General features: G+C 62.4%; 110 protein-coding genes, 2 tRNA genes and 6 pseudogenes (2 of these 118 running past the window's edge). 42 read left to right on the top strand and 76 right to left on the bottom strand.

Annotated elements, in window-relative coordinates; genetic code table 11:
* Positions 1-248: the 5' portion of a response regulator gene (locus tag KJQ96_RS09760; protein WP_027538546.1), read on the bottom strand. The gene continues 118 nt to the left of window position 1, outside the view; the window shows 248 of its 366 coding nt (coding positions 1-248); its start codon is at positions 246-248; its stop codon lies beyond the left edge, outside the window.
* A gap of 229 nt (positions 249-477) precedes the next feature.
* Here KJQ96_RS09760 and KJQ96_RS09755 point away from each other — a divergent pair, with 229 nt between their 5' ends.
* Both KJQ96_RS09755 and KJQ96_RS09750 read left to right on the top strand, forming a co-directional pair.
* Positions 478-777 carry a DUF3572 domain-containing protein gene (locus KJQ96_RS09755; protein WP_213286428.1) on the top strand — a complete coding sequence of 100 codons (300 nt, stop codon included), beginning with the start codon at positions 478-480 and terminating at the stop codon, positions 775-777.
* Complete coding sequence (locus KJQ96_RS09750; protein ID WP_309142392.1) at positions 774-2,078, top strand: DNA polymerase IV; 1,305 nt, start codon at positions 774-776, stop codon at positions 2,076-2,078. The genes KJQ96_RS09755 and KJQ96_RS09750 overlap by 4 nt, the downstream gene beginning before the upstream one ends.
* Positions 2,079-2,191: 113 nt before the next feature.
* Here the strand turns inward: KJQ96_RS09750 and KJQ96_RS09745 are convergent, their stop codons facing one another.
* Entirely contained in the window at positions 2,192-2,593 is a 402-nt protein-coding gene (locus KJQ96_RS09745) for a RidA family protein (protein ID WP_213286426.1), read from the bottom strand.
* A gap of 284 nt (positions 2,594-2,877) precedes the next feature.
* On the opposite strand from KJQ96_RS09745, the gene KJQ96_RS09740 reads away from it, so the two are divergent.
* Positions 2,878-3,225: a hypothetical protein gene (locus KJQ96_RS09740; RefSeq protein ID WP_213286425.1), complete on the top strand. Its 348-nt coding sequence runs from the start codon at positions 2,878-2,880 to the stop codon at positions 3,223-3,225.
* Between the two features lie 71 nt (positions 3,226-3,296).
* Here the strand turns inward: KJQ96_RS09740 and KJQ96_RS09735 are convergent, their stop codons facing one another.
* From KJQ96_RS09735 to KJQ96_RS09715, 5 genes are all read right to left on the bottom strand, one after another.
* Positions 3,297-3,590 (bottom strand): GYD domain-containing protein, encoded by a 294-nt coding sequence (locus KJQ96_RS09735; RefSeq protein ID WP_213286424.1) that lies wholly within the window; start codon positions 3,588-3,590, stop codon positions 3,297-3,299.
* Positions 3,591-3,686: 96 nt separating this feature from the next.
* Positions 3,687-4,784: a dihydrolipoamide acetyltransferase family protein gene (locus KJQ96_RS09730; RefSeq protein ID WP_213286423.1), complete on the bottom strand. Its 1,098-nt coding sequence runs from the start codon at positions 4,782-4,784 to the stop codon at positions 3,687-3,689.
* 19 nt (positions 4,785-4,803) lie between these two features.
* Complete coding sequence (locus KJQ96_RS09725; RefSeq protein ID WP_213286422.1) at positions 4,804-5,784, bottom strand: alpha-ketoacid dehydrogenase subunit beta; 981 nt, start codon at positions 5,782-5,784, stop codon at positions 4,804-4,806.
* On the bottom strand, positions 5,777-6,862 hold the full coding sequence (gene pdhA / locus KJQ96_RS09720; protein ID WP_213286573.1) for a pyruvate dehydrogenase (acetyl-transferring) E1 component subunit alpha: 1,086 nt from the start codon (positions 6,860-6,862) through the stop codon (positions 5,777-5,779). The genes KJQ96_RS09725 and pdhA overlap by 8 nt, the downstream gene beginning before the upstream one ends.
* Before the next feature lie 462 nt (positions 6,863-7,324).
* Positions 7,325-8,191, bottom strand: coding sequence for a cell envelope integrity EipB family protein (locus tag KJQ96_RS09715; RefSeq protein ID WP_213286421.1), 867 nt, complete (start codon positions 8,189-8,191; stop codon positions 7,325-7,327).
* Positions 8,192-8,443: 252 nt separating this feature from the next.
* Between KJQ96_RS09715 and KJQ96_RS09710 the strand changes: the two genes are divergently transcribed.
* The 4 genes from KJQ96_RS09710 to KJQ96_RS09695 all read left to right on the top strand — a co-directional run bounded on the left by KJQ96_RS09710 (position 8,444) and on the right by KJQ96_RS09695 (position 11,502).
* Complete coding sequence (locus KJQ96_RS09710) at positions 8,444-8,911, top strand: RidA family protein (protein WP_213286420.1); 468 nt, start codon at positions 8,444-8,446, stop codon at positions 8,909-8,911.
* Positions 8,912-8,926: 15 nt separating this feature from the next.
* On the top strand, positions 8,927-9,679 hold the full coding sequence (locus tag KJQ96_RS09705) for a glycerophosphodiester phosphodiesterase (RefSeq protein WP_213286419.1): 753 nt from the start codon (positions 8,927-8,929) through the stop codon (positions 9,677-9,679).
* Between the two features lie 108 nt (positions 9,680-9,787).
* Positions 9,788-11,026, top strand: coding sequence for a GNAT family N-acetyltransferase (locus KJQ96_RS09700; RefSeq protein ID WP_213286418.1), 1,239 nt, complete (start codon positions 9,788-9,790; stop codon positions 11,024-11,026).
* A gap of 53 nt (positions 11,027-11,079) precedes the next feature.
* Complete coding sequence (locus KJQ96_RS09695; RefSeq protein ID WP_213286417.1) at positions 11,080-11,502, top strand: HIT family protein; 423 nt, start codon at positions 11,080-11,082, stop codon at positions 11,500-11,502.
* Between the two features lie 107 nt (positions 11,503-11,609).
* On the opposite strand, the gene tsaA is transcribed toward KJQ96_RS09695, so the two are convergent.
* The 4 genes from tsaA to KJQ96_RS09675 all read right to left on the bottom strand — a co-directional run bounded on the left by tsaA (position 11,610) and on the right by KJQ96_RS09675 (position 14,464).
* The gene (gene tsaA, locus KJQ96_RS09690) at positions 11,610-12,101 is read right to left on the bottom strand and encodes a tRNA (N6-threonylcarbamoyladenosine(37)-N6)-methyltransferase TrmO (protein ID WP_213286416.1); all 492 of its coding nucleotides are present in this window, start codon (positions 12,099-12,101) and stop codon (positions 11,610-11,612) included.
* An 80-nt stretch (positions 12,102-12,181) separates the two neighbouring features.
* Entirely contained in the window at positions 12,182-12,526 is a 345-nt protein-coding gene (locus KJQ96_RS09685; RefSeq protein ID WP_213286415.1) for an AzlD domain-containing protein, read from the bottom strand.
* On the bottom strand, positions 12,523-13,266 hold the full coding sequence (locus tag KJQ96_RS09680) for an AzlC family ABC transporter permease (RefSeq protein ID WP_213286414.1): 744 nt from the start codon (positions 13,264-13,266) through the stop codon (positions 12,523-12,525). Before KJQ96_RS09680 ends, KJQ96_RS09685 begins: the two co-directional genes overlap by 4 nt.
* 247 nt (positions 13,267-13,513) lie before the next feature.
* The gene (locus tag KJQ96_RS09675; RefSeq protein WP_213286413.1) at positions 13,514-14,464 is read right to left on the bottom strand and encodes a lytic transglycosylase domain-containing protein; all 951 of its coding nucleotides are present in this window, start codon (positions 14,462-14,464) and stop codon (positions 13,514-13,516) included.
* A gap of 235 nt (positions 14,465-14,699) precedes the next feature.
* On the opposite strand from KJQ96_RS09675, the gene KJQ96_RS09670 reads away from it, so the two are divergent.
* Both KJQ96_RS09670 and KJQ96_RS09665 read left to right on the top strand, forming a co-directional pair.
* A complete protein-coding gene (locus KJQ96_RS09670; protein ID WP_213286412.1) occupies positions 14,700-15,056 on the top strand; it encodes a PilZ domain-containing protein in 357 nt (118 codons plus the stop codon).
* Positions 15,057-15,128: 72 nt separating this feature from the next.
* Positions 15,129-15,314, top strand: coding sequence for a DUF1737 domain-containing protein (locus KJQ96_RS09665; RefSeq protein WP_375293155.1), 186 nt, complete (start codon positions 15,129-15,131; stop codon positions 15,312-15,314).
* Positions 15,315-15,372: 58 nt separating this feature from the next.
* On the opposite strand, the gene clpA is transcribed toward KJQ96_RS09665, so the two are convergent.
* Positions 15,373-17,775: an ATP-dependent Clp protease ATP-binding subunit ClpA gene (gene clpA, locus KJQ96_RS09660; RefSeq protein ID WP_213286411.1), complete on the bottom strand. Its 2,403-nt coding sequence runs from the start codon at positions 17,773-17,775 to the stop codon at positions 15,373-15,375.
* Positions 17,776-18,042: 267 nt separating this feature from the next.
* Positions 18,043-18,375, bottom strand: a complete 333-nt coding sequence (gene clpS, locus KJQ96_RS09655; protein WP_028345585.1) for an ATP-dependent Clp protease adapter ClpS — start codon at positions 18,373-18,375, stop codon at positions 18,043-18,045.
* A 1,256-nt stretch (positions 18,376-19,631) separates the two neighbouring features.
* On the opposite strand from clpS, the gene KJQ96_RS09650 reads away from it, so the two are divergent.
* Both KJQ96_RS09650 and KJQ96_RS09645 read left to right on the top strand, forming a co-directional pair.
* Positions 19,632-21,602, top strand: coding sequence for a carbohydrate porin (locus KJQ96_RS09650; RefSeq protein WP_213286410.1), 1,971 nt, complete (start codon positions 19,632-19,634; stop codon positions 21,600-21,602).
* A 27-nt stretch (positions 21,603-21,629) separates the two neighbouring features.
* A pseudogene (locus KJQ96_RS09645) lies at positions 21,630-21,719 on the top strand (nitrate ABC transporter ATP-binding protein); the annotation flags it as partial.
* Positions 21,720-21,921: 202 nt separating this feature from the next.
* Here the strand turns inward: KJQ96_RS09645 and KJQ96_RS09640 are convergent.
* Complete coding sequence (locus tag KJQ96_RS09640) at positions 21,922-22,260, bottom strand: phasin family protein (protein WP_213286571.1); 339 nt, start codon at positions 22,258-22,260, stop codon at positions 21,922-21,924.
* A gap of 400 nt (positions 22,261-22,660) precedes the next feature.
* Here KJQ96_RS09640 and KJQ96_RS09635 point away from each other — a divergent pair, with 400 nt between their 5' ends.
* Complete coding sequence (locus KJQ96_RS09635; RefSeq protein WP_213286409.1) at positions 22,661-24,502, top strand: D-alanyl-D-alanine carboxypeptidase; 1,842 nt, start codon at positions 22,661-22,663, stop codon at positions 24,500-24,502.
* Between the two features lie 255 nt (positions 24,503-24,757).
* On the opposite strand, the gene KJQ96_RS09630 is transcribed toward KJQ96_RS09635, so the two are convergent.
* The 6 genes from KJQ96_RS09630 to KJQ96_RS09605 form a co-directional block, all read right to left on the bottom strand.
* Complete coding sequence (locus KJQ96_RS09630; RefSeq protein WP_213286408.1) at positions 24,758-25,483, bottom strand: DnaJ domain-containing protein; 726 nt, start codon at positions 25,481-25,483, stop codon at positions 24,758-24,760.
* 67 nt (positions 25,484-25,550) lie between these two features.
* Positions 25,551-26,315, bottom strand: coding sequence for a VWA domain-containing protein (locus KJQ96_RS09625; RefSeq protein ID WP_213286407.1), 765 nt, complete (start codon positions 26,313-26,315; stop codon positions 25,551-25,553).
* A gap of 103 nt (positions 26,316-26,418) precedes the next feature.
* Positions 26,419-27,318, bottom strand: a complete 900-nt coding sequence (locus KJQ96_RS09620; protein WP_213286406.1) for an alpha/beta fold hydrolase — start codon at positions 27,316-27,318, stop codon at positions 26,419-26,421.
* A 333-nt stretch (positions 27,319-27,651) separates the two neighbouring features.
* Entirely contained in the window at positions 27,652-28,029 is a 378-nt protein-coding gene (locus tag KJQ96_RS09615; RefSeq protein WP_213286405.1) for a hypothetical protein, read from the bottom strand.
* Entirely contained in the window at positions 27,963-28,898 is a 936-nt protein-coding gene (locus tag KJQ96_RS09610; protein ID WP_213286404.1) for a division plane positioning ATPase MipZ, read from the bottom strand. Before KJQ96_RS09610 ends, KJQ96_RS09615 begins: the two co-directional genes overlap by 67 nt.
* 45 nt (positions 28,899-28,943) lie before the next feature.
* The gene (locus tag KJQ96_RS09605) at positions 28,944-29,126 is read right to left on the bottom strand and encodes a hypothetical protein (RefSeq protein ID WP_213286403.1); all 183 of its coding nucleotides are present in this window, start codon (positions 29,124-29,126) and stop codon (positions 28,944-28,946) included.
* Between the two features lie 114 nt (positions 29,127-29,240).
* Here KJQ96_RS09605 and panC point away from each other — a divergent pair, with 114 nt between their 5' ends.
* Positions 29,241-30,092 carry a pantoate--beta-alanine ligase gene (panC, locus tag KJQ96_RS09600; protein ID WP_213286402.1) on the top strand — a complete coding sequence of 284 codons (852 nt, stop codon included), beginning with the start codon at positions 29,241-29,243 and terminating at the stop codon, positions 30,090-30,092.
* Between the two features lie 19 nt (positions 30,093-30,111).
* On the opposite strand, the gene KJQ96_RS09595 is transcribed toward panC, so the two are convergent.
* The 4 genes from KJQ96_RS09595 to KJQ96_RS09580 all read right to left on the bottom strand — a co-directional run bounded on the left by KJQ96_RS09595 (position 30,112) and on the right by KJQ96_RS09580 (position 32,879).
* Positions 30,112-30,552: a DUF1489 family protein gene (locus KJQ96_RS09595; protein WP_213286401.1), complete on the bottom strand. Its 441-nt coding sequence runs from the start codon at positions 30,550-30,552 to the stop codon at positions 30,112-30,114.
* Between the two features lie 56 nt (positions 30,553-30,608).
* Positions 30,609-31,577 (bottom strand): hypothetical protein, encoded by a 969-nt coding sequence (locus KJQ96_RS09590; RefSeq protein ID WP_213286400.1) that lies wholly within the window; start codon positions 31,575-31,577, stop codon positions 30,609-30,611.
* A 152-nt stretch (positions 31,578-31,729) separates the two neighbouring features.
* Positions 31,730-31,933 (bottom strand): hypothetical protein, encoded by a 204-nt coding sequence (locus KJQ96_RS09585; protein WP_108517906.1) that lies wholly within the window; start codon positions 31,931-31,933, stop codon positions 31,730-31,732.
* Between the two features lie 289 nt (positions 31,934-32,222).
* Positions 32,223-32,879: a glutathione S-transferase family protein gene (locus KJQ96_RS09580; RefSeq protein ID WP_213286399.1), complete on the bottom strand. Its 657-nt coding sequence runs from the start codon at positions 32,877-32,879 to the stop codon at positions 32,223-32,225.
* A gap of 103 nt (positions 32,880-32,982) precedes the next feature.
* On the opposite strand from KJQ96_RS09580, the gene KJQ96_RS09575 reads away from it, so the two are divergent.
* Positions 32,983-33,660, top strand: a complete 678-nt coding sequence (locus tag KJQ96_RS09575; RefSeq protein ID WP_213286398.1) for a DUF599 domain-containing protein — start codon at positions 32,983-32,985, stop codon at positions 33,658-33,660.
* A 245-nt stretch (positions 33,661-33,905) separates the two neighbouring features.
* Positions 33,906-34,724: a phytanoyl-CoA dioxygenase family protein gene (locus KJQ96_RS09570; RefSeq protein WP_213286397.1), complete on the top strand. Its 819-nt coding sequence runs from the start codon at positions 33,906-33,908 to the stop codon at positions 34,722-34,724.
* A gap of 60 nt (positions 34,725-34,784) precedes the next feature.
* On the opposite strand, the gene KJQ96_RS09565 is transcribed toward KJQ96_RS09570, so the two are convergent.
* The 4 genes from KJQ96_RS09565 to mgtE all read right to left on the bottom strand — a co-directional run bounded on the left by KJQ96_RS09565 (position 34,785) and on the right by mgtE (position 38,483).
* A complete protein-coding gene (locus KJQ96_RS09565) occupies positions 34,785-35,480 on the bottom strand; it encodes a hypothetical protein (RefSeq protein WP_309142390.1) in 696 nt (231 codons plus the stop codon).
* Positions 35,481-35,594: 114 nt separating this feature from the next.
* Positions 35,595-36,413 carry an aldo/keto reductase gene (locus tag KJQ96_RS09560; protein WP_213286395.1) on the bottom strand — a complete coding sequence of 273 codons (819 nt, stop codon included), beginning with the start codon at positions 36,411-36,413 and terminating at the stop codon, positions 35,595-35,597.
* 112 nt (positions 36,414-36,525) lie between these two features.
* Positions 36,526-36,903: a DNA-binding transcriptional regulator gene (locus KJQ96_RS09555; protein WP_213286394.1), complete on the bottom strand. Its 378-nt coding sequence runs from the start codon at positions 36,901-36,903 to the stop codon at positions 36,526-36,528.
* 146 nt (positions 36,904-37,049) lie between these two features.
* On the bottom strand, positions 37,050-38,483 hold the full coding sequence (gene mgtE, locus KJQ96_RS09550; RefSeq protein WP_213286393.1) for a magnesium transporter: 1,434 nt from the start codon (positions 38,481-38,483) through the stop codon (positions 37,050-37,052).
* A gap of 136 nt (positions 38,484-38,619) precedes the next feature.
* Between mgtE and KJQ96_RS09545 the strand changes: the two are divergent.
* Together KJQ96_RS09545 and KJQ96_RS09540 are read left to right on the top strand one after the other, a co-directional pair.
* Positions 38,620-39,383: pseudogene (locus KJQ96_RS09545) on the top strand (polysaccharide deacetylase family protein).
* A 134-nt stretch (positions 39,384-39,517) separates the two neighbouring features.
* Positions 39,518-40,855 (top strand): polysaccharide deacetylase family protein, encoded by a 1,338-nt coding sequence (locus KJQ96_RS09540; RefSeq protein WP_213286392.1) that lies wholly within the window; start codon positions 39,518-39,520, stop codon positions 40,853-40,855.
* A 68-nt stretch (positions 40,856-40,923) separates the two neighbouring features.
* Here KJQ96_RS09540 and KJQ96_RS09535 read toward each other — a convergent pair whose 3' ends face one another.
* Together KJQ96_RS09535 and KJQ96_RS09530 are read right to left on the bottom strand one after the other, a co-directional pair.
* Entirely contained in the window at positions 40,924-41,298 is a 375-nt protein-coding gene (locus tag KJQ96_RS09535) for a hypothetical protein (protein WP_213286391.1), read from the bottom strand.
* A 1,375-nt stretch (positions 41,299-42,673) separates the two neighbouring features.
* The gene (locus KJQ96_RS09530; protein WP_213286390.1) at positions 42,674-43,099 is read right to left on the bottom strand and encodes a hypothetical protein; all 426 of its coding nucleotides are present in this window, start codon (positions 43,097-43,099) and stop codon (positions 42,674-42,676) included.
* A 720-nt stretch (positions 43,100-43,819) separates the two neighbouring features.
* Between KJQ96_RS09530 and KJQ96_RS09525 the strand changes: the two genes are divergently transcribed.
* On the top strand, positions 43,820-44,197 hold the full coding sequence (locus tag KJQ96_RS09525; protein WP_309142389.1) for a hypothetical protein: 378 nt from the start codon (positions 43,820-43,822) through the stop codon (positions 44,195-44,197).
* A 991-nt stretch (positions 44,198-45,188) separates the two neighbouring features.
* Here KJQ96_RS09525 and KJQ96_RS09520 read toward each other — a convergent pair.
* Positions 45,189-45,587 (bottom strand): hypothetical protein, encoded by a 399-nt coding sequence (locus KJQ96_RS09520; protein ID WP_213286389.1) that lies wholly within the window; start codon positions 45,585-45,587, stop codon positions 45,189-45,191.
* Positions 45,588-45,735: 148 nt separating this feature from the next.
* On the opposite strand from KJQ96_RS09520, the gene KJQ96_RS09515 reads away from it, so the two are divergent.
* From KJQ96_RS09515 to KJQ96_RS09505, 3 genes are all read left to right on the top strand, one after another.
* Complete coding sequence (locus tag KJQ96_RS09515) at positions 45,736-46,161, top strand: hypothetical protein (protein ID WP_213286388.1); 426 nt, start codon at positions 45,736-45,738, stop codon at positions 46,159-46,161.
* Positions 46,162-46,224: 63 nt separating this feature from the next.
* Positions 46,225-46,944: a phenylacetate--CoA ligase family protein gene (locus tag KJQ96_RS41980; protein WP_375293154.1), complete on the top strand. Its 720-nt coding sequence runs from the start codon at positions 46,225-46,227 to the stop codon at positions 46,942-46,944.
* A complete protein-coding gene (locus KJQ96_RS09505; protein WP_213286582.1) occupies positions 46,884-47,084 on the top strand; it encodes a hypothetical protein in 201 nt (66 codons plus the stop codon). Before KJQ96_RS41980 ends, KJQ96_RS09505 begins: the two co-directional genes overlap by 61 nt.
* 721 nt (positions 47,085-47,805) lie before the next feature.
* Here KJQ96_RS09505 and KJQ96_RS09500 read toward each other — a convergent pair.
* The 3 genes from KJQ96_RS09500 to KJQ96_RS09490 form a co-directional block, all read right to left on the bottom strand.
* A complete protein-coding gene (locus tag KJQ96_RS09500; protein WP_213286386.1) occupies positions 47,806-48,927 on the bottom strand; it encodes a cysteine desulfurase family protein in 1,122 nt (373 codons plus the stop codon).
* Positions 48,928-49,008: 81 nt separating this feature from the next.
* A complete protein-coding gene (locus KJQ96_RS09495; protein WP_213286385.1) occupies positions 49,009-50,298 on the bottom strand; it encodes an MFS transporter in 1,290 nt (429 codons plus the stop codon).
* A 4-nt stretch (positions 50,299-50,302) separates the two neighbouring features.
* On the bottom strand, positions 50,303-51,043 hold the full coding sequence (locus KJQ96_RS09490; protein ID WP_213286384.1) for an MBL fold metallo-hydrolase: 741 nt from the start codon (positions 51,041-51,043) through the stop codon (positions 50,303-50,305).
* Positions 51,044-51,118: 75 nt separating this feature from the next.
* Here KJQ96_RS09490 and KJQ96_RS09485 point away from each other — a divergent pair, with 75 nt between their 5' ends.
* Positions 51,119-51,787, top strand: a complete 669-nt coding sequence (locus KJQ96_RS09485) for a metalloregulator ArsR/SmtB family transcription factor (RefSeq protein ID WP_213286383.1) — start codon at positions 51,119-51,121, stop codon at positions 51,785-51,787.
* A 22-nt stretch (positions 51,788-51,809) separates the two neighbouring features.
* Positions 51,810-52,628 carry a nucleoside phosphorylase gene (locus KJQ96_RS09480; RefSeq protein WP_213286382.1) on the top strand — a complete coding sequence of 273 codons (819 nt, stop codon included), beginning with the start codon at positions 51,810-51,812 and terminating at the stop codon, positions 52,626-52,628.
* A gap of 217 nt (positions 52,629-52,845) precedes the next feature.
* Here the strand turns inward: KJQ96_RS09480 and KJQ96_RS09475 are convergent, their stop codons facing one another.
* The 3 genes from KJQ96_RS09475 to KJQ96_RS09465 form a co-directional block, all read right to left on the bottom strand.
* The gene (locus tag KJQ96_RS09475; protein WP_213286381.1) at positions 52,846-53,526 is read right to left on the bottom strand and encodes a bifunctional 2-polyprenyl-6-hydroxyphenol methylase/3-demethylubiquinol 3-O-methyltransferase UbiG; all 681 of its coding nucleotides are present in this window, start codon (positions 53,524-53,526) and stop codon (positions 52,846-52,848) included.
* 493 nt (positions 53,527-54,019) lie between these two features.
* Positions 54,020-54,104 (bottom strand) — tRNA-Leu (locus KJQ96_RS09470).
* Between the two features lie 97 nt (positions 54,105-54,201).
* A complete protein-coding gene (locus KJQ96_RS09465; protein ID WP_027583831.1) occupies positions 54,202-54,444 on the bottom strand; it encodes a FliM/FliN family flagellar motor switch protein in 243 nt (80 codons plus the stop codon).
* Positions 54,445-54,507: 63 nt separating this feature from the next.
* Between KJQ96_RS09465 and lipB the strand changes: the two genes are divergently transcribed.
* Together lipB and KJQ96_RS09455 are read left to right on the top strand one after the other, a co-directional pair.
* Positions 54,508-55,236 (top strand): lipoyl(octanoyl) transferase LipB, encoded by a 729-nt coding sequence (gene lipB / locus KJQ96_RS09460; RefSeq protein ID WP_028345495.1) that lies wholly within the window; start codon positions 54,508-54,510, stop codon positions 55,234-55,236.
* Positions 55,237-55,339: 103 nt separating this feature from the next.
* Positions 55,340-55,639 carry a hypothetical protein gene (locus KJQ96_RS09455; protein WP_213286380.1) on the top strand — a complete coding sequence of 100 codons (300 nt, stop codon included), beginning with the start codon at positions 55,340-55,342 and terminating at the stop codon, positions 55,637-55,639.
* 45 nt (positions 55,640-55,684) lie between these two features.
* Here the strand turns inward: KJQ96_RS09455 and KJQ96_RS09445 are convergent.
* A pseudogene (locus KJQ96_RS09445) lies at positions 55,685-56,554 on the bottom strand (LysR family transcriptional regulator).
* 111 nt (positions 56,555-56,665) lie between these two features.
* Between KJQ96_RS09445 and KJQ96_RS09440 the strand changes: the two are divergent.
* Positions 56,666-57,082 (top strand): tautomerase family protein, encoded by a 417-nt coding sequence (locus tag KJQ96_RS09440; RefSeq protein WP_213286377.1) that lies wholly within the window; start codon positions 56,666-56,668, stop codon positions 57,080-57,082.
* Between the two features lie 52 nt (positions 57,083-57,134).
* On the opposite strand, the gene KJQ96_RS09435 is transcribed toward KJQ96_RS09440, so the two are convergent.
* Positions 57,135-57,563 carry a 4-oxalocrotonate tautomerase family protein gene (locus KJQ96_RS09435; RefSeq protein WP_213286376.1) on the bottom strand — a complete coding sequence of 143 codons (429 nt, stop codon included), beginning with the start codon at positions 57,561-57,563 and terminating at the stop codon, positions 57,135-57,137.
* A gap of 116 nt (positions 57,564-57,679) precedes the next feature.
* On the opposite strand from KJQ96_RS09435, the gene KJQ96_RS09430 reads away from it, so the two are divergent.
* Positions 57,680-58,534 carry a LysR family transcriptional regulator gene (locus KJQ96_RS09430; protein WP_309142388.1) on the top strand — a complete coding sequence of 285 codons (855 nt, stop codon included), beginning with the start codon at positions 57,680-57,682 and terminating at the stop codon, positions 58,532-58,534.
* A gap of 82 nt (positions 58,535-58,616) precedes the next feature.
* Positions 58,617-60,134: a PAS domain-containing sensor histidine kinase gene (locus KJQ96_RS09425; protein WP_213286374.1), complete on the top strand. Its 1,518-nt coding sequence runs from the start codon at positions 58,617-58,619 to the stop codon at positions 60,132-60,134.
* Between the two features lie 27 nt (positions 60,135-60,161).
* Here the strand turns inward: KJQ96_RS09425 and KJQ96_RS09420 are convergent.
* Positions 60,162-60,470: pseudogene (locus KJQ96_RS09420) on the bottom strand (DUF1731 domain-containing protein); the annotation flags it as partial.
* Between KJQ96_RS09420 and KJQ96_RS09415 the strand changes: the two are divergent.
* The 3 genes from KJQ96_RS09415 to KJQ96_RS09405 all read left to right on the top strand — a co-directional run bounded on the left by KJQ96_RS09415 (position 60,429) and on the right by KJQ96_RS09405 (position 64,609).
* Positions 60,429-60,911, top strand: coding sequence for a diguanylate cyclase (locus KJQ96_RS09415; RefSeq protein WP_213286373.1), 483 nt, complete (start codon positions 60,429-60,431; stop codon positions 60,909-60,911). The pseudogene KJQ96_RS09420 and the gene KJQ96_RS09415 overlap by 42 nt on opposite strands.
* Before the next feature lie 540 nt (positions 60,912-61,451).
* Positions 61,452-62,954, top strand: coding sequence for an Nramp family divalent metal transporter (locus KJQ96_RS09410; protein WP_213286372.1), 1,503 nt, complete (start codon positions 61,452-61,454; stop codon positions 62,952-62,954).
* A gap of 1,091 nt (positions 62,955-64,045) precedes the next feature.
* The gene (locus KJQ96_RS09405) at positions 64,046-64,609 is read left to right on the top strand and encodes a hypothetical protein (RefSeq protein ID WP_213286371.1); all 564 of its coding nucleotides are present in this window, start codon (positions 64,046-64,048) and stop codon (positions 64,607-64,609) included.
* 546 nt (positions 64,610-65,155) lie between these two features.
* Here the strand turns inward: KJQ96_RS09405 and KJQ96_RS09400 are convergent.
* The 5 genes and pseudogenes from KJQ96_RS09400 to KJQ96_RS09380 all read right to left on the bottom strand — a co-directional run bounded on the left by KJQ96_RS09400 (position 65,156) and on the right by KJQ96_RS09380 (position 69,778).
* The gene (locus KJQ96_RS09400; protein ID WP_213286370.1) at positions 65,156-65,554 is read right to left on the bottom strand and encodes a DUF1127 domain-containing protein; all 399 of its coding nucleotides are present in this window, start codon (positions 65,552-65,554) and stop codon (positions 65,156-65,158) included.
* Positions 65,555-66,200: 646 nt separating this feature from the next.
* Positions 66,201-66,500 (bottom strand): acylphosphatase, encoded by a 300-nt coding sequence (locus KJQ96_RS09395; protein WP_213286369.1) that lies wholly within the window; start codon positions 66,498-66,500, stop codon positions 66,201-66,203.
* On the bottom strand, positions 66,497-67,366 hold the full coding sequence (locus KJQ96_RS09390; RefSeq protein WP_213286368.1) for an oxaloacetate decarboxylase: 870 nt from the start codon (positions 67,364-67,366) through the stop codon (positions 66,497-66,499). Before KJQ96_RS09390 ends, KJQ96_RS09395 begins: the two co-directional genes overlap by 4 nt.
* Before the next feature lie 49 nt (positions 67,367-67,415).
* Entirely contained in the window at positions 67,416-69,431 is a 2,016-nt protein-coding gene (locus KJQ96_RS09385) for an acetyl/propionyl/methylcrotonyl-CoA carboxylase subunit alpha (RefSeq protein ID WP_213286367.1), read from the bottom strand.
* A 138-nt stretch (positions 69,432-69,569) separates the two neighbouring features.
* Positions 69,570-69,778: pseudogene (locus KJQ96_RS09380) on the bottom strand (hypothetical protein).
* 194 nt (positions 69,779-69,972) lie between these two features.
* Between KJQ96_RS09380 and KJQ96_RS09375 the strand changes: the two are divergent.
* Together KJQ96_RS09375 and KJQ96_RS09370 are read left to right on the top strand one after the other, a co-directional pair.
* Complete coding sequence (locus KJQ96_RS09375; protein WP_375293153.1) at positions 69,973-70,746, top strand: thermonuclease family protein; 774 nt, start codon at positions 69,973-69,975, stop codon at positions 70,744-70,746.
* Between the two features lie 56 nt (positions 70,747-70,802).
* On the top strand, positions 70,803-73,256 hold the full coding sequence (locus tag KJQ96_RS09370; protein ID WP_375293152.1) for a PAS domain-containing protein: 2,454 nt from the start codon (positions 70,803-70,805) through the stop codon (positions 73,254-73,256).
* A gap of 6 nt (positions 73,257-73,262) precedes the next feature.
* Here KJQ96_RS09370 and KJQ96_RS09365 read toward each other — a convergent pair whose 3' ends face one another.
* From KJQ96_RS09365 to KJQ96_RS09340, 6 genes are all read right to left on the bottom strand, one after another.
* Positions 73,263-75,923 (bottom strand): EAL domain-containing protein, encoded by a 2,661-nt coding sequence (locus tag KJQ96_RS09365; protein WP_213286568.1) that lies wholly within the window; start codon positions 75,921-75,923, stop codon positions 73,263-73,265.
* A gap of 152 nt (positions 75,924-76,075) precedes the next feature.
* Positions 76,076-76,690 carry a hypothetical protein gene (locus tag KJQ96_RS09360; protein WP_213286365.1) on the bottom strand — a complete coding sequence of 205 codons (615 nt, stop codon included), beginning with the start codon at positions 76,688-76,690 and terminating at the stop codon, positions 76,076-76,078.
* A gap of 236 nt (positions 76,691-76,926) precedes the next feature.
* A complete protein-coding gene (locus KJQ96_RS09355; RefSeq protein ID WP_213286364.1) occupies positions 76,927-77,418 on the bottom strand; it encodes a ferritin-like domain-containing protein in 492 nt (163 codons plus the stop codon).
* 74 nt (positions 77,419-77,492) lie between these two features.
* On the bottom strand, positions 77,493-77,945 hold the full coding sequence (locus KJQ96_RS09350; RefSeq protein ID WP_213286363.1) for a PPC domain-containing DNA-binding protein: 453 nt from the start codon (positions 77,943-77,945) through the stop codon (positions 77,493-77,495).
* Positions 77,946-77,961: 16 nt separating this feature from the next.
* Positions 77,962-78,522 (bottom strand): type 1 glutamine amidotransferase domain-containing protein, encoded by a 561-nt coding sequence (locus KJQ96_RS09345; RefSeq protein WP_213286362.1) that lies wholly within the window; start codon positions 78,520-78,522, stop codon positions 77,962-77,964.
* 492 nt (positions 78,523-79,014) lie between these two features.
* A complete protein-coding gene (locus KJQ96_RS09340; protein WP_309142387.1) occupies positions 79,015-79,668 on the bottom strand; it encodes a Crp/Fnr family transcriptional regulator in 654 nt (217 codons plus the stop codon).
* A 693-nt stretch (positions 79,669-80,361) separates the two neighbouring features.
* Between KJQ96_RS09340 and KJQ96_RS09335 the strand changes: the two genes are divergently transcribed.
* Complete coding sequence (locus tag KJQ96_RS09335) at positions 80,362-80,700, top strand: hypothetical protein (protein WP_213286360.1); 339 nt, start codon at positions 80,362-80,364, stop codon at positions 80,698-80,700.
* Positions 80,701-80,767: 67 nt separating this feature from the next.
* Here KJQ96_RS09335 and KJQ96_RS09330 read toward each other — a convergent pair whose 3' ends face one another.
* Positions 80,768-81,046: a hypothetical protein gene (locus KJQ96_RS09330; protein WP_213286359.1), complete on the bottom strand. Its 279-nt coding sequence runs from the start codon at positions 81,044-81,046 to the stop codon at positions 80,768-80,770.
* A gap of 124 nt (positions 81,047-81,170) precedes the next feature.
* Between KJQ96_RS09330 and KJQ96_RS40145 the strand changes: the two are divergent.
* Positions 81,171-81,289, top strand: a pseudogene (locus KJQ96_RS40145) (alkaline phosphatase family protein); the annotation flags it as partial.
* Between the two features lie 69 nt (positions 81,290-81,358).
* On the opposite strand, the gene KJQ96_RS09325 reads toward KJQ96_RS40145, so the two are convergent.
* The 3 genes from KJQ96_RS09325 to KJQ96_RS09315 form a co-directional block, all read right to left on the bottom strand.
* Entirely contained in the window at positions 81,359-81,538 is a 180-nt protein-coding gene (locus KJQ96_RS09325; RefSeq protein ID WP_057855515.1) for a hypothetical protein, read from the bottom strand.
* A 42-nt stretch (positions 81,539-81,580) separates the two neighbouring features.
* Positions 81,581-81,820, bottom strand: coding sequence for a hypothetical protein (locus KJQ96_RS09320; RefSeq protein ID WP_213286358.1), 240 nt, complete (start codon positions 81,818-81,820; stop codon positions 81,581-81,583).
* Positions 81,821-82,942: 1,122 nt separating this feature from the next.
* A complete protein-coding gene (locus KJQ96_RS09315) occupies positions 82,943-83,503 on the bottom strand; it encodes a hypothetical protein (protein ID WP_213286357.1) in 561 nt (186 codons plus the stop codon).
* 462 nt (positions 83,504-83,965) lie between these two features.
* On the opposite strand from KJQ96_RS09315, the gene KJQ96_RS09310 reads away from it, so the two are divergent.
* Entirely contained in the window at positions 83,966-84,625 is a 660-nt protein-coding gene (locus tag KJQ96_RS09310; RefSeq protein WP_213245355.1) for a peroxiredoxin, read from the top strand.
* A gap of 190 nt (positions 84,626-84,815) precedes the next feature.
* On the opposite strand, the gene KJQ96_RS09305 is transcribed toward KJQ96_RS09310, so the two are convergent.
* The 3 genes from KJQ96_RS09305 to KJQ96_RS09295 all read right to left on the bottom strand — a co-directional run bounded on the left by KJQ96_RS09305 (position 84,816) and on the right by KJQ96_RS09295 (position 88,161).
* Positions 84,816-86,552, bottom strand: coding sequence for a methyl-accepting chemotaxis protein (locus KJQ96_RS09305; RefSeq protein WP_213286356.1), 1,737 nt, complete (start codon positions 86,550-86,552; stop codon positions 84,816-84,818).
* A gap of 131 nt (positions 86,553-86,683) precedes the next feature.
* The gene (locus KJQ96_RS09300; protein WP_213286355.1) at positions 86,684-87,559 is read right to left on the bottom strand and encodes a DMT family transporter; all 876 of its coding nucleotides are present in this window, start codon (positions 87,557-87,559) and stop codon (positions 86,684-86,686) included.
* Between the two features lie 155 nt (positions 87,560-87,714).
* Positions 87,715-88,161, bottom strand: coding sequence for a hypothetical protein (locus tag KJQ96_RS09295; RefSeq protein WP_213286354.1), 447 nt, complete (start codon positions 88,159-88,161; stop codon positions 87,715-87,717).
* 331 nt (positions 88,162-88,492) lie between these two features.
* Between KJQ96_RS09295 and KJQ96_RS09290 the strand changes: the two genes are divergently transcribed.
* Both KJQ96_RS09290 and KJQ96_RS09285 read left to right on the top strand, forming a co-directional pair.
* Positions 88,493-88,747, top strand: a complete 255-nt coding sequence (locus KJQ96_RS09290; protein WP_213286353.1) for a hypothetical protein — start codon at positions 88,493-88,495, stop codon at positions 88,745-88,747.
* Between the two features lie 48 nt (positions 88,748-88,795).
* Positions 88,796-88,872 (top strand) — tRNA-Arg (locus tag KJQ96_RS09285).
* A gap of 117 nt (positions 88,873-88,989) precedes the next feature.
* Here KJQ96_RS09285 and KJQ96_RS09280 read toward each other — a convergent pair.
* The 3 genes from KJQ96_RS09280 to KJQ96_RS09270 form a co-directional block, all read right to left on the bottom strand.
* Positions 88,990-89,406 carry a VOC family protein gene (locus KJQ96_RS09280; protein ID WP_213286352.1) on the bottom strand — a complete coding sequence of 139 codons (417 nt, stop codon included), beginning with the start codon at positions 89,404-89,406 and terminating at the stop codon, positions 88,990-88,992.
* Between the two features lie 543 nt (positions 89,407-89,949).
* A complete protein-coding gene (locus KJQ96_RS09275) occupies positions 89,950-90,294 on the bottom strand; it encodes a hypothetical protein (RefSeq protein WP_213286351.1) in 345 nt (114 codons plus the stop codon).
* Positions 90,295-90,601: 307 nt separating this feature from the next.
* Positions 90,602-91,558: an alpha/beta fold hydrolase gene (locus KJQ96_RS09270; protein WP_309142386.1), complete on the bottom strand. Its 957-nt coding sequence runs from the start codon at positions 91,556-91,558 to the stop codon at positions 90,602-90,604.
* Between the two features lie 967 nt (positions 91,559-92,525).
* Here KJQ96_RS09270 and KJQ96_RS09265 point away from each other — a divergent pair.
* Complete coding sequence (locus KJQ96_RS09265; protein WP_213286349.1) at positions 92,526-92,900, top strand: hypothetical protein; 375 nt, start codon at positions 92,526-92,528, stop codon at positions 92,898-92,900.
* A gap of 13 nt (positions 92,901-92,913) precedes the next feature.
* Here KJQ96_RS09265 and KJQ96_RS09260 read toward each other — a convergent pair whose 3' ends face one another.
* Together KJQ96_RS09260 and KJQ96_RS09255 are read right to left on the bottom strand one after the other, a co-directional pair.
* A complete protein-coding gene (locus tag KJQ96_RS09260; RefSeq protein ID WP_213286348.1) occupies positions 92,914-93,399 on the bottom strand; it encodes a hypothetical protein in 486 nt (161 codons plus the stop codon).
* Positions 93,400-93,537: 138 nt separating this feature from the next.
* A complete protein-coding gene (locus KJQ96_RS09255) occupies positions 93,538-94,194 on the bottom strand; it encodes a hypothetical protein (protein ID WP_213286347.1) in 657 nt (218 codons plus the stop codon).
* A gap of 235 nt (positions 94,195-94,429) precedes the next feature.
* Between KJQ96_RS09255 and KJQ96_RS09250 the strand changes: the two genes are divergently transcribed.
* Positions 94,430-94,813, top strand: coding sequence for a VOC family protein (locus KJQ96_RS09250; protein ID WP_028345460.1), 384 nt, complete (start codon positions 94,430-94,432; stop codon positions 94,811-94,813).
* 149 nt (positions 94,814-94,962) lie between these two features.
* On the opposite strand, the gene KJQ96_RS09245 is transcribed toward KJQ96_RS09250, so the two are convergent.
* Positions 94,963-95,412, bottom strand: a complete 450-nt coding sequence (locus KJQ96_RS09245) for a hypothetical protein (RefSeq protein WP_213286346.1) — start codon at positions 95,410-95,412, stop codon at positions 94,963-94,965.
* 232 nt (positions 95,413-95,644) lie between these two features.
* On the opposite strand from KJQ96_RS09245, the gene KJQ96_RS09240 reads away from it, so the two are divergent.
* On the top strand, positions 95,645-95,995 hold the full coding sequence (locus KJQ96_RS09240) for a GrlR family regulatory protein (RefSeq protein ID WP_213286567.1): 351 nt from the start codon (positions 95,645-95,647) through the stop codon (positions 95,993-95,995).
* Between the two features lie 15 nt (positions 95,996-96,010).
* Here the strand turns inward: KJQ96_RS09240 and KJQ96_RS09235 are convergent, their stop codons facing one another.
* Positions 96,011-98,689, bottom strand: coding sequence for a PAS domain S-box protein (locus KJQ96_RS09235; RefSeq protein ID WP_213286345.1), 2,679 nt, complete (start codon positions 98,687-98,689; stop codon positions 96,011-96,013).
* A 119-nt stretch (positions 98,690-98,808) separates the two neighbouring features.
* The gene (locus KJQ96_RS09230) at positions 98,809-99,570 is read right to left on the bottom strand and encodes an AraC family transcriptional regulator (RefSeq protein ID WP_213286344.1); all 762 of its coding nucleotides are present in this window, start codon (positions 99,568-99,570) and stop codon (positions 98,809-98,811) included.
* 83 nt (positions 99,571-99,653) lie between these two features.
* Here KJQ96_RS09230 and KJQ96_RS09225 point away from each other — a divergent pair, with 83 nt between their 5' ends.
* Entirely contained in the window at positions 99,654-100,076 is a 423-nt protein-coding gene (locus tag KJQ96_RS09225; protein WP_213286343.1) for a nuclear transport factor 2 family protein, read from the top strand.
* On the opposite strand, the gene KJQ96_RS09220 is transcribed toward KJQ96_RS09225, so the two are convergent.
* The 10 genes from KJQ96_RS09220 to KJQ96_RS09175 form a co-directional block, all read right to left on the bottom strand.
* The gene (locus KJQ96_RS09220) at positions 100,069-101,004 is read right to left on the bottom strand and encodes a DMT family transporter (protein WP_213286342.1); all 936 of its coding nucleotides are present in this window, start codon (positions 101,002-101,004) and stop codon (positions 100,069-100,071) included. The genes KJQ96_RS09225 and KJQ96_RS09220 overlap by 8 nt on opposite strands.
* 85 nt (positions 101,005-101,089) lie before the next feature.
* A complete protein-coding gene (locus KJQ96_RS09215; protein ID WP_213286341.1) occupies positions 101,090-101,890 on the bottom strand; it encodes an NUDIX hydrolase in 801 nt (266 codons plus the stop codon).
* A gap of 4 nt (positions 101,891-101,894) precedes the next feature.
* Positions 101,895-102,851: a dihydrodipicolinate synthase family protein gene (locus tag KJQ96_RS09210; RefSeq protein ID WP_213286340.1), complete on the bottom strand. Its 957-nt coding sequence runs from the start codon at positions 102,849-102,851 to the stop codon at positions 101,895-101,897.
* 123 nt (positions 102,852-102,974) lie between these two features.
* Positions 102,975-103,853, bottom strand: coding sequence for an SDR family oxidoreductase (locus KJQ96_RS09205; protein ID WP_213286339.1), 879 nt, complete (start codon positions 103,851-103,853; stop codon positions 102,975-102,977).
* A gap of 156 nt (positions 103,854-104,009) precedes the next feature.
* The gene (locus KJQ96_RS09200; RefSeq protein ID WP_213286338.1) at positions 104,010-104,870 is read right to left on the bottom strand and encodes a MaoC/PaaZ C-terminal domain-containing protein; all 861 of its coding nucleotides are present in this window, start codon (positions 104,868-104,870) and stop codon (positions 104,010-104,012) included.
* Positions 104,871-105,067: 197 nt separating this feature from the next.
* Positions 105,068-105,457, bottom strand: coding sequence for a Zn-ribbon domain-containing OB-fold protein (locus KJQ96_RS09195; RefSeq protein ID WP_213286337.1), 390 nt, complete (start codon positions 105,455-105,457; stop codon positions 105,068-105,070).
* Positions 105,457-106,605: a thiolase domain-containing protein gene (locus tag KJQ96_RS09190; RefSeq protein WP_213286336.1), complete on the bottom strand. Its 1,149-nt coding sequence runs from the start codon at positions 106,603-106,605 to the stop codon at positions 105,457-105,459. The genes KJQ96_RS09195 and KJQ96_RS09190 overlap by 1 nt, the downstream gene beginning before the upstream one ends.
* Positions 106,606-107,533: 928 nt before the next feature.
* Positions 107,534-107,863 (bottom strand): GcrA family cell cycle regulator, encoded by a 330-nt coding sequence (locus KJQ96_RS09185; RefSeq protein ID WP_213286335.1) that lies wholly within the window; start codon positions 107,861-107,863, stop codon positions 107,534-107,536.
* 118 nt (positions 107,864-107,981) lie between these two features.
* Positions 107,982-108,965 (bottom strand): transporter, encoded by a 984-nt coding sequence (locus tag KJQ96_RS09180; RefSeq protein ID WP_213286334.1) that lies wholly within the window; start codon positions 108,963-108,965, stop codon positions 107,982-107,984.
* Positions 108,966-109,250: 285 nt separating this feature from the next.
* On the bottom strand, positions 109,251-111,668 hold the 3' portion of the coding sequence (locus KJQ96_RS09175) for an indolepyruvate ferredoxin oxidoreductase family protein (protein WP_213286333.1). It continues 1,074 nt past the right edge of the window; 2,418 of the gene's 3,492 nt are visible here — the last part of the coding sequence; its start codon lies beyond the right edge, outside the window; its stop codon occupies positions 109,251-109,253.

Here is a 111,668-nt window from a genome sequence, read left to right as displayed (position 1 = left end):
GTGACGGCAACCACCGGAATGGCGCGCAACTCCGGATCGTCCTTGATCCAGCGCGTGACTTCGAGGCCAGACACCTGCGGAAGCTGGATATCCATCAGGATCAGATCAGGGCGCAGCTTGCGGACGAGATCGAGCGCCTCGAAGCCATTGCTGGTACCGGAGGTTTGATAGCCATGCGCTTCCAACAGATCGCGAAAGAGCTTCATATTGAGCTCGTTGTCCTCCACGATCAGGACGGTTTTCGCCATCCCGTCCCTCCCTCATCCCAGGAAACAAGTCCGGCCTTTCGGCACGTCTTGCACCGACGCCGCCCCCTGTCGAAAACTGAATTCAAACTAGCGCCAGATTCGCTCTAAGCCGTTAAATCGATGCGCCAACTTTTACGAAGCGGTTTCGATTGTTGAACACACTTCGCAGACTCGGGCATGATGGTTCCCAAATTAGAGACCATAAGTTAATGGAAAGGCAAACGATCTATTGAAAAAGCCTGTTCACAACCCCCGCGAAGTAGCTGAAATCGTTGCGGTTCAGGCGCTGAGTTTCATTGCCGGCGATCCTGAGCGGCTCGGCTTGTTCCTGGCTGAAACCGGCATCGGTCCGGAGACGCTGCGCACGGCCGCCCCCGACCCGCAATTTCTGGCCTCGGTGCTGGATTTTGTGCTGCGGGACGACGCCACCGTGAAGGCATTTGCGAGCGCCTCGCAACTGCACCCGACCAATATCGCCGCCGCGCGCCAAGTGCTCGGCGATCCGCATTGGGAGCGCGACGTGCCGTGAACGCACAAGCGCCAGCCCTAGACGGTCCGCGCGCGTTCTGCCGGGATTGCCTCGGCGACCTCGATGTCAAGGCAAGGCGATGCAATGAATGCGGTTCCCCGCGCCTGATCCGCCACCACGCCCTGCCCTCGCTGACGCTGGCGCATATCGACTGCGATGCGTTCTACGCTACGGTGGAGAAGCGCGACAATCCGGAACTTGCCGACAAGCCCGTGATCATCGGCGGCGGCAAGCGCGGCGTGGTGTCGGCTGCCTGTTACGTCGCGCGGACCTATGGCGTGCGATCGGCGATGCCGATGTTTAAAGCGCTGGCGCTCTGCCCCCAGGCAGCCGTGATCCCGCCAAACATGGCCAAATATGTCCGCGTCGGCCGCGAGGTGCGGCAGGCCATGCAGACGCTGACGCCGCTGGTGGAACCGCTCTCGATCGACGAGGCGTTTCTCGATCTTTCTGGCACGCAGCGTGTTCACGGCATGATCCCCGCAAAAGTGCTGGCGCGCTTTGCCCGCGAGGTCGAGCGCGACATCGGCATCACGGTTTCCGTTGGCCTGTCCTGCAACAAGTTCTTGGCCAAGATCGCCTCCGATCTCGACAAGCCGCGCGGCTTTGCCGCCCTCGACCAGATTGAGGCCCGCGAGATGCTCGCCGACAAGCCGGTCGGCTTCATCTACGGCGTCGGTCCCGCGACCCAGGAAAAGCTGCTGCAGCGGGGGTTTCGCGTCATTGCGGACCTGCAGCGCGCCGACGAGGTCGAGCTGATGAAGCAGTTCGGCGGCGAAGGCCGCCGGCTGTGGCGGCTGGCGCGCGGCATCGACGACCGCAGCGTGGTGCCGGACCGCGGCGCCAAGACGATTTCGAGCGAAACCACGTTCGAAAACGACATCCGCGATTTCGCCACGCTGGAACGGCTGTTGTGGCGGCTGTCGGAAAAGGTGTCATCCCGGCTGAAGAACGGCAATCTTGCAGGCCTCACCATCACGCTGAAGCTGAAAACGGCCGATTTCAGGCAGCGCACCCGCTCGCAATCAATTCAAACGCCGACCCAGCTCGCCGCGAAGATCTTTGCGGTGTCGCGCGAAATGCTGTCCAAGGAGATCGACGGCACCGCCTTCCGCCTGATGGGTACAGGCGTCAGCGCGCTGCGCGAGGGATCGCGGGCCGATGACATCGACATGCTCGACCGCCGCTCGGCCCACGCCGAGCGCGCGATGGATGACTTGCGGAAAAAGTTCGGCAATGCCGCGGTGATCCGCGGCATTGCTTATCAGGGGCCGGCGAAGGAAGAGGATGAGGAGGAGTAGACGGTTCCCTCCCCGTCATTGCGAGCGAAGCGAAGCAATCCATAGCCCCGCAGCCGAAAGATGGATTGCTTCGTCGCTTCGCTCCCTGCAATGACGGAGAAGGCGCAGAGACGTCAATCGACGACGGCCACGGCCTCAATTTCGATCAACCATTCCGGGGCCGCGAGCGCGGTTACACCGACGAGCGTGCTCGCCGGCGGCTCCATGCCTTCAAAGAAAACCGAGCGCGCCTTGCCGATGATCGGACGGAGCTCCGGTCTATAGCCGACGACGAAAGTGGTGATCTTCACGATGTCGGCGTAACTCGCACCGGCCGCTTTTAGCGCCAGGCCGATATTCTGCATCACCTGCGTCGTCTGCGCGGCTATGTCACCCTCGCCGACCACCCGCCCCTCCTCGTCGGTGGAGACCTGTCCCGCGATGTAGATCGTGCGCGCGCCCGAGGCGGCGACGACGTGGGAGTAAGCCGGATTGTGGTGAAGGCCGCTTGGCCGAAGTTTTTCGAGCTTGCTCATGTTTGCGCCTCCCTGACGTGCTGGTTCGGCCGAAGCGTATCCGGGTCCGGCGCTCTCGACCAGAGTCGTTGTCGCAGGATGCGCAGCACGCGTCCCAAGGCCTGACCCGAGGACGAGCCCCCTTAATTGCAAGGGCTTGGAATCCCTGACGCCGAATTGCCCACCCTCAAGGAAAATACCAATTAACGGGCTTGAACCGGCAAGGAATGATCAGATTTCTATCAAGTCTCCAACTTGCAGGGGGCTGGATGCGTCCACGCAACCCTACGCGGAAGGAGCGGAACATGGCCTTTTTAAAGCGGGAGTTACATCGGCAGGTCAAAGGCCCGGAAATCACGGAGTTGGATTTTTGGAACCTGGTCTTCGACACCGACACCAAGCGCTTGTACGTCGAACATGAGTGGAGCTACCTGGATTCGCGTATCCGCGGCGCGGCGGACTATCGAACAGACGTAATGGACATCGCGGAGTATCTGACGCAGGGCGGTCAAACCGCTGGTCACCGCGAACTCTGGCGGTTGCTGCGAGCGATCTTCAAGGAACAGTTCGAACCTGAGGAGTATGACCGCCAAGCGGCACTTTCGGAGCATTCCCCTGCTCAGGAAGTCGAGCAGAAATCGCCAAGCCCCTGACGCTGATCGTGATGGCATGACGGCAAAGCCAGCCCTCGGCTTTAGAAGACGGTCGACTTGCGCAGCGGTTGTCAGAGCATCTTGCCGACGACCTTGGTCATGTCCTCCACCGAGAAGGCTCGCAACGACTCGGTGCGAACATTGCCCAAGGCGCCGAGGCTCAAGCTAAGCGTCATGGCGGAAAATTCATCCGGCGCATCGAGGATTGTCACAATGTCATAGCGTCCCTGCGTCCAGAACAGCTCCTTTACCGTAATTCCGAAGGTCTCGGCCATTTTCTTGAAAGCCTCTGCCCGCTTCGGCGAATCCTTCGCGCTCCGGATCCCCTGATCGGTGAAGTTGGCAAGCACGACGAACGTTACCATCCTGGCTCTCCCTGGTTGTCTGGTTTAACCGAACCCCCTGGTCGACTGTTCACGGCCATCCATAGATCGGCGCTCGTGGAGCCCTGCACGGCTATCTCACGAAAACTGCTCAAGGTCCGCTTTGAGCGCTACTAGGAAGCGAGCGGCCTCGCCGCCTGTCACGACACGATGGTCGAAGGTGAGCGACAACGGCAGCACGCGCCTCACTGCCGGCTGGCCTCGATAGGCGACCACCCCTTGGGTAATCCGCCCCGCGCCTATGATCGCCACTTGTGGCGGTACGACGATCAGGCTGGCGAAGCGGCCTCCTATCATTCCGAAATTCGACAGCGTAATCGTCGCTCCGCGCAGTTCTCCCGGAGGTATCGAGCGCGCGACCGCGTCCGCCCGCATCCGGTCAAGCCCGGTTCGCAGGTCAGATACGTCCCGCTCGGCGACATTGCGCAACACAGGAACGATAAGACCACCCCCGGTATCGACGGCGATGCCGAGATCGATACGGTCGATCAGACGCCGTTCACCGGCGTCGGAATTGTACCAGGCATTGAGCGAGGGCTCCGTCTTGCAGGCCACAGCGATCGCGCGCACCAGTCGGATTGTCACGTCCTCGCCGGTTCGCCAATCGTCGATATCGGCCTCGTCGGTAACGCCGGCCGGAACGATCTCGGTATGCGCCGCTGTCATGCGCTGAGCCATCGCGCGCCGCAAACCGCGCAAGGGTTCGGCAGGTCCGGTATGGGACAAGCCCTTGGCAGCCCGTTCCACATCCGCACGCGTGATGGTGCCGCCGGGTCCTGTGGCTTCGACCAGATCGAGGTCGACATCGAGCTTGCGGGCGAGCGCGCGCACTGCCGGGAACACCTGGGCTTTCTGTCCAGCCGCTGGCCTGGAAGGTGCCGCTGCCGCCGGCGGCTCGCCTGCGCCAAGTTCGCCGACAATGGTGCCAGTGTCTTGCTCGGGACCCTCGGCAAACTCGACAAGCGGTGCGCCTACCTTCACCACATCTCCCTTGGCGCCAAACAGATGCAGGATGCGTCCGCTCGAGGGTGACGGCACCTCGACGACGGCTTTGTCGGTCTCGACCGAAACCAGTGGCTGATCGGTAACGACGTGATCGCCTTCATTGACATACCAGTTCACGATCTCGGCCTCCTCGAGACCCTCTCCCAGATCCGGCAATACGAACTGGCGCATGGGATAAACCCGCTGGCAATCAACTGAACTGGCACGCTTTACGCGCGGCCGTGACGATACGATCAACCGACGGCATCATGTGTTGCTCGAGCCGCGCCATCGGAACGATCGTGTCGTAGCCGGTGACGCGTGCCACGGGCGCAAGCAGAGAGGTCAGAGCGCGCTCGGCAATCAACGCCGCGATCTCGGCTCCGAATCCGCCGGTGCGTGTCGCCTCGTGCACGATGACGCAACGTCCGGTTTTTGCGACCGAACCGAGCACCGTGGCTTCATCGTAGGGCTTGAGCGTGGCGAGATCGATGACCTCGGCGGCGATGCCGTCAGCAGCCAGCGCGTCGGCCGCCGCCATGGTTTCCTTCAACATCGCGCCCCAGCTTATCAGCGTGACGTCGCGGCCCTTCCGCAGGACAAAGGCGACATCCAGCGGCAAGGCTTCACCGTTATCTTCCACCTCGCCTTTCGCCGCGCGGTAGATGCGGGTCGGCTCCAGAAACACGACCGGATCGGGATCGCGGATCGCGGCCAGCAGCAGTCCGTAGGCGCGCTCCGGCGACGAGGGAATGACAACGCGCAAACCTGGGATATGGGCGAGCATCGCCTCGGTGCTTTCGGAATGATGCTCCGGCGCGCGAATGCCGGCGCCATGGGGCGTCCGCAGAACCATTGGGCAGGTGAGCCGCCCCTGGGTGCGGTTGCGGAATCGGGAGGCGTGGTTCACCAGTTGATCGATGCAAGGATACAGAAATCCCATGAACTGGATCTCGCCGACGGGCTTCAACCCCTGCGCCGCCATGCCGACACAGAGCCCGCTGATCAGGAGTTCGGCAAGCGGCGTATCGAGGACGCGCTCCGACCCGAAACGCGTTTGCAGGCCAACGGTCGCGCGGAAGACGCCGCCGTTGATGCCGACATCTTCGCCAAGCACGACGACATCCGGGTCATCCTCCATCGCGCGGGCGAGCGCCAGATTGACGGCCTCGACCAACGTCATTTCAGGCATCGCCTTCTCCCGCGAGTTGGCGGCGCTGCGCGGCGTACGTCTCGGGCAGCTCGGCATAGAGATGATCGAACATGGTTTCGGGTCGGCGCGGCTCCGTTGCCAGGTAGCGCTCGACCGCCGCCTCGACGCGCTCATGGCACTCTGCGGCGAGCTGTTCTTCCTCCGCCTTGCTCCACATTTTTTGGCTCACGAGATAGTTCCTGAGGCGCGCAATAGGCTCTTCTTTCCAACGGGCCTGGACTTCGTCAGCCGAACGATAGCGTAACGCGTCATCGGAGGTCGTATGATCGCCGAGCCGGTAGGTGACCGCCTCGATGAAGCGCGGGCCCCGGCCCTCACGGGCGGCGGCAATGGCGTCTTCGGCCGCGGCGCGCATCGCCACAACATCGCTGCCGTCCACCTGCTCGCCGATGAAGCCGGCGGCGATGGCTTTCTGCGCCAGCGTTTCGCAACCGGTCTGTAGTCGTAACGGGACGGAAATAGCCCATTGATTGTTGGTGGCGACGAATACAACCGGCAATTTGTGCACGCCGGCAAAATTCATCGCCTCGTAGACATCACCCTTCGAAGTGGCGCCATCGCCGAACATGCATACGGCGACACGCGGCTGCTTGCGAAGCTTGAAGGCATAGGCAACACCGGCGGCATGCGGCGCCTGCGATCCCACAGGAACACAAAACGGGAAATCCTCGACCGGTCCGGAGAATTGATTGCCCCGCTCGTCCCCTCCCCAGAACAGCAGGATCTCCTCCAGCTTGACGCCACGCCAGATCAGCGCGCCATTGTCGCGATAGGAGGGCAACAGCACGTCCTCTTCGCGCATCGCACTGGCTACGCCAACCGATACCGCCTCCTGGCCGAGCGAAACGGCGTAGGTCCCAAGCCGGCCGGTGCGCTGCAATGCGACAGCCTTTCGGTCAAAGTTGCGCAGCAGCAGCATCGCTCGATAGAGCGCGGTAATGAGGTTGGCATCGGAGGCGAATGCAGGGAGCGGCCGGTTAATCGAGCCGTCTGGCGCGAGGTAATTGCGGTGGCGCACCTCAAAGCGCGCGATGACCGGAAGTCCTCCGTCTGACATTTTTTTGCTGGCCACGTCCTCGCTCCCAGAGCGATTCTGCATCCCACAATTCGTAATTGGTGCTGGGCCGGAACAATACAAGATGGGCGCCCCCCATCTTGTATTCGTCGTTGCTGCACCGCGCTCGCGGGACGGCCTTTACCACCGTGGAAACGACACCGCGTCAGTGGTATATCAAGCCATGGCAAATGGTCAGGTTGTCCTCGTAACAACTGAGCCGTTGGGAGGCGGTGCGCCCGTTCGCTCGGTCTACTATGTGGCCGAACAGGATCCAGCAAAGGCCGAAGCAATCATCGCAGCAATGATGGCCCCGAACGAAAGGGTCGAGGCTTGGGGGCCGCTTCCGGCGCCGGCTGTCAAGGCGCTCGGATTGAAGCCCGGCGATTTCACGCGCGGGTGACATCAAGCAAAAGTGTGAGACGCCCGCGCGATCTCCGGGCGCGACCGTTTTTTAGGGTGCCGTCACTTGCAGGGTTTGGAATCCCTGACGTCGAACCGGCCCATCGCGCCCGCAATCACGAAATCGTTGTAATCGAGTACCAGCGCGCGGGAGACGCCGTTCTCGAACAGCTCGAACGACATGGCGTAAACCGGCGTCTGCTCGCCGTCTTTCGCCTTGGCGTCGCGGTCGTAATAGCTCACGGTCACGGGCCAGCGGGTCAGCGCCTTCATCTGGTCGTTCACGGTCGACGGATCGGGCGATGGAATGCTTTGAGTGCCCGGGATCGGTTTCCCGATCACCGACAGTGTGTTGTAGACTTTTTCGCCATTACCCGAGCCGTCATAGACCATCAGCTCCAGCACCGACTTGCCCGCGCGCGCGGCGGTGATGATGTGCTGGATCTGCTCGGTCGGGAACACGACCTTGCCGTCGAGTTCGAACGTCTTCGCAACCGGCTGTTTCAGCTTGACCGTGATGCGGTCGCCGACCCGTTCCGCCACGCCGTCGATCGGCGCGGAGTCGGTATCGTTCATGCGGGTGTCGATCTTGAAGCGATAGCTCTTGCCGCCGGCATCTTCCCAGGAATGCGAGCGAAGATCGCTCAGCGTCAGCCTGCCCTCGCCGCTGTCGAGTTCGGACACCTGGCGGAATTCGGAAGTGTAGCCCTCGCAGGCGCTGCCTGAAAAATTGTAGAGAATGCGCCCGCGCGCACCCGATATCGCATTGGATCCGCGCGACTTGACCAGCTTCAATTCATACAGCGCCTGGTGGGCGAGAAATGGCCCACTGGCGCCGGCCAGCGCCGGACCGTTTGTCAAGCCTGACAGCAAACTGGCAGCAGCCGAAAATACCAAAGCACGAACCGGAATCGGGAACGAGCTAGCCATGTTCTATTTTTTCCTCGAGGGAGATTCGATTACATTAGTGACGGGTCCATTGCGCCGCAACTAGGGCGGTGCCACGAAAACGCAAGAATTCGAGGCCGAGGCGCGCCGTTTTTGGCATTTCCGGGCACGATCCGCTTCGATCGCCATGCTGGACGGAAGCTCCACCGTCGCTTGCAAGACAAAGCGCGATGCGCGAAACAATGCGCGCCTGACCGCAGGTCAGGAACGGTCACATCAAGCGGGGATGCAAACATGGCGGGTACGGTCGAACAGAAGCTGGCGGCACAAGGTATCGTCGTGAACGAGCCGCGCACCCCCATGGCGAACTATGTCGGCTTCGTGCGCTCGGGAAACCTGCTGTTCGTCTCGGGCCAGGTCTGCGCCGACGCCGAAGGCAAGCTGATCGCCAAGGGCAAGCTCGGGGCCGGCGTCACGATCGAACAGGGATACGCCGCAGCGCAGGGCTGTGGCATCAACCTGCTGGCCCAGGTCAAGGCGGCGCTCGGCGATCTCGACAAGGTCGTGCGCGTGGTCAGGCTCGGCGGCTTCATCAATTCCGCGCCTGATTTTCTCGACGGGCCCAAGGTGCTCAACGGCGCCTCCGACCTGATGGTCACGGCATTTGGCGACAAGGGCCGGCACGCCCGCACCACGGTCGGCGTCGCTTCGCTCCCCTCGGATGCCGCCGTCGAGGTCGACGCGATCTTCGAAGTGTCCTGAAGCGGAACGGCTCTCGTGCGCGCGCCGGACTGGCTGACGGCACGGCCGGTCGCTCATCGCGGCCTGCATGATATTTCGCGTGGCATCGTCGAAAACATGCCGGCGGCCGCGCAGGCCGCCGTCGACGGCAATTTCGCCATCGAATGCGACATCCAGCTTTCGTCCGACGGCGAGGCGATGGTCCATCACGACAATGCGCTCGGCCGCCTCACCGACGGTTCGGGCTCGTTGCTCGGTATGACCGCGGCCGAACTCAAGGCCGTCAGTTTCAAGGATACGCCGGAACGGATGATGACGCTCGGCGATCTCTGCGCGCTGGTCGCCGGCCGCGTGCCGCTGGTGATCGAGGTGAAAAGCCATTTCGACGGCGATCGCCGGCTGGTGAAGCGGATGGGAGAGGTGCTGGCCTCCTATGACGGCCCCGCGGTCGGGATGTCCTTCGATCCGGATCAGGTGGTGGCATTGCGCGAACTGATCCCGGGCCGCGCCCGCGGCATCGTAGCCGAGCACGACTATACCGCCGAGGAGTGGCCGGAAGCGTCAGCGGAACAGCGCCGCGGCATGACGCATCTGCGTCACGCTTTTCGCACCCGGCCGCATTTCGTTGCCTATTGGGTGAATGAGTTGCCCGCGGCCGCGCCCTGGATCGCCCGCAACGTCTTAGGCCTGCCGTTGTTGGCCTGGACCGTGCGCACACCGGAGCAGCGTGCGCAGGCGGCGCGCTACGCCGACCAGATGATCTTCGAGGGGTTCCTGCCGGGAACCTGATGCTGTCAGCGCCACCTTGAACTCGCCTGCGCGATGCACGATCTTTGCAGGGCGTTGGTCGCCATGCGCGATGGCTGATCGCATGATGGGACCGGTTTGAATTTCTAGATGGCATCATCCGAAATCACCCTCGAAGCCGTCCCCTCCGTCAGCGACATCAAAGCTGCGGATTGGGACGCTTGCGCAAATCCGGCGGGCGACCCGAACGGCCTCGAAAACCTGGACACGCTGGCTCCGCGGAACGGCTCCTGCGCCGCTGCAAAGCCGGCCTATAACCCCTTCGTTTCCCACGCATTTTTTTCTGCCGCCGAGGCTTCCGGCTCGGCCTGCCCCCGCACCGGCTGGGGTCCTCGGCATCTGCTGGCACGGCTCGACGGCGAGATCGTCGGCGTCGTGCCCTGCTATCTGAAAGCCCATTCGCAAGGCGAATATGTCTTCGACCGCGGTTGGGCGGATGCTTATGAGCGCGCCGGCGGACGTTATTATCCCAAGCTGCAGGTCTCGGTGCCGTTTACGCCTGCCACCGGCCCCCGACTTCTGATCCGCGACGGCGTCGACCGCAAACAGATCGGCTCGGCGCTGGCGCGCGGCCTAATGGCGCTGTGCAACGCGACCAACGCCTCCTCCGTGCATGTGACCTTCGCCCGCGAGGCGGAAGCGAAGTTGTTGGGTCAGCATGGCTTCCTGCAACGGAACGACCAGCAGTTTCACTGGCACAACGAGGGCTATGGGACTTTCGAGGATTTTCTCACCTCGCTGAATTCGCGCCACCGCAAGGCGATCAAGCGCGAGCGACGCGAGGCGGTGGCCGCCGGCATCACCATCCACCGCTTGACTGGAGCCGATATCACCGAGGACGCGTGGGATGCGTTCTTCGCGTTCTATATGGAGACCGGCTCGCGCAAGTGGGGCCGCCCCTATCTCACGCGAAAATTCTTCTCGCTGATCGGCGAGAGCATGAGCCGCGACGTGCTCCTGGTGATGGCCAAACGAAACGGCCGCTGGATTGCGGGTGCCATCAATTTCATCGGATCGGACACGCTGTTCGGCCGCAATTGGGGCGCCGTCGAGCATCACCCGTTCCTGCATTTCGAGGTCTGCTACTATCAGGCGATCGATTTTGCGATCGACCGCGGCCTGAAGGTCGTCGAGGCCGGCGCGCAGGGCGAGCACAAGCTGGCCCGTGGCTACCTGCCGCAAACCACCTATTCCGCGCATTTCATCGCCGATCCCGATTTGCGCCGCGCGATTGCCGACTATCTGAAGCGCGAGCGCGCCTATGTGGCCGAGGTCGGACGGGAACTGACCGAGGCCGGCCCGTTCCGCAAGGCCGCCGACGAGGCTTGACCGGTTGAGCTGGCGACGTGAGATTTGAGATCAAACCTTGAGGGAAGAAGCCCATGGCCGCCTACGACGCCAATAACCCCTTCGCAAAAATCCTGCGCGGCGAGTTTCCCTGCCACAAGGTTTATGAGGACGACCATGTGCTGGCCTTCCTCGACATCATGCCGCGTTCGCCCGGCCACACGCTGGTGATCCCAAAAGTCCCTGCCCGCAACATCCTCGACATCACGCCCGACGATTACGCCCATGTCGCGCGCGCCACCCACAAGATCGCCGCAGCAGCTATGAAGGCCTTCAATGCCGACGGCATTACCGTGCAGCAATTCAACGAGCCCGCCGGCGGCCAGGTCGTGTTTCATTTGCACATGCACGTGATGCCGCGCCATGACGGCGTCGCCCTGCTACCGCCCGCCAGCCGCAAGGAAGACGTGAAAGTGCTGGAGGACAACGCGACCAAGCTGATGGCGGCGCTGGGGTAGTCGGGCGGTCTCACCCCGTCATTGCGAGCGCAGCGAAGCAATCCATTCTTTCTTTTCGCTGTGAGATGGATTGCTTCGCTTGCGCTCGCAATGACGGGGAGAAGCAATCACTCCCCCTCCACATCCCCGCCCTTTTGCTGCACCAGCGGCGAGAACTCGCAGCGGTCCGGCTTGACGTCGAGCAGCGGCGTCTCGTCGAGACAGTCGAGGCCGCGCACCAGGATTGCGTTGCCCTCGATGCCGACGAACTTCACGATCGAGGTGCCGATCGGATTGGGCCGCACCGGCGAGCGCAGCGAGAAGGTACCGCGGGTTTTCTGGTTGTTCTTCGGACTCTGCAGCACGAGATCGCGGCGCGAGTGATGCAGCCAATAGATCACTTCGAGATTTTCATAGAAGTCGACGCCCTTGATCGCAGGCACCCACGGCTCGAAAATCTCGAGCCGGCAGACCGGGCCGTCGCGGCGGCCCTGCCGCGGTGTCTCCAGCCGCGATTTCCAGGGCGTGCGGATGCGGCCGATGAACACCAGCCCGGCATCGCGGGCCGGCGGCATGTCGACGGTAACTTCGCCCTCGCGGAGCTTGGTATCCTGAACCATTGCCTAATCCAGTGAGATAGCACCGATCGCGTGCAACTTTTCTTGTCGGGCGGGACAGTACCGGATTATGGGTCCTGCAATCAACCGAGCCACCATTTGCCGGCCAGAAGGATGATCTCGCCCGAGACCACGCCGGCAAAGATCGAGCGTCGCGTCAGCATGAACACCGCAAAGCCTGCGGCTACAGCGCCATAGCGCAGCCAGTCCGGCACGCCCGCCAGCGCGCCCGGCGGCTGCATCAGGATTTGTGCGATGACGCCGGCGAGAATCGCGGTCGCCACCGCCCTCACCCACACCAGGACTTCCGAGCCCTCGTCGACGCCGGCGCCGAACCACAGCCCGGCCATCCGCCAGATCTCGTTGGGCACGAAGCCTGCAAGCACGAGCACCAATAGCGCGTGCGGGCTGCCGAAAAATTCGTTCATGCGCGCCCCCTCTCCCGCCACCAGTGCACGCCGTAGGCAATGCTGCCGGCGCTGATGCCGCTGATCAGGATGTCGACGCCGGTATGCAGCATCGACACCAGCGGAAACAACGAAAGCCCCAGCACCAGCGCCAGCACATCCGAGATCTGCTTGCAGTTGCGCGCCGTCGAAAGCAGGAACGCCAGCGGCGTCAGCAGCAGGATCGCCGCAGCAAACAGCGGCGGCAGCTTGGCGGCAAGTACGTAGCCAAACGTAGTCGCAACCATGCATACCGTGACCAGCCCACAGCCGAGGCCATGCGTGAACGCAATCCGCCGCTCGCGCGGCACTTTTGGCAGCAGCCGATAGCATTCGACCCAAAGCGTGACGGCGATGAAATGCGTCGCCAGCACGAGGTGGCGGCGCCCGGTCTTGGGCGTCTTCATCAGCGGCAACACCGATACCACCATCGGAAACAGCCGGATCGCACTCACCGTCACCGCAATCGCCGCCTGAACCGCGGTCGCCCCGGAGCCGAGCGTCGAGATCAGGATGATCTGCGCCGGACCAGCCCAGACCAGCAGCGTACTGCCGAGCACCCAGCCAAGGCTGAAATGGCTATCATGGGCCAGCGCGCCGATACCGAGATAGGTCGCAAACAGCACCAGCGTGAGCACGGTGGATGCGACAGAACTCACGCCCCATGCGAAGGCGCGAATGGGGCTTTTCCATTGGGGAGAGTCGAGTGGAGGCAGCGCCACGGATGACCGGATGGAGGTTTGAGTCGTCGCGCGGCATAGGGCTGGCGAAAGGGCCCTGCGTCAAGCAAGCGCCGCTCAGGGCGGCTATGCGATGAACGACAAATACACGTCGTCATTCCGGGGCGATGCGAAGCATCGAACTATGGTACGCAATTGCGCACCTGAGAATCTCGAGATTCCCCGATGCGCAATTGCGCATCTGAGGTCTGGTCCTTCGGACCATCCCGGAATGACGGAGCAAGTAAACTCAACCCGGCACGCCCCTGTTTCTCAGCACAAAGCACGCCCCGCCCGCCTTGCGGATGCGGTTGCAGAGGTCGTCGGCCTCGCCGCGTGTGTCGGCGCCGAAGCGCACCTGGTAGAACGTCGCCGGGCCGCGGCTGCGCAGGCGCGAGGCGAGGATAGAGGGGTCGCGATTGCCGATCGCGCTCGAAAGGCGCGAGACCGCGCGCCCATACATCGCAAGCGCCTTGTCGCGTGAAAAGCCGGCGGCGAGTTGCACGCCCCACACCTTCGCGGCGGCGAGCTTCACGCGCTGCTCCAGCCCAGCGATAAAAGGATTGGGCGCCTGTTTCAAAAGCGCCATCAATTCGCGGCAGCTCGATGTCGGGATTCGTTCGGGCTGCTTGCCGCTTCGTCCCGCCGCGGCCCACTCCTCAACCGTGGAGCCGGTAATGGCGATCACGTAGCTGCGGGTTTCCTGCGGCATCCCGCCAGTGCCGGCCAACCATTCCTGAACGCGCCGCGGGCCGGCATTGTACGCTGCGGCGGCGAGCCCGAGATTGCCGAACTGGTTGCGCAGCTCATCGAGAAACTCGGCCGACTTCGGCAGCGCCTGCACCGGATTGAAAGGATCGAGCAGGCCGCGTTCGTTCGCCGTTCCCGGCATGAACTGCGCAATGCCCTGCGCCCGCGCGCCGCTGCGCGTCACCGGCCCGACCGCATCGGACTGAAAGCGGCTCTCCTGCCAGATCACGCGCGCGAAGAACTCCAGCGGCAGGTCCGAGGCCCTCGCCGCCGACTCGATCATCAGGCACATCGCCTCGCGCGCCTCGCTCTCGCGCGCAGTAGCCGGCTTTTGGCTAGCTGTCGCGCCCGACCGGGTAGCCTCACCCGCGTCCTCGGCGAAGGCGTTCGCAACCGAGGACAAAAGCCACAGCGTGCACCATAGGGCGCGAAGAAATCGACCTCTTTGCATGGCAGTTCGCAATCCGGGAATGCGCATTGCGGTGGAAACGTGGTCAAACGATCATGGCTTGCAGGTGGATCCGCCGCCTCTCCGCTGCGCGCCGCCTTTTTTGCGTTGCAATTGCTCCGAAAGTCCCGCCATCGGAACCGCCGTTAATTTACGTTAACGCCGCATTTTGCGGCGGCCGGACTTTTACGGGCAACAAAGCGGGGTAAAAGTCTCCTCACTTTTTTGGGAGACTTCAATGCAGGACCGGCGCGAGAGCGTGCGCGACATGGTGATGTATGGCGGCGTCGCCGAGATCGGCGAACACGGCGCGACGCGCGAATGCATCGTCCGCAATATCTCCGATCACGGCGCGACAATCGAATTCAGCAATGGCATCCAGTTGCCGAAAGAGCAGCTCTCGCTGCGCATCGCGCGCAAGGGCCGCTCCTTCCTCGCCAGGGTCATCTGGTGGCGCGACAATTTCGTCGGTGTCGCATTCCATGGGCAAAGCCCTGCCGAGCCGGTCTCCGATCTTGAGGAGCGGCTGCGCAGAAGCGAGATCAAGAAGCGGCAGCTCCAGCGCCGGATCGACGAGTTGCTCAGCGAGCGCTGAGCGGGGCCTTGTGCGCAACACAATAGACGCCTTACGGTGCCGCGGCCCAACCACGGTATTGCTGGAGTTAGCATGTCTGCAAAACCGCCAGACGACCTGCCCGTCTATCGCCTGCTGACCGGCAAGGATGACGCTGCCTTCTGCCGGCGCGTTTCCGAGGCAATTGAGCTCGGATATGTGCTGTATGGCTCGCCTTCCGTGACGTTCAACGGCGAACACGTCGTGGCCGCCCAAGCGTTGGTTTGGCCGGGCAGTTAGGCATCAAAAAGCCGGCGGTCTTGCGACGCGCCGGCTCTTCGTTTGGGATTGAGCCCGCTTATACCTTGACCAGCGGCCCCTTCGACGCCGGCCCCTTGGAGCCGCCGCCTCCGTTCGGACCGCCCGGCTTCGGCTTGCGCTTGCGCGCTCCCGGCAGCTTCTCCGGCTTCGGCGTGACCGGACCCTCGACAAACTCGAAGCCGATCTTGTCCTTGCCCTCGGCGTCCGTGACCAGCACGACCCGGACATGGCCGCCGCCCTTGAGCTGACCGAACAGCACCTCGTCCGCCAACGGCTTCTTGATGTGCTCCTGGATCACGCGCGCCATCGGCCGCGCGCCCATCTGCTCGTCATAGCCATGCTCGATCAACCAAGCCTTGGCGGGCTCGGACAGCTCGATGGTGACATCGCGATCGGCGAGTTGCGCCTCGAGCTGCAGCACGAACTTCTCGACCACCATGCCGATGACATCGGCATTGAGATGGGCGAACGAGACGATCGCGTCCAGCCGGTTGCGGAATTCCGGGGCGAACTGCCGGTTGATCGCCTCGTGGTCGTCGCCTTCCCGCTTGTTGCGTGTGAAGCCGAAGGCCTGCCGCGCGAGGTCGGCGGCGCCCGCGTTGGTGGTCATGATCAGGATCACGTTGCGGAAATTGACCTGCTTGCCGTTGTGGTCGGTGAGCCGGCCGTGGTCCATGATCTGCAGCAGCACGTTGTAGAGATCAGGATGCGCCTTCTCGATTTCGTCGAGCAGCACCACGCAATGCGGATGCTGGTCCACGCCGTCGGTCAGAAGGCCGCCCTGGTCGAAGCCGACATAGCCGGGAGGCGCGCCGATCAGGCGCGACACCGTGTGCCGCTCCATGTATTCGGACATATCGAAGCGCAGCAATTCGACGCCGAGCGAGGCTGCAAGCTGCTTTGCCACTTCGGTCTTGCCGACGCCGGTCGGCCCGGAGAACAGGTATGAACCGATCGGCTTCTCCGGCTCACGCAGGCCGGCCCGCGCCAGCTTGATCGAGGCGGACAGCGACTCGATCGCCTTGTCCTGGCCGAACACCACGCGCTTCAGCGTCTGCTCGAGATGCTTCAGCACCTCGGCATCGTTCTTCGACACGCTCTTGGGCGGAATCCGCGCCATGGTCGCGATCGTGGTCTCGATTTCCTTGATGCCGATCGTCTTCTTGCGCCGGTTCTCGGCGACCAACATCTGCGCCGCACCCGACTCGTCGATCACGTCGATCGCCTTGTCCGGCAGCTTGCGGTCGTGGATGTAGCGCGACGACAATTGCACCGCCGCCTCGATCGCCTCATTGGTGTATTTCAGCCGGTGATAATCCTCGAAATAGGGCTTCAGCCCCTTCAGGATCGCAATCGCGTCTTCCACCGTCGGCTCGTTGACGTCGATCTTCTGGAACCGGCGCACGAGCGCGCGGTCCTTCTCGAAATGCTGACGGTATTCCTTGTAGGTCGTCGAACCCATGCAGCGGATCGTGCCGGAAGCCAGCGCCGGCTTCAGCAGGTTGGACGCGTCCATCGCGCCGCCGGAGGTGGCGCCGGCGCCGATCACGGTGTGGATTTCATCGATGAACAGGATGGCGTTCGGATGCGCTTCCAGTTCCTTCAAAACCTGCTTCAACCGCTCCTCGAAATCGCCGCGGTAGCGGGTGCCGGCCAGCAGCGTACCCATGTCGAGCGAGAACACGGTGGCGGCGGCCAGCACTTCCGGCACTTCGGAATCGACGATGCGCTTGGCGAGCCCTTCCGCAATCGCGGTCTTGCCGACGCCGGCCTCGCCCACGAACAGCGGATTGTTCTTCTGCCGGCGGCAGAGCACCTGGATGGCACGGTTGATCTCGGCATTGCGTCCGATCACCGGATCGATCTTGCCGTCCCGCGCCTTCTTGTTCAGGTTGACGCAATAGGTCTCGAGCGCTTCGCCCTTCTTCTTGGCGTCCTCGTTACCCTTGGTCTCGGTCTCCTCGTCGACGCCGCGCACCGGGCGCGCTTCGGAGACGCCGGGCCGCTTGGCGATGCCATGGCTGATGTAGTTGACCGCATCGTACCGCGTCATGTCCTGCTCCTGCAGGAAATAGGCGGCGTGACTTTCGCGCTCCGCGAAAATCGCGATCAGCACGTTGGCGCCGGTGACTTCCTCGCGCCCTGAGGACTGGACGTGTATCACCGCGCGCTGGATCACGCGCTGGAAACCGGCCGTCGGCTTGGCGTCATCGGCTCCGTCAGTCACCAGATTTTCGAATTCGGTCTCGAGATAATTGACGAGGCTGGTGCGCAGCTTGTCGAGATCGACGCTGCAGGCGCGCATCACCGCAGCCGCATCCGAGTCATCGATCAGCGACAGCAGAAGATGTTCGAGCGTCGCATATTGATGATGGCGCTCGTTTGCAATCGCCAATGCACGATGCAGGGATTGTTCAAGGCTTTGGGAAAAAGTTGGCATTCGCGTCCTCTATGGCCCCCGGTCATCATGATCGCCATTACCCGGTGAGGCAACAACAACCTTCGTCATCCCCTGTCATATAGTTACACACGATCGTGGCGAAAGACCGGTTCCGCAAGCGTGGTTTTCCTCTAAATTCGCGGCACCACGGCGGCGGCACGCGACCTCTCCCCCGAAAAAAGCTACCGGGAATACGGTCGGCGTCCATCAACACCGATCAAGGCAATCCCGTTCCTTATCTCCGGCCGGATCGAGAGCCACACGCGGCTATTTTTTTTCCATCACACATTGCAGCGGGTGCTGGTGCTTGCGCGCAAAATCCATCACCTGCGTGACCTTGGTCTCGGCAATCTCGTAGGTGAACACGCCGCACTCACCGATTCCGTGGTGATGGACATGAAGCATGATCTTGGTGGCCGCTTCGGCGTCCTTCTGGAAGAACTTCTCCAGCACATGAACGACGAACTCCATCGGCGTGTAGTCGTCGTTCAGAATAAGGACGCGATAGAGGTTCGGACGCTTGGTCTTCGGCTTGACCTTGGTGATGACCGACGTCGATGGTCCGCCGGTTCCGGCGTTGCGGTTCTCGTCATTGCTCATTCGGGGAGCAGAAGATGACTTTGCCGGCACGGACGGACAAGCTTTGAAGGTTGGCTGCAACATGGCTCGGGCGTTCGAAATTCCAAAAGGGATGACCGGAGAGCGCATCCTGGCCCACACGCGATCGGCTCTGACGTGAGCCATCGCCTGGTACCCAGTAACGCTTATTCCAGATCGCCGCTCCCGGTCCGACCCGTTGGCCGGATCGGCACCTGGAATATGGGTCCGCCCCCGGATCGCCGCAAGCGCATTGATGTTGCCTGCCACGTCCTGCGACCGGCCCGATTCCCGGCTCGGCTATCCGGAGCAAGGTTAATCGTTTCTGCCGGATTTGACAAAGGATCCGGACCGCCGGTTTTGCGGCCATTGAGGGTAGCCGGCGCTTTTGGAAGCCCGATCGAGCAGGGCTTGACCCGCTTTTAGCGGAGCCGCCGGGGCGGAAAGTCTGCGGACCCCACATTGTGGGTCGATCAAGGCGAGCTGCACGGCCGCCTCCGGCAACAGGTCGGCGAGCCCAGTCAACAGCTCGGACGCGGACGTGCTTCTTGGGTTCCTTCACCCAGGTCGGACCATAATGGACCTTTCCGCACGCGAGCCGGGCCTTGAGTTGGGGTCCTTGCAATCGTCAGAGCGCTCGATGGTTGGCTCAACGTAAGCTAGCGCGTAGACGTGCATAGCCAGGAGCGGCGACATGAATAGGAGCGCTCCGAGCACCATTGCAGGCATATTCATGTCAACTTCACTCTAGCGCTGTAGCTCAGCCTGATGATGGAAGCATCAAGACGTCATGTAGGGCATTCGGTGCGCAGGGCTAGATTAGTGAAATCCGAGGTCGATTTCCTGACCAAGCCGTTCGATGGAAAGACGGTGCTCCGGTGCCTGGCGGCGGCATTGGAGGGTCATGGCGGGGAGATAATCGGACAGTACCGTGACCCCTGATGCTGATGGGCCGGGATAGCTCCGAGGCCGTCACCGAATATCCATGTCCCGTGAGCGATCGAGACGAGCAGCATGAATTCCATTCGAACGCTGCTTGCTGCATTCGGGTTCGGGCTCACCTTCGCGTTGCCGTTGTTCGCGGTACACCTTTACGCGGGATGTTCATCGTACCGACGATCGAGCGCTCCGACGATAGCAAAGACCCGAAGTCTCGGCCCGGCTCGAGAGCGCAGATATCGATCGTGCAGCCCGCTTGAAAAGCGTCGATTGATCGCTGGCGGAACGCGCTCTAGAACACAGGATCGGTGGGGTTGGGGATGAAACGAATTCTTGCGATCGGAAGCGCCGTCGCAGCCTTGAGCTGGTCTCCTGTCAATGCGGCTGACCTGCCACTGCAAGCGCCGGCACTGAGGACGCTGTATGACTGGACCGGATTCTACGTCGGCGGTCACGTCGGCTATGGCGATGCGAGCTTCGGGCCCGGCACCAATCCTCTGCCCGAACAAGCCGTGTTCTTTCCGCATAGCGCCACCGGCCTGATCGGCGGTTATCAACTCGGCTACAACAGGCAGCTCGCAAACCGTGTCGTCCTCGGCATCGAAGCGGATGCGACCTTCACCAGTCCCCTGGATGTCCCTGCCCTGACGGCGGCGCCCTTTCACACCACGATCAACTATGTCGGAACGATCCGCGGCCGCGTCGGCTATGCGTTCGACCGCATCATGCCCTACGTCACCGGCGGCTTCGCCTGGGGGCATACCCATATCAACGTCAACGATATCGATGGCAACGCCTTGTTTCCGGTCGGCCGCTATCATGCCGGCTGGACCACGGGACTTGGCGTCGAATTCGCGCTGAGCGGCAACTGGAGCGCCAAGGCGGAGTACGAATATGTCGGCCTCTCCCGCCAAGCCTACGACCTGAGCGAGTTCGGGCTGCCCAATGTCAACGTCGATCCGCGCGTTCATCTGCTCAAGTTCGGCCTGAACTACCATTTCGGCGACACGCCGTGGATGGCGCCCGCCAGCAGCAAGCCGCGGCTGCCGGAATCCAGCGACTGGAACGTCCATGCACAGACGACGTTTCTGCCTCAAGGCTATGGTCCCATCCGCTCGCCCTATGCCAGTCCCCTCAGCCTGCCCGGCAGCGGCCAGTTGCAGGCGACCTGGACCACGACGGCTTTCCTGGGCGTCCGGCTTTGGGAGGGCGGCGAATTCTATTTCAACCCTGAGCTTGCTCAGGGCTCCGGTCTCAACGGCACGCTGGGCCTTGCCGGCTTCTCGAATGGCGAAGCGCAGAAGGCCGGCGCGCCGTTTCCAAAACTCCGTCCGCAGCGCTACTACTTCAAGCAGACCTTCGGCCTCGGCGGTGAGCAGGAAGAAGTTGCCGACGGACCGAACCAGCTTCCGGGCAAGCGCGATATCGACCGCATCACTGTGGTTGTGGGCCGCTTCGCCGTCGGCGACTTCTTTGACGGCAACGCGTATGCAAAGGACCCGCGCCTGGACTTCATGAACTGGGCGATGTGGGCGTCGGCGGCCTACGATTTCCCCGCCGACCTGCCCGGCTATACGCGCGGCGCGGTGGTCGAGTTCAACCGCAAGGAATGGGCGGTGCGCGCCGGCCTGTTCCAGGTGCCGTCGGCGCCCAACAGCGATGTTCTGACCTTCAAGACTGGCGGCACGGTGGTCGAGTTCGAAGAGCGCCACACCATCTTCGATCAACCCGGCAAGCTGCGCGTCGGTGCATTCGCAAACAACGGCAACACGGCCAACTATCGCGAGGTCCTGGCGCTCGCTGCAGCAAATCCCGCGCTCGATATCAACGATATCGTCGGCGCGAACCAGCGTGGCCGTGGCAAATACGGCTTCTACGTCAATCTCGAGCAGCAGCTCGTCAACGATGTCGGGCTGTTCGTGCGTGCGAGCTGGAACGATGGACAAAACCAGATCCTGTCCTTCACCGACATTGACCGCAGCCTTTCGGGCGGCCTGTCGATCAAGGGCAGCTACTGGGGTCGGCCGAACGATACGATCGGTATCGGCGGCGCCGTCAACGGGCTTTCCGCCGCGCACCGCGATTTCCTCGCCGCCGGCGGCACTGGTCTTCTGATCGGCGACGGACAACTCAATTACAGTCCCGAACGGATCTTCGAGGCCTATTACTCCTGGAAGCTAAACACCTGGACGGCGCTGACCTTCGACTACCAGTTCATTACAAACCCCGCCTACAACGCCGATCGCGGGCCGGTCTCGATCTTCTCGGGCCGTCTGCACGCCGAGTTCTAGCCACAGGCGGGCTGATGTTTGGCCCAGCTCAAGACCATCGTTTCGTCGGGTCGCTACGCCGAGCTGTTTGCCTATGACGAACAGTCCGAGACGTTCAGCCTGGAGAACCCGCAATAGCTCGGGCAGGCTTCGTTGCCCCCCAGAGGAATGACCGTCCCTGTCCGTCGGTAGCGAGCGCCGAACGCGCGGCGTGCCCTACGCTTGCAATGATGGTGACGCCGTGAAATCGGCGACGCAAATACTGCAAGAAAAAACCCGGCCGTCGTGGCCGGGCTTCGTCTTGGAAGTTCTTGCTCGAATGAGCGATAAACGCGAGCCGTTAGTGCGCGGCCGGGGTGAACTTCGCGACCAGCCCTTCGTAGGGCTTGTAGGCCTGCTTGGCAAGGTCGGTGTAGAGGCCGGCAATCTTCTGCGACTCCGCGACGAAGGTTTCGTAGGAAGAACGCGCAAATTCGGTCTGGGCTTCGAGCGCCTTGTCCAGCGACTTCACGCCGGAGAGCTTTTCGACAAACGACTTGGTGTCTTCGAACGATTTCTTGGCGTAGTCGCCATAAGCGGTGGCGATCGCCTGAACGCCGCTCTGCACGTTGGTTGCGGAAACGGCAACCGATTCGAGATGCTCTTTGCCGTAGTTCTGAATGTCTTCAATTTTGACCATCATGGAGTCCTTTCCCAGACTGAGCGTTCCTATTGCCGGGAGGTCCCGGCTCCCTGACCACAGCGTCCCTATATGTGCACCGCACAATAAAGTCAAGGAATCTTGTGCGGCGCACAAATATGGTCAATTAACGGAGAACCCCGGAGTCTTACGCAACGGTTAATTAATCTTTTGGAAACTCGCTCCGCCTAACCTGATTCCTGGACTTGTTCGTCTTCCGGCAGACGGCCCGAAAGCTGTTTGTGAACAGCATCTTAGCTAGAACAGCGACCTGATCGGCCACTCCAGCCTCGCGTCATGGCCGGACCGGCGCTTCGAACGGGGAACCATCAGCGGCTGGTGGGGCACAATTTTGCCTCACGAGCCGGTGATCAAGACAGAAATTGGGACGGGGAAATAAATGCTTCGTACAACCTTGGCTTCCTCGCGCGCATTGCGAATGTGCGCCCTCGGACTGGTTACCTTCACGACAGCAATACTGATCTCGAGTGAGAGCGCAGAGGCGCGCCGCTCCAAGCACCGTCGCCACCATCACGTCGCGCGCGAAAGCTATAGCCCGCAATTCTCCTCCATCATTGTCGACGGCAATTCAGGCGCGGTGCTCGCCTCCAACAATCCCGACGGCATCCGGCGCCCCGCGTCGCTGACCAAGATCATGACGCTCTATCTGCTGTTCGAGCGCCTGGAATCCGGCAAGATGAAGCTCGACACCGAGATGGAAGTCTCCGAACACGCCTCCGAGCAGGCGCCGACCAAGCTCGGCCTGCGCCCGGGCCAGACCCTGAAGGTCGAGGACGCCATCAAGGGTCTTGTGACGCGTTCCGCCAATGACGCCGCCGTCGTGGTCGCCGAAGCGATTGCCGGCGATGAAGCCGAATTCGCCAGGCTGATGACGCGCAAGGCGCGCGCGCTCGGCATGAGCAAAACCACCTATCGCAACGCCTCCGGCCTGCCCAACGACGAGCAACTGACCACCGCGCGCGATCAGGCGACCCTCGGCCGCGCCATCCAGGACCGCTTCCCGCGCTACTACCGCTACTTCGCGACCACAGTGTTCAATTATCGGGGACAATCGATCCGCAATCACAATCGCCTGCTCGGCAATGTCGAAGGCGTCGATGGCATCAAGACCGGCTACACCCGCGCGTCCGGCTTCAACCTCGTAAGCTCGATGCGCCGCGGCAACCGCCACCTGATCGGCGTGGTGCTGGGTGGCCGCAGCGGCGGTTCGCGCGATGCCACCATGCGCAACCTGCTGGCCGAAAACCTCGAGAAGGGCGCGACCAAGCGCACCGTCGTTGCGATCACCGAGCGCAATCCCGCTGACGGCAGCGTCGATGTCGCCGCAGCCGAGACCGTTGCGCGTCCGGCCGAAGCGGCTCACTCCGGCGGCGCCGCCGCCGAACCCGGGCTCGCCGCCATGCCGGCAACCCGCTCGATCGCGCCGGCCAAGCCGTCGCTGATGGCGGCCGCCGCCGCTGCCCTGCCTCCGGCGCCCGCCAAGGTCGAACAGAACAAGTTCGAGCAGCAAGTCAGGCCTGAACCCGCACCATTGACCAACGGCGTCATCCAGACCCAGGCGATATCAGCGATCCCCGGCTCGGCTGAGCCGATGAAGCCGGTCAAGGTCAAGACGGTTCAGGTCAAGGCCGGGCCGATGAAGCTCGCTTCAGCCGGCCCCTCGCAGCCCGCGGCGCCGCCGATCACCAACGCCATTCCGGCTCGCCCTGAAATGGCCGAGACCTCCAGCGCCGTCGTCGCAAAGGTCGCGGAGACCAAGGCCGAAGCCGCCAGGGTCGCGATGCCGCCGCAGCCGGCCAATCACGGTACCGGACAAGGCGTGCTCGGCGTGTTGCCCGCTTCCAGCCTGACACAGCCCCCCTCGCAAGCCGCGCACTCGCAGGTGCTGGCCTATGCCGATCCGGCGCCCCACGCCCAGCCGCCGGCCATGCAGCAGAACAGCGCCGCCAAGCCGGCCACGCCGGCGGTGGTCCGCACCGGCTGGATCATTCAGGTTGGTGCGCTCGAAAGCGAAAGCGAGGCCAAGCAGCGGATTGATCTCGCCCGCACCAAGGCCAGTGCCCTGCTCAGCAAGGCCGATCCCTTCACCGAGCCCGTGGTCGCCAAGGACAACCGCACGCTCTACCGGGCCCGCTTCGCCGGTCTCGATCGCGATCAGGCCGAAGCGGTTTGCAAGACCCTCAAGCGCGCCGACATTTCCTGCATGACCGTTCGCAACTGATCCGGACGTTTCCTTGAATTTGGCAAAGCCGGCGCCGCAAGCGCCGGCTTTGTTGTTTTCCAAACACAGTCGCGGCGGCTCTCGCGAGATCACACCCAAGGCGGCCCGCGAAAACTTCTCGTCAAGAATTTCCGGTTAGATTTCCCTGCAATGAACGATCGACCACGCCGGACAACGGCGGGCGATATGGGGCGTCAGTCAGAGAACGGCATGGAAGCAACTCGCGGTTTGTAGCGTCAGTGGCGTGAGCCGGAGTTAGCTGGAATGCGTGCGAAGAAGAGTATCCTTGGCCTCGTTTACGCGGGCAGCGAGGTACGTCGAGCCCCCTTGGTCGGGATGCAGTTTCTTCATCAGGGCGCGGTGAGCCCGGCTGATGTCGTCACGCCCCGCCCCCGGCTGCAGGCCAAGGATCTGATAGGCTTCCTCGTCCGTCATTTTTCCGCTCGCCGCCGTGCGACGCTGCCCCCCTGCCGCATCGCTTTGCGCGTTCTGACGCCAAGCGGGAAACCGGCGGTCAAGATAGCTTTCAAGTAGGGCGACGCTCTCGGCGTCGAAGGCCGGTATCATTGCGATCAATTGCGGCAGGTCGAACTCGCCGAGCGAACGCCCGGCATTCGGCCCGTCCACGATCCGCCCCGACAGCTCGCCGCTGTCGTGATCGAGACTCATGTCGAGAAACTGCGAGCGGACGCGCGAGGCCTGCCCCGACGAACGCTGCGCGCCGCCGAAGATCCCGCCGATATTGCTGAAGCCGCCCGGCCCGAACGGCGACCAGCCGAGCAGGCCGGCGCCGAAGATGCCGAGCGGAATTGCCACCGCAAGCTCGCCGCGTAGTCCGGTGAAAGCCGCGACCGCCAGCGCCACCACGCCGCCCACGATCTTGATCGCGCGCGCGAGCACGACCGGGTTGGCTGCACGAAACATCTGCAGCAGCAAGTACAGAACGACAACGGCGACGACGCCGGCAATCAGGGTTGCCATGGCTCTAATATAGCGGCACTGGCGCCGAAAAGCATGACGTTGGGCTTGGTCATAACCAAAATCGTAATCACTTCATCTGGCCGATCAGTGCGGCCGCGCCGCTTGTGGTCTTCGACAGCCGCAGCAGCGCTTCGCGCCCGCCAGCGGCGTAGGCTGCGGCGGCGCGCAGCAACTCGCGCAGCTGCGCCGCGGCACCGGGGTCGAACCTACACCATGCGCCGCCGGTGAGCCGCGCAATCTCCCGGAACGCCTGCTCGGCGGTCGGATCGTGGCCTTCCTGGAACATGAACACGGGCACCTTGAGCAGGCCGAGCTCGCCGGCCTTGGCGCAGAGGTCGTCGACGGACTCCTCCATGGCATCGCCGACAAACACCATGGCGCGCACGCCGGACGCCACCGCCTCGCGGCGCGCTTCCGACAGCACCTTGCCGATCTGGGTATTGCCGCCCCGGCAATCGATCTTGCCCATCAACCGTGCCAGTCGCGCAGAATCGGAGATCCAGCCCGTGGCGCGGCATTCGTTGAAGCCGCGGTAATACACCAGCCTGATATCGAGGCTGCCGAGCGAGGCGGCCTCGCGAAACATGTCGGCCTGCAGCGCGCAGGCCATATCCCAGGTCGGCTGCCGGCTCATGGTGGCGTCGAGCGCAAAGACCAGCCTTCCCCTGGCGTCCGGCCGGTGTGGCGACATCGCGCGCGCTTTCGCCACGAAAGCTGCGATGTCCTCCGACGCCGACGGCTTGGTCTCGGGCAACGGGCCGCCTTTGCGCGCCTCGGCTCTTGCCGAAGCAACATCGCCTGCCGATTTGGGTTTGGTGGGTTCGCCGGCCATAAGCGCTCGCGGATAACAGCGAGCTTTATGTGGGACGTGGCCGACAGCGGGTCAATGCGCCGGCCCGTGACGCAGCCGCAAATGCACGATGGCGGTCAGTCGCCTAGTTCGTAACCGGCTTGTTCTTCGGCGGCGGATTGCTGGCCAACGGGGTTGAGAGCGGCACCGGTCCCGGGCTGCTGGTCAGAACGTCCGGCACCTTCGTCGGCACGGGCTTCAACACGCCGCTCCTGTCGGACTCGTCGAGGAATCTGTCGAGCATCGACTGGATCGAGGATTTGGCGGCGTCAGGCCCGGTGTCGCGCATGTCGTTGTGTTGGAAGCCGGTGTTCACGACGGTGATGCCGGCCTGCTCGCACTGCTCATCGTCAGGCACGACGCCGGGGTCCGCCTTGAAGTGCGTGTCCTGGGAGCGGAACGACAGGATCTTGAACTTGCCGTCGGTCAGGAACGGCACGCGCAAATTGTCCAGTGTCACGACTTTCTTGATCTCGTCGGGATACTGCTTGGCGAAATACATCGAGATATCGCCGCCCATCGAATGACCGACCATGGTCACCTTGTCATAGTCGGCATTGGACTGGATCTTCTTCATTTCGTGGAGGGCGAAATGGATGTTGGCAACGCCGCGCTGAATCTGCGGCAGACGGCCGACATAGGGTTCGCCGATCTTGGTCACCATCGGCGGATCGGTCGGCAGATCGTGCTGCGGGCTGACCGCAAGATAGCCGCGCCAAGCGAACACCGTCGACAGGAACGAATACTCGGTGTTCTTGACGGTGTTGCCGTGATTGAGGACCGCAACCGGCAGCTTGATCAAGCCGGCATTGGCCTGCATTTCCTTGTCGCGGCGAACGGCGATGCTGACCGCCACCAGACGGTTGTCGCGGACGGGATCATGAAACGCGATTGTCTCGTGCCGGATCGCCCACTTGTTCGCGGTGAAATACGCGACAGCGACCAGCACGGAGAGTGAAAGCAGAACGAGAATTCCACGTTTCATATTTGTCTTCGTCCTCGCGCCCCGCTAGGGGCTCAACCCTGTTTGAGACTCTTTCGGTCCCTTGTTGATGATATATGTCACGATGGCGTGACATAAAGGCCAAATGTTGTGTATTGACCGCCTGATCATTGTGCGACGCACCCATCCATTGGGCAGCCGCTCAGTTCCACAAATTCGGCCTCTTTTTTACTACGACGTCTCCTTTCAAGCTTCGGTTCGAGCATCCGATAAAAGTCTAATGAAAACGGCGTAATGCAGGACCGGTTCCCGGGAACCCGCTGCGTCATGACGCATCACGGTGCGTTAATACCGGAAACGGGTCCCAAAGGTATCTTAAACCGTCGTGTAGATGACAAGCTTCAAGGCCGGGTCGTCATTGGCCTGGAAACTCGCATACTCCAGTTTGAGCCGACCCTTTTTGGGATGGATCAAGGATTTCCGTCCTGCCGCGACGCCGCTGACGTCATGGGCCTCCCACCAGCCAATAAATTCCGGACAGCCTTCGCGCAGTCGCGCCAGCAGGTCGCGAAAGGCTGGATCGCCGGCCCACAAGTCATGCGTCGCCCTGAACTGGGCAATCATGCGCTGCGCCTCATCCGTCCACCGACCAGCCGCGATAGGCTGAGCCGGCTGCCGATGGAGGATCAGGCGCTGATGATGTCGCCGATGATGTCGTGGACTTCGAGCGGCTTGTCGACCTGGGTGAACCATTCAGCGCGGTTGGCGGCGCGGCGGCGGCCACGCTCGTCGAGCGGCAGCTTGAGCTGGCGCAACAGGCTGGTCACTTCCTCGCGCGCCGTGACATGGCCCATGCTGGGCCGGGTGCCGAGGGTAGCCTCGTCGATGTTGTCCAGGGCCGTCAGTCCGCGCGGGAAGAATTCGCGGTAGACCACCCGCTCGGCGAATCCATCGATGGAACGGAAGCCGAGCCGCAGCGAAAGGTCCTTCAGGCTGTCGGCTACGAGCTGCTTGTTGCGCGATCCGATCATCGACAGGCGGTTGCGCACCACGATCCAGTCGGTGGTGGCGCCGTCGAGCTGGCGGCGCTTGCGCCTGGTGTCGCGCACCATCTCCGCATAATGGCTCTCGCCGGTTACCGTGTAGGTTGCAGGATCGACGGTGCCGAGCACGTCGAAGTCGAGGAAGCTGTCGTTGATCGGGGTCACCAGCGTGTCGGCCATCGAATGCGCCAGCCGCATCAGATAGGAGTCCGAACCGGGCGTATCGATGACGATGAAGTCGAAAGCGCGCTCGACCGTGCCGACCGCCGCCGCGAACTGCTGGAACTCGGAGTTTTCATTGTCGGCGATCTGCATCGTCTCGCCGAGCTTAATGCAATAGTGCACGGGGATTTCGAGATCGAGACCGGTGCGTCGGGCCCACGCGCTCCGGTTGGCGATGTAGCGGGTAAAACTCTGTTGGCGGCAGTCGAGGTCGATGGTGGCGACGCGCTGCCCGGCCTTCAGCAGGGCAACAGCGATATGCAGGGCGGTGGTGGATTTTCCGGAACCGCCCTTCTCGTTGCCAAGCACGACGACATGCGCCGAACCAAATTGACCCTGACTCGCCTGAAGCAACATGATTCAACCCCCGCACGATATCTTCAAATCACAGCGCGGCTGCGGTCAAGTGAAATGCGTGACGACGCATTCAATTCGCTCGCGGTGTGTCTTAATCATGAATCCGATGGTGCGGATTTCGTTCCGTTGCAGCGATCTGCTCGCAGCCTTTTCGATCAGCGCGGCAGACACATCTAGCTTTCGCGTTTGAGCTGCCGCAGGTTTGTTGAGCTGCCGCAGGCTTGCCATTCCCGAGTAACCTTGGCGGCAAAGCTCTGGCCTTATAAGGTCGGCGTGCCCGCCGAAAGTATCGGGGCCACCGGCCCCCTCACCCCGTCACAAGTTGCAAGAGATCGAGGCCAGATGTCGCGAAGTCCCATGGTCGTCCGTGCCGTTCCCGCATTGCGCCGCGCCGTCGAGGCCTTGCGCGCCCGCAAGGCCGCCGTCGCGCTGGTGCCGACCATGGGTGCGCTTCATGACGGACACATGTCGCTGGTCCGGCTTGCCAAGCGTCGCGCACAGAAAGTCGTCGTCTCGATCTTCGTTAACCCGACGCAATTCGCGCCGACGGAGGATTTCGGCTCATACCCGCGCACCTGGAAGGCCGACCTCGCTAAACTCGCCGCCGAGAAGATCGACCTGGTCTGGAATCCGGACGTCAAGGCGATGTACCCGGACGGCTTCGCCACAAGGATCGTGCCGGAAGGTCCGGCCACCGCCGGGCTCGAGGATCGTTTCCGGCCGCATTTCTTCGGCGGCGTCGCCACCGTGGTTGCCAAGCTGTTCACGCAGGTCCGGCCGGACGTCGCGATCTTCGGCGAGAAGGACTTTCAGCAACTGCGGGTGGTGACGCAGATGACCGCCGATCTTGACCTCGGCGTCAAGGTGATCGGCTCGCGCACCGTGCGGGAGCGCGACGGGCTGGCGATGTCCTCGCGCAACGTCTACCTCTCGGCCGAGGAACGGCAGACGGCACCGACGCTCCATCGCGCCATGAAGGAAAGCGCCAAACGGCTGAAGGCCGGCGAGGATTTCGAGGCCGCGATGGCGGCCGGCCGCGAACTGATCACCGCCGCCGGGTTCGCGCTGGACTATTTCGAGGCCCGTCACGCCGGGACGCTGGCGCCGATCGCATCGATCAAAGAAGGACCGGTGCGGATCCTCGTCGCCGCGAAGCTCGGCACGACCCGGTTGATCGATAACATCGGCGTCTAGGATGTAGCTACAGCCCCGGTCAGAGCAGTCCCAGATCGCGCAATTCGCGCCGCATCGGTTCGGGCATCGCGGCGACGCTGGCGGCGGAGGATTTGGTGAGGTCCGGGGGTGCTGCGTCCTCGGTCAAATAGCGCCAACCCTGGAACGGGCGCATCGGCCGCGGCGAGACTGCAAACACCTTGGGCTGCATCACCAGGCGGCACCGCCCGATACCGTCCTTGTCGCGGAACGGTTCGATCGCGATGATCTTTTCGCGGGCGGCGATTTCACCCTTGATGACCCAGTAGAGCGAGCCGCCGGCGAGGATCTCGCCGTCGCGCTTCGGCGTCATCCGCGTGATGTGAACGTGACGGAGCGGCAGGCCCTTCTTCCTGGCGGTTGCCATGCGTTCGGCAACCCACCCCTTGAGTTCTTTGACCGACTCGCAGCCAACGGCAAGCTTGATGAGATGAAGCGGCATGACCCCGTCGATGTAGCGGCCCAGGCGCGCTTTGAAAAGATCACTCCTTGTGGAGATCACTGCTCGTTGTCGGCAGCCCCCGAAGCCGACGGCGCGAGTTGGACCGGCGCCGCGGTGGACGGCCGCTTCGGCGCCGGCGGCGGCTTCTTGGCAGCGAGTGCGGGCGAAGGCGCGGGCGACGGCGGTGTCGCCGCGGCCGGTCGCGGCGCGGCTGGCGATGCCGGCGCAGCAGTGGCCGATGGCGATGGCTTCGCCGGCGGCTCGGGCGTCATGATGCTAACCGGCGGAGTAGAGGCCGAGGTCGGGAATTCAGCATTGGTCGGCTTCCCCGTCGGCTGGGACGGCGGTAGCGCCGCCATCATGCCGGCCGCAGTCTGCGGCGGCGCGTTCCACGACGCCGCGTGGCGCATGACCAGGCTTTCGTAGACACGGTCTTCCATGTTGGCCGCGACCTGGCGCGTGTCGGTCAGCGAACGGAACGCGCGGCAGGCGGCCGGCGTACAGCGGTCACGCACCGTCAGCACATAGGCCATCAACCCGTAACGGTCGCGCTCGACGGCGCGGCGCAGCGCCAGCAAATCGGAGCCGGCCCCATTATTCGCGGTGGCGACATCGCCCAGCGAGGTCAACAGCGTGATCTGCGAGGCGGCGTAGGCGACCGCCGCCGCCACCGACTCCGCCGAACCGAACAGTGCCTTCTCGCATGCGGCGAGGACGGCATCACCGGCAAGCTCGTCGATACAGGAAAGCTGCGGCAATGCCGCTGTGGCCGTCAGAACCGGCCGAGCCTCCGCCGGCTGAACCGCGTTTGCCGTGCCGAACCCGCGGAAGGTCACGGCTCCCGCGACGCCGATCGCAAGCAGCGTCATGAGCGCCAGCACGCCGTTGGCCACGGATCTCTCCGAGCGCAGCAGCGTGATCAGAACGACAAGCCCAACAAAGCCGGCCGTGGCCAGCGTCAGGTACAGTGGAAGGTTCGACGAGCGCCAGATCTGATCCAGCGAAGCAGCCCAGGCCCAGTTCATGCGCAAATGTCCCTCAACGCAGCATCAAACGCGATCGAAAGGCGAATGCGTCTTTATCGCATTCGCTTTTCGGCAGAATGGTTCTGCGAACGGGGCCTTTTGACGGCGCTTTGAATGAAACTCCGTCAGCCGGCTGCTTGCGCACAACTGTTTCAGGAAATCGCGAGCTGGCTTTCCTTGGCGACCCGTTCGAAAGCTTCGGTCGAGCTTTTGATGCGATACTGGCAGTCGTCGCCATCAGTCGGCAGCAGCCGGATCACCTCATAGGTGCCGCTGGCGGCCGGACGGGCCACGTTGCTGGCAGTAAAATAGACAGTCTCTCCAACGGAGTACTTATGCTTCAACGCCCTCTCCATTACGCAAGAACGCCGGCCGCGCTCACGGTCCCGCTAGCTTTCGGCCGACTTGAGAACCCTGCGGCAACCTAGCACAGGCCATCGCCTAAAAGCCAGCGGCATCGAGGCATGGCAAATGCGCAAATTCTGCATGTTTTTCAGGGCGATAAAGGCCAATCCAGGGGGTTCCCGGTTATCCGCCTACCCGGCATCGAAGCCGTTTTTCCCAAAATCGGACAGCCCGGCGGCAGATTGATCGAGGGCTGCAAGCCGCGGGCGGAGCTGCAGACCCCGCCGGCCCGGCGCGTCGTCAGACCGTCTCGAACCGATCGATGACAAGCGTTTCGGCAAGGCCGGCGCGGGTCCATTCCTGGAATGCCGGCAACGACATCATCGCATCGAAATAGTGCCTCGCCTCGTCCGTCACTTCGATCGCATAGGTGCGGAAGCGATGCACCACCGGCGCAAACATCGCGTCTGCCCCGCCGAACGCGCCGAACAGGAACGGTCCGTCCTTGCCGTAACGGCGATGACAATCGGACCAGATCTCCTGAATGCGCGCCACATTGGCGCGTGCATCGTCCGACAGATCGACGGCACCGATCGGACGGTGCAGGTTCATGCCGCATTCGTTGCGCAGCGGCATGAATCCCGAATGCATTTCCGCCGAAATCGAACGCGCATGCGCCCGGCGGGCGCGGTCTTCCGGCCACAGCTTCGCCTGCGGGTATTTCTCGGCGAGATACTCGATGATTGCGAGCGAATCCCACACCGTGACATCGCCATCGATCAGCGTCGGCACCTTGCCCGAATCCGAAAAGCTCAGGATTCGGTCCTTGTCCGCCTTGTCGTTGGTGTAGAGCGGGATGAACACCTCCTCAAAGGGGATGTTATTGGCGCGCAGCGCCAGCCATGGCCGCATCGACCATGATGAATAGTTCTTGTTGCCGATGACCAGTTTCAACATTTGCGGGGGAAATCCTGTTGGGATCGGCATCTTGCCATAGTGCACGGCACCCGTCCAACCTGTACATCACGATCACGCAAGCCATCATCGGGGATGCCGCCACATGGGCGCCTATTGGGTCGATATCGCCGCCGTCGCCTTCTTCGTCGTCGAGTGGCTGGCCTATGGCTTCACGCTCGAACACACGGCTTACGGCCGCGACAGCCTGTCGGCGCGTATGAATGCCTACCGCGAGGTCTGGGTGCGCAACATGCTCGATCGCGAGGCACGCATGGTCGACATGCAGATCATGGCCTCGCTGCAAAACGGCACCGCCTTCTTCGCCTCCACCAGCCTGATCGCGATCGGCGGCGCGCTGGCGCTGCTGCGCGCGACCAACGATGCATTGGCCGTGTTTCGCGAGCTGCCGGTCGATCTCACCCCCTCGCCCGCGCTGTGGGAGATCAAATGCGTCGGGCTGATCCTGATCTTCATCTACGCCTTCTTCAAATTCGCCTGGTCATACCGTCTGTTCAACTATGTCGCGATCCTGCTCGGCGCGATGCCGCCCTCGTCACAGCGCGACACGGCGGAAGCAGAAGCCCATGTCATGCGCACGACGCGCCTGTTCGAGGCGGCAGGGCGGCATTTCAACCGCGGCCAGCGCGCGTTCTTCTTCGCACTCGGCTATCTCGGCTGGTTCGTCAGCCCCTGGGTGTTGCTGATCACGACCGCACTCGTCGTGATCGTGACCTGGCGGCGGCAGTTCGCCTCGAACGCCTGGCAGGCGATGGGGAACTGACGAGCCGGTGGACTTTATTGATGCCTCAATACGCCTGTGCTATTTCTCCGCCACCATGATGATGATCCGCATCTTCAATATCGCTTCGGCCTTTTTCCTCAGCCACTAACGGCTTGCCCGCGCCGGCGGGCGGAAACGAGCGCGTCTGTGCCGTTTTCGGCGCCAGCGCGATTCAATGACCGAATGACCCGACCCGTTCTCGCTGCGCGCGATGATGCTGGCTGGCCAAGCGATATGAGGATTTCATGCCTTCTAATGCAATTCGACACGTGCGCGCGCTCAGCGACGCACAACTGAATCAGTTTGTTCAAGACGGGTTTGTCCGACTGGACAACGCTTTCCCCGAGCAGCTTGCCGCGGAAGCCTGCGCCATTCTCTGGCGCGACACCGGATGCGATCCCTTCGACAAGAAGACCTGGACGCGGCCGGTGATCCGGCTCGGCTATTACGGACAGGAGCCGTTTCGGAAAGCGGTGAACACACCGGTGCTCCACGCAACCTTCGATCAGCTCGTCGGAAGCGGCCGCTGGCGGCCGCGCGCCGACCTCGGCAGTTTTCCGGTGCGCTTCCCGCATGCCGAGGATCCCGGCGATACCGGCTGGCACGTCGACCTCAGCTTCCCTGGCCCGTCGGACGATCCAAGCGAGCGCAACGATTTCGCCTCGTGGCGAGTCAACGTGACATCGCGTGGCCGCGCGCTGCTGATGCTCTTCCTGTTTTCCGATATTGGCGAACTGGATGCGCCGACCCGTATCCGGGTGGGCTCGCACCTCGATATGGCGCGACTGCTCGAGCCTGCGGGAGAAGCTGGCATGTCGCACCTGATGCTCGCCGACGTGGCGGCCGAGCGTCCGGAAGCGCTTGCCGTCGGAAAGGCCGGCACGGTCTATCTATGTCATCCCTTCCTGATCCACGCCGCGCAACCGCATCGCGGTTCGAGGCCACGCTTCATGGCGCAGCCGCCCCTGCATCCGGCCGAACCTATCCGGCTCGAGCGGGAGGACGGCGAATATTCGCCGGTTGAAATGGCGATCCGGCGCGCGCTGCAGGAACATCCGGACTGAGAAGCGAACCGATGCCGCCCGGGTTGGGACTCCCGAACCGAGCGGCATTCGCGATAGTCGCTAGCCGCTCGTAAAATCCTGCGGCGTAAAGCTGAGGTCGAGCACCTTCCATTCGCCGTAGCGGTCTACCGGCAGCATGCCATAGGGCTGGCAGGCCGAAAGTGCGCGGATGGCGCCCTGCATCAGCAATGGCCCCTTCGTGGAGGCGCTGGCCTCAATCAGGATCGGTTCCGCGGCGAGCCTGCCGTCGGGCGTCATCAGGACACGCAGCTTGACCCTAACGTCGTCGGTGCCCGACAGCGAGGCCGGCAGTTTCGAGCAGGTCTTGAGTTGCCGCCGGAATTCCGCGATCAGCGTGCTCGAGATGTCGGCGGCTTCGGTCGCCGGCCCGTCGAAATTGTCGTCGTCCTTGTTGCGGGCTTGTGCCGGAGCTTGCGGCTGCAGCGAGAGGTCGGGCGGTAAACCCAGCAGCACCTGATACTTGATCGAGATATCCGGCTCGGGCGGCTTGTAGGCCGGCGCTGCCGATTGTGATGGCGGCGGTGGACTGGCAGCGGCAGGCGTTTCCAGCAGCGAGAAATCGGGCTGCGGGATTGGCGCCGGTTCCGACCTGGTCTCAGCGGCTTGCTGTTCGGCCGGCTTTGGCTGTTCGGGAATTTCCTGCGGCGTAACGATCTCGACCGGGACCTGCTCGGCGGTCACCGAGCCGAACGGATGCACCTCCGAAAACAGCAGGAACAGCGTCAGCAGCGACACATGTGCGACTGCCGACGCGGTGATCTCAGTAGGTATGATCCGCCGCGGCTCCATCGCACCGAAATGAGGTTTGTCTCTTACGGTCGCCAGAATAGCGTTCGGCGGTGCGGCTCCTCAATCCCATTTCGGCGCGAAGCCGAAATCGGTGAGCTGGCCGCCGGCGCTGCCCATGGCGGAAATCTCCTGCATGTCTTCGTCCGACAGCTCGAAATCGAAGATCTCGATGTTCTCCGAGAGCCGTTCGAGTTTCGAGGTGCGTGGAATTGCCGCCACGCCCTGCTGCACCATCCAGCGCAGGCAGATTTGCGCCGCCGTCTTGCGATAGCGGTCACCAATCCGCTGCATCGCGCGATCGCTTTTGATGCGCCCCTTGGCGACGGGGCTATAGGCCACCAGCGCCATGCCGTGACGTGCGCAAGCCTCCCTTACCTTGGTCTGGTCGAGATAGGGATGGTACTCGACCTGGTCGCAGACCAGCGGTTCCGGGCATGCCGCCACCGCCTCCTCGATCAAGGCCACGGTGAAATTGGACACGCCGATATGGCGGGCGAGGCCCTGCTGCCTGACCCGTGCCAGCGCGCCCAGCGTCTCGACCAGCGGCACCTGCGGGTTCGGCCAGTGCAACAGCAACAGATCGACCTCGGTCAGGCGCAGCCGCACCAGGCTTTCCTTGGCGGAACGTTCCAGGTCATGGGGCGCGAAATGCGAGGGCCAGACCTTGGTGGTGAGAAAAACCTGATCGCGCTTCACGCCCGCAGCCCGCAGCCCCTCGCCGACCTCGCGTTCATTGTCATACATCTGTGCGGTGTCGATGTGGCGATAGCCGAGCCGCAATGCCTGCTCGATGATCCGCGCGCAGGTGCGTCCGCGTAATTCCCAGGTACCCAGCCCGATCGCCGGAATTTTTGCGCCATTGGCTTCGACAAACAGCATTGGTTGTATCCGCGGACCGTTCCCATTATGGGCTGCGGAAACAGTCGTGCCAGCAGATGGCGTTTCGAGCGGAGCGAATTCCGGTACGCGTGAGAAACGCACCAAATAAGCGCTAGGCGGACTCCGGTTCCGTGGCCAGCGCGGCGAAAACGGTTTCCGGCGAATGGGCGATCACCGCGAGCAGCGCCCGCGCAGGCCCGCGCGGCACGCGCTTGCCCTGCTCCCAGTTCCGGATGGTTTCGACGGGCACGCCGAGCCGCGCCGCGAATTCGATCTGGGTCAGGCAGGCGCGACGACGAAGGTCGCGCACGGCAGGCAGTGCGGCGGTTTCGCTCGGCGCGCCGGGCATGACGGTCACGGTTGAAGGCTGCGCCGGCGCGAGCCCGGGCATCGCCAGCGCGAGCCCGGGCATCGTCGGCACGAGCGGGAACTCCTGCCCGTCACGCAGTTCGACGATCCGCCCGTCCGCTTTCAGCCGCAACCGCTGCATGTTGACCTCGTGCGCCTACATCATCGGCGAAGCGCCTTAAGGTCGGATTAACGATAAATGAGACGTCGTTTCGACGCGTTTTCTTCACGCGAACCGGAATCCACCCCGGATCAAGTCCGGGCAGGCTTTCGCTTGAAAACGCTACGCTACTTCAGTCCGAACCACAGCGTGGCGATGCCGAGAAACGAGAAGAAGCCGACCACGTCGGTAATCGTCGTGACGAAAGTTCCCGACGCCACCGCCGGATCGGCGCGCACCCGATCCAGCACCATCGGGATCAGGATGCCGCCGAGCGCGCCGGCCACCAGGTTGCAGATGATGGCGAGGCCGATCACGACGCCCAGGCCGGGGATCTTGAACCATGCCACCGCAGCGACGCCCGTGATGACGGCAAAAGCGAGACCGTTGACGAGGCCGACCATCGCCTCGCGCAGGACGACGCGGAAGGCGTTGTTGGAACCGAGTTCGCGGGTCGCCAGCGCCCGCACCGCTACCGTCATGGTCTGGGTCGCGGCATTGCCGCCTTGGCTCGCCACGATCGGTGCGAGCACGGCGAGCGCCACCATCTTCTCGAGCTGACCCTCGAACAGGCCGAGCACGGAGGACGCCAGAAACGCGGTCGCCAGATTGACCAGGAGCCAATTGAATCGGCCGCGTGCGATGGTCCAGACATTGTCGGACAATTCTTCGTCGCTGGTGACGCCGCCGAGCGCCTTCAGGTCTTCATCGGCCTCTTCCTCGATGACGTCGACGACGTCGTCGATGGTGATGACGCCGACCAGCCGGTTGGTCGTGTCGACGACGGGGGCCGCAACCAGATTGTACTTGCCGAACATCCGCGCGACCTCTTCCTGGTCGTCGAGCACGGAGACGCGGCGACGGTCTTCCTCGATCAGGTCGACAAGCGGCACCGGGCGGCGTGCCCGCAACAGCGTGTCGAGCGAAACCGCACCCTGCCAGTGCTGTTCGGAATCGACCGCGTAGATCTCGTAGAAGCGGTCAGGCAGATCGGGCGTGTCGCGCATGTAGTCGATCGCCTGCCCGACCGTCCAATCCGGCGGCACCGAGATAAACGCGGTCTGCATCCGGCGGCCGGCGGAATTTTCCGGATAGAGCAGCACGCGCTCGATCGCGACGCGTTCGGGCGGCGGCAGCCTTTCGAGGATCTCTTCCTGGTCCTCCTCGTCGAGGCCCTGGAGCAACTGGACGGCGTCGTCGGACTCCAGTTCGCGAACGCCCTCGGCAACCGTTTCCGGCTCGAGCTCCTCGAGGATCTCCTCGCGGACAGCGTCGTCGACCTCGTTGAGCGCCGAGAAGTCGAAATCGGTGCCCGTGATCTCGACGAGGGTGACGCGGTCTTCGGGCTCGAGGGCCGCGATCAAATCGCCGAGATCGGCCTCGTGTAGTTCCGCCACCACCTCGCACAACAACGGCCGGTCGGCAGCATGGATGGCGCGCGTAATCTCCTCGACAAACTCGCGTCGGAGCTGCCCCTCCTCGTCCCGCATCAGGAGATGGTCGAGCACGGAGCGTTGCGCTGACCGCGCCTCGGCTTGGGCAACGTCGATATTCTCGGCCATGCCGCGCCTCGCCGGTTTGACAGATGAAAGAGAACTTGCCTGAGTTACGCTGCACGCTTACCCAATCGGCAACACCGAGCGCAATGCCAAATATGTCCAACCGCAAATGACCCGACATTTCAGCGCGGCACCGTTCATGGCGGCCGCGGCATTCATGACCTTCGTTGCGGCGGCGACGGCTGCCGAATGTCCCCGCAAGGACGCACTCGGCATCTCACGCGTTCTCGCAGTGGACGCAGCTACCTACCCGCGCGTGGGCCTCAAGAGCTTTCCACAGACGCTTCCGCTGGAAGACCACGAGGTGGTGCTGACCTTCGACGACGGACCGTGGCGGCCGACGGACCAGAAGATACTGCCGGCACTGGCGCAGGAATGCGTGCGCGCCACCTTCTTCCTGCTCGGAAGGCGCGCCTCCGAACATCCCGAACTGGTGCGAAGAATGGCCGCCCAGGGCCATACTATCGCGCACCACACCTGGACCCACCACAATCTCAAATACATGAAGCCGGAGGCTGCCATCGGCGAGATCGACAAGGGCATCGCGGCGGTCGAAACGGCGCTGCACGGCACGGCTACCACGACCCCAACCACGCCGTTCTTTCGCTTCCCCTATTTTGAAATGACGCCCGCCACGCTGGAGACCTTGCAAAGCGCGGCATCGCCGTGTTCGGCGCCGATCTATGGGCCAGCGATTGGAATCATATGACGCCGGAGCAACAGTTGAAACTGCTCACCGACCGGCTGCAAATTGCCCGCAAGGGCATCATCCTGCTGCACGATCCGAAGGCGAAGACCGCTTCGATGCTGCCGGCCTTTCTGCGCTACCTCCGCGACAACCACTACCGCGTGGTCCACCTCGTCCCGGCAGATGCCAAAACCGTGTCCGGCAAGGCACATTAGAGCCAAAATCGGCATGAAGTTCAGTCGATTAAAGCACGATTCATCGCGTCTCGTGTAAGCATGGCCCGCCTGAAGAAAGATTGGACCTTGGTGCTGGTCGTCAGGACCAAGGGTTGGAATGAAGCCGGTGTTCAATGATTGTTAGCGTACTCGAAGGCCTCCGAGCGCGGCCCTGGGCCGCTTTCTGCATGGGAGCGCTGGCCTGCCTCACCGTGCAAACAGCCTCCGCCGCCGAGTGCCCCGGTCATCGCGACGCCATCGGCACATCACGCACCATCGTGGTCGATCCGCGCGCCCATCCCATCATCGGCACCATGCAATACCGCAAGACGCTGCCACTCGAAGACCGTGAGGTGGTGCTGACTTTCGACGACGGACCGCTGCCGAAATACAGCGACCAGATTCTCGATATTCTCGCCGCCCACTGCGCGAAGGCGACCTTCTTCCTGGTCGGGAGCCAGGCCAACGCCAGTCCGGAAGGCGTGCGCAAGGTGCGCGATGCCGGCCACACGGTCGCCACCCACACCCAGAATCATCCGGCCGGCATGGATCGCCTACCGTTCGACCGCTCCAAACAGGAGATCGAACAAGGCATCGCATCGGTGACCGCGGCGCTCGGTGACGGCACCGCACCCGCGCCGTTCCTGCGCATTCCCGGCCTGCGCCGCACCGACGAGATCGAGGAATTCGCCGCTTCCAAGGGACTTCAGCTCTGGAGCGCCGATTTCCCGGCCGATGACTGGCGCGATGTGTCGGCCAATCGCGTCTATGAGCTCGCGATGCAGCGGCTTGAGCGAAAGGGCAAGGGCATCCTGCTGCTGCACGACATTCAGCCGCGCACCGTCACGGCGCTGCCGAGAATCCTGAGCGAACTGAAAGCGCGCGGCTATCGCATCGTCCATGTGGTGCCGGCGACGCCGGAGCGGCCGGCGACGCCGACTGAGCCGCAGCAATGGCAGTTGCATCCGCCGTCGGAAGTGGTGGCGATTTCGCGCTGGCCGAAGGTCTCGAAATTCGCTGCCGCCGGCCCCGCCGCGCTGCCCGTCCCGGCCTTGTCCAATCTCGACTGGCACACGGCCGATCTTGGTGCGCACGCCCGGCGACGCGGGCGCGGTGTACCCTTGTCACCGGCGACGCCGTGGCCGCGCCAGATGAGTTTGCCGCCGGTCGGCACGTTGGCCGCGCTGCCGATTCCGGCGGAGAGTATTTACAATATCCCGGAATCGACGCGCGTCGCCACGCTGGCCTTGTCCGCGCGGCGGACGACGTCGATTGCGCAAGCTCGGTCGACGGAGGTCTCCTCGGCAAGGCTCGCCGGGAAATCCCGTCGCCACGACCGCGCAGCGACCGCTCAGCCGCCGGTACCCGCCGGACAGACCGTGCAGGCGCCGGAGGGCGCCAGCGGGACCGCGCCGAAGCCTGCACAAGCCAAGCGGCGGTCGGTTCGCGTTGCGGGCTTGAAAAAGCGCTGATCGGCCGTGGTCCCGCCGATCCGTTTTCCTGACGTCGGGCACCGCTCGCCCGCCATTGCGACAAAGGCTCAACTGGCCACGATCTTGGCAATGCAGAGCAGGATGACGATGGCGAGAAACAGCAGGTCGATATAGGCCTTGATCTCGCCGGCCTGGCGAAGCCCGCTGACTTCGGCGATCACCTGCTTGCGCGTAGACGTCGAACTCGGCCCCTCGCCCAGCGCCGCCACCAAACGGCGGGCCTCCAGTTCCAGCCGTTCGATGCGCTGGAAGAAGTGAAACGACCGCAGCGCAGAGGCCGCATGCATGCCGGCATAGACCAGCACGAGAACCGCGACGAGGACGCGATGCTGGTACTTTTCGAGGAAATTCAGAGCAAAATAGACCAGCGCCAGGAACACGAAGTTGGAGAGGAATCGATAGGCGTAGCTCAGAAATAGCATTCATGTGCTCCGGATGGGCTGACATGCCGAACCGCGGTCAGAGAGCCGGAATCACCGGCAAGGCTGGTTCAGTTTACGCGAACGATGCGACATCAGGGCAGCAACCATCACCTGGCACCAAAAGGAATCGCGCGGCCGTGTCCTTGCGGACACGCGCCTTCTCCTTCAGCCGTCGGCATAAGGTCTAAACGGCGCCGTTCGGTGCATCGGCGGCTCCGAATCACCTCAGCAAGAATGACTTAAGGGTGCGGACAAGACGAATCCTTGTTCCCACAGTCCGCTTGGCGCGGCCAAGGAGAGCCCGACGAAGAAGAAAGAGCGAGAATGACGGCTTCACCGCTCAGGCAAATACACAACTGGGAGCGGTAGTTTCAAGTAGCTCAGCGCTCCGCCATCCTCGAGGCCGGGAAACGGCCCGAGCACCGCGAAGCGCTAAGCACTAATGGATGGCTGATAAGATCCTCGCGCATCTCATAGCCTTTCCGGGCGCATGCCGCCTTTCGACATGTGAGGTGTTGTCGGCCAAGCCGGCTGCCTTTACCTCTTCATTTTTCGCTTCGTTTCTTCGTCCGGCGTATTAGGGCCGCCGCCGCCGGCGCTACCGGAAGGGCCACCAGCCGCTCCGCTTGTGCCCGTTCCACCCGCGTCGGCTCCGCCCGTGCCCGCGCCTGCCGCTCCCCCAGTGCCCGCCGCACCGCCGGCACCCCCACCGGTGCCCGCACCTGCGCCTGCGCCAGCGCCCCCGGCTCCTCCGGCTCCTCCGGCTCCGCCACCTTGAGCGAGAGCCAACGTTGAGCCGAGCGCAAAGAACAACGCTACTATGATCGCTAGTACTTTCATGATCGTCTCCTTGGTAGCTGTGCAAGCCCGGGAAATTTGCAGACGCTGTTTTCGTTCCAATTTTTACTGCGGCCAAATGCGCGAGCGGCTCTATGGCGCGATAGGAACCTTTCTTCGCGCGGAGCCTGGGCGACAGCAATGATCGCGTGGCGCGACGCAGATGGCCGGCACTTTGGTTCCGCCACAGTGGCTGCCGATCGAACGTGCTCGGGCGTCGCTCGTGCACGTTGGACGGAATGCGTGAGACGGCACGTGGGCTAGTTAAGGGAATACGTCCTAGACAGGATGGAGCTGCCGGCTGGAAGGCACTAAGACCTCTCCGAGCAACTGCCGTGCGGCCACCGCAGTGCCGCTGCTGGCACGTCGGCTAGTACAAAGAGAACCCGTCATTTGCGACGGGTGCGAGTCTAGGGAGGAGTACAGAATAAGCTGATTCGCGGCACCCGCGTGTGCCGCATTTCACACACACTATTCAAAAACAAGTCTTCCCGTCGGGACGACAAAGCTGGTCGATGTTCCGGATAGCTCAACGCGGCTATGGTTTGCCTTCGATCATCTTGAGTTTGACGGTCTCGCAGGTCTTCCGAACCTGTTCTGTGAAGATCGAGCATTCCTCGATGCGCTTGAAAATCTTCTTGGCTTCTTCACGATACGAGGCCGCAGTGTCGCGCATGAAGGCAATGGCATTATGCACTTCGGCGGTCATTGCCTCGCATCTCTTCGCCGCACTGATCAGTTCTGCTCCCATGGCTTCGATCTCCTTGGCAGCGGCTTCATAGTCACGCACCACGGCCTCGGCTGTGAGCGCGCCGACGCGCGTGACGCCCTCTTCATGCTCGACGTAGTCCGGCATCGGCCCCGATGGAGCCGCCCTGATCACAGGAAGGCTCCCTACGACATCTTCTTCAAGCTTGGCCAAATCCAGCGGCGCAGTTTTGTGAAGTCGTTCGATACTCGCCATCGGTCATTCTCCATCACTCGATGAAAAACCCCAGCGCATGGAGCATGGCGACCGATTCGTGGCGAAATCCCGCATGGAAGAAAGCAACGAAAGGGCAGACGTGTGAATGCAAGGACCGTGGGATGGTGCCGGGTCGCTTCTGTTCATCCGAAGCGGCACTGGCTAACGCATTAACCATGCCGGCGCATCAAGCTGCGCGTGGCCCACGCTTAATGCGCATTTAACAGTTTTGCATCATGGATTGAGGATCAGCGCAAACTCCTTCAAGCCGCAAGAATTGCGGGCAGCACTCAACCTCTTCAGGAGGATCGATTGAGGACGCTCCTTATTTGCGCGCTGGCTGTCGCCTTGGTCGGTTGCAGCAGCCAACCACCAACACAGCCATCCTGCGTCGGCATGAATCCGTTAGCCTGTCTGACCGCGGTTCATGTGCCGATCGAACCTGAGTCGTATGAGAGCGATTCTGCCGCAACGAAACCGTCCGCCGTCGCCTTGCGTGGCGACAGGCCGCCCCGATCTCACGCGGACCACGCGGTCCGTCGAACACCCAAGCCAATCAAGGTCGCGGCGAAAGCTGCCGTTCCCATACCGGTTCCTTCGCCGCAAGCGAACCAGCAAACGACGGGCAACGTCGTTGCTTCCCAAGCGCCTCCAGTAAGCGCCAGCGATTTGCATCCAACGACTGACGTTCCGCCAAGCCGAACGACAGAGCAGCAAGTGGTGGCCGCCTCTGCCGCCGCGGCGCGAATGTCGGTCCCGACATTGGATGCGTCGCTGGACGCGCTTGTGGCCGTGCTCGTGACAGGTCCCGACGTCAAGTCGGTCCCCGACCTGGCCGGCAAGACAATTGCGATCGACGATAGATATTCCGAGTCGTCGATCAGCCGCGTCAGGACCGCGATGGCGGCAGCGGGTGCGCCCGACGTCCAACTGAGCAAAGGTCAAACCACTGCGGTCAGTCGGCTGGTCGGCAAAGAAGTTCCGGCCGCGGTCGTCGGGTTGGTCTCTACCCGCGCCGCGGACAGCTTTCCTGATATAGCGCGATACAAGACGTTCCAAATCCCGCTCAAACCTCGACCGAGCCCGGCCAGGCTGTGACGGGTTTGCCCCTTGCACCCCGTAACAGGATGCGGGCCGCGGAGCCGAAAACCTAACAAAACAAGGCTGATCTTTTAAGTTGGCGCGCTCGGATCGCGGAGAAGATCCTTGTAACTTCAATAGCTTACCGAGATGGGTGAAGGAGCAAGGTGCATTTCGGACCTACAGGTGCTTTTCAGGCCCTTGGTGTGTGTTGCTTGCCGCCCGCCCGTTGTAGGGACGGGCACGCCTGCCACCGCGCGCCGGTCCTCATTGATCAGGATCTGTCGCCCGGCTTCTCCGGACAGCGTGCTCAGATCATCAGATCAGCCACCATAGGCGTCTCAAGCGTCCCTGCGATCCCGAGCGCACATCGCGCTGCGGCCAGCGCAGGATTCCACTAATCGCGCTGAACGCGACCAGTAATAGAGACGGCGCCGCGCCAAGCGGTGAGCAGCGCGAAGCCGACGAGCGCTTATGCCGAAATCCCGCGGATGGGTGGACGGCGCTCGTACATGCTGGCTTGTACAGCGCGGCGCCCAAGAGACCCACGGGCGTGGCATTGACGCCCCGCCTTCATCGCCTGGGCGCTCGCACCCGATTACTCGTCCGGGACAGAGCTGCGCATAATTCCCGTGCAGATGGATATTTTGCTCAGCATCTAAAGGGCGGCGGCTGGTGACCGGGAGGGACGCCCCGACGCCAGACCCGGCACTCGCCAGGGGGTGGCAGATGACCCCGCGGGATCGGCCCGGCCTGACGGTACCGTCGCGGCGCGTAGTCGTCGTGCTGCCATCCGTATCCCCGCAACTGGCCCTTGCCGCTCTCGTCTTTCCAGGGATCGGCGGAGGCAGCATCAGTAACGAGCACCAGTGCGGCCACACATAATGCCGTGGAGACGAAAATCTTCATCCTGTTCCTACCGTTCTTGCGGCCACGTGAGCAACGCATGCCGAGCGCCGCTGTTCTGCGAGCACGTCTGTAAAGGTACCCCAACCCGCTTGCTTACCGATCAATAATACGGCGAAGGTCGCCGGTAGTAGCGCTGATCATAGTACGGTCGGCCATAACGATCCGGCATGTAGTACGGCGAATAATCTCGGTCGTACCGATAGCGAGGGGATCTGTAATACCCATAATAGTCTCCCGGATGGCGACGGAGCCGACGACCACGCCGCCCTTCTCCGCCTTCGCCGCCTTCACCGACGGTCACCAGCAGAGATTGTGCGGCATCCGGCACGACCAGAAATGTCGACGGTAGATTGCTTGAAAGCCTGACCGATCCCGATCCATCTCCGCCCTCTCCCGTCGTGAGAGGATCGAACTTCGCCGGATTTCCCGTCGCATCAGCGGCTGCTGACGCACTCGCAGTGAGAACGCCCAGTAAAGCCGCACCGATGATCATCTTCATAGCTGGCCTCTGCTGCCCCGCTAGTCTCACCTCACCCAACAAAGCAACCGAACAGGACCTTGACGGTTCCCGTACGCGCGGTCGATCATACGATGAGGTTGGCTCAGGCGGGCTGAACCTGACATGAACTGTCGCGAGAGTTCGTAGCATGCCCCTCTCCGTTAGCTCGACGATTGGCGGCATAGCGTGGCCAGGAGTCCCCGCCCCGAGCGGCGCCAGCCTCCTAGCTATTTTGTTCCAGCTCGAGCAGAGCCAATGGTGGTCTCCGCCTGAGACATCGAGAAAGCAGCGTGATCAGCTCAAGGTGCTGCTCGATCATGCCCGCGCTCACGTGCCGTTCTATCGCGAGCGGCTGCGGGACTTAGGCGAACTTCCGGCTGACGAGAGTTGGCATCAGGTCTGGCGGCGCATCGCTCCGCTCACCCGCGCGGAAATCCAGGCAGCCGACGCCACCGGCTCGATGATCACGGAAATGCTGCCGCCAGGACATGGAGAGTTGAGAGAAATCTATACGTCGGGGTCGACCGGCAAACCGATCCGCTCGGTCCGCACACAGCTCTGGGAGCTGATGTGAAGCGCATTCACAGTTCGCGACCATCTCTGGCATCGGCGTGATCTTGGCGGCGTCTTCGCAACCTTGCGCGAGAGCGGGCCGGGCAAAGCCCTCTATCCGGAGGGACTTCGGGCCGAAAGCTGGGGCTCCTCAAGCGCCACAATCCTCAAGACAGGTCCGTTGGTCAGTCTCAATGTTGCGACGCCAATCGAACAGCAGGTCGAATGGCTGCAGCGCCACAACCCCGATTACCTACTGACTCATCCAACCATTGTGCACCGGCTCGCTGATCATTGTCGCGAACAGGGTGTTCAGTTGCCACGCCTCAAGCAGGTTATCACCATAGCGGAGAACCTGAAGCCGGAGGTCCGAAGCGCAGTTCGCGAAGCATGGGGCGTGCCGCTCGTCGACATCTACTCGACACGGGAGATCGGGTACATCGCCCTGCAATGTCCCGATCACGAGCACTACCACATTCAATCGGAGCATGTTCTGGCTGAGGTCTTGAATGAGGCGGGCGAGCCCTGCGCGCCCGGCGAGGTCGGCAAACTCCTCGTTACCTCGCTGCACAATCTCGCCATGCCGCTTATCCGCTACGACGGAGACCATGTCGAGGTCGGTCAACCTTGCCCATGTGGACGTGGATTACCCGTAATCCAGCGGATCCTCGGCCGCACTCAGAATATGTTGGTCATGCCTTTGAACGACGCTGGCCACTGCTGTCATCAACCAACATTGCGACCATGCTGGAGATCGCACCCCAGATCAGGCAGTATCAGTTCCTCCAGAAGTCCCGCAATCTGATTGAGCTTCGGTTGGCAGTGCCGCATCCGCTCGCGACTGATGCGGAGACGTGTTTGGCCGAGTGGGTCCGAACAAAACTCGGTGCGCCCTTCACGGTGAGCTTTGCTTACTTCGATGAAATTCCCCGCACCGCTGCTTGAAAGTTCGAGGATTTTATTTGCGAGATTGACCGTTGAGACCATCGTGCTGAGAAGCGGTTGACGAAAGCCCATTCTGCGTCGACACGAACTATCGGCCGCGACGCCAGATACCAACGCTTTGTGCACGAGCCATTTCCTCCATTGCAAGCAGCTCAGGCGAGGCATTGGGGGAAGCTCGAGCGACGCCGGCCGCCTGTACAGCTCCAGCGATGTCCTCTCCGGCCGATCCAGCTTGCTCGACGAACAGCTTCACTTTGTGGCCAGCGCCAGAGACAATCAATCTGAAGGACGGCGAAGGTGAGGACAGACATCCAAATGAGCCGCAGTAAGGGTAGAACCAGCGCACATGAAGAAGCTGGTTGCTAAACTCTTGCGGCCACTGTTCGGCAGTCACTGGACGAAAAAACGCTTAACTATTTCAATGCAAAGCATGGGTTTCTGGTGCGCCCGCCTCTCGGCACACGCCTTCAAGTTCGGGCGCGCGTCTTAAAGTCAGGCGGCCGATTGGGACTGTTGTTCCGGACCAAGACCGATCCGGCAGCCGTCACATCGTTTCCGCCCGAGATCTATCGCTTTCCGGCGCTCGCCGAAGTGACGGCAGCTCTCGAACAAGCGGATCTGGATGTCCATGCTGGGAGCGATTGGACGAACGAGCCTGTCCTCCTGTTGGCGGAGAAACGCGGGGCTTTTGAATGGCATGTAACCAGCCGCACGCAAGCGATCAGGCCGACTCGATTCCGCCCAGACGTGCGACCACATCATCGATCTCGTCTGACGTGGTTGCCCTTCCCAAGCTGAAACGTATCGCTCCCATTCCAATTCTTTCGGGTACGCCCATCGCGGCGAGAACGGGCGAGAGCTCAATGTGCCCCGAATGGCACACCGAACCCGTGGATGCTGCGACACCGTGCAGCTCTCTCAGTATGTCCGCACCGATCCTGTCCACGAACGATACGTTGAGGGTGTTCGGCAAACGATGTATCGCATGGCCATTAAGCACGACACGATCGCCAAAACGATCCTGCAGTGCCTGCCAGAAGCGGTCACGTACCGACTGGATGCGCTCCATCGGTGCAATGTTCGTGGCCAGCACGCAGGCTGTCCCGAGCCCGACCGCCAGCAGTGCGCTCTCGGTCCCGGCACGACGCCCCATCTCATGGCCTGCGCCGTGGATCAACGGCTCCAGTTCGACGCCGCTCCGTACATAAAGTGCGCCGATGCCCTTGGGAGCGTAGAGCTTGTGACCTGCGATCGACAGCAGATCGACGCCGAGGTTGCCGACTTTGGTCGGTATCTTTCCGACCGACTGCGCCGCGTCAGTGTGAAAACGTATCCTCCGCTCCCGCGCGAGCGCGCCGATTTCCTCGATCGGCTGGATTGTGCCCACCTCGTTGTTAGCGTGGATGATGCTGATCAGGACCGTATGCGGGGTAATGGCGTGACGCACGTCCTCCGGATCGACCCGGCCCGTGCGATCGACCGGAAGGTAAGTGACCGCAGCGCCCAACCGTTCCAGAAACCGGCAGGGAGCAAGAACAGCGGGATGCTCGACGGCCGAGGTGATGATGTGCGCACCTTTGCGGTTCAGCGCGAAGAAGGTGCCCTTGATTGCCAAGTTGTTTGCTTCGCTGCCGCCGCTGGTGAAAACGATCTCGTCGGGCGCGGCCCCGAGCAGTGCGGCGACTTGGCCACGGGCTCGCTCCAGGGCGGCTTTTGCCGGCGCGCTGGCCCAATGTCCGCTGGATGGATTCCCAAACGCCTCGTCCAGGAACGGCCGCATTGCTGCCGCCACCGCTGGATCGATGGGCGTGCTCGCGTTGTAGTCGAGATAGATCGGGGGCATATCAGTGAGACTCACTTTGAAATTAGGGACGCTGCACTGCTCTGGATCTAGGATCGCTATGGCAGCGCAACGTCCGTCAATTCATTTTGTGACCGCTGCGGTGGTAGCGGCAGGTCCAGCGCCGGTCGCACCTTCGCGCATGAACACCGCAACGACGACGCCAGAAACGAACGTCAGCGCCGCGATCGAGATGATCGCCGCTGCGAGCCCGAATTGGTCGGCGATGATGCCGGCCGACAGCGCGCCGATCGCGTAGCCGAGATCGCGCCAGAATCGGTAAACGCTGAGCGAGCGGGCGCGCCAGCTCGGATGCGATGCGTCGGAGACCGCGGCGATCAGGCTGGGGTAGACCATCGCCGTGCCGAGACCGAGCAGGAGGCTCGCGACGAGCCACCACTCGAAATGACTGGTGGCGGCGGTCAGGAATAGGGCCGCCGCCTGAATCCACATGCCTCCCGCGATCAGGCCCTTGCGGCCCCAGCGGTCTGACAGCGGGCCGGTTGCGATCTGTAGAATGCCCCAGGTTGCCGGATAGACCGCCTTCAAGATGCCGATACGCTCGACCGTCAGTCCAAACGACACAAAGAACAGCGGGAAGATTCCCCAGCTCATGCCGTCGTTAAGGTTGTTGACGAGCCCGGCCTGCGAAGCGGCGAACAGGTTGCGATCTTTGAAAGAGCTGAGGAGGAAAACCTCCCTGAAGCTGATCGGAGCTGCCTGCCGCGCATGGCCCGCGGTCTCGAGCCGAACGTGATCGCGGGTGTCGCGCACCAGAAGGATCGAGAGCGTGGCGCCCAGGATCGCATAGACAACGCCGAGATAAATCGGCGCCGGACGCAGCCCATGCTCCGACGCAAGGTAGCCCGTGAGGAACGCGGTGACGCCAACGGCGAGGTAGCCGGCGAACTCGTTCAGGCCTACGGCCAGTCCGCGCGACTTCGGTCCGACAAGATCGATCTTCATGATGACCGTCATCGACCAGGCAAAGCCCTGGTTGATGCCGAGCAGGGCATTGGCGGCAATCACCCACTCCCAGCTTGGTGCCCAGATGATCATGAACGGCACCGGTAGCCCAACGAGCCAGCCCAGAATGAGAACGCGCTTGCGCCCCCAGATGTCGGCAAGCTGGCCGGAAACCAGGTTGGCGCAGGCCTTCACTACTCCGAAGCTGACGATGAACGAGACGACAAGCGTCGTCGAGCCGATTCTGAACTCCTCGGCGCCGATCAGCGGCACGACGGTTCGCTCGATTCCAACCATCCCGCCGACGAAGGCGTTGATCAGGACAAGCAAAGCGAATTGCGGCCAGTTCTCCTTCAGGCCGAGCCTGACTGATGAGGAAGCTTGTGAACTGGATACAGCTTCGCTCATCGGATCACGCAGCTTTAGCTGCGAGGCCTGAATTGACGGCCCTGATCTTCGCGGCCTCCGGCGGTGCCGGCGGAATCCCCGACACCATGAAGCGAATGAACTCGGCTTCATCCGCGATCATGAACGCCTGATTGTGCCGTTTCTCGAAGCCGATGGTCGACCATGGCTTGCCGCTGAGTCGCCGGCCGCAGACGGAGCCGGCATAGGCGCCCGCCAGCACCTCGACATCATCTGGAAGCTCCTTTAGCCGACGTGCGGTGCGGAACAACTGCTTCGCGCCTTCTTCGGCGCTCGTGGCAAGCTCGGTGCGGCCGAGATCGCCGACCATTAGCGTGTGGCCGCTCAGGACGAACCAGGGTTCCTCGCCGCGGGTGTGGTCGGTCACGAGAATGCAGATGTGCTCGGGCGTGTGGCGGGGTGTGTGCAGAACCTTGGCCGTAACGTTGCCAAGAGGAAGGATCTCTCCTTCGCGTACGCCCTTGAACGGAAACGCGACGCCTACCTCGGCCGAGAGCACATACGGCGCGTCGGCCGCCTCCGCGAGCGCCCGCCCAGTGGAGATATGGTCCGCGTGAACATGCGTGTCGATCACGAAGTTGATTTTCATGCCGGCATTTTCTGCGGCTTGGAGGTAAGGTTGGATATCGCCAACGGGATCAACCACCGCCGCCGTTGCCTTGCTGCCGCAGCCAAAAAGGTAGGAGATGCCGACGGGATCACGATGCAAGAATTGACGCAGGATCATGGGCTTGCACTCCCCTTTGAGAGCAGCTAAATTAACATTCAATCGATCTGCTGAACGATATATCCAGGAGCAGCCGTGTCAAGCACCGGACCGAAACAGGCGATCTACGAGAACCTCGCCGAAGTGGCGCAGGCGCTGGGTCACTCTCACCGGCTTGAACTCTTGGAGCACCTCGGCCAAGGCGTGCGGACCGTCGAGGAGCTATCCGATCGGGCGCATCTGACGTTTGCAAATACCTCGCGCCACCTGCAGATCCTTAGGCGGGCACGCCTCGTCGAAACCGAGCGTCGCGGCAAATACATTCTCTATCGCTTGGCTGGTGATACCGAAGTGGTCGCACTGATCAAAGCTCTGGGCCGTGTCGGAGAGCGAAATGTTGCCGAGATCGGCCGAGTCGTGACTGATTATTTTCAGGCGCGAGATGCGCTCGAACCAGTATCCCGCGATGACCTAGTCGCCAGATTGCGCGACGATCTGGTCACAGTGCTCGATGTGAGACCTGAAGACGAGTTCGCGCTGGGCCATCTTCCGGGGGCCCTCAATATTCCTCTCGCCGAACTGGAACGACGCTTGGGTGAACTTCCCAAAAGCCGAGAGGTGATTGCCTACTGCCGGGGACCCTATTGCGTCCTTTCGTTTGAAGCCGTGGCAGCGCTCAGAACCCGCGGCTACCGCGTCCGCCGGCTCGAAGATGGCTACCCCGAGTGGAAGGCCGCGGGTCTACCGGTCGAATCTCTCGCCTGAGCCAAGCTGATCCTGGTGCGTCATGGACAAGAAAATTGATCGCGTGGACAGCGCTTGGCCGATCGTTGACGGCAAGGACCACAGGGCGCCTTCAGTGTTCCGACCAGAAGCCCTCTTGAGGGAGGCGCGCAGGCAGAGGCAGTTGCCATTTATCGCCGTCCCCGAAATCTGCGTGCTCGATCCGGATGGCGATGTCGTCCGCCACCTCAAACGGACGGGTACGGGCCGCATCCATGAAGGATGGGCCTGCTATCACACCGAACTTCTCGCCTTCGATATCGCCGGTATCGGCGAAGTTGGCATCGTCGGCTGCGCCGTCGGCGCACCCTTTGCCGTGCTGGTCGCCGAGCAGCTTTTCGCCTCCGGTTGCCGGCTGCTCATCAGCGTGACGTCCGCTGGCCAGATTACTCCGATCGGACCCACGCCGTACTTCGTGCTCATCGATCGCGCGCTCCGCGACGAAGGGACGAGCTATCACTATCTGCCGGGCTCCACGTTCGCCGAAGCGCCCCATGCGCCGCTTCTCACTCGCGTGGAACAGGCGGGACGCGCCCTGCCAAGCATCGCGCTACATCGGGGCGCGACATGGACGACGGATGCTCCCTATCGCGAAACCGAGTCGGCGATCGCACGGGCGCGCCAGTTGGGCGCGCTGGCCGTCGAAATGGAAGCCGCAGCTCTGTACGCCTTCAGTACGACGAGTGGTCATTCGGTGGTCTGCTTCGCCCATGTGACCAACGCCATGGCGCAAACGGAGGGAGATTTCGAGAAGGGCGAAGCCAACGGCGCAGAGGCGACGCTGGCTGTCGTCGCCGCCACGGCTCGCGCCTGGCGCAGTTAGCAGCGATCACGCAAGTCGGGGCGATGCCAGCGTATTCGCTTGGGTAACAACGTGGGGCTGGACAAATCGCGAAATAAGGTGCGCTTCGAGCTCAAGGGTGCCTTTGAAGAGGAGGCGCCTTGGGGGTCATCCACAATTGCCTCCCCCTTTCCGCATCCGAACTGTGTGGGGGAACTGCGCTGAAGTCGATCAGCGACGTCGGGTGCTATGTCGCTAGTTAGCGAACCGCAGCAAAGAGATCAAAAAGCGGAATAGGACGGTAGAGAACGGCAATCTGGTCGATCGCGCCGCGATTGGCGAGCTCTCGTTTGATTTCGGCAATACCCCGCTCGTGATAGTCGCCGGAATATTCTTTTCCAGCCATGCGACGACCGAGCTTATAAAAGATATTCTCCGTAGGACCTGATATGACGAGCCGGCCGCCTTGCTTGAGTAATCGCAAGAGATCATTGAGCGTACCCTTGAGATCCTCGACGTGCTCGAGTACGTCGAGTGCGGTGATGACATCGTACGATGCGGTGGGCAATCCACGCAGCGTTGCGGTCTTGAGGTCGAGCGTTTCGATGTTCGCGTGAAATGCCATCTGTGCTTTCATGCGCTCAAACGGCGTCAGATCAAGATCGGCAGCGGTAACGTGAGAGGAAATCTTCGCAAGAAACGGTAGAAGGACGCCAGATCCGCATCCGAAATCGAGCACACGCTGGTATGGTGCGTGCGGCTCAAGGTATTCCGTAGTCTTCCGGAGTCGCTGCCAGAAAAGCCAGTTGATGAGCGGATTGGGATGTGAGTACGCAGGAAACGCGGCCTCATCCAGACGTCCAGGTTCTGATTGCGAAAGTACTTTTCGTATTGTTGACCGTATTTCAGATTTATATTTGTTAAACTCGATGTCTTCCATAATCTGATCTATCGGTCGAATAGTTTCAGTTGAAATGGCGGAGAGGGAGCGATTCTCAGCTCTCCGGAGGATCTCGAAACGCCAGCAAAATCGGCGCCTTTCCGGGCGCTTAGACGGGTTGTGTGTGCTGGAACCGGAGCCTCAGCCAAAGCGGATTCGACCCGATAGTAGAACGCTTTCCACCATCGTGCCACATCATCATCATGCAACCTAGAAGCGCAGCTCGGCAGACTGCGTAGCGCTCCCGAACGAGTACGAGCCCGCCGATTTCTACGCTGTGCTACGCCACCACCCTCTCATGAGCAGAATGGTGGTTTCGCGGGGCGTTGGTTCAAATAAGGATGAGACGGCCGCAAGAGCACGGCGGTGGACCAGGACGCGCGAGACAAAACTGGAAGATTACGCGGAACAAAAAAACTGACGCTGGCTGCAGTAACAATGTGGAAGTAGAAGGATCGCGAAAATATTCTTCGTATCAACGGCTTATTGCATTTGGTGCGCTCGGAGGGACTCGAACCCCCACGATGTTACTCACTGCCACCTCAAGGCAGCGCGTCTACCAATTCCGCCACGAGCGCTTGGGATACCGGCTGGAAGGATTGCAGCCCGCCGGATCAACGGCTGCGATGTAACAAATCAGGGATGGAGGGACAAGGAAGTTTTGCGCCCCGATAACTACCTGACATCAGGGGATTTCGGCAGCATTTGCTTGACTTCGACCGCGATGCGGTTGCGATCGACCAGCACCACGCCGGAGGCAATGGGCAAGTTATTGGCGAGGATCTTGACCTCGTCCGCCTCGGTGGCGTCCAGTTCGATGATGGCGCCGCGGGAAAGCCGCATCACCTGGTGGATGGGCATGGTCGTGGTGCCGAGCACCACCATGAGATCGACGCTGACTTTATCGAGGGTGGCCACTTCTGAACCGCCAAAGGGGACTAAATTGGTGTGGTTCCCACCTGAACACGTTATGGTTAGCCAATGGTTAATGACCGCCAAAGCCTTGATTTGACGACCTTCGCGCAAGCTCAAGGCGGCGGCGGGGTCGAATGGCGGATTTCGGCGGAACCGGTACCCTATCCCGAGGCCGTGGCTGCAATGGAGGCCCGTGCGGCCGAGATTGCCGAGCGGAAGGCGACCGAACTGGTCTGGCTCCTGGAGCACCCCCCGCTCTATACCTCTGGCACCAGCGGCAGGCAGGACGACCTGCTCGAGCCGCGCTTCCCGTTGTTTACTACCGGCCGCGGCGGACAGCTCACCTATCATGGTCCCGGCCAGCGGGTGGCCTATGTGATGCTCGACCTCAAGCGGCGGCGGCCGGACGTGCGCGCCTATGTTGCCGGCCTCGAAGAATGGATCATCCGCACGCTGGATGCTTTCAACGTGCGCGGCGAGCGCCGCGAGGATCGTGTCGGCGTCTGGGTCAGGCGGCCGGACAAGGGTGTCGGCCACGAGGACAAGATCGCCGCGATCGGCGTGCGGTTGCGGCGCTGGGTGTCGTTCCACGGCATCGCCATCAATGTCGAGCCGGAGCTTTCGCATTTTTCCGCTATCGTCCCCTGCGGCGTTGCCGATCCGCGTTACGGGGTGACCTCACTCGTGGATCTCGGCCTGCCCGTGGCGATGGAAGATGTCGACATCGCGCTCCGGCGGGCGTTCCAGGAAGTGTTCGGAACGACCATGGCAGACCTGCCTGCGGCAACGGCCTGAAACTGTCGATCGGTACCGCTTCTATCGCGGCTCTCTCTTGAGATCTTCCGCCACGGCGAGTGCGGCCACATATCAGAGGCAGGCGGTGAACAGCGGAGGCGCGATGATGTCGCACAGGCTTCCCTTCGAGAACCGATGGACCAACAGCACGCACGCCTGGGAATGGAATTGCGCACTTGACCGACTGGGCGTGGCGAACGTGCGTGCCATGTTCGCAGATCACGAACTGCATCATCCGACCAGGCTTAGCGTCACGATGAACATTCCCGCCGGATTCGTTCGGGACTGGCTGGCCTTCCACGATCGCCGCGCGGCGCGGCAACAACTCCTTTGGCGAGCCACCGTGATTGCGCTCGCGCTTGTCGCAGCAACCGCGGCCGTGCTGGATGTGCTGATCGTGTGAAGCGAAGAGCCGCGGGTGCGCGCGGAAGCGGCTGTCCAACAGCCGTCAAATGTTTGCTTTAAGGAACTCAACGAAAGCCCGGACCCGCGGGATGGTTTGCCGCCCCGGCAGGATCAGGGCCGTGAGCGGTTGCGGATCGGAATCATGGCAGTGCGACAGCACCGGCACCAGCCTGCCGTCCTTCACGGCCGCCTCCCCCAGAAAGTCGCCAAACCGGACGAGACCTGCGCCGCCGAGCGCAAGGTCGAGCAGGAAATCGGCGCTATCAGAGCGGATCGATCCTTTCACCGGCACCATCCGTTTGCCTTGATCGAACATCGGCCATTACGCGAGCCGCGAGAAGCCGCTGAGCTGCAGGCAATTGTGCCGGGCGAGATCGGCGGCTTGTTCGGGGATGCCATAGCGCTCCAGATACCCCGGGCTGCCGGCGATGACGCGCCTGACTTCGCCGAGGCGAACCGCGATCAGCCCGCTATCGCCAAGCGGGCCGACCCGAATCGTGACGTCCACCTGGTCGGCGATCGGATCGATGCGGTGATCGCTCACCGAAAGCTCGACCGCGATTTCGGGAAACTGGTCCATGAACTGCGGCAGCAGTCGCGCAAGCCGGTGTCTTGCGAAAGCGGTGCCGCTGTTGATCCGCAGATGGCCCCGCGGACGTCCATGAACCGAGGCGACATCGGCTTCGGCTGCCTCGACCGCAGACAGGATACTTCTCGCGTGAACCAGGAACGTTTCGCCCTCCTGCGTCAGCACCAGCCGCCGCGTCGTCCGATGCAGCAGCTTGGCCCCGATGCGGCGCTCCAGTCTCGTCACGATCCGGGAGACACCCGAGGCGGTCAGCTCGGTTTCGGCGCCCACGGCCGCAAAACTCCCAAGATCGACCGTTCGGACGAAGACCGCGAGGTCTGACATCGGGTGCATCATATTCATGATTTTTCAGTATCAGTGTTTCGCAAAATCGAGAGTTTATCTCCCCTCTTAGCATGAATAGGACGGAGTCCCCAGCAACTTGGAGATCTTCCCATGCCCCTCGCCCGTATCGCCGTTCCGGTCCATCTTGCACCGGCCAGAATTTGCGCTCTCGCCGACGCCGTGCATGAGGATCTCGTCGAGACCTGCGGCGTGCCGCCCGAGGAGCGGTTTCAGCTCGTTTCGAGCTACGCGCGCGAAATGATGTTCATTGACCCGACGTTCCCGGATGTCGCGCGCACACCGGATGCGTCGATCATCGAGATTTTGTTTCTCGCAGGGCGCACGGTCGATCAGAAGAAGAACCTGTTTCGGCGGATCGCGGATCGGGCCGTCGGCGCCGGATTTTCCGCAGACGACATCATGATCGCGCTCTCCGAGAATACGCCGGTGGACTGGTCACTCGGACGCGGGCTTGCATACGGCGACCACCACACGCCGCTGGCAACCAGCCCTACGTCCGCCCGCTAGCAGCAGCCGAGCGGACGGCGCCGCGCGCGCCGTCCGCTCGTCAGGCGATCTTTTACGCCGCAGCCTTCCGCGGCGCGACTTCGAGCAGGCCGGCGATGTAGCGGCGCTCCTGGGTGAGGCCGCCAAAGCCGTAGGCATCGCCCTTCACTTCATCGACATGGGCGTAGCTCTCCTCGTGCAACGGCCCGAGCAGTTCGCCCATGCGCTGGAATAGCGCGGCGAGATAAGCCGCCTTCTCGTCCTTGGTGTTGGTGCCCTCGCTGACGTGAACGTCGAGCCAGAAACTGGCGAGGCTCTGCTCGGCGAGCGACTTGCCGCCGGCGAACCAGTCGGCGGCATCGACCGATTTCACGATGACAGCAGTGACCTTCGGATCCTTGCGCAGGATTCGCGCGGTGAGATCGCTGACAGCGGACGCGATCTCGGCCTTCAGCGACGGCGCCTTGCGCACGCTGGAATAGGTGACGGTGATGAGCGGCATGGTCGTTCTCCTTGAGTTGGCGCGCTGGCATTGCGCTTCGCTCTAGCTAGACCCGCAGCCGTCATTTTGGTATCTTATCTTCATTCATATCAATGATAAGATATGTTGATGATGCCGTGAGCACGCTCGATATCGATACGGTGCGGGCGTTCCTGCTGGTCGCCGAACTACAAGGCTTTACCCGCGCCGCCGAAGCGCTTGGCACGACGCAGGCCGCCGTCAGCATGAAGCTGCAACGGCTGGAGAGCGTGGTGGGCCGGCGGCTGGTCGAGCGCTCGCCGCGCACCGTCGCGCTGACCGCCGAGGGCGCGGCATTCCTGTCCCACGCCCGCGCGCTGATCGAGGCGCATGACCGTGCGCTGTCGGACGATAAGCCCACGCGTCCGCAATTGTCGCTCGGGATCTCCGATCACGCCGCAGGCCCCGAACTGGTGCCGCTGCTCGAACGGCTGCACGCGGTGTCGCCGCAACTGGCGCTTTCCGTGACCATCGGCTTCTCGCGCCAGATGCTCGACGCCTATGATGCCGGCGAATTCGATGCCGTGGTGGTCCGCCAGGAAGGCAGCCGCCGCGGCGGCGAGAAGCTCACTGAAGACGGCTTCGGCTGGTTTGCCGCCAAAAGTCTCACCTGGCGCAGCGGCGAAACGCTGCCGCTGGCGGTGCTGGCGCCGCCCTGCGGCGTACGCGCGCTCGCCGTCCGTGCCCTCGACAAGGCCGGCATCGCCTGGAGCGAGAGCTTTGTCGGCGGCGGCGTCACCGCCGTGGCCGCCGCGGCATTGGCCGGCCTCGCGGTAGCGCCACTGGCCCACCGGATTGCGCCACCGGGCCTGGTCGATATCGGGCCGGCCGAAGGACTGCCGCGGCTCGCTTCCTCAAAGGTGATGCTGCACTCGAAGGTCAGCGACCCAGCCAAGCTCGCGGCGCTGCGGACGCTGGCGGCGACGTTCAGAAGCGTGGCCGCCGCGCGGTAACCCACCATTTCGTTAAAAAGCCCACCGACCGTGGAACCAATCGACAGGACAAGCGTTTGCGCCAGTTAAATGGGCAGGTCGGATGTCGAAAAAAGATCAGCAACAGCAAAGGGATCTATTCGAAAGCCAACGCAATTTCCGACTCTTGGTCGAAGGCGTTTCCGACTATGCGCTTTACATGCTGGATCCAGCCGGAATCATCACGAGTTGGAATATAGGCGGCCAGCGGATCAAGGGTTACGCGCCCGCCGAAATCATCGGACAGCATTTTTCCTGTTTTTATACCGAAGTCGACCGCGCGAATGGCAAGCCGCTTCGCGCCTTGCGCATTGCTCGGGAACAGGGGCGCTACGAGGAGGATGGCTGGCGCGTTCGCAAGGACGGCACGTTCTTCTGGGCCAGCGTTGTCATCGATCCCATTTACGAAGACGGCGAGCTCGTCGGCTTCGCTAAAATCACCCGGGACATTACCGAGCGCCGCGAAGCCCAGCTCAAGCTCGAACGGATGCACCAGCAGCTCGCGGAATCGCAGAAGTTCGATGCGCTCGGCCAACTGACCGGCGGCGTGGCGCACGACTTCAATAATCTGCTCATGATCGTCAGCGGCAGTCTTCACACGTTGAAGAAAGCGGTGGGCCACGATCCCAGGTGCCTGCGGGCGCTATCGGCGATCGAAGGAGCGACCAAACGCGGCGCCTCCCTCACCAGCCAGTTGCTGACATTCGCGCGTCGGCAGAGCGTCAATCCGCAGGTCGTCGACGTCGCCGAACGGATCGATGCGATGCGCGAGGTGCTCGACAGCGGCGTCGGCAACGTGGTGAGCTTGCAACTCGACATGGACCCGGGCGTCTGGCCGGTGATGGTCGACGTCACCGAGTTCGAGACGGCGTTGGTCAACCTCGTCATCAACGCGCGCGACGCCATGCCCGGCGGCGGCGTCATCACGATATCGGCGCGCAACGAGGCGCCAGGCGAGGCCGATACAGAATATGTCGCGATCTCGGTGGAGGATACCGGCACCGGCATCGCGCCCGATGTGCTCGGCAAAATCTTCGATCCCTTCTTCACCACCAAGCCGATCGGCAAGGGCACGGGTCTCGGACTATCGCAGGTTCACGGCTTCGCCCATCAGGCCGGCGGAACGGTCAAGGTGGCGAGCGAACTCGGCAAGGGCACGAAGATCACAATCCTGCTGCCGCGAAAGGAGGCCGCTGACGCGGCGGAGGATGTCGACGCGGTCGAAACCGGCGGAAGCGGCACCGTGCTGCTGGTGGAGGATAATCCGGACGTTGCAGCCGTCAGCACCGGTCTGCTCGAACAGCTCGGCTACACCGTGCGCAGGGTGGCGAGCGCCGAAGCCGCGTTGCGCGAAATCGAACTCGACAGGATAGACCTCGTCTTCTCCGACATCGTGATGCCCGGCAAAATGGACGGCCTCGGTCTGGCGCGCCACTTGAAGGCCGTCAGACCCGGACTGCCGATCCTCCTGACCAGCGGCTATAGCGATTCCGCGCGGAACGTGCGCGGCGACTTTCCGATTCTGCGCAAGCCCTACGAAATTCACGAACTCAGCCAGGCGATCGCGAAACTACCGCGGTGACGGCTGGCTGGTGGGTCACTATCCTCCTCACAAGATCGCCTCGAAGGCGCTGCGCAGCATTTCATGCCGGAATACAAAACCGTTGCGGAGCGCCTTGTTCGGCAACACGCGCTGGCCGCCCAGCAGCAATTCATTGGCGAAATCGGCGCCGACACGGCGCAACAGCCCGCAGGGGATGCGGAACATCGCAGGCCGGCGCAGGCGTCGGCCAAGCTCTTCGGTGAATGTTAGATTGGTGACCGGGATCGGCGCCGTCGCGTTGACCGGTCCTGAGATCTCGGGGCACGCGATCACATGGGCGATCAGGCGGATCAGGTCGTCGCGCTCGATGCACGAGGCTACAACGACACCTATGGGCATCAGGCCGGCGACCGTTGCCTGCAGGCGGTTGCAAAAGCCATCGGCAATGCGACCAACAACACGTCAGGCCTGTCCGCGCGCTATGGCGGCGAGGAATTCGCCGTCGTGCTGCCGAACAGCTCGGAAGACGATGCAATGAAGGTTGCCGAAGCCATCCGGCTGACGGTTCGGGCGCTCGGCATTCCGAACACGGGCTCGAGCCGCGGCTACATCACCATCAGCGCAGGCGTTGCGGCAAAAACCCGTTCGACAGTCGACGAGGCCGCGCTGGTGGGAGAAGCCGACACCGCCCTCTACGAGGCAAAGCGCCTCGGCCGCAACCGCAGCATCGTGTATTCCTCGGTCGACGTGCAATATGTCGACAGCGCCTCCATCCAGCACGACGGCGAGTTCGCGCCGGGCGAACGGACGCATTAGGGCGAAATTTCCTGTAGCAATGTTAAGTCTTGTCGAGCCGACTGGTGAGCCAGCGCACATCTATGCGGAGCCCCAGCGCTATAAATGGGCGGGCTAAACGCATGGAGGGTCGTAATGACCGCTGTCGCACGGCTCTTTCGCGCGCCATTCCGCCACCAACAATATAGAGATTCTCAAGCAGCTCACATTTTTTGCGCAAGGTGTCGGGCGCAGCTTGAAGGGAGCCTTGCGCGATATCTTCGCCAGCTCGACACGGCCGAGCGGCAGGAGCCATCTCAGGCGCTCGCGCTCAAGACGACGCGCCTCAGGAGAGGCCCGAAACCGTTGCCCTGTTGTCCACCGCGTCCCACCTTTCGGATTGCCGAGCCCGGTGCGCCGCTAGTCCGCGTTGCTTAGAAACTGATGAACTGCGTGAGGGCAAACAACCGATGGAAGAGGCAATACCCATTGCGCGTGCCTTGACACCTGCCTGTCTGGGGAGCACCCTCCCCAAGATTTGGACGTGTGCCCACCCGTTTCGAGGGACCTAAGGGGGCGAACATGGCCGAAGTTGCAGCAGCTAGCGGTGAGACCAGCGGTCCGCGCGCTCTTCAGAATGTTCCAGACCCGCTACCTTTGACGATTGGCGGCATCATTGCCGCAGTGGGACCCCAAGCCATCAACTTCGGCATCTCGATCGGTGGGGGTGAGGCTTACCTGCTGCCCAACGTGGCCGCACGCGGGGCGCTCGGTTGGTACTGGTTGCTGGTAATCTCCGTCATCGTCGAGACGGCGCTGGTATATGAGTGCATCAAATACAGCTGCTGCACTGGTCGGTCGTTCTTCGCCGGCACCAACGAGCTGGCACCACGTGGCTTCTGGCCGTGGTTCTGGGCGATCGCCGCGGTGCTGACGTGGGCGTGGCCGGCGTGGATGGGAGGCGCGGTCGTCGCTGCGCAAAGGTTCACCGGCATTTCCACGCCTCAGGGCTGGACCCTTTTTGGCCAGGCGTTGCCGCCGCAATACATCTGGGCCGTGCTGGCCCTCGTGCTGGTTCTCGTTGTCTTCTACTTTTCTAACCGCACCTACGCGTTTCTCGAATGGTTCTTCAAGGTCATCATGTTTCTGAATATCGCCCTGGTCCTGGCGATCACTGTCATTGCCGCCAAAGCCGCCGACTACATTACGATTCTGCAGGCCTATTTGGGGCTTCTATTCTTTTCGCCGGAATGGACTAAGAGTGTTACGCCGCTCGATATCGTTGCGCTCTACAATCAGCCCGGCGGCAGCCTGATGTGGGTCAGCTTTTGGGTCGTCGCGGCAGGATGGGGCATGGGCCGCTACGCGGGTCAGGTCACGGGCCTCCTGAGACCGCCCGAGCGGATTACTGCCGAAGAGATACGCTGGAACAGCAACGACCCGCAGGAAGTCGCCAAGATGAAGCAGTGGGTCCGGCTGGGCGGCTTGAGCCTTGTCGTATGGTGGGCGATCATCGGTGGCTTGATCATGACCTATCTCTACTCTGTCGCCGGCTATGCCTACCTCCACAACGAGTTCCTGAATACCGGCAAGGTGCCGACCGGCGTGGAGGTGCCGCTGCAGATGGCGATCGTGGCACAGGGCGTTCTCGGTCCGGCCGCTGGGGCATTAATGCTGATCGTCATCATGGTCACGCTTTACGACGCCCAGTTCCCGTTTTATGACACCTTCGTCGGCCGCACCACGACCGATGCGATCGCTGTGACCACCAATCTAGAAGACAAGATTCCTTACCGCGTGTGGTACTTCATTGTGGTAACCGTCGCGGTCTTGGCAGGCTTCTATCTGATCCTACAGCAACAGCCGTTCTTCATGTGGCTAATGGTGGCTGTGGCGGCTGTGGTCTACCGCTCGATCGGTTCGCTGCAGATCATGATGATCAATAACCGTCGTCTGCCGCCGGAGTTTAGGGTCAGTACGCTGAACGCCATTATCCTCTGGTTCAGCTTCGTCACGGGCCTCCTGTCCGTCGGCTATTGGGCGTACTACTCTTGGGCTGACATCATGAAGCGGTTTGCAGCGTGACGGAGCGACGGGAGAATCGGTACTTGCGGTTCGCGATCAGGCGATGGTGAGATTCGTCCTTTGGCATATGTTGATGCTCGTATGGCTCGCGCTCCTGATCCGGGGCGGCTGGTGGATGTGGCCGGCTTTCGAGAAGCTGGAGTTCAGTCAGGATGCTGTCACCGGACTGCTCTGGCTCGCCATGGGTAGCCTTCTTTGGCTGCTGGCGTTTCTTTATGGGCGCGAACGCTATTGGAGGCACGGACGTCGCCAATCAGATCCACGATCTTGATTCGGTCTGGTCGGTTAGTGCACGCGGGCCATGAGCGCCAAGGTTGGCGCGCGCCTCGTGACGGTCGCGTCGGAGCGTGCCCTAATTTGCCTTCGCGAGTGTACTGATTAGGACAATGCCCGAGGCTCGGCACCGCGTGTTTAAGCCCCAGCGGCGCTGAACATCAAGAACGCAGCGCACTGCATCCACTACGCTGCTAAACTTACGTCTCCGGTCTTCTTGACGACCCCGGTCACGGTGTTCGGCAACATTGGGATCGACAAGAGCACGCCCGGTGAACGTCGTCGGCGCGCCGATTGGCACAAACGCGAGCCGTCGCTCGCAGCTTTCTGACGGAATAAGATCGCGCTGGTGACGCACCGCTGCCACATACTTTACATGATCAGGTGGCGAGATTGCGAGAGCGAGTATCGTTGGGATTGGCGGATGTACCCAGTCTCAACGATCCAAAAAGCCCCCGGAGATGATCTCTCAGGGGGCTTCGTTGTCTTTGGCGATAGCTCTTACTGGGAATTACGCACACAATGATACGTATCTTTGTCGCTTCCGTTGCATTGGCGGCGATCACGATTGTGCTGCTACTCCATGCGACACACCACGGGGCGCATGCAAACTCTCCAACGCATTGCGGCTTCTGGACAGAAATAGAGGCCGGACTGTCGTGTCGCCAACTTGTCAAAAGGACATCCTAGGCAATGTCGTGACGTCGTTGTCTATTGTGCTGCGGATGGTGCGGAGATTGACGAATTGATCTCAGACAAACGCGCAAACCGGTTAGCGAATGTCGGTTGGTCGGGGCAGCAACGGTAGGAGACCATCCATGCCCATCTCCATTCTGCGGCTGCTCGCGAGTGTCCTTTCGCTGGCGCTCATAGTCTCTACATCCGCCACTGCAGAACCGAAACTTGAAATGCATCGTGTCGGCGTTAACGTAGACGATGGCGCGGGGTGGTATCCGGCTATTTCGACCAAGGGCTCGTTCTCGATCCTTCTGCCAATTCCCTTCAATGATTTCACGACTCGCGACCCGGGCACGGGAGAAGTGAGCCATGTCGTCGGCGGCAGGAGTTCTGAGGGAATCAAGTTTACGGCGGTTGAACTGCCGGTAACCGCAAGGACGCCTGTCGATCTCGCGGCGATCCCCAAATCTTTCTCATCCGATCCCGCTAACAAAGTGTCTGATGTAAGCCGCAATACCAAGGATGACGTCGATAATCTGTCCTTCTCAGTCGCCAACTCGGCAACGGCTGCGCATTTCCGCTACATCAGGATGAAAGGTACGCTCTACACACTTACGATTGAATACCCCAATGCGTATCGCGATGTGGTGGCGGAAAAGAAAGATAAATTCTTCGGATCCTTTAAACTCAAGGGGAAGTCCTGATCGAGCAGAATGGGAATTATCCGATCGGAATATCTCCTTCTGGCCCTTCGCCGACATGCCGCCCATTCCGCTTCATGTCTGCCTTTGAGGGGATTGTGTTGCAACAGTCGTTTTGCAGGAGATGTTAAAAGTTCTGAGGGCCGCTGGCGCGTTCTTCGTGTAATGATCTGAGGGACCTCATCGCCTTGCGCCAAATTCATGGGCGACTTCGGTAGCGCGACTCAGGCTATGCGAATCATCGATCTCTTTGCGCCTCAGGTTTTCGCCAAAAATTTGGACCGCTGCAACTTTCGACTTTTGCAACACTATCGAGGGTAGAGCGGACGCACTGATCAAGCGGGCCGATTTCCGCTATTGCCCCCTTAGCGGACGAGAAAGATCGCACCACCGGCAAGTGGTGTTGGTCGCGATCGCAGCTCGATGGCCGATCGGCGTTGGCGTAATCCGCCATCACGACGATTGTAGAAAAAGTGGCGGATCACGCTTCGCTGATCCGCCCGACGGACTGCCACTAAACGTGCAGAAGTGGCGATGACGTACCATCAGTTACATCACACCACGAGACAGCCATAGATACGTCGTGCCATCTCTGAGCCTTTCAATAGCTCGGCGAGCGACGACGTGGTCGATGTCACTGGGTGTCAGGCCGATATCCATCAGCTCTCTGTCATTCAGGTCGTACAAACTCTCGGTTTGGCGCCGTTTTCTGAACGCACGCCAATATCCCTGGAGCAAACTCAAGACGCTCCGCGTCGATGCGACTGGTGGTCCAGCCGCGTCCTTTTCCGAGGAAGCGTCTCTCAGCGCTGCGATGGAGGCATCGGGGCACGCCTCGGCCAAAGCATTGCCCGAGGCGTCTTTCACCAAAGCGATGGCGAGGTCGAGGCGGAGCCCTGCGGCATCGCGCCCGGTCTCGGATGTAAGGTTCGTCTGTTGGGGTGACATCGGATGCTCCTGCTGTTGTGCCAGCAGGGAGCGTGACCAAACAAAAGGCCCCGTCCGATGCCGGCGGGGCCTGGTGAAAAGATCGCGTCGTCAAATTCCTAGCGCACGACTCCTTCCACGGCCCAGCGAGAGCGGGTCACGTTTTTACGGGTCCACGATGCGCACGACGTCTTGATCATGAAGCGTAGTTACCACGGAGATCGCGCAAAATCAAGGGGTGTGCCGGTGCTACTCGCATCCTGGAGGCGAGCTGGCCGACCTGACGTGAAGTCTCCCTTGGCTCTGAAATCGTCTGGTTGTTTGAGACTTATCGAATGCAAGAAGTTGGCTATGTGCCATGGCCGCTTCTGCCCCTTCGCAGACGTGGTAACGCCTCTAACTGATGTTCGCTCTCGGGAGCAAAGCCGGCAGTAGCGAGGGGCGGGCGCATCATCCTCGAATTTTAGCGCACAGCCCAGCGTCTGCCGGGTCCTACCGCGCGCTGAGCCGCCACGAAAGACTATCAGACAGCATGTAGATCGTGATCGCGGTTAGGCACATCAGGACTCCGATCCAGAAGATCGGGGAATGATGGATCCGTCTCCAATCGCGTCCAGGCTGCTGCGGCTTCGGTCACCTCGTGGGTGTTTCGGCCATGTCACGGACGCTATATCGTCGGCAGCACCGAGAACCGCTCCCCTGCCCGCCGCAGCTTCAGCATCTCGGGATTGCCGGCATCGTCCTGTACCGCCTCGACCTGCGCCGACGACGGCCCTCGCCGGCAAGCCGAGATCATTGCGGTCACCGGCTCCGCAGGACCTGCGAATACCGCCTCGACACGGCCGTCCCTGCGGTTACGTACCCAGCCTTCGAGATCGCGCGCCCGTGCTGTGTCGTCGACCCAGGCGCGATAGCCGACGCCCTGCACCCGGCCGCTTATCGTGACATGACGAATTGCATCGCTCATTTATTCTTCAACCCGAGAAATGCGCCGGCGCGCGCCTTTACTTCGGCATCGCGCATGGCCCGGCTGGTCAACTCGGCAGTTGCAAGGCCGTTCAAATTTTTCGGCGAGGTTCCCTCACGCAACGCCTTCAGCGTCTGGTACACGGCCTGCGTTGCGGCGGCGAATGGCGCGTGGCCCTGCAGCGCGATCCGCACGCGCTGACCGGCGAGATAATCCAGCGCCGTCATGTCCTCGGGCGCACCACCGAGCACGATCGGCAATGTCGTCGCGGCGGAAATCGTTTCCAGTTCGCCCCGGCTCTTGATGCCCGTGAAGAACAGCGCATCGACGCCGGTGGCCTCATACGCTCTCGCCCGCGCGATCGCGTCGTCAAGGCCGGTGACGGACACGGCGCCGGTGCGGCCCATGATGACCAGCGAGGGATCGCTGCGGCCATCGAGCGCGGCCTTCATCTTGCCGACGCCTTCCTCCAACGGAATCAATTGCGTTCCGGCCTGCCCGAACGCCTGCGGCAAGAGCGTATCCTCGATCGTGAGGCCAGCGGCGCCGGCGGCCTCGAGTTCATGCACGGTACGGCGAACATTGAGCGCATTGCCATAGCCGTGGTCGGCATCGACCAATACCGGCAGTGTCGAAGCGCGCGACATCCGCCGCATCTGCTCGGCCAGCTCCGTTAATGTGATCAGCGCAATATCGGGATCGCCGAGAACGGCCAGCGAGGCCACCGAGCCGCCAAACATGCCGAGCTCGAAACCGAGGTCTTCGGCAATGCGGATCGAGGTCGCGTCATAGACTGATCCTGGCCGGACGCAGGCGGGGCCGGCGAGGATGGAACGCAATCTCTCTCGGCGCTGACGGAAAGCCATGGTGCCCTCAGTTCTACGCTGACGCTCCTCGCGATGACGGAGGTTGCGTCTACGCAAACTCCAAAATCAGCGCGTCCACCGCCAGTGTGGCGCCGGCCGCGGCATGGATCTTCTTCACGGTGCCGTCGCGTTCGGCGCGCAGCACGTTCTGCATCTTCATCGCCTCGACCACGGCCAATGTCTCGCCGGACTTGACCTCCTGCCCTTCGGCGACCGCAATCGACACCACGAGCCCCGGCATCGGGCACAGCAGCTTCTTGCCGGTGTCGGCCGCCGAGTTCACCGGCATCAGCCGCGCGGCGGCAGCCTCGCTTTCAGTGAAAACGTTGACTGCAACTTCAACGCCCTGATGCGCGAGGCGGAAGCCGTTCGGGATGGCGCGCACCTGCATCGCGACCAAGTGGCCGTCGATCGTGCCGTGCCAGACCGGCTCGCCCGGCGTCCAGGCCGAGATCAGGTTGTGCGGATTGCCGGGCAGACCGTCGGCGCCGATGAAACGCACCGCGATGCCGTCGGCTTCGCGTGCCACGTCCAGCGCGATTTCGTCGCGGTCGAGCCACACCGCGCGGCGGCGTTCACGCTGCACCAGGCGGCCGGTCAACTGACCGGAAATCTGGCGCTTGCGCTCGCCGAGCACGTGATCGATCGCGGCACCCACGGCGGCCAGCCGCCGCGCGATCTCGCCTTCCGGCGGACGCGCCGAAAACCCTTTTGGAAATTCCTCTGATATGAAGCCGGTGGAAAACTTGCCTTCGCGCCAGCGCGGATGGTTCATCAACGCTGACAGGAACGGAATGTTGTGCCTGATGCCGTCGACGTAGAACGCGTCGAGCGCCGTGGCCTGCGCCTCGATGGCGGCGGCTCGTGACGGCGCGTGCGTCACGAGCTTGGCAATCATCGGATCGTAATGGATCGAGATCTCGCCGCCCTCCTGCACACCAGTGTCGTTGCGGATGGTAACGCCGTCCTGGCTCGCTTCCGCCGGCGGCCGGTATTTCACCAGCCGGCCGATCGACGGCAGAAAGTTGCGGAACGGATCCTCGGCATAAACGCGCGATTCCACGGCCCAGCCGGTCAGCGTGACGTCCTTCTGAGCGATGGAAAGCTTCTCGCCGGCCGCGACCCTGATCATCTGCTCGACCAGGTCGATGCCCGTGACCAGTTCCGTGACGGGATGCTCGACCTGCAGACGGGTGTTCATCTCCAGGAAGTAAAAGCTCTTGTCCTGGCCGGCGACGAATTCGACGGTTCCGGCCGAATCGTAATGCACCGCCTTCGCCAGTGCCACCGCCTGCTCACCCATCTTGCGGCGGGTGGTTTCATCGAGCAGCGGCGACGGCGCTTCCTCGATGACCTTCTGGTTACGGCGCTGGATCGAGCATTCGCGCTCGCCAAGATGGATCACATTGCCATGCTTGTCGCCGAGCACCTGTATTTCGATGTGGCGGGGATCGACGATGAACTTTTCGATGAAGACGCGGTCGTCGCCGAACGAGGATTTCGCTTCCGCCTTGGCGAGGTTGAAGCCCTCGGCGACTTCCTTCTTCGAATGCGCGATCCGCATGCCCTTGCCGCCGCCGCCGGCAGAGGCCTTGATCATCACGGGATAGCCGATCTCGTCGGCGATCTTCACCGCGTGCTTTTCGTCCTCGATCACACCGAGATGTCCCGGCACGGTCGAGACTTTTGCCTTCGCGGCGGCCTTCTTGGATTCGATCTTGTCGCCCATTGCGGCAATGGCGGCGGGATTGGGGCCGATGAAGACGATACCCGCCTTGGCGAGCTCGCGCGGAAACGCCTCGCGCTCTGAAAGAAAGCCATAACCGGGATGCACTGCCTCTGCGCCGGTCTTGCGGCAAGCATCGATAATCCGGTCGATCAACAGATAGCTCTCGGCCGCCGCCGGCGGGCCGATCAGCACGGCCTTATCCGCCATTTCGACGTGGAGCGCATCGCGGTCGGCCTCGGAATACACCGCGACCGTCTCGATCGCCATTCGGCGCGCAGTCTTGATGATCCGGCAGGCGATCTCGCCGCGATTTGCGATCAGAATTCTCTTGAACATGTTCTTCTTGCTTGAGCTTTAGGCGGGATCCTCCCCCGCAATGAGACATGCGGGACGCGGGTAACACACCCGTCGTACAGCAAAAATCGATGGAGGCAACGGTCTCGTACCGGCTTCGCGGTGCCAGCCGGCGGTAATTCAGCCGGAATAGGCGTTGAAGCGGCCCGCGCATAGGCATGAGATACCGCTTTCATCAGCTCGCCGACCTCGGATTCCAGATATTCGTTAGCCACGATCAACGCGCGGATCGTCGCCCTCATATCCCCACCACAGGCAGAAATCGCCTGATCTACAGCGGCTTCCAGCTCGTCGTTCTCTTCGGACTTCGGCTGTGAAGAGGACGACATGGCAATATTCCGTGTTAAGCGAGATGACCTATGTTCATCTTTTGTTCTCGTGAAGTCAATGGGCTCTGTCGTCTGGTCGCAACAGCCTCCCGGCTTTCCCCAACCTGTTTTGCTTGCGCCACTAGCGCCGGCATCTTGGTTCAAGCACGTCAGCTTATGCTAGAAGGCGCTCGCGGGTGTGGAATTGATTTGAAATGAATCAGATGCAGTTACGAATTTTCCTGGTTGCAGCGTTGCTGTCGACCGTCCTTCCGGCTAGCCAGAGTTCGGCCGCAACGGCCACCGTTCGAGATGGCAGCACGCTTCAGCTCGGCAACATTACGTACCGGCTCGACGGCATCGATGCGCCCACCGTTGATCAACTCTGCATCGATCAGAATGCCGATAGCTGGACCTGCGGGATTGAGGCGCGCGATCAACTGACCAAGCTGATCGGCGGCAAACAGGTTCGCTGCGATGACTTGGGTCCCGATCCCTCGTTCAAGAAACGGCGCATCGGCGTATGCAAGATCGAAGGTGACACGACCAGTTTGAGCCAGCTCCTTGTCCGCAACGGCTTTGCCCTGAATGTCGAAGTCTCCGCCAGCGGTCGCTTCCAGGTGGACGAAGCCCGCGCCAAGGACGACCGCCAGGGACTCTGGAAAGGCTGCTTCGTCGCGCCGCGCGAGTTCCGCGCCGGGAAGATAGACGCGCCCCTGCTCGGCGCCGCGTGCCGCGCCGATCGCGATCGCGAAATCCGCGAGGCGCTGTTCCCCGAGGATCTCGTGATGCCAGCGAATTGCAACATCAAGGGCAAGTACGCGGTGCGCGCGCGCGTCACCGGGAACCTCGGCATCTACCATCTGCAGGCATGCCGCTCCTATCCGGGCCTGACCAAGCCGGATCGCTGGTTTTGTTCCGAGGAAGACGCGCAGGCCGCCGGGTTCCGCAGGGCCTATAACTGCCGGTCAACCACCAAGGGCAAATGAGGCTGGCAAACGCGCCGGCTGTTGTGTGAAAGTGCCGCCAGAGGTTGCCGGCACGCATGACCCCTTCCGACACTACGAACATCCTGCCTGAAGTCGCGGCAGCCGAGCGCTTGCGGCAAGATCTGCAGGAAATCGCTGATGAGCGCGACAGAGCCCATCGTGCCTTGCAGGAGCGCGAAGCGGAGTTGGCGCGGATCCAGCGCATCGCCGGCGTCGGCGGTCTCGAGATCGATTTCCGTGACGGCGTCAAGAACCGCCGCTCCCCCGAATATCTTCTCGTTCACGGGCTGCCGCCCGAGGCGGCCAACGAGACCTACGAGGAATGGGTCAGTCGAATCCATCCCGAGGATCGCGAGCAAACGGTCCAGCACCTGTTCGGCGTATTGAAGAGCCAGAGCGAGGACTATTCGGCCGAATACCGCATCGTGCGGCCGAACGACGGCGCAGTCCGCTGGATCCGCGTCGTCGCCAAGATCGAGCGCGAGGCCGACGGCCGCGCGCTGCGCCTCGTCGGCGCCGATTGCGACGTCACCGACCAGATGCTGGCGCAGGCAACTTTACGCGAAAGCGAGGAGCGCTTCCGCCTGATCGCCAACAGCGCGCCGGTGCCGATCTGGGTCACCAAGCTCGATCGCACGCGTTCCTTCGCCAACCAGGCCTATGTCGATTTCCTCGGACTGCCGTTCGAGGAAGCTATCGTGTTCGACTGGCGGAAAAGGCTGCATCCGGACGACGCGGCGCGCGTTGTCCAGGAATCCGTCGCAGGCGAAGCATCGCTCAAGCCGTTCGTGCTGGAGGCGCGCTACCAGCGCGCCGACGGCGAATGGCGGTGGCTACGCTCGGAATCCCAGCCGCGCTGGGATCCGACCGGCAAGCACATCGGCTTCATCGGCGTTGCCCACGACGTCACCTCGGCCAAGCAGGCCGAGCACGATCTGCGCCGACTGAACGAAATTCTCGAACTGCGGATCGCCGAGCGGACGGCGCAGCTCGAATCCAGCGAAGCCCAGATGCGGGCGATCTTCGAGACCAGCCATCAATATCAGGCGTTGCTCAACCAAAGCGGCGAGGTTCTCTATGCCAACAGCACGGCGTTGGCCGGCATCCGCGCCGACGCCGGCGCGGTGGTCGGCCAGCCGTTCTGGGAAACGCCATGGTTTGCCGCGACCTCCGGCATGCGTGACGCCGTCCGCGACGCGTTCATCACGGTCATGCAGGGCGAAGAGGTCAAGATTGAAATGCTGCTGCACCTGCCGATCGGCGACCGCTATTTCGATTTCGCGATGCGCCCGCTGCACGACCGGCACGGCACCGTCATCGGCGCCGTGCCGGAGGCCATCGACGTCACCGAGCGCCGCCAGGGCGAAGAAGCGCTGCGCCAGTCGCAGAAAATGGAAGCGGTCGGACAGTTGACCGGCGGCGTGGCGCACGATTTCAACAATCTGCTGACCATCATCCGCTCCGCGACCGATTTCCTGCGCCGCCGCGAGTTGCCGGAGGAGCGGCGCCGGCGCTACATCGACGCGATCGCCGAGACCGTCGAGCGCGCCTCCAAGCTGACCGGACAATTGCTGGCGTTCGCCCGCAGGCAGCCGCTCAAGCCGCAGGTGTTCAACGTCGGCACCCAGGTCGAGTCCGTCGCGCAATTGATCCGTCCCCTCGTCGGTGCCCGGATCAGGATCGACGTCGAAATCGCCGATCTCAATTGCTTCGCAATCGCCGACGTCGCGCAATTCGAAACCGCGCTGATGAATCTTGCCGTCAACAGCCGAGATGCCATGGACAGCGAGGGGCGGCTGATCATTCAGGTCTGCAAGGTGAATGCGATTCCACCGCTGCGTGCCCAGCCCGCCCGCAGCGGCGACTTCGTCGCCATCACCGTGACCGACACCGGCTGTGGCATAGCACCTGCCCTGCTCGAGACGATCTTCGAGCCGTTCTTCACCACCAAGGAAGTCGGCAAGGGCACCGGCCTCGGGCTGAGCCAGGCGTTCGGTTTTGCCAAGCAATCCGACGGCGATATCGCAGTTGCAAGTGAGCCCGGCCGGGGCGCGACGTTTACGATCTACCTGCCGCAGGCCGCGGTGCCGGCCGATACCAGCGAAGCCGCCGCGACCGCCAGCGAGCCCGCTGCCCGCGGCCGCGGCTACCGCGTGCTCGTGGTCGAGGACAATGACGACGTCGGCCAGTTCTCCACCGAACTGTTGGAAGATCTCGGCTACACCGTACGCCGCGTCGCCAGCGCGGACGCCGCGCTCGCAATCCTGGCCGAGGACGAGTTTTCCGCCGACCTGGTATTTTCCGACGTCATCATGCCCGGGATGAACGGCGTCGAGCTCGCCGGCATCGTGCGCGAACGCTATCCCGGCCTGCCCGTGGTCCTGACCAGCGGCTACAGCAACGTGCTGGCGGAAAGCGCCCACCGCGGCTTCGAGCTGATCCAGAAACCCTATTCGGTGGAACTGCTGTCGCGAATTCTCAGGAAGGCGATTTCCGAGGCGCGCCGCTAGGAAAGCTCACGCCGCGGCGTCGACGCCGGCCTCCGCCGATGCCAAGAGCGTGCGGATTTCCTGCGCGGGGCGCGCGGCGCTGAACAGATAGCCCTGCATCTGCGTGCATCCGAGACTCTGTACGGTCTCGCGCTGCTGCAACGTCTCGACGCCTTCGGCAGTCGTGATCATGTTGCGGTCGGCAGCGATGCTGACCACCGCACGGATGATCGAGGCCGACGAGGCATTGCGCGTCACTTCCTTGACGAAGGAGCGGTCGATCTTGATCTTGTCGAACGGGAAGCGCTGCAGGTATTGCAGCGAGGAATAGCCGGTGCCGAAATCGTCGAGCGCGATGTGAATGCCGAGCGCGCGGAGCTGATTCAGCGTCGCAAGCGCCGCGTCATCGTCCGCGATCAGAACGGCCTCCGTGATCTCCAACTCCAGCCGGCGCGGGTCGAGTCCGGTCTCGGCAAGGACAGCGGCGACTTTCACCGACAGCGTTTCCGACCGGAACTGGATCGGCGAGACGTTGACGGCGATTCGGACATGAGCCGGCCAGGCTGCGGCTTCGGCACAGGCGGTGCGCAACACCCATTGCCCGATCTCCTCGATCAGGCCCGTCTCCTCGGCGACCGGCACGAAGTCGGCGGGCGAGATCATGCCGCGCACCGGATGCCGCCAGCGCAATAGCGCCTCGCAGCCGGTGACGCAATCGCTGCGCAGATCGACCTGCGGCTGATAGTGCAGTTCGAACCCGCCCTGCACCAGCGCCTCGCGCAAGTCTGCCTCCAGTTCGCGGCGATGATTGGCCTGCTGCTCCATCTCCGGATCGAAGAAGCGATAGGTCCTGCGGCCGGCGGCCTTCGCCGCATACATCGCGAGATCGGCGTTCTTCAGGAGATCGAAAAGGTCCGAGCCGTCGCGCGGGGCAATCGCGATGCCGATGCTCGCATCGCTCGAAAGCTGATGGCCATGGCAGTCGAACGGGGTACGCAGCGCCTGATAGATCCGCGCGACCAGCGCGTGAACATCCTCGGCGCACTTGATGCCGTGCTGAAGGATAGCGAATTCGTCCCCGCCGAGGCGGGCGATGAAATCCTCAGCGCCGACCGACTGGCGCAACCGCTCCGCCACACCTTTCAGGAACTCGTCGCCGATTAGATGTCCCAGCGTGTCATTGATGCGTTTGAACTCGTCGATGTCGATATAGAGGATCGCGAACTCGCGTCCCTCGGTTTCCAGCAGCAGTCCCTCCGCATGGCGCTGGAACAGGGTCCGGTTCGGCAGATTGGTCAGCGCGTCGTAATGGGCGAGATGTTCGATCCTGGCCTGATCGCGCCGCCCTTCGGTAACGTCCTCCAGCGTCGCGGCCCAGCCGCCGTCCGCCGAGCGCTTGAAGATCAGCCGGATCGTGCGCCCATCCGGCGTCGAGGTCACGGTGTCCTGAACCAGACTGCCGTTGGGATCGAGGAAGCGGTCGCAATAGGCGTCCACGTCGCCGAGAAAGGAGCCGCGTTCCTGACGGTGCCGGATCAGGTCGCGCAGATGACAGCCGGGTTTGACAACTTCCGGAGAGAGCCCGAACATATCGATATAGCGCCGGTTGCAGATCACGAGACGGCCGGAGGAATCGAACAGCAGCAGGCCCTGCGTCATGTTGTTGATGGCGGTGTCGAGATGCTGGCTCTTCTCCGAAAGCTTGCGCTGCGCGCTAGCATGCTGGCGGCGGAGCTGACGCACGAGCAGGAAGACCATGCCGATCACGACGATGATCGCCAGCGCCGCCGCGAAAAATTGCAGCCTGGTCTGCGCCCGCCAGTCGGCCAACGCAGCCTCCGTTCGGGTGGTCGCCACGATCAAGATCGGGAAGTGCATGAGCGACTTGACCGCGCCGACCTTGTCTTCCGCCAGCCTCGCGCTGGTGAAGCGCCCGGATGCATTGCCATCTACCGCCAGCGCGCGTCGAAAGGCTTCGCTTCCGGCGACATTGAAGCCGATCAGGCTGTCGTCCTTCGGATAGCGGGCAATGATGGTGCCGTTGCGGTGAATCATCGAGATCGCGGTATCGCTGTTGAGCTCCAGCGATCCGACAAAGGCCTCGAAATGCGAAGGTTCGACGCCGCGGCTGGCAAATCCGATGATCTCGCCATTGCGGCCGACGATCTTGCGCGCAAATAGCGTGGTCCAGTTCCTCGTCACCTTGCTGACGACCGGCTCGACGATCACATCGGGGCTCGGTTTTCCCGACGTGAACTCCTTGAAGTACTGACGGTCCGCGATGCTGAGATCGGGGACCGGCCACATCTCGGAGGAATTGATCAGCCATCCCTTGACGTTCCACAGGTTCAGCGCGCCGACATGGGGCAGTGCCGAAAGCTTGCTGCGCAGCATCTCATGCGCACTTAAGGTCGACATTCTCTGCTCGAACTCATCCGACGTATCGACCCCGTCGGCCCGCATGCCGGATACGACGTCTTCATGCACATGCTGGAGATCGTTCAGTTGCTGGTCGAAATGCCGCGACAGCAAGAGCGCGCTGTTGTTGAGTTCGCGCTCGGCGACTTCCAGCGCCCGCTCGCGGTATTGCATGGCGAAATAGCCGGTGCCGAGCATGATCGCGAGCACGAGCGCTGCCGCACTCAGGATCAGCCACTGGATCGCGCCCAGCCTAATCCGCCACGGCATGCCGCGACCGAACAGCGGCTGGCTCTCCGCGATGACGTCGTCCGATGGATTATTCAGCATTTTCGCTGCCCCCACAGGCGCTCGTTGTAGGGACCACAAGCCAAGGGGGCGTTAGCAAAATGAGTTATCGGGAGGTTAAAGCGGCCGCGGAATCAAGCGGACTCCGCCATTTCGTCTTCTTTGAGACTGCACTCGATCAGCGCCCCGTCGATCGTGAATTTCGAAAACAGCGAGCCCGGCGTCGACGCCTGCAGCGCCGCAAAGAACTGCGAGTCTCCGGGACTGCGCAGGAAAAACCGGATGTGGCTCGCCGACATCGTATCCCTCGACAGCCATACGATGCCCGAGAACAGCGCCACCATCGTTTGGGCGTACTGACCGTCGTCGGCGATGCCGAGTTCGTAAACCGGCGACACCACAATAAAGCGCGCGCGGAGGATGGGATCCGGAAATTTGCTCATCATCAGGCGGCTGACCTGGCAGGCCGCATGGATGCGCTCACCGTCGGACAGGCAGTACAGGCTGGGGTGATCGCCTTCCTTGGTCAACCCGTCATAGGCCGCATAGCTTCCCGTCGAAAAGGTCGAAAAGTCCTCGCCGACGCTTTCGGCGTCCTTCTTCCACTGGCCCTTGATCGACCGCCAGGACCTGTCCGGCTCTTTCATCGGCAGAAGGCGCATGACTAACCAGAGGTTAATGCAGAAACTGATGCCGGTATTGTACGGGCTGCGGCTAAACGTTTGCTTACGCTGGCGCCCGGCGCACAAATAATCTGTTCGACCCGCGAAACGACTACCTCGGCGCGCGTTTTGCTGCCGTGTCTCCTTCCGGTCTCGAACTCCGGCGGGAGCCGTGAGACGCTCCTGCGAAGCAATACAGCAGCAATCGAGCGCTCTCCGGGTTTTCCTTCCCCAAACGTCGAACTCGAGCCCCGCAATCCCATGACCAGAGTTGGCGGGGCTTCTTTAATTTGAGCAGCTATGACGCGGTAGAACGAGTGGCCCTATGCCGCGGCCTCGTAATTAACCTCGGTCTCCGCGATCTTGGTCAGAGTTTCGTCGGTCTTTTTCTCTTCGGCGAGCGTCTGATCGATCAGCTTCATGGCTTGCGGATTGTTGAGCTTTTGTGCCCAGGCTTTCAGGGTGCCGTAACGAGAAATCTCGTAATGCTCGACCGACTGGGCGGCTGCCAACAGGCCGGCATCGAGCGCGGGCGTGTCGGCATACTGCTCCATGATGTCCTTGCCTTCGTCGATGATGCCCTCGATCGCTTCGCACTTCTTGCCGCGCGCTGGCTTGCCGAGAAGCTCGAATATCTCTTCCAGCCTTTCGACATGCGCCTCGGTCTCTTCGTGGTGCTTTTCGAAGGCGGCCCGCAGCTTGTCCGAGGTGGCGGCCTTCGCCATTTTCGGCAGCGCCTTCAGGATCTGCTTCTCGGCGTAATAGATGTCCTTGAGAGTATCCAGGAACAATTCATTCAGGTCTTTGTCCGGCATGGCGTCCTCCATTGATGGTGCACTGACAACATGGGACCGAATGAATTGGTTCCTAAAGGCGTTCGTCGGAGGCGCTACCCGCCCCCGGCGGCAAGATCGATCAGGGCAATGCCGAGGTCGGGCCTCTTTTTGCGCCGAAGCGCTGCCGGCGCTTCGGTCAAGATCACCTCGAGCGTCGGCCTGACGGTGGCTGCCAGCAGATGGCCGCCGCGCGTCGAGCCGTCGGCAAGGCCGAGCACGACATGAACGTGCAGGCTGGGCTTGCCGTCGTCGCCGGCAGCAACGTCGCCGATCGCGCTGAGGACTTCGCACTGCTCGTCGACCTCGATCTTCCGGTAGTTCTTTGCGGCGAGGTCGAACCAGCCGATCGTCGCCCGTTCGAAGGCGCCGATCGCGGTCAGCGAAGCCGCGAAGACCCCGGATTCGGCTGCGAACCGGGTGAGCGCGGCAAACGCCTCCTCGCCGGTGTCCAGGATGACGACGTGAACCTGCGCCTGCTCTTCGGCGGCGACGAGCTTGCTCTTCATGATGATCGCCTTTCGTTCAGGCTGCGCTGCGCCTGTTGTGCCGGCCTTCCCTCACCTCCTCGATGATTTTTGCGCTGAACGCTTCGAGGTCACCCGGGTTGCGGGACGTAATCACGCCCTGGTCGACCACGACCTCCGAGTCCTGCCATTTGGCACCGGCGTTGGCGACATCGGTCTTGATCGACTTGTAGGACGTCATCTTCCGTCCCCTGGCGATGCCGGTTTCGATCAGAAGCCACGGCGCATGGCATACGGCCGCGACGGTTTTCCCGGCGTCGAAAATGTCCTTGATGAACTTGAGCGCTTTCTGTTCCACCCGGAGCAAGTCGGGATTGATCTGGCCGCCGGGCAGCACGACGGCGTCATAGTCCGAAGGTGAAGCCTGATCGAGCGTCTTGTCGACTCCGATCGGCCGTCCCCAGTCCTTCTTGTCCCATCCCCTGATTTCGCCTGATGCCGGCGAGATCACGTCGACAACAGCCCCGGCCTTTTTCAGCCGATCGCGCGGTACTTCGAGTTCCGACTGTTCGAAACCGTGCGTAGCGAGGATCGCAATTTTCTTGCCGCTCAGATCCATGCGGATGCTCCCTGAGATTGAGCTATCCCGGTCAAATCGACCGCGACGAACATCGTTCCCAAGGCGCGTCGGATTCGAGAATCAACGGCATCTCGCACGCGTTCCCGACGCGCGAACCCAGTTTGATCTCTTGACCGGCCGGGTAACCAAACCCGTTGCAAGATATCGACCCGTTATGTCGGCAACTGGATAGACCTGAGATCGGACCATGCGCAAATTTTTTCATGCCAAGGCCCGACCCGGAACTGCTTCCTCTTCCGTCTCCGCGCTGTCCAAACTGCGCAACGAGAATGATCGCGGTTGTCGTCTCCATTGATTCGGACGGGCTGGAGCATCGCACGTTCGAAGTGCAGAACATGCCATCATTCGGAGATGAAGACGTTTAACGCTGATCCGATCAAGCCAGCCTCCGAGGCTATGACCAGAAGCGCGTCGCGATCGCCTGACTAGATTCTAAAATGACGACGAACTATCTCGTAAACGGATCGCTATTCAATCCTTCGGAGGTGCGTGATCAGGGCCGCTATTGCGGTTGCGCCCCAGCAACCGATCGTAATTGTCACGAACCGTCTCATAGCACTCGCATGCGCTTTCCCGCAGCGCTTCCACGTCGGTGATCTCGATCTTGCCTCGCCGGTACCGGATCATTCCCGCAGCTTGCAGCGTATGCGCCACCGGGGAAACGGTGGTTCGCCGGACACCCAGCATTTCCGCGAGAAACTCCTGCGTAAAAGGGAGCGTATCGCTTCCCGACAGGTCGCGCGCACGCAGCAGCCAGCGGCACAGCCGCGCCGTCGAATCGTGGAGGATGTTGCAGGCGGCGGACTGCTGCGCCTGGCCATAAACCGTCTGCTCGTGACTGATGATCATCGAAAGCATACCCGGGCGGTCGAGCGCGACGCGCTTGAATGCGTCGGGCTCGCAGACCACGCCATGTCCGCCGATTTGAACGATCGCGCGATTCAGGGCCAGCTTGCCGTCCAAAGCCGCCGAAGCGCCGATCACACCGTCGCGGCCAACCATGGCGGCTTCGACGGTTTCTCCGCCCTCAAGCAGCACCACGAGCGAAATCACCGCATCGAATGGAAAGTAGACCCCGCCAATGTTCTCACCGGATTCATGCAGGATCTTGGTGGACTCCAGCACGACCGGTCTGAGGTGAGGCCGCAATAGCTCGAGGTCCGGCGGGGCGAAAGACGACAGCAGCAAATTGCCTAAAAAAGACTGCATGAGAACTCCCGGATTGGCGGGAGCACTTTGCGTCTCTCAGTCACGCGGCTGCCGGAGGGTTACCGTTGATATTAAACGCTATCCTTTTCTCGGGAACGGCGTCTGTCCGGCACCCGACATTGCAAGCCGCTGGCTGCTGAACCGCAAGGAGCTAATCTCGATCGCTGCAGGGTGGAAAAAGCCCCGACGCAATCGGCGCGCCGGGGCCATCGAGAAATTGTCGTCTCGGGAGGAAAAGGACGACAAACCAGAAACGGCGGATAGGCTGATACCGTTCCGATTTTTCTCGGGAGTCTCGCTCTCGTCATGCCTGGCCCTTGCACTGCGCGTCCACGTCCTTGGTTGCAGATCGCAAAGTGCCGGCTGCTGGATCGCGCAACGAGCGGGAATGTGATCGCGCAGCTCACGACCGCGAGCATTGATGGGTTTCAGTGCGCGAGAATGCCCGATGACCCGGCTGCGAAACCATCGTGCGTTTGCTGATGAGCGCCTTGGCTAAACAGGAACTGGAACTGAAACCTCACATCCGTTTGAAGCGTATCGATCACGATATCGGAACGGTCGCAGGCGCCCCCGGTTGGCCCACAGTTGGTACAACGGAGGCAACTCATGAACTTGAAGCTCCTAGCCGCAGCGGCGGTTCTTTCGACTGCGGTCGCAGCGCCGGCACTGGCGCAGGATCCTCACGGACGGTCGGATGCTATCCGTAAACCGCAGACTCAGGACCGGATCTATCATCGTCACAGCGGATTCTGGCCAGGTGAAATAGCCGCCGGCGTGGTTGGCGGCGCGATCGGCACGGCCGGCGCGATTGCGACGGCGCCGTTCCGAAACGACGTCTATGCCTACAATTATGGCTACGGGCCGCGCTACTACAATAGCGGCTTCGTCTGTCAACCCGGAACGACATTCATCGGTGGCGACGGCCGCCGCCATATCTGTCAGTAGCTAACAACGGGCATTGGAGAAGAGGCGGTCCAACACCGCCTCTTCTCTTGTTTAGCGATTGCTTTATTTAGCGATTGCCTGAAACCTTCTTGCCAGGCGGATCGCCGCCGCGGTCGACCCGGCTCACGCGCTGGGCACGCTCCTTGTCCTTGGGTTGCTCCTGTCCCCGTTGATCGCGGTCGATGCCCTGATCATCGCCGCCATCGGACGAGCCGGGATCAGCCGGTTCGGGCTCTGTCGCCTGCCGATGTTGCTGCTTGCCTTCCCGAACCAGCAGGTCGTCGCCGAGCATTTGCCCGATGATCTGTTTGGTCTGAGCCTCGACCTTCTCATGAAACTTGCTCATGGTGGGCCTCCTTCCATCGAAGAACGATGTCAGGCTGCAATGTTTCCATGTGTTTCCAAGCAGGATTTGCCGGCCCCGACCACTGCTTCGCGACTTGAGGCTGGTTCCGCGCAAAAGTGGGGGACAAGGCGTCAACTTCCAGAACTCGCATTCGCAGTTCCCGACCCTCACCATGGCAAACGGCTCGGCATGGCGAGTGGCCATTATCTCGGCGACACCGGCACCTTCAGCAACACGATCTACGCTCGTGTTGGAGACGGAAAGCGGCATAGCAGAAAACGGCGGGGCAATAACCCTGCCGCATGCATCTGACTATCCGATGAGCCATAACCCCTTGTGGATGTCGAATTTCACCAGACCTTCGTCGCGCATCTTCAGAAGCAGCGATTGGCAGGCTTCCTCATTGGGGAGATTGGCACGCCGCATGAGTTGGTACGCCTTGAGCGGCTTCTCGCGGAGCGCATTCAGAATATTTTCGCGATCTTTCAGCATGACTGGTCCTGCAATCCAAAATTGGCGTTGATAATGAACTGCTCAGGCCGCCATGACGAGTTTGATCTGGCCGTCTTCTAGACTTCCGGCCGCGAGCGCGTCGCGCGCCATCTTTTCAATAACAGGCCAATTTGCGAGAAGAAATTTTTGCGCCAAAGCCTTGGTCGGCAGCTCGGTTTGCAGAACGCAACGCTGCCGCGCAGTTCCGTTCGCGATCTGAAAAGACACCGCTTGCGGCCCCTCGATGTTCTCTTGTTCGGTGGCCTTGGCGGCTATCCGCATCCGTTAATCCTTTTGCGTTTGATTAGGTCAGGCTTCGGGATCGACATTAGCCACCGCGCCTGGTGTGGTTCTTGGCTGTTGCGGATGAGCGGCGGCTAGCTAGGACTGATCGTCCTCGGCCCCCGGGGTGCGTTTCGGCTTGTGATCGGCGATTGCCTGCGTATTGCGCACCGCCTCGGTCAGCATCAGGCGCAACTCATCCTTCGTCATCGGTGGTTGCCGCGTGGTCGATGATTTCCATTGTGCCATGACGGTCATATGGGGTGCCCTGGCGAGAATTAAAGCCCATGACTCGCTGAATCCGCGGACGATGCATTTCGGCATACTTGCGGCATCACACCACTCCTGCCCTCATTTTTGAAAATTTAAACGGTCACACATCGCAGCGAGTGCCCGACGGGCAAATCACTTCTGATTTTCAGAAATCGTGTCAAGCCCCGGAACAAAAATATTCCGCTTAACCTGCAGGGCAAATCAGTCGCATAACTCCGCCCGTCTCACGGCGGATGAGGGGCGTTGGCCATCGTCACGAACGCGCGGTGAGATGCGATGGACGTGAATGGCGCGATAGACGTACGCGCCGGACGCGTACGGCGAAGTCGTGTGGTTCTGGCGCCGCGGTGCTGGCGTTAAGTTTTCACGGGGGTATCTCGTGGAGCGACGGTGGCAAGAAAGCCGTTCACCGGGAAGAGCACGAAGTAAGCCGTAAAGCCATTGCGCAGGGAAGGCCGGAATGCTCCCGCTGCCCTGTATGCTCGTGTGCACTTTTGTTTGCGCAAATCGCACGCGAGACCGCGGGTGCAGCCAGCACCCGGTCTTCCCTGCGCCCTCTGACCAAGAGGGCGGGAAGTTTCAGCCAAACCTCGCGCAGATGATGCGCGAGATCGCGAACGCATATTCAGTCGCCATCGTCCGGCTTGACCGGGCGACCCAGTATTCCAGAGACAGCAGTGATTGAACCGATAGGCCGTAGCATACTGGATCCCCGCCTGAACCTGTCATCGGGCGCGCGTTCGCGCGACCCGGTGGCGGGGATGACAGCGGAGGACGATGCAGGACCTTTCACAACAAAAACGGCGGGAATGATCCCGCCGTCGTGAGATCGATCAATCCCGAATGAACCTACAGCAGCCCCATGTCCAGCATGCCCGGCAGTTGCGCGAGCGGCAGCGCGGCGGCGCCGACCAGGGTAGCGACCAGCGCGGCAAGCCGATGGTTGCTGTGGCGCTTGCCGCGCATCTGGCTGGCGATCCATTCCAGCACCTTGGTGTCGATGTTGGCGGCCTTCGTCGGCGCCCAGCTCTCGATCGGCGTATCCGGCGACAGCGCCACGGTGCGCGGCGGCACCGGCAGGCCGGATTCGGAAGCGGCATGGTGGGCGACCGCCTTGGCCAGCAAATCGTCGAAACGACCGTCATCGGTACGTTCCGCAGCCGCATCGCTGATTTCGAACAACGCTTCGATTTCGGCGCGGCTCACCGGCTCATGCTCAACGGCGCTCACGGTGAGGATGCGTGCGCACCACGCGGCGTCATCGGCATCGAGTGCGCGGGAGAAATGGATACGGCCCTTGGTCGTTGGGCCCTCGCCGGTGATCACACCGTCGCGCACGATGGTGAGCGCATGAGCGGCGGTCTTGCGGCAGGATGGTTGGAGGGATATTTCAGCGGTCGGGGCAGACATAGTTGCACTTCTCAATTTCAATTCCAGTTCAGCATTTCCATACGGGCCATGAACGAGCGGTTAACAATTCGAAACCCGCATCCCCTGATTTTTACATGGTTGCCAATTGGTCGCTGTGAGGTCGGTCACGGTTCAGATCAATGCATTCCCGGGTGCAAAGCGGCCCGGCGTGATGCGGGCGATAAAAGGCAATATCGGGACAGCGACGGCAGTAAAGTGGAACGGTTATGAAAAGATCGCGATCGAACAAGAGGATGGTTCGTAAACCTGCCTTCCTCCATCGAATGCAGGAACCAACGGGCCTTTTCGTCGCAGAGGCGCGGATGAAAAGAAGATGCTAGGAGTTCCGAACTCGCGGAGAAGGATCTCACCTTTCGCGCTAACTGGTTCACTTAACCGCTTCAGACTCCTATAATCCTTAAGGCAAATTTCCCTGTAACTTAAACAACATGAGGTAAAACCATGGCACTTCCGATAGGCGCTGTCGCCCCCGATTTCGAAGCCGAAACCACTGAGGGCAAAATTAAATTCCACGACTGGATCGGAAATAGCTGGGCGATGCTGTTCTCGCACCCCAAGGATTTCACCCCTGTCTGCACCACCGAGCTCGGCTTGCTCGCCAAGCTGAAACCGGAATTCGACAAGCGCGGCGTCAAGCTGATTGGCCTGAGCGTCGATCCTGTCGACCGCCATGCCAAATGGTCGGAGGACATCAAGGAGACGCAGGGTGCTGCGCCGAACTATCCGATGATCGGCGATACCGACTACAACGTCTCCAAGCTTTACGAGATGCTGCCGGCTTCGACCTCGGGCGATCCCCTCACCCGCACGCCTGCGGACAACCAGACCGTCCGCAACGCGATCGTGATCGGCCCCGACAAGAAGATCAAGCTGACGATCGTCTATCCGATGACCACCGGCCGCAACTTCCAGGAGATCCTGCGCGCAATCGACTCGCTGCAGCTGACCGCAAAGCATCGCGTCGCGACGCCGGCCGACTGGAAACAGGGCGAGGACGTCATCATCGCGGGCTCCGTCAGCGACGACGAGGCGAAGACGATCTATCCGGCCGGCTGGAAGGCACCGAAGCCCTATATCCGGATCGTGCCCCAGCCGAAGTGACGGTTGCGACTGCTGCGCAATCGAAACCGTCATCCCGGGATGGTCCGAAGGACCATATCCGGGATCTCGATATTCCCCGGGGGTGCAATTGCACCCCTGAGGTCTGGTGCTAACGCACCATCCCGGAATGACAAACTAAGTTTTCGGCACCGGCTTCCGGTTTCGCGGGCGGCGTGATGCACCGCCCTCGTCAGGCGGCGCGAACGCGGTCGAGGAATTTTTCCACCTCGGCCTTCAGGTGCAGGCTTTCGCTCGACAGATTCTGCGCAGAGGCAAACATCCGGCTCGAGGTCTCGCCGGTCTCGTCGGCGCCCTGCGCAGCGTTGCGGATGTTGGCCGCAACATCGGCCGTGCCGCTCGCCGCCGCGCGCACGCTCTGCGCGATGTTCTGGGTCGCGCCGCGCTGCTGCTCGACCGCCGCCGAGATCGAGGTGGCGATATCGCTGATGCGCTCGATGGTCTGGCCAATCGCCTTGATCGCGCTGACCGACTCTTCAGTCGCAAGCTGCATGCTGCCGATCTGGCTGGAGATCTCTTCCGTCGCTTTCGCGGTCTGACCGGCGAGGCTCTTGACCTCCTGCGCCACCACGGCAAAGCCGCGGCCGGCATCGCCTGCCCGCGCCGCCTCGATGGTGGCGTTGAGCGCCAGGAGGTTGGTCTGCTCGGCGATCGAGGTGATCAGCTTCACCACGTCGCCAATCCGGGCGCCGGCTTCCGACAATTCGTTGATGCGCTGGTCGGTGGCGGCGGCCTGCTTGACGGCGTCGGCTGCGATGCCGTTCGATTCCTGGACCCGGCGGGTGATTTCGGCGATCGAGCTGGACAGCTCGTCGGAGGCGGCCGCCGCGGTGCGGACATGCTCGGAAGCGGTCTCAGAAGCGCCGGCCGACTTGCCGGACAGGCTTGCCGTAGTCCGCGCGGTGTCGGTGAGCTGGCGGGCCACGCGCTCGAATTCGCTGGACGAGCTCAGCACCTTGTCGAGGATGCCACCAACGCTGGTCTGGAACTCGTCGACGAAGCCGCGCAATTCCGCCTTGCGCTGCTCGGCCGCGGCCGCGGCGGTCGCAGTCTGTTCGTCGCGCATGCGCCGACGCTCGACCGAATTGTTCTTGAAGACCGCAAGCGTACGCGCAATCTCGCCGATCTCGTCCATCCGGTCGTCGCAGTCGATTTCCACGTCGGTGTTGCCGTTGGCAATGGCGGTGAGCGAAGCCGTGACCGAGGTCAGCGGCTTGGTCACCCGGCGCACGAGCAGCAAGGTCAGGAGCATCACCAGAAGCGCCGCGACGCCGGCTGCGATCGCCATGTTCTGAATGGCATGCGACAGCATGCTCTCGTAGTGAGCCATGGGAATGCCGACATACAGCAGGCCGATCACCTTGCCGGCCGGATTCACGATCGGATAGTAGGCCGTCATGAACGTCTTGCCGAACAGCGTCGCCGGGCCACGGTAGGCCTCGCCGCGGCGCACGATCGCCTGCCCGGGATGGTCTGCCGCGAGCTGAGTGCCGACGGCGCGATCGCCGTTCTCCTTCTTCACATTGGTGGTGCGGCGGACGTACTGGTTGCTGGCGTCGTCATAGACGAAAAGCGTCGCGTTGCCGCCGGCATAGCCCACCGCGCGATCGACGATCGCGTGGTCCTTGAACTCGGGCATCTTCGGAATTTCGGCCCGGGCGACCGCCCCGTCCTTGATGGTGATCTTGGCGTCGCTGTAGGTCTCGGCAAATGCCAGACCCAGCGTGCGCAGGTTGACCTCGATGTCCCGCAGCGCCCGGTCGCCGAATTCGGAGGTCAGCGACCAATGGGCCGCCCCGACCACCAGTGCGGTATTCACCGCGATCAGGAGGATCGCACAGATGACAGCCTTGGTACCAAGGCGCAGCTTGAGCGCCGGCAAGAACTTTCCAACGGATTGCGTGGTCATGATGAGAAATCCCCCAAAATCACGCCCAATCTGACCCGTTTTGCTTACGATCGCCTTAATGGGCACAACCCATGGAAAATACTGATATGCTTCATGAAATTTATACGTGCAGGCGAGCTGAACGCTCTACTTCAAACTGAGCGGCGATTGACCACCAGTACGGCGGCCGCGCAGGCGGCCATGCCGGCGATCGAGACCGCGTCCAGCCGCTCGCCGAACAGCACGTAGGCCATCAGCGACGTCACCGCGGGCACCAGATAGAACAAGCTCGCTACCGACGTCGCAGCCGAGCGCCGGATCAGCCAATAGAGCAGCCCGATCGATCCGATCGACAGGACGACCGCAAGCCAGGCCAGCGCCAGGATGAACTCGGTGGTCCAATGCACCTCGTTGGTCTCAAACAACCATGCGCCGAGACCGAAGAAGATCGTCACCGCGACGTATTGCACGAGATTGCCGGACCGCCAGTCGATTGCGCTGCAGTAGCGGCGTTGGTACAGGGTGCCAAGCGTGATGCTGATTAGCGAGATGGCCGAGGCGAGCCACCCCCAGCCCGCCTCTCCGCTCATCGGCCTGTCGTGCAGGATCAGCACGACACCGGCGAGTCCGAGCAGTAACCCGCTCCATTGCAGCGGCGTGACGCGCTCGCCGAGCCAGCGGCTCGCAAGCGTCGAGGTGAGGATCGGCTGCAAGCCCGGAATCAAAGCCGAGAGTCCCGCCGGAATCGAATGTGCGATCGCGATCGCCGTGCCGCCGAGATAGAAGCCGTGCACGAGAATGCCGGCGACGGCGCTGTGCGCGACGCCGATGCGATCCGGCCAGCGCGGCCGCGCCACCGCCACGATGATCGCCATCAGTCCCACCACGCACGCCATGCGGATCGCGAGATAGGTCAGAGGCTCGGCGCTGTTCAGCACATATTTGGTGCCGATGAAGCCCGTGCTCCAAAGCACGACGAAGATCGCGGGCGCCGCGCGCGCGGCAATTTTTTCGAAGTCGCCAGTCATTTGCCGCCCCTGTTGCCCGATCGCATGCTGTGCGGCAAAATTGGTCACGCGGGACCGCCGGCGCGACTTCAGATATCGAAGAACAATGTAAAGCGCAGCGACCTTATCGCGGCATAGTCACGTTCTAGAGGCTTGTGAGATTGATAAGGGGCTGATCACCACTCTTCCGGACAGGGATCGACGATCTTCCAGAGCTCACGGCCGTTCTTGATCTTCTTCATCTCGGTGGTGAGCCCGCCATTGCGGCGGATCCAGTCCTTCACCGTTTCCGGATAATAGGACATCAGGTCCGACGTCCCTTCAGCACTCGTGACCTTGATCCCGAAAGTGAAGGCCTTGTCGTAATAGGCCTGGTGGAAACCAACGCTTGCTTTCGGCGTCACGCAGATCTTGTTCATCGGCACGATGCCGAACACCAGCGTGCAGGCCGAGTTGCAGATGCCGTCGATGATGACGCGCTCCTTGCGGTCGCGGATGCGCTTGTACTTGGCCTTGTACTCCTCGACATAACCGCCGTGGTCGCGCGTGATATGCAAGTCGGCGCGCGCCGGGCTCGCGACCAGGACCGAGAGGGACAGCAAGGCAAGAGACGTGATGCGCATGGGGTCGATCGGGAACCGGATAGCCTTTGTCAGAGGGGATAGGTCGGCCCTTGAAGACGAGGCCGGACAGAAGTCTGGCCGGACTGTGTTGGGAATTCGTTAAGCATCCCTTGAGGCCAAAAATGGGCACGTTAGGATGGCTTTCCGCAGCATTTCCGCCCGATTCTCCTAGAATGGGACGTTGGCTCAGCCAAAATGGCAGGCGTTACAGGCTTCGATCGAATCACAGCTTAGGTTTCTATCCTCTTGTTTTAACACGCTTTCTTCGCACGAGTTTCTACGCATTCAGATCGAATCACCACAGTTTCAGTGGGATCTCCGGAGAATCGAAATGACCAAAGCAAAGTTTTTCGTTGCCGCCGCCCTGCTCTCCACCGCGGCCCTCGCCCCAAACCTGGCGGACGCCCGCCATAATCGGCACCTGCACAATTGGGGCCTGCCTTACCCCATCAGCTTCCTGCACAATTACGGGCCCGGCCCGCAGCCCGGCACCTTCGCCTATTACGACGGCCCCTCGACCATCCTCTGCCGCCGGGGCGCAGCCGCCTATATCGGCCAGGACCGCCGGCGCCATCCTTGCAACTAACCTCCGCTACTGGCTCTATCAGACCAAGTCTGATACCAGCCACCGCAGGCGCTCGTAGCTCAGCTGGATAGAGCATCGGATTTCGATTCCGAGGGTCGGGAGTTCGAATCTCTCCGAGCGCGCCATTTCTGAGCGTATCCGTTCCGGACACATGGGTTGCAGTTGATACCCGAGACGTGGGGTAACAGTTTCGGCGTCTCCAGAGCGCGCCACGACGCGCTGGAGCAAACCGCCTCTTGGCGCTAAGAACTGGTGTCGCAGCCGTGCGTCAACTTGCGCTGGATCAGATCCCAACGGTTGCCACAGAGATCCTCGAAAACCGCAACGACGCCATAGGACTCATGCCGCGGCTCCTCAAGGAACCGCACGCCGGCTGCGATCATGCGCGCATGATCGCAGCCGAAATCATCCGTCTCGAGGAACAGGAAGACCCGCCCCCCGGTTTGGTCACCAATGCGCGCCACTTGGGCCGGACGGTCAGCCCGCGCCAATAGCAGGCCGGAGCCGGCACTGACCGGTGGGCGCACGACCACCCAACGCTTGCCGCCGCCGAGCGGCGTATCCTCGCAGACCTCGAAATCCAGGGCACCAGTGAAGAAGGCGATCGCCTCGTCATAGTCCGCGACCACGAGGCAGACGAGGGAAAGACGCTGATTCATCGCTCATACCAAACCGAATGCGACAGGCTGGCCGCTACTTCGAGCCTCACGGGGTGCGCCGAGGCCGCATAGCCGAACCTCGAAGCCACGCGACATTCCGCGATCAGGAACAAATCCAGATGATCGCGACCGCAATCGGGATACCCAAACCAAGTGCGCCGAAAATCGCCGGGACGAAATCGGACAGCAGGCGTACGCCAGATGATGACATGACGTTGCTCCTTGGAGCCCCGCGAGCCTCTGCTCGCCCCCAAGATGAACGGTCAATCGCGCCTTCGGATTACGGCCCTAGGCGACTCTCTGTGAAGCGGCAATGCTGGGGCGTTATGGTTAACAGGTGGTTAATAGACAAGAAGAAGTTTGCAGACCGCGCCTTGAAACGCGCCGCTTGATCGTGAATCGCGTGCCGGCGCTGCCCACGTAGTTTAGCAAGTTCCGAAGGAGCGCCTCGCCGACATCGCTGGCCGCTCTCCATCTGGTCCCGCACGCCGTCAGGGAGTGGCGCCCATTCGACGCCACTCCCTTCAGCGGCGCACGCGCCGATCAGAACGAGCAGCCATAGGCCGTGAGCGATGCCTTCGTCGCATCCAAAGTCTGCTTGCAGGTCGCTTCCATGGTCGCCTTGGTCGACGGGTTCTTGGCCATGTCGACCCACGCCTTGCGCGTCTGGTCGATCTGCGTCTTATACATCGCGCGCTGTGCCTCGGGGACCTGGGAGACGACGCACGCGTCATACTTGGTCAGGAAGTCGTCGCAGGAGGCGATGCCCGTGCTCTGCGCATGAGCCGTAGTGACCCCCGCGAGCAAGGCGACGCCCGCCGCGAGTGACAGCACCTGTCGATGGTTCGCGCGCGAACCTGCCGCGGCCCTGGATGTTGCTTGACGCATGATTTTTATATTCCTCTGTAACAACTGAACAATCTGGATCGCCGACAAGGCCCGCTGTCGCCCATATCTCTCCGATCGACTCGCAAAGCATCGCGCGCCGACAACCGGTCGGCGTTGCGGATGTTGAGCAATTCAAGCGTTGAGCAGTTCGAGGCGAGACCGAGCACCACCGTGCCGGCCACGAATAATTGTTCCGTCAATTTGGCGAGATTATGGGTGACGACACCGTGACGTTGTGGTGACCCTTTGCCGGCCACGGACGGGCGCCATCATGTTGTCGTGCGATGCCGTTGCGCCGAAGGCGAGCTCACGCGGCCGAAGTATCGATCGAGCGGCGTATCACCTTCCGTACCTCGGCATTGGATAGAAACAGATCGTGGTTGATGATGCCCCAGCCTGAATCGGAGGCATCGATGACGCGCACGCCGAGCTGCTCGATCGTGGCCTTCTCGGCGGCGCCAACCCGCGTCATCCCGCCGGCCAATCGTCCCGACAACGCGAGCGCGCGATCATTCGTCGAGGCGACGACGGTGATCTTGCGGGTGAGCGGCCCGATATTCTGGGTCGCCGACGAGAACACATCCATATCGATGTCCGGTGAGGCGAACACCACGGCCCCGATCTTGCCGGCAACGCTGTCGCCATATCGCGCATAGAGCTGACGCAGCCCTTCAAGGGTCAACATGGTGCCCATGCTGTGCGCGACGATGTGAACGCGGCCGACACTCGGGGCAGTGGCGAGGGAATGCAGCACGCGCTCGAAGGCATCGCGGGAGTACATCGCACTGTCGCGGTCATAGGCGTAATCGAACAGTCCCGCCTTGGACGGCCAGGAGAACACCATCGTCTGGCCGCGGAATCTGACGCCGTCGGCGAGGTGCGCGGCATCGAGCGCCGCCGTCTCGAACGTCTGCTTGAAACCGTGCACGTAAATAAGCACGTCCGAGCCGCCGCTAGCTTGCCCGAGAAGATCACCGACCTCTCCCGATACCGGCTCGACCGTATCGAGACGCCAATCGCCAAGTCCGGCTGCGGCGAGGGAGAAACGATTCTCGTCGGGCGGCACCAGCTTTGCCCGTGCCACGATCATCTTCGAAGCCCGCTCCGATCCGAACCACGGTTTCGCTCGCCCGCCGCTCACCGGCTTGCGCGTTGTTGCGACCAGCAATGTCGGCTCCACCGAGAGCGACGAAGCGTCGTAACGCGCGCCCGTCGCGCCGAGGCTGGCGCATCCGCCGAGCGCAAGCGCGCTGGCCGAAGACACAATTCCGCGCAGGAACGCGCGGCGCGACCTAAGAGTCTCGTTTTGCTGCAAATGTCGGATGATCACGTAGGACCTTTGGGAACGTTGCCCCGTAGCACCGCCCCGCACGTCTCCTGAATTAGGATGGCGAGAAAAGGGCGGGCCGATCGCTGGCACAGCTTGTTTTGGATGGTTCCGGTTCCGTCGCAATTCTGTGATCGCGAGCCGGCGCGACGAAACCATTCTGCTCCGCCGCGAAGCGCTCCGGAAACAAAGAGCCGCTAGGGTCCCACCATCAAACAAGGGGTTAGATCATGTTAGTATCGGTCCTCAACCTCATCTACCGCGAGTTTCTCAAGCGTGCCCTTCCCGGCATGGCAATACAGGGAGGAAGGCTATGACTGAGGTCGTGACGGCACTCCTCGCCTTCGTCAGCATCGGCATCTTCCTGGCCCACGCATTTGACGCCTATCGCCTACGCTAGACCTGCGCCTGAACCCCACTGATGCGATTGCTCGCGAGATCAGGCGGGGTTTTCAGGGACGCAAAGCGCGCTCTCCCCAACGGGCCCATCCTTTGGGACGATGACCACGTCGCGGTCGCGGAATTTTTTTAAACAGTTCCGCCTGCTGGCCGAAATTCGTGGCGAGGATGCGCGCAGGCCCGCTGCCGACATTCTCGATGGAATGGCCACTGTAGCCGACGTCGCGTCGCCCCTCTGCAATCGCTCGGTCCGGTTGCGGGCGCCTCGCCATGGACGACGCCAATGTAGCGTCCGCAGCGCGCCGACAATGGGCGTAAGCGCCCGGCTGCCCCCACCAAGCCGTCGCAGGCTCAATTGAATGGCTATTAAATCAACGAGTTAGACAGACGCTCGGGGATGATGCTAGAGAACACAGGCGCCCAGCGGGATTTTCGATTCCGAGGGTCGGGAGTTGTGGTTCTCCCAGCGGCGCTGGTTCAGCTTACGGCTATTCGGACATTTCATATGAGAAAGATCATCCTGACGCTGGCAATCCTGTATCCGGCGGCGGCGCTGGCTCAGGGAACGAGTACCCCGGCCGGCCCGGCCAATCCTCCCACCATCGGCGGCAAACCGCTGGTTGTGGTCGGGGAGAAGAATCCGACGGCGGGCAAGAAAGAAAAGCCGTTGTCGGTCGCCCAAAAGTTGCAGGCCTGCCAGGATATCGACGATGCGACCAAGGAACGCCTGAATTGCTACGACGCCATTTATGCGCCACAGCCCAAACCAAAGGCGCCGGCGGCGAAGGGCGTCAATGACTGCCGCTTCGTCAAGGAGGAAGACGAACGGTTGACCTGCTACAATGGTTTTGCGGACAAGATTCCGAAGCTACCACGCTAGTCAGGCGGGGCGCTTACCAGGTGTTCCAGCTCGGGCCACCGAAGAAGCCAAATTGTGACTGCTGCGCGACCCGCACTTGCGGCGGCTGCGCGAACTGCATCGACGGTGCCGGACGGCTTCTCGCCACCTTGCGCTTGCGCTGGACCGGCGGCTCCGGCTTCTTCGCCTCCGCCGGGACGTATTGGGCAAACGTCTCCCGCGCACGGCCCTGAGCGGCGTCGGCAGGGGCTGTGGCGGGCGCGGACGGCGCAATGGCTTGGGCGGTCATGGCCGGCGGCGGAACAATGGTCGGAAGGCTGGTGTCAAAGACCACCCGCTCCGGCAGCTTCTGGTCGGAACGAATGCGCACTATGGTCTTGTCGATCGAAGGAACGGTCTTGTCGACCGAAGAAACGGCCTGGCTGGCCACGCCCGCCTGTTCTGGGACAAGCGCATCGATCGCCAACAACAGCGCGAGCAGCACACCGCCGACAAACAGGAAATAACGCGTCACGGGCATTGGTCTTACTCCCCCGCGCGAACGCCGCGCGGTTCAACCGCCCAACGGGCGATATACCGTTTAGTTCCTGCTCAACTTGCAAGGTTCAAAGGCGCAGGTCACATTTCGGAGATGAAAGGTGAGTCCGGCCGCACAGGGCTAAACGCGGCTGGCCGTCACCAGTGAACATTTCGCCTTATTCGCATGGACGTTGACGAACCCGACCAGCATGCCGGCGTATCGCTTCCGGCTCTTCATGTTCACAGTATCGGGAATGATCCGCCTGCGGGCGGTCAGATGGCTGCCGTCCCGGCGGATGAAATTGCAGGCGATCTCGATATCCCTCACCGCGTAGTCATTGGTGTTGCGAAGCGTGAAGGTCACCAGCGCTTTCGAGCCGAGCCCGCCCCTTCGCCATGACTGCGAGATGATTTTCAGGCCGTCGAGCGGCGACGTGGCAGGAGCAACCGTCTCTGGCTGCGCGATGTCGAGAGGCGCCGCGGCGCCAACCGCCTGGTTGGGATCGGTAGAAACTGCTGCCAGCCCCGGGCTCTGCAGGGGCGCCTGAGTCGGATCATCCGTACGGGAAATGCCTTGCGTGACGCCGGCAACTTCAGACGGCGTCGGCGCCAGATGGCTTTCGGCATCGCTCGCTTGCGGGAGCATCAACCATATGGCGCATCCAACGATAGCGATCGCCGGCAGCACGGCAAGCCGCGCTTCGAATCTTCCGAACGACCACCCGGCGATTCTCATACCCTCGCCCTCACCCGGCAGCGTCGGCGATTGCCAGTGCCGCGCATGAAGAAAAGCCATACGGGCGTTTTCCCCTACGGCTTCTATCACGACCGCCGCTGTACGGATCCCGCCGCCGTCAACAATCATCCAGGGCAGGAATGGTTTCATGCCACCTCGACAATATTGCGGCGGCGGTGCAAGGGTTGCAGGATAAGACTTGCAGGACAGAGTTGTGGATTGGCTGGCGGCTTCATTGCCACCGCGACGCAACCAACCTTCAGCGCCGCAACAACAATAATGGAGACCGTTCGAGATGCCGACCGTTACCTGGGACCATGTGCATTTGCGCAGCCCCGATCCCGAAGCGACTGCCGCCTGGCTGGAAGACATTCTGGGCGGCGAGATCGTCCGTGCCCCTGGGCGGCTCGACGTCAAACTCGGCGGCGCCAACGTGTTCATCGCACCCGTTGCCGCCAGCGACGGCGTGAACGCGCCGCCGGTGACGCCCTACCAGGGGCTCGACCATTTCGGCCTGACGGTGAAAGACATCGACGCGGTCGCCGCCGAGATCAAGGCCAAGGGCGTCGAGTTCACGAAGGAGCCGACCACCATACGTCCTGGCGTTCGCATCTGCTTCATCCGAGGGCCGCAGGGCATTTCGATCGAACTGCTCGAACGCGACAAAAAATATACATGAGCATCATTTGATCCTCATGGTGAGGAGCGCGGCACGCGCGCCCTCCGGACGATGCTGCGCATCGCCGGGCGGACCGTACGGCCACAGGCGGGCCTACATGGTTCGAGACGCCGCTCGCGCGGCTCCTCACGATGAGGATTGATAGTCGCTCACGTCATCGATCCCGGCATGAAGCAGCGAATGCTCAATCCCTGATAGCCGCGGATCGGCCAGACCATGGTTCGCCCTACCCGGTTCGGCTCGGTGATGACGGCATCTTCAGGCACGTCGTACCACTCGCCGTCGATGCGAACGCGGTAGTGTCCGCCTTTCGATTCCCAATCCACGTCGCTGACGGCGCTGCCATCAGCATCGGAACAGCAAGGTCCCCTTCCGCTCTTCAGACTGTCGAACCACTGCTTCAGCGGTGAGTTGGCATAACGCCCGTCGGGATCGCGGACCGCGCCGGGAGCCGATGCCAGCGGCAACATCAGCAACACGCTGCCGATGATCAGCGGCTCTCTCCAGCGGCCCACAAGATGGCGGGCCGTAGTTTCACGGAAGTTTTTTTCTGTGTGTCGGCGCGCAACGTGGCCGCCGGAATTGATCCAGTTGGTCACCTGTTTCTCTGCTCCTGCACCCACCGGCCGGTGCCGAAGAGCACTATGCATTTCACGGGCCAACTTGATTCGGTTCACCGCCCGTCACCCTCACGTCACGCCGGGGCGGTACGCTTCGGGTTTGGTCCTGTACGGGAATCGGCAGGCAACCTGACGCGTTGACGCTATGGGCCACGCTTTGGCATAAATGATAACCAGCTTCCGTGGGCGCGGACGCCGGCACTGGGACGCCATGAAGAACGGGCTCTATTCGATCCACGTCACCCTGCTGGATGGGCGCATCGGCAAGGGCAGCGGCGTTATTCTGTTCCGGGACGGCCAGATTCTCGGCGGCGACGCCTATCTGTTTTACACCGGCAGCTACACCGTGAAGGGCGACACCTTCAAGGGCGAGGTCCTGGTGCAGCGTCACACCACCCCGCGCGACAACGACAATCCGCTGTTCGGCGGCCCCGCCCCGGTCGGCATCGGCGTATCCGGAACCTTCACCGACACCCGCGGCAGCATGAATGGAACCGCGCTCGTCGGCAAAGCGAGCCAGATCTTCGGCGCCACGTTGCACAAATTGGCTGATATCGACTAGCGGCCGGGCGCGGCCCTATTCCGCCGCCTGCTCCAGCGGCGCCGTGCGCGGCAGGATCATTTGAATGCGCGTGCCGCCGCCCGGCTCAGAATCGAGGTCAAGCCGGCCGCCAAGGCGGGTCGTCACGATGCTGTAGACGATGTGCAGGCCGAGCCCGGTGCCGCCCTGATCGCGCCGCGTGGTGAAGAATGGATCGAAGGCGCGGCGGCGGACATCGAGGCTCATGCCAATGCCGTTATCTGAAAAGATGATCTCGACATTGTCCTTGCCGGACTCCCGCACCTGGATATCGACCGTCCCCGGCTTGCCGTCCGGGAAGGCATGCGCCACCGAATTGAGGAACAGGTTGGTAAGCACCTGTCCGTACGGCCCCGGATAGCTGTTCATCATCAGGTTGGGCTGGCACTCGACATTGAGCGTCAGATTGTGCTTGCGCAGGCCGGGCCGCAACGACATCACCACCTGCTCAGTGAGATCGCCTAGATCGAAGGTGCGCTGGTCCGAATAGTTGCGATCGGCGGCCACCTGCTTGAACGATTGGATCAACTCGGCGGCGCGGTTGAGATTGGCGACGAGCTGCGACGACGCCGAGCGGCTGGTATCGAGAAAATCGTTCAGGCTGGAACGTCGCAACTCGCCGCGGGCGACCTCCGCTGCAAAGTTCGACGTCTTTCGCTCCAACGCGGACGCCACCGTCAGGCTGATGCCGACGGGATTGTTGACCTCGTGGGCTACGCCGGCCACCAGCCGTCCCAACGCGGCGAGCTTTTCCGCCTCGATCAGCGAATTCTGCGTCTCACGCAGGTTCCGTAGCGCTCCCTCCGCCGCATCCTTGGCCTTGCGCATCTCGGATTCGACGCGCTTGCGCTCCCCGATGTCGAGCGCAACCGTCACGATGTTCTCGATCTCGCCGGCCGCATCCAGGATCGGCAGCTTGTTGACCAGCCATTGCCGCATATGGCCGGACGCGTCCTTGTATTCTTCCTCGTAGAAGCCGAGTTCCTTGCCGACCGCCAGCACCCGCTTGTCGGGCTCGTCGGTCTTTTCCGCGCCGTAGCGCGACATCAACTCGGCGGTGGTGCGGCCGATCGCATACCCCGGCTCGACCCCGAAAATGCCGGCCATATAGCGGTTCATCAGGACGTAGCGGAGCTGCTTATCCTTGACGTTGATGACCGCAGGCACGGTGTCGATCACCATTTGCAGCAGGCGGCGTCCTTCGGCGATCGCATCCTCGGCCCGCTTCTGGTCGGTGATATCGCGCACCGTTCCTTCGTAGCGGACGATCTCCCCCGCTTCGTTGCGCACTGCGCTGGCGCTGTCGGAGAGCCAGAGCACCGCGCCAGTGCGGGTGCGAACCTGGTATTCATATTCGCGGATCATGCCGTCGCGCTGCATCAGCCGCGCATATTCCGCCCGCGCTTCGGGTTGAACGTAAACGGTATCCGCGATGTCGCCGATGCCGTTGATCAGATCCTGTGGCGTGGCATAGCCCATCATCCGCGCCAGCGCCGGGTTGGCGTTCAGCAGCGCGCCGCCGGGCGTCGTAACATAGATTCCGTCGACTGAGGACTCGAACAGCTTGCGGTAACTTTCCTCCGCAAGCCGCTGTTCGGCGAGCGCACGCACCGCCGCCTCGCGTGCGGTGTCGGCATCGACCAGCGTTCGCCGGAATACTTCGGCCGCGCGGGCGATGTCGCCGATCTCGTTGTCCACGTCGGTCGCCGGGATCGAGGCGTTCTTCTCGCCGCCGGCCACCGCGCGGATCGAGCCAGCGATCGCGGCAAGCGGACGTACGGTGCGCCGAACCACCAGCAGCGACGCAAACAGTCCGATCAGGACGCCGGCAGTGCCGAGAACGATGCTCTGCCATTTCGCCTCCGTCAGGGTCCTCGCAAAATCGCGCGAGAGGACGCGCCCCCGCCGCTCGCTGACGTCGCGCAACAATTCTGTGACGCGCTGGATCAGGCGGCCCTCCGCACCGAGCACTTCCCTGTCTATGTCGGATATCTGCCGTTCGCGGATCGATATGTTGACGATCGCCAGCGCATAATCGTCGACGATCGCGCGCAGCTTTGAGTCCGCGATCGTCATCGAGCGCATGCTTTCCGCAGCCTGTTCAGCCGCCGAAGGGTTATGCGCCAGCAACGCCGAAGCGATCCGGCTCTGGGTCTGAGCCAGGGCCATCGCAAGGTGGGGATCGGACGCCTCGGCGATCGCCGTATCGAATTGCTCGCGCAAGGGCGGCAGCGCGACGATCATCTCTGCGCGGCGGTTGATCAGCGCGGAAATCCGCTCGATGCCGGTGCGGTAGGTTGCCAGGCGCTCGGTGACGCCATCAATCATGTCCTGCTGCTCTGGCGCGAGCTCCAGCCGCGTCTTCTTCAGGATCTCGCCGAGCGCGTTGGCGGCTTCGCCAACCTGGAGCGACTGGTTGCCGGGATCCGTGACGAAATCCCGCGCCGCCAGCCGCAATTCGTTCATGCGGCGGTCGATATCCTCGGCCAGATCGCCGACGCTCTGCAGCCGCTGCAGCTCGGCAAAGGTCGAATCGATGTGGCGGATGGCGACGACGCTGGCGGTCGAGGTGATGATGATCACCGCCAGCACCAGCATGAAACTGCCGAATGTCAGTTGGCCGATCGAAAGCGAGAACGATCGCGGCGGCGAATTCGGCGGCGTTTCAGCGGTCATGTGGGTCGGGGCCGGGCTCCAATCGGGCGCAATATACGATGTATTTCGGCCCGTAGGGAACATGCCGGCGGGTGGTTAATAGCCGGATATGAGCTACGCGGCCGAACGGCTGGCCGGGGTCAGTCCGCCCCCGCTTGCAGGGCTTTGGCTAAGTCCGACGGCATCATGCCGAACATCTCGCGAAATGCGCTGGAAAAGTGTGACGAGCTGGCGAATCCGGCGGCATGGGCGGCCTCTGTCAAGGATGCGCCCTCGCCACAGGCGCGAACGGCCGCGCCCATCCGATTCCAGATGCGGTAGCGCCGCAGCGGTACCCCCGTCTCCGCCTTGAACAGATGAAGAAACCGCGACGGCGAAAGGCCGGCCCGGGCCGCCAACGTGGTCAGCCGGTGGGCAAGGTGTGGCTCGTCCCGCATATGCCGCAGCGCTGCGGCAATCCGCGTCGTGGCTCGCTTGTGCGTCCCCACGCCCAGCAGTTCACCGAGCGAGGCGCAGCCCTCCTGCCGGCCGATGCGGTCCTCGGCCAGCTTCGTCATCAGTTCGATCACGGCGGCCTCCTCCCTCAGGTCGAAGGCCCCCCGCAGCGTCGGATTTGTCATACGGGCGATCAGCGCGCGGAGGTCGCGCCCTAGCGGATCGACGTAGAGGAACGCCATCCGCCCCCGTTCGATGCGGAGATGATGGAGGCTGTTGGGCAGGATTAGCACGCTGCGGGCCACGTGATACCGCGTCATGTGATCCGCGGGATCCTCGGCGACCTCCAGCGGTCCATCGAGCGCCACGGCAAGGACGGCGGCCGCATTCCGGTGCGGTGTCAAGCCGAAGGCCGGACCCAGATACAGCACGCGAGCGCCCCACCCGATCAGTTTCGCTGCTGCCATTGCGCCAATAGCCAGTTTCTGAAAGCCCGCATGGTCCGGTCGATCTAGTCTTGGAGATGTCGGAGATTAGCGAGGTGAGGACAATGGAAAATAATCGATCTGGAATCGAGAACCAAGCAGCAATCGAGCACACGCGGCACGCCGTCCGCTGCTATGCTAAGGCATGGCTCGCAGGCGACCGCGCTGCGCTCGCCACCTGCTATCACGACGACTTCACGCTGCATTATTTCGGCCGCAACCCGCTCGCCGGCGACCACTCGGGCAAGGCCGCCGCGCTCGGCGTCCTGACCGAGGTCAACAGGCGCACCAATCGCAAGCTGCTCGCCATCGTCGACATTATGGCCGGTCCCGAACGTGGCGCGCTGCTGGTCCGAGAGCGTTTTGAGCGCGACGGCAAGACGGCCGAGGTCGAGCGCCTGCTGGTGTACGCTGTGCGCGACGGACTGCTAGGGGAATGCTGGGTCTACGACCAGGACCAGGCGCTGGTTGACGCCTTCCTCACATGAGCCTGTTCAGGCGGCCTTTGGCCGCACCGGCATTTCGCGCTGGGATGGTCATCGCCGCGACGCCGATCACAACACAGACGAGGCCGATCCATGCCGTCGCCCTCAATTGCTCGCCGAGGAAGACAACGCCCAGCGCGACACCGATCGGTACCCGTAGATAGGCTTGAGCCGTGGTGCCGACCGATCCCAGGGTCTGGATCAGGCGGAAATAGATCGCGAAGGCGAGCGCCGTGGAAAATACCGCGAGCGCTAGCAGCGCCAGCACCGAATCGATCGACGGCGCCAGCGTCCACGGCTGCTCCACGACAAGGCTCACCGGAATCAGGATCGCCGCGCCTGATAGTAACGACCCTGCCGCGGGCACCATCGGATCGAGATCCTTGAAGCTCCGGCCGAAGATCGCCGCGCCCGCGTAGGCGATAGCGGCGAGCACCATCACGATCTGGGCCGTCAGTTCCTCGCCGAAGCCTGAGAGAGCCTGCCCCCCGACGATCAGGCAGATGCCGGCCATCCCGGCAATGACGCCGAGCAGTTTCCGCGACGTCACGGCCTCGTGGCGTGTGATCGCGAGCGTCAGGAAAAATGTGAAAATCGGCGCGGTGGAGTTGAGGATGGTGGCAAGGCCTGCCTCCAGTGCCCGCTCGCCCCAGGCGACCATGGTCCACGGAATGACGCTGTTGAGGCAAGCCTGAAACAGGAATCGCCGCCAAGTCGCGGCATCCACCGGCATTCGCACGCCGCGCCAACGCATAATGATGAGCAGGAGCAGCCCGGCAATCAGCGTGCGGCCCGCGATCAGGGTGATCGGCGGGATGGTGGCTACGCCGATCCGGATGAAGGTGTACGAGGCGCCCCACAGTGTCGCGAGCGCGAGCAGGAGCGCCAGTTCGGTCGCCATAGCGGGAGGTCGCGGATGTGCTTCGTCCATGCGTTGCCGACTCGCTCTCGATTGCTGTCGAAGCGCAACCTACAGCGCGGGCACGCAAAAATACTTCGTTATGTGTCGAAGTGTGTCAGCCGACGGAGCCGACCTCGAACACGTCACCGTCATAGCCGGCTTCGAGCGGGATGCGAAGCTGGCGGCCGCCATTGTTCCTGGTCATCACCGGTGTCACGGTGACGACGGATTTGCCGCGGCTGTCGTCGAGCGCAGCTTTCACGACAGCCTGCTTGCCGAGCTTGATCAGGTTGCGGGTGGTCGGGAACGGCAGCTTGAAGCGCCCGCTCTCGCCGCCCTCCAGCGCCTCGCGCGGCGACACCCAGATCGAGTCGGTGGATTCCCTGCCGTCATGGGCGCCGACCTGTTCCGGTGGTGCGGCGGCAAGGAAGAACCAGGTGTCGAACCGCTTCGGCATGCCCTCCGGCGTGATCCAGTGCGCGTAAGGAACGAGTTCGTCGAGCGCCAGCACCATGCCGTTGTCGGTCAGTACCTGGAGGAAACTGATCTTGCTGTCGCAGAGGTCGGCGCGATGCGCGGCCTCGATCTTGCTGGCGCGCTTGGCATCCACCAGCGCCGTCGCCCCCTTCGGCCGCGCCAGCAGGATGCCGCTTTCCTCAAACGTTTCGCGGATCGCGGCAATCCGGAAGCTCAAGGTCGCTTCATCGAGGCCCTCGCCGCCCGAATAGAGTTCGGGCCGCGCGATGATCTCCTTATCGCCCTTGTCGACACTGCCGCCGGGAAATACCAGCGCGCCGGAATTGAAGTCGATCTCATAATGGCGGACCATCATGAAGACCTCAATTTCCTTACGCTCCGCGCTGTCGCGCAGCAGCAGGATCGTGGATGCAGGACGCGGGGCGACGACTTCGGCCATATGACTAGCCCGCAGCGCTGGATTGCGGTTGCAGATTGGCGCGGCGGTCGACGCGCGCCACCCGCGACAACAGATAATCGACTTCGGCCTTTGCGGTTGCCGTAATCGTCGCGCCGGGCTTGCGCTGCGCGCTGGAGGAGATGATGCCGCGCTTCTGCAGGACATATTTGCGCACCGACAGGCCCGCGCCAGGCTGCTGCTCGTAACGGATCAGCGGCAGATGCGCATCGAACAGATCATGCGCGGCGTCGCGTTTGCCGGCTTTCGACAGCTTCACGACGTCGATCAGGAGTTCCGGGAAGGCGTAGCCTGTCATGGCGCCGTCGGCGCCGCGCTCCATCTCGAAATCAAGGAACAGTCCGCCATTGCCGACCAGGATCGACAGCGGCCGCAGCGAGCCGTCCTTCTGGAAGTTTCGGAGCGTCGAGATCTTCTCCAGGCCTGGCCAGTCCTCGTGCTTGAGCATCACGCAGGACGAGCTATCCATCACGATTTTGCGGATCACGGCGGGCGTGAAGATGACGTTGAGCGTCAGCGGATAGTCCTGCAGCACCCAGGGAATCCCGTCGCCGATCGCTTCCTGTGCCTGCTTGAAATAGCCCGTGATCTGATCGTCGGTGCGCAAATGCGGCGGCGGCGCGATCATCACGCCGGCGGCGCCGGCATCCATCGACGCTTTGGCCAGCGAGCGCATTGAAGCGAAGCCCGGCGCCGAGACGCCGACGATGATCTGCATGTTCTTGGCGCGCTTGACGAAGCGGATCGCCACCTGCTCGGCCTCATCAGCGTCGAGTTTCGGCGCCTCGCCCAAAATGCCGAGCACGGTGACGCCGTCGCAGCCGACTTCGGCGTAGAAGTCGGTCAGCCGGTCGATGGACTTCTCGTCGATGCGGCCGTCATCGTGGAACGGCGTCGGCGCGATTGCGAAGGTGCCGGCGGCCTGGGCGGTGAGTTTTGTCATCGAGTGCCTCTATCCTCTCTATCGTCATTCCGGGGCGATGCGCAGCATCGAACTATGGTGCGCAATTGCGCACCTGAGAATCTCGAGGTTCCGGGTTCGCTACGCGCCCCGGAACGACATAGTCTAAAACCTTCGTGCGCCCATCTTGATCTGCTCCTCCGAGAAGAAGATCTCCTTGGCGTGGGTCACGATATCCTCGGCCTTCCACCCCGTGAACGGCGGCTTCCAGCCTTCCATTTCCATCATCCGCATCTCGCGCACGCCGCGCGGGCCGGAGACGCCGAGCACCTTGCCGGTCTGGTCGCCGGAGAGATCGCTGACCATGTATAGCACGGCCGGTGCGATGCCGTCCGGGCCGAGCGCGGCGCCGGGGTTCTCCTTATAGCGCGGCAGATCTGCGGTCATGCGGGTCAACGCGCCCGGGGCCAGGGTCCAGATCCGGATGTTGTACTTACGGCCTTCGATCGCCAGCACGTTCGACAGTCCCCAGATACCGCCCTTGGCGGCGCCATAGTTGGTCTGGCCGAAATTGCCGATCAGGCCCGAGGTCGAGGAGGTGTTGACGATGACGCCGCCGCCATTCTCGCGCATCCATTTGAACACCGGCTGGGTGCAGCAGAACGTGCCCTTGAGGTGCACCCTGATCACCCTGTCCCAATTGGCCTCCTTGGCCTTGGCGAAGGTCTCGTCGAGCAGGATGCCGGCATTGTTCACCAGGATATCGGCGCGGCCGAAATTCTTGATGGCGTCGTCGAACACCGATTGCCCGCCGGCCATGGTCGAGATGTCGGCGCCGTTGGCGACGGCGCGGCCGCCCTCTTCCTTGATGGCATTGACTACCTTCTGCGCCATGGAGACGTCGGCGCCGGAACCGTCGCGGGGACCACCGAGGTCGTTGACCACGACCGCCGCGCCCTCGCGCGCGAACAATTTGGCGTAGGCCTCACCGAGCCCGCCGCCTGCACCGGTGATGATGGCTACCTTGCCGTCGAGCAATCCCATGGCGTGTTCTCCCTTGCGTCTCTCTCGTTCTCGTGTTCCGGACGCGACGCCGCGTGAAACGCTGCTTCGCAGAGCCGGGACCCAGCACCACCTGGCCAATGGGCCCCGGCTCTGCAGCGCATCACTACGTGCTGCGCTGCGTCCGGGGCACGAGACCTATCCCAACACCGTCTTGCCGCTCTTGATCACCGTGACGCCCCTCGCCTTCACCTTGGCTTCGAACGAGATGATGCTGCCGTCCTCCCACATCTCCATCGTTACGGTCTCGCCGGGATAGACGGGCGAGGAAAAGCGCGCGACGTGCTGCTTGAAGGCCGATGGATCGTAATCGGCGTAGGTCTGCAGCACGCCGCGGCAGGTGATGCCGTAGGTGCACATGCCGTGCAGGATCGGCCGCGGAAAACCGGCCTTCTTGGCGAACTCGGGATCTGAGTGCAGCGGATTGCGGTCGCCGCAGAGGCGGTAGACCAGCGCCTGATCCGGGCGCGTCGTGATATCGACGATCTTGTCGGGCGCGCGGTTCGGAACCTTGTGCGGCTCGGGCTGGCCTTCAGATGGGCCGCCAAAACCGCCGTCGCCGCGAGCGAAACGCGAAGCGACGAGCGTGGCCAGCTTGTCGCCGTTCTCATCCTTCAACACGGTCTGGTGCCGGATGACCGCGCCCTTGTCCTTGCCCTTGTCGAAGACGTCGAGCACGGTCGAGTCGGCCGTGATCTTGGCCGCGCTCGGCAGCGGCTTGTGGAAGGTGATGTCGCGCTCGCCGTCGACCACCATGACACGGTTGAGGTTCATTTCGCCGGGGCTTGAGCCCCAGGCCGCCACCGAGGCGAAGGTCGGCACGACCTTCAAGGGGCGCGGCGTCAGCGTGCCCTCGTTGACGAAGGCGAGTTCGTTCTCGTCCATCGGATCGGCGCCCATGCCGATGCCATAGGCGTAGAGCATCACCTCGCGATCGGTATAGGCGTATTTCTGGCCAAGATTTTTCAGGGCCATGAGCTGTTCGTAGTTGATCGGCATGTTTGAATGCTCTCCCCATTCGTTTCTTCTGCGGCGCCCATTGCTGCGCCCTCTCCCCTTGTGGGAGAGGGCTACGCCAGCAGCGCCTCAAACTCTTTTCGGGTGAGGGGTTGGCTCCGCGGACACATTTCCCTCGCGCAGAGAACCCCTCATCCGGCGCTTCGCGCCACCTTCTCCCACAAGGGAGAAGGTACTTACTAGGCCGCGGTGAAGAACGGCAGTGGGGCGCCGTCGGTTGGCTTCCACACCAGCTTCACCTTCTGGCCGATCTTGATCTTCTCCAGATCGCAGTCGACGATGTTGGTCTGCAGCGACGGTCCTTCCTTCAGCGTGACATAAGCGATCGCATATGGACCGGTCGGCGATTTCCGCATCAGGCTGTAGCTGTAGACCGTCGCCTCACCCGAACTTTCCTCCCACACCGTCTTGTCCGAAAAACAGAACGGGCAGATCGAGCGTGGGAAGTAGTGCGCCTCGCCGCAGGCCGTGCAGCGCTTGATCATGAACTTGCCGGCCTTGGCGGCTTCCCAGAACGGGGCGGTTTCGGGATTGGTCGCCGGCGCCGGATATTTCTTGCTATCTGCCATCACACGCGCTCCAGAATGCAGGTTGAGGCGGCGTGACGCACGCCGAGAAGACCGCCGGTGCCATGGGCGATCGCGAGGTCGCAATTTTGCACCTGCACCTTCGGATGCGCTTCGCCGCGCAATTGGCGAACGGCCTCGAGGATTTTCGTCATGCCGCCGCGGTTGACCGGGTGATTGCTGCAGAGGCCGCCGCCGTCGGTGTTGAACGGCAGCTTGCCGACGCCCGAAATGAGATTGCCGTCGGCGACGAACTTGCCGCCCTCGCCTTTCTTGCAGAAGCCGAGGTCTTCGAGCTGCATCAGCACCGTGATGGTGAAGCTGTCGTAGATCGAGGCGTATTTGATGTCCTTTGGCGTCACGCCCGCTTCCTCGAACGCGCGCGGGCCGGACCAGACGCCGGCAGAATACGTGAGATCGAGATCCTTGCCGCCGCGCGGACCCTTCATCGCCTCGCCATGGCCGATCAGCCGCACCAGCGGCTTCTTCAGGCTCTTGGCGATCTCCGGCGTGGTCACGATCATCGCGCCGCCGCCGTCGGTGACGACGCAGCAGTCCAAGCGGTGCAGCGGATCCGAAATCATCGGCGAGTTGATGACGTCCTCGACGGTGACGACCTCCTTCAGCATGGCGTGCGGGTTGTACTGGGCGTGATGCGAGGCCGCGACCTTGATCCAGGCGAGCTGCTCACTGGTGGTGCCGTAGTCGTGCATGTGGCGCATGGCACACATGCCATAGGCATTGTGGGTGGTGGCTCCATAGGCCGCCTCGAAATCAGCCTCCGCGCCCGCTGCGCGCGCCGGCATCGGGCCGGTGCGCGGCTTGCCCGCGAGCGTGACCAGCGCGATCGAGCATTTGCCCGCCGCGATCGCTTCAGCCGCATGGCCGAGATGGATCAAATAGGAACAGCCACCGGTCTCGGTGGAATCGACGTGGCGCACCTTCAATCCGAGGTAATCGACCATCGGCCAGGCGCCGCCGGGAGCGTCACCGGCGCAGAAATAGCCATCAATATCGGCTTTGGTGAGCCCGGCATCCTCAATTGCGCCCTTGGCGACCTCGGCATGCAACTGCGCCGTTGATTTATCGGGTGCGTGCCGGGTGGGATGCTCGTAGATCCCGGCAATGTAGGCTTTGCCTTTGATGGTCAAATCGTTCTCCGTTGGCGTTTCTTCTTTCCGAAAGTTTTTCTGGCCTGTCGCCGCCCCCTTGGCAAGCGCGGAAATATTCCGCCGGGCGAGAGGGTAGCGACTAGACTCAAGTCGGCGGCACGCTGAAAGCGTCAACTATACGGCTGTCATCCCCGCGCAGGCGGGATCGAGTACGCCGCGGCCTCTCGGTTCTGACGCTGACGTCTCTGGAATACTGGGTCACGCGCCTTCGCGGGCGACGACAAGCGAATGTGGGTTCGCGATCTCGCGACATGTCTGCCCGAGGTATGCCATTCGTCGCCTGCCCTCCTTGTCGAGAGGGCGCAGGGAAGACCGGGTGCTGGCTGGCACCCGCGGTCTCGTGTGCAGGCAATGCGCAAAGATACGCACACGAGCATACAGGTATCAGCCGAAACAACCGGCCTTCCCTGCGCAGTGGTTTTACGGCTTATGCCGTGCTCTCCCTGGAGACGAATTCCTCTTGCCTCCATCGCCGGCGGATTGAAGGTATTGGAAACCCGGTCGGGTCTCGCAAAACCTCCGCCGGCTTGACACCAGCCACGGGTGCCAGGACCACACGGTTTTGCCGTACGCGAATGCGCCGCTCGTCCTGCGCTGATTAATCGCTCACGGCCTTTAGGCCGCCCTGCAATGCCTCGCGCGCGCGATTCACCTTCGCGTCCACCGCTCCCCGCACTCCACGTATCGTGACGACGCGTACGCCCCTCTTCGATGAGGCGGGATGGGGCGAAGATGGAGCTGATTTGGGGGCAATGAGAAGCAATATATTTTCGCCGCGCGATCTGGACGACCCAAATCACGTTGAATCGGTTGGTGAAATTCGTGTTTTGGCGCAGCGGGCTTGGGCGCGGTTTTGGATGCGTGCCGCACGATCGACGCCCGCTGCCGACGGGCCAATCAGCAAGCGTCAGCCGGTATTCCTGACGGCATCAACCAGCATCGCGTAGAGCTGGCGCTTGGTGAATTCCTTGGGCTGCGTTGCCGCCGGTTTGCGCTGGGACACGACCTTGTCCGCCGGGCGGGCACAGGCCGCCAACGGCGCTACCTTTCGCTTCGGCACCGACACGATCCTGGGATTCGCGGTTGGCGGCTTACGACCGCGCTTCTGGCCCATGCGCTGCAGCTTGGCGCTCACGGCATTGCGGCTAAGGCCTAACCGACTTGCGATCTGGCCGGCGCTGTGGCCGTCGGCCCAGAGCTTTTTGAGCAGTGCTACGTCTTTCGCATCCCAACCCATGGAGATGATTATACATCGACTGCGAGCGACAGGCTAGTCGTTGCTGACGTTGATCGAGCGAGGAGATAGTCTCGTCGTTAATACCGATGCAGCGCAGCGCGCAAGCGGAGCGATCTGCCTACAGGGCCTTGGTGCGCCTAAGCAGCCACCAGGTTAGTCCTCCCGCGGCGATCACCAGCAGAAGCGCGTACCAGGTGCCGCCATCGCCGGCCTGGAACGGCATGTCCTTGGTGTTCATGCCGAAGAAGCCGGTGACCAGCGTCGAGGGCAGCATGCACGCAGTCAGGACCGACAGCGTGAACAGGCGGCGGTTGGTGATCGCCGTCATGCGGCCGGCAATCTCGTCCTGCAGCAGCCGCGCGCGCTCGTAGATCGCGCTGAACTCGTAGTCGAGCGCATCGAACTTCTGGGCAAGCTTGCGCATCGCCGACAGCAGGGTTTCGGATTCAACGTCCTCGCGCGTCTCCAGGCGATGAAACAGCGCACGGATCTGCGAGAGCTGCCGCCGCGTGCGGATCGCCTGCAGGCGCACGCGGCCGAGCCGCAATCGCTCATCGTCGATCTCGTCGTGCAGGACATGGTTCTCGACGATGTCGAGTTCGTCGCCGAGGCCCGCCGAAAAGCGTCCGATCACATCGGCGAACTGGTCGACGATCGCATCAAACAGCGACACCGGGGTGGGAAACTTGCGGCCGCTATCGAGCGCACGCCGTGTCAGTTCGATGGCGCGCAGCGGCTTGCGCCGGGCGGTGATCATCAGCTTCGACGAGATCGCAAAGTGCACCCGCAGGAGATCGTCGCCCTCCTGCATGAACTCCTGATGCAGGTCGGGCAAAACGCCGGCGATCTCTTCGTCGAATATATCGAGGCGGATATGCTCGTCGGCATCGAGCAGGGTCTCGCGCGCGACATCGGACAGTGCAGCACTCCCGGCGAGCCAGTCGTGGCAGCGACGGTTGGACAGATTGAAATGCAGCCACAGCCAACCGTGCGGATCGGCGAGTTCCGCATCGAGGTTGGCGACGTCGAGCTTCGTCGCGGAGCCGTCGCCCGCAAAGCGATAAGCGGAGATGATGCCGATGTCGGCGAGGGGCTGGTCCATCGGCTAACCCGTTGCTGGTGCGAAGCAGGCAATGCGTCAACGCAGTGGCAAGCTGATGGCGACTACACCCCATCGAAGCTCTAGAGACAAGGTCTGATTCAATTGGGCAGGCACTGCTAATGGTGGGCACGGCGCGTTGCGCCTTGCTACCCTACGCAGCTCTCGTGCCCCGGACGCGGCGCAGCGCGACAGCGGTGCGCTGCTGAGCCGGGGCCTATGCGGTGAGATGGGACCCGGCTCTGCGGCGCAGCGCTTGCGCGCTGCGTCGCGTCCGGGGCACGAGAGTTACTCCGCCGCCAATTGCCGTGGCGCGGGCGGTGGGCTGGCGAGGTCGGCGGTGAGTTGGGCGTGGCGGGCTTTGGCGTCGTGCACCGCCTTCTCCTTGATCGGGCCATAACCGCGGATGCGGTCGGGCAAGGACAACAATTCGACGGCGGTGTCGTGCGTGATCGGCGACAGCAGGCCGAGTGCGGTTTCGACATCTTTCTCGTAAGCCACGATCAGGTCGCGCTCGAGCTTGCGGTCGGCGCTGTAGCCGAAGATATCGAGCGGCGTGCCGCGCAGGAAGCGCAGCCTTGCCAATGTTCGGAACACCGGCATCATCCACGCGCCGAAGGCGCGCTTCTTCGGGCGGCCGAGCGCATCGAGGCCACCACCGAGGATCGGCGGCGCCAGATTGAAATTGAACTTGAACTCGCCTTCGAACTGGTCGCGGAGCTGCTTCTCGAAGCGGCCATCAGTGAACAGCCGCGCGACTTCGTACTCGTCCTTGTAGGCGAGCAGTTTGGCGTAGTTGACCGCAACCGCGCGCGGCAAGGCCTCGCCATAGCCGCCGTCGATCGCGGCATCACGGACGCGCTTCACGAGGGCCCGATAGCGCTCGGCGAGCGCGGTATTTTGGTAGTCGGCAAGGTGCGCGCTGCGATGGGCGATGATCTCGTCCAGCGACATCGCATCCAGCGTCTTCGCCACCACCGGCTCGTCCTGGCCCCTCATCATGGCCTCGAGCCGCGCCGGATCGGCCGCGGCGAGACGGCCGAGCTGGAAGGCCTGCGTGTTCATCTTGATCGAAACGCCGTTGACCTCGATCGCCTGCAGAATCGCCTTTGCCGACAGCGGCAGCAGGCCCTTCTGATAGGCATAGCCCAGCATCATGATGTTGGTGGCAATGGAGTCGCCAAGCAGCGCTTCGGCAGGTTTGGTAAAATCGTAGAACCAGGAATCCTTGCGCAGCTCGGTCTCCAGCACGTGGTTGACCTTGCGGCTCTGGAAATTGAAATCGCGGTTGAGGATGAAATCGGCGGTCGGGATCACGTGGGTATTGATGACGCCGACGGTTCGGCTGGCTTCGCAGAGCGTAATCGTATCCTTGGCGGCGGCGACCACCTCGTCGGCGGCCATCACGAGATCGGCGGTACCGGTGACGATCCGCGAACAGGTGACGTCGGCGGTGTGTTCGGAAAGCCGGACGTGGCTCAGCACCGCGCCGCCCTTCTGCGCCAGGCCGGACATGTCGAGGATCATGCTGGCCTTGCCCTCGATATGGGCGGCCATGCCGAGCAGCGCACCGATCGTCAAGACGCCGGTGCCGCCGACGCCGCCGACCGCGATGTTGTAGGGCCGTTCCAACGACGGGAACGAGGCCGGCTCCGGCAGATCGTCGATATCACCAAGGCTGGCCGGCGCGCGGCGGCGCGGCTTGCCGCCGTCGATGGTGACGAAGGATGGGCAAAAGCCCTTGAGGCAAGAATAATCCTTGTTGCAGGTCGACTGGTTGATGGTGCGCTTGCGGCCCATCTCGGTCTCCAGCGGCTCGACCGAGATGCAGTTCGACTGCACCGAGCAATCGCCGCAGCCTTCGCACACGGCCGGATTGATCATGACGCGGCGCGCCGGGTCTTCCATCAGGCCGCGCTTGCGGCGGCGCCGCTTTTCGGCGGCGCAGGTCTGCACGAACACGATCGCCGACGTGCCCTTCAGCGTCCGGCAGGTCTTCATAACGTCCTGAAGCTCGTCGCGATGCGCGATCTTGACGCCGGGCGCGATCTCGGACGCCGGATAGGCGTCGGGATTTTCGGAGACCAGGTAGATGTTGCGGATGCCCTCTGAATGGAGCTGGAAGGTGATCTGCTGCGGCGACAATTCGCCGTCGACATGCTGGCCGCCGGTCATCGCGGTCGCGTCGTTATAGAGGATCTTGTAGGTGATATTGGCGCCCGAGGCGATCGCCTGGCGGATCGCAAGGCTGCCGGAGTGGAAGTAGGTGCCGTCGCCGAGATTGGCGAACACGTGCTCTTCCTTGGTGAAGGGTGCGACACCGACCCACGGCACGCCCTCGCCTCCCATATGAGTGTAGGTCTCGGTGTTGCGGTCCATCCACAGCGCCATGAAGTGGCAGCCGATGCCGGCAAAGGCGCGGCTGCCTTCCGGCACCTTGGTCGAGGTGTTGTGCGGGCAGCCCGAGCAGAAATACGGCGTGCGGGTGACCGGCGCGACGGCCTGCATCTGGGTCGCCTGTCGGCCATTGAACCAGTCGGCCTTGGCGCGCAGCATCGCGGCGACTTCGGGGTTGAGATTAAGTCGAAGCAGGCGTTCGGTCAGCGAGCTCGCAAGAGACGCAACGCTGAGCTCAGCGGCGAAGGTAAGAAAACGTTTGTCGTGGTCGTCCATCTTGCCGACGATGCGCGGGCGGACGTCGTCGCG

The organism is Bradyrhizobium sp. sGM-13 (assembly GCF_018398875.1).
Lineage (GTDB): Bacteria > Pseudomonadota > Alphaproteobacteria > Rhizobiales > Xanthobacteraceae > Bradyrhizobium.
The sequence above is the reverse complement of the archived record's forward strand: the minus strand, read 5'-3'. Positions and strand labels throughout refer to the sequence as shown.

Bases quoted from the DNA above. Each gene is read 5' to 3' on its own strand.
- KJQ96_RS09745 (WP_213286426.1), bottom strand. From the start codon at position 2,593: ATGAGCAAGCTCGAAAAACTTCGGCCAAGCGGCCTTCACCACAATCCG.
- KJQ96_RS09740 (WP_213286425.1), top strand. From the start codon at position 2,878: ATGGCCTTTTTAAAGCGGGAGTTACATCGGCAGGTCAAAGGCCCGGAA.
- KJQ96_RS09735 (WP_213286424.1), bottom strand. From the start codon at position 3,590: ATGGTAACGTTCGTCGTGCTTGCCAACTTCACCGATCAGGGGATCCGG.
- KJQ96_RS09730 (WP_213286423.1), bottom strand. From the start codon at position 4,784: ATGCGCCAGTTCGTATTGCCGGATCTGGGAGAGGGTCTCGAGGAGGCC.
- KJQ96_RS09725 (WP_213286422.1), bottom strand. From the start codon at position 5,784: ATGCCTGAAATGACGTTGGTCGAGGCCGTCAATCTGGCGCTCGCCCGC.
- pdhA (WP_213286573.1), bottom strand. From the start codon at position 6,862: ATGTCAGACGGAGGACTTCCGGTCATCGCGCGCTTTGAGGTGCGCCAC.
- KJQ96_RS09715 (WP_213286421.1), bottom strand. From the start codon at position 8,191: ATGGCTAGCTCGTTCCCGATTCCGGTTCGTGCTTTGGTATTTTCGGCT.
- KJQ96_RS09710 (WP_213286420.1), top strand. From the start codon at position 8,444: ATGGCGGGTACGGTCGAACAGAAGCTGGCGGCACAAGGTATCGTCGTG.
- KJQ96_RS09700 (WP_213286418.1), top strand. From the start codon at position 9,788: ATGGCATCATCCGAAATCACCCTCGAAGCCGTCCCCTCCGTCAGCGAC.
- KJQ96_RS09695 (WP_213286417.1), top strand. From the start codon at position 11,080: ATGGCCGCCTACGACGCCAATAACCCCTTCGCAAAAATCCTGCGCGGC.
- tsaA (WP_213286416.1), bottom strand. From the start codon at position 12,101: ATGGTTCAGGATACCAAGCTCCGCGAGGGCGAAGTTACCGTCGACATG.
- KJQ96_RS09685 (WP_213286415.1), bottom strand. From the start codon at position 12,526: ATGAACGAATTTTTCGGCAGCCCGCACGCGCTATTGGTGCTCGTGCTT.
- KJQ96_RS09675 (WP_213286413.1), bottom strand. From the start codon at position 14,464: ATGCAAAGAGGTCGATTTCTTCGCGCCCTATGGTGCACGCTGTGGCTT.
- KJQ96_RS09670 (WP_213286412.1), top strand. From the start codon at position 14,700: ATGCAGGACCGGCGCGAGAGCGTGCGCGACATGGTGATGTATGGCGGC.
- KJQ96_RS09665 (WP_375293155.1), top strand. From the start codon at position 15,129: ATGTCTGCAAAACCGCCAGACGACCTGCCCGTCTATCGCCTGCTGACC.
- clpA (WP_213286411.1), bottom strand. From the start codon at position 17,775: ATGCCAACTTTTTCCCAAAGCCTTGAACAATCCCTGCATCGTGCATTG.
- clpS (WP_028345585.1), bottom strand. From the start codon at position 18,375: ATGAGCAATGACGAGAACCGCAACGCCGGAACCGGCGGACCATCGACG.
- KJQ96_RS09650 (WP_213286410.1), top strand. From the start codon at position 19,632: ATGAAACGAATTCTTGCGATCGGAAGCGCCGTCGCAGCCTTGAGCTGG.
- KJQ96_RS09640 (WP_213286571.1), bottom strand. From the start codon at position 22,260: ATGGTCAAAATTGAAGACATTCAGAACTACGGCAAAGAGCATCTCGAA.
- KJQ96_RS09635 (WP_213286409.1), top strand. From the start codon at position 22,661: ATGCTTCGTACAACCTTGGCTTCCTCGCGCGCATTGCGAATGTGCGCC.
- KJQ96_RS09630 (WP_213286408.1), bottom strand. From the start codon at position 25,483: ATGGCAACCCTGATTGCCGGCGTCGTCGCCGTTGTCGTTCTGTACTTG.
- KJQ96_RS09625 (WP_213286407.1), bottom strand. From the start codon at position 26,315: ATGGCCGGCGAACCCACCAAACCCAAATCGGCAGGCGATGTTGCTTCG.
- KJQ96_RS09620 (WP_213286406.1), bottom strand. From the start codon at position 27,318: ATGAAACGTGGAATTCTCGTTCTGCTTTCACTCTCCGTGCTGGTCGCT.
- KJQ96_RS09615 (WP_213286405.1), bottom strand. From the start codon at position 28,029: ATGGTTCACCCAGGTCGACAAGCCGCTCGAAGTCCACGACATCATCGG.
- KJQ96_RS09610 (WP_213286404.1), bottom strand. From the start codon at position 28,898: ATGTTGCTTCAGGCGAGTCAGGGTCAATTTGGTTCGGCGCATGTCGTC.
- KJQ96_RS09605 (WP_213286403.1), bottom strand. From the start codon at position 29,126: ATGGCAAGCCTGCGGCAGCTCAACAAACCTGCGGCAGCTCAAACGCGA.
- panC (WP_213286402.1), top strand. From the start codon at position 29,241: ATGTCGCGAAGTCCCATGGTCGTCCGTGCCGTTCCCGCATTGCGCCGC.
- KJQ96_RS09595 (WP_213286401.1), bottom strand. From the start codon at position 30,552: ATGCCGCTTCATCTCATCAAGCTTGCCGTTGGCTGCGAGTCGGTCAAA.
- KJQ96_RS09590 (WP_213286400.1), bottom strand. From the start codon at position 31,577: ATGAACTGGGCCTGGGCTGCTTCGCTGGATCAGATCTGGCGCTCGTCG.
- KJQ96_RS09585 (WP_108517906.1), bottom strand. From the start codon at position 31,933: ATGGAGAGGGCGTTGAAGCATAAGTACTCCGTTGGAGAGACTGTCTAT.
- KJQ96_RS09580 (WP_213286399.1), bottom strand. From the start codon at position 32,879: ATGTTGAAACTGGTCATCGGCAACAAGAACTATTCATCATGGTCGATG.
- KJQ96_RS09575 (WP_213286398.1), top strand. From the start codon at position 32,983: ATGGGCGCCTATTGGGTCGATATCGCCGCCGTCGCCTTCTTCGTCGTC.
- KJQ96_RS09570 (WP_213286397.1), top strand. From the start codon at position 33,906: ATGCCTTCTAATGCAATTCGACACGTGCGCGCGCTCAGCGACGCACAA.
- KJQ96_RS09560 (WP_213286395.1), bottom strand. From the start codon at position 36,413: ATGCTGTTTGTCGAAGCCAATGGCGCAAAAATTCCGGCGATCGGGCTG.
- KJQ96_RS09555 (WP_213286394.1), bottom strand. From the start codon at position 36,903: ATGCAGCGGTTGCGGCTGAAAGCGGACGGGCGGATCGTCGAACTGCGT.
- mgtE (WP_213286393.1), bottom strand. From the start codon at position 38,483: ATGGCCGAGAATATCGACGTTGCCCAAGCCGAGGCGCGGTCAGCGCAA.
- KJQ96_RS09540 (WP_213286392.1), top strand. From the start codon at position 39,518: ATGATTGTTAGCGTACTCGAAGGCCTCCGAGCGCGGCCCTGGGCCGCT.
- KJQ96_RS09535 (WP_213286391.1), bottom strand. From the start codon at position 41,298: ATGCTATTTCTGAGCTACGCCTATCGATTCCTCTCCAACTTCGTGTTC.
- KJQ96_RS09530 (WP_213286390.1), bottom strand. From the start codon at position 43,099: ATGGCGAGTATCGAACGACTTCACAAAACTGCGCCGCTGGATTTGGCC.
- KJQ96_RS09520 (WP_213286389.1), bottom strand. From the start codon at position 45,587: ATGAAGATGATCATCGGTGCGGCTTTACTGGGCGTTCTCACTGCGAGT.
- KJQ96_RS09515 (WP_213286388.1), top strand. From the start codon at position 45,736: ATGCCCCTCTCCGTTAGCTCGACGATTGGCGGCATAGCGTGGCCAGGA.
- KJQ96_RS09505 (WP_213286582.1), top strand. From the start codon at position 46,884: ATGCTGGAGATCGCACCCCAGATCAGGCAGTATCAGTTCCTCCAGAAG.
- KJQ96_RS09500 (WP_213286386.1), bottom strand. From the start codon at position 48,927: ATGCCCCCGATCTATCTCGACTACAACGCGAGCACGCCCATCGATCCA.
- KJQ96_RS09495 (WP_213286385.1), bottom strand. From the start codon at position 50,298: ATGAGCGAAGCTGTATCCAGTTCACAAGCTTCCTCATCAGTCAGGCTC.
- KJQ96_RS09490 (WP_213286384.1), bottom strand. From the start codon at position 51,043: ATGATCCTGCGTCAATTCTTGCATCGTGATCCCGTCGGCATCTCCTAC.
- KJQ96_RS09480 (WP_213286382.1), top strand. From the start codon at position 51,810: ATGGACAAGAAAATTGATCGCGTGGACAGCGCTTGGCCGATCGTTGAC.
- KJQ96_RS09475 (WP_213286381.1), bottom strand. From the start codon at position 53,526: ATGGAAGACATCGAGTTTAACAAATATAAATCTGAAATACGGTCAACA.
- lipB (WP_028345495.1), top strand. From the start codon at position 54,508: ATGGTTAATGACCGCCAAAGCCTTGATTTGACGACCTTCGCGCAAGCT.
- KJQ96_RS09455 (WP_213286380.1), top strand. From the start codon at position 55,340: ATGATGTCGCACAGGCTTCCCTTCGAGAACCGATGGACCAACAGCACG.
- KJQ96_RS09440 (WP_213286377.1), top strand. From the start codon at position 56,666: ATGCCCCTCGCCCGTATCGCCGTTCCGGTCCATCTTGCACCGGCCAGA.
- KJQ96_RS09435 (WP_213286376.1), bottom strand. From the start codon at position 57,563: ATGCCGCTCATCACCGTCACCTATTCCAGCGTGCGCAAGGCGCCGTCG.
- KJQ96_RS09425 (WP_213286374.1), top strand. From the start codon at position 58,617: ATGTCGAAAAAAGATCAGCAACAGCAAAGGGATCTATTCGAAAGCCAA.
- KJQ96_RS09415 (WP_213286373.1), top strand. From the start codon at position 60,429: ATGGGCGATCAGGCGGATCAGGTCGTCGCGCTCGATGCACGAGGCTAC.
- KJQ96_RS09410 (WP_213286372.1), top strand. From the start codon at position 61,452: ATGGCCGAAGTTGCAGCAGCTAGCGGTGAGACCAGCGGTCCGCGCGCT.
- KJQ96_RS09405 (WP_213286371.1), top strand. From the start codon at position 64,046: ATGCCCATCTCCATTCTGCGGCTGCTCGCGAGTGTCCTTTCGCTGGCG.
- KJQ96_RS09400 (WP_213286370.1), bottom strand. From the start codon at position 65,554: ATGTCACCCCAACAGACGAACCTTACATCCGAGACCGGGCGCGATGCC.
- KJQ96_RS09395 (WP_213286369.1), bottom strand. From the start codon at position 66,500: ATGAGCGATGCAATTCGTCATGTCACGATAAGCGGCCGGGTGCAGGGC.
- KJQ96_RS09390 (WP_213286368.1), bottom strand. From the start codon at position 67,366: ATGGCTTTCCGTCAGCGCCGAGAGAGATTGCGTTCCATCCTCGCCGGC.
- KJQ96_RS09385 (WP_213286367.1), bottom strand. From the start codon at position 69,431: ATGTTCAAGAGAATTCTGATCGCAAATCGCGGCGAGATCGCCTGCCGG.
- KJQ96_RS09375 (WP_375293153.1), top strand. From the start codon at position 69,973: ATGAATCAGATGCAGTTACGAATTTTCCTGGTTGCAGCGTTGCTGTCG.
- KJQ96_RS09370 (WP_375293152.1), top strand. From the start codon at position 70,803: ATGACCCCTTCCGACACTACGAACATCCTGCCTGAAGTCGCGGCAGCC.
- KJQ96_RS09365 (WP_213286568.1), bottom strand. From the start codon at position 75,923: ATGCCGTGGCGGATTAGGCTGGGCGCGATCCAGTGGCTGATCCTGAGT.
- KJQ96_RS09355 (WP_213286364.1), bottom strand. From the start codon at position 77,418: ATGCCGGACAAAGACCTGAATGAATTGTTCCTGGATACTCTCAAGGAC.
- KJQ96_RS09350 (WP_213286363.1), bottom strand. From the start codon at position 77,945: ATGAAGAGCAAGCTCGTCGCCGCCGAAGAGCAGGCGCAGGTTCACGTC.
- KJQ96_RS09345 (WP_213286362.1), bottom strand. From the start codon at position 78,522: ATGGATCTGAGCGGCAAGAAAATTGCGATCCTCGCTACGCACGGTTTC.
- KJQ96_RS09335 (WP_213286360.1), top strand. From the start codon at position 80,362: ATGAACTTGAAGCTCCTAGCCGCAGCGGCGGTTCTTTCGACTGCGGTC.
- KJQ96_RS09330 (WP_213286359.1), bottom strand. From the start codon at position 81,046: ATGAGCAAGTTTCATGAGAAGGTCGAGGCTCAGACCAAACAGATCATC.
- KJQ96_RS09325 (WP_057855515.1), bottom strand. From the start codon at position 81,538: ATGCTGAAAGATCGCGAAAATATTCTGAATGCGCTCCGCGAGAAGCCG.
- KJQ96_RS09320 (WP_213286358.1), bottom strand. From the start codon at position 81,820: ATGCGGATAGCCGCCAAGGCCACCGAACAAGAGAACATCGAGGGGCCG.
- KJQ96_RS09315 (WP_213286357.1), bottom strand. From the start codon at position 83,503: ATGTCTGCCCCGACCGCTGAAATATCCCTCCAACCATCCTGCCGCAAG.
- KJQ96_RS09310 (WP_213245355.1), top strand. From the start codon at position 83,966: ATGGCACTTCCGATAGGCGCTGTCGCCCCCGATTTCGAAGCCGAAACC.
- KJQ96_RS09305 (WP_213286356.1), bottom strand. From the start codon at position 86,552: ATGACCACGCAATCCGTTGGAAAGTTCTTGCCGGCGCTCAAGCTGCGC.
- KJQ96_RS09300 (WP_213286355.1), bottom strand. From the start codon at position 87,559: ATGACTGGCGACTTCGAAAAAATTGCCGCGCGCGCGGCGCCCGCGATC.
- KJQ96_RS09295 (WP_213286354.1), bottom strand. From the start codon at position 88,161: ATGCGCATCACGTCTCTTGCCTTGCTGTCCCTCTCGGTCCTGGTCGCG.
- KJQ96_RS09290 (WP_213286353.1), top strand. From the start codon at position 88,493: ATGACCAAAGCAAAGTTTTTCGTTGCCGCCGCCCTGCTCTCCACCGCG.
- KJQ96_RS09280 (WP_213286352.1), bottom strand. From the start codon at position 89,406: ATGAATCAGCGTCTTTCCCTCGTCTGCCTCGTGGTCGCGGACTATGAC.
- KJQ96_RS09275 (WP_213286351.1), bottom strand. From the start codon at position 90,294: ATGCGTCAAGCAACATCCAGGGCCGCGGCAGGTTCGCGCGCGAACCAT.
- KJQ96_RS09265 (WP_213286349.1), top strand. From the start codon at position 92,526: ATGAGAAAGATCATCCTGACGCTGGCAATCCTGTATCCGGCGGCGGCG.
- KJQ96_RS09260 (WP_213286348.1), bottom strand. From the start codon at position 93,399: ATGCCCGTGACGCGTTATTTCCTGTTTGTCGGCGGTGTGCTGCTCGCG.
- KJQ96_RS09255 (WP_213286347.1), bottom strand. From the start codon at position 94,194: ATGGCTTTTCTTCATGCGCGGCACTGGCAATCGCCGACGCTGCCGGGT.
- KJQ96_RS09250 (WP_028345460.1), top strand. From the start codon at position 94,430: ATGCCGACCGTTACCTGGGACCATGTGCATTTGCGCAGCCCCGATCCC.
- KJQ96_RS09240 (WP_213286567.1), top strand. From the start codon at position 95,645: ATGAAGAACGGGCTCTATTCGATCCACGTCACCCTGCTGGATGGGCGC.
- KJQ96_RS09235 (WP_213286345.1), bottom strand. From the start codon at position 98,689: ATGACCGCTGAAACGCCGCCGAATTCGCCGCCGCGATCGTTCTCGCTT.
- KJQ96_RS09230 (WP_213286344.1), bottom strand. From the start codon at position 99,570: ATGGCAGCAGCGAAACTGATCGGGTGGGGCGCTCGCGTGCTGTATCTG.
- KJQ96_RS09225 (WP_213286343.1), top strand. From the start codon at position 99,654: ATGGAAAATAATCGATCTGGAATCGAGAACCAAGCAGCAATCGAGCAC.
- KJQ96_RS09220 (WP_213286342.1), bottom strand. From the start codon at position 101,004: ATGGACGAAGCACATCCGCGACCTCCCGCTATGGCGACCGAACTGGCG.
- KJQ96_RS09215 (WP_213286341.1), bottom strand. From the start codon at position 101,890: ATGGCCGAAGTCGTCGCCCCGCGTCCTGCATCCACGATCCTGCTGCTG.
- KJQ96_RS09210 (WP_213286340.1), bottom strand. From the start codon at position 102,851: ATGACAAAACTCACCGCCCAGGCCGCCGGCACCTTCGCAATCGCGCCG.
- KJQ96_RS09205 (WP_213286339.1), bottom strand. From the start codon at position 103,853: ATGGGATTGCTCGACGGCAAGGTAGCCATCATCACCGGTGCAGGCGGC.
- KJQ96_RS09200 (WP_213286338.1), bottom strand. From the start codon at position 104,870: ATGCCGATCAACTACGAACAGCTCATGGCCCTGAAAAATCTTGGCCAG.
- KJQ96_RS09195 (WP_213286337.1), bottom strand. From the start codon at position 105,457: ATGGCAGATAGCAAGAAATATCCGGCGCCGGCGACCAATCCCGAAACC.
- KJQ96_RS09185 (WP_213286335.1), bottom strand. From the start codon at position 107,863: ATGGGTTGGGATGCGAAAGACGTAGCACTGCTCAAAAAGCTCTGGGCC.
- KJQ96_RS09180 (WP_213286334.1), bottom strand. From the start codon at position 108,965: ATGGACCAGCCCCTCGCCGACATCGGCATCATCTCCGCTTATCGCTTT.